The sequence below is a fragment of the Geothrix sp. 21YS21S-2 genome (assembly GCF_030846775.1).
In the GTDB taxonomy this organism is placed as follows: Bacteria; Acidobacteriota; Holophagae; order Holophagales; family Holophagaceae; genus Mesoterricola.
The window spans coordinates 3338199-3452263 of sequence record NZ_CP132910.1 but is presented as its reverse complement, the minus strand read 5'-3'; the positions used below and the strand labels follow the sequence as shown (position 1 = coordinate 3452263).

General features: G+C 69.0%; 105 protein-coding genes (2 of these 105 cut by a window edge). 69 read left to right on the top strand and 36 right to left on the bottom strand.

What is annotated here, in order from left to right; translation table 11 throughout:
* Nucleotides 1–208: the 5' end (the start) of a nucleoside deaminase gene (locus RAH40_RS15175; protein ID WP_306598408.1), read on the bottom strand. The gene continues 287 nt to the left of window position 1, outside the view; 208 of the gene's 495 nt are visible here — the first part of the coding sequence; the start codon lies at nt 206–208; the stop codon falls past the left edge of the window.
* Between the two features lie 153 nt (nt 209–361).
* Between RAH40_RS15175 and RAH40_RS15170 the strand changes: the two genes are divergently transcribed.
* From RAH40_RS15170 to RAH40_RS15035, 28 genes are all read left to right on the top strand, one after another.
* The gene (locus RAH40_RS15170) at nt 362–1360 is read left to right on the top strand and encodes a BMP family protein (protein WP_306598407.1); all 999 of its coding nucleotides are present in this window, start codon (nt 362–364) and stop codon (nt 1358–1360) included.
* A 69-nt stretch (nt 1361–1429) separates the two neighbouring features.
* Nucleotides 1430–2953, top strand: a complete 1524-nt coding sequence (locus RAH40_RS15165; RefSeq protein ID WP_306598406.1) for an ABC transporter ATP-binding protein — start codon at nt 1430–1432, stop codon at nt 2951–2953.
* Nucleotides 2950–4050 carry an ABC transporter permease gene (locus RAH40_RS15160; RefSeq protein WP_306598405.1) on the top strand — a complete coding sequence of 367 codons (1101 nt, stop codon included), beginning with the start codon at nt 2950–2952 and terminating at the stop codon, nt 4048–4050. Before RAH40_RS15165 ends, RAH40_RS15160 begins: the two co-directional genes overlap by 4 nt.
* Nucleotides 4047–4994, top strand: a complete 948-nt coding sequence (locus RAH40_RS15155) for an ABC transporter permease (RefSeq protein ID WP_306598404.1) — start codon at nt 4047–4049, stop codon at nt 4992–4994. Before RAH40_RS15160 ends, RAH40_RS15155 begins: the two co-directional genes overlap by 4 nt.
* A gap of 2 nt (nt 4995–4996) precedes the next feature.
* On the top strand, nt 4997–5374 hold the full coding sequence (locus RAH40_RS15150) for a hypothetical protein (RefSeq protein ID WP_306598403.1): 378 nt from the start codon (nt 4997–4999) through the stop codon (nt 5372–5374).
* A 69-nt stretch (nt 5375–5443) separates the two neighbouring features.
* Nucleotides 5444–8008, top strand: coding sequence for a selenium-dependent xanthine dehydrogenase (gene xdh, locus RAH40_RS15145; protein WP_306598402.1), 2565 nt, complete (start codon nt 5444–5446; stop codon nt 8006–8008).
* Nucleotides 8005–9045: an XdhC family protein gene (locus tag RAH40_RS15140; RefSeq protein WP_306598401.1), complete on the top strand. Its 1041-nt coding sequence runs from the start codon at nt 8005–8007 to the stop codon at nt 9043–9045. Before xdh ends, RAH40_RS15140 begins: the two co-directional genes overlap by 4 nt.
* Nucleotides 9042–9788 (top strand): selenium cofactor biosynthesis protein YqeC, encoded by a 747-nt coding sequence (gene yqeC / locus RAH40_RS15135; protein ID WP_306598400.1) that lies wholly within the window; start codon nt 9042–9044, stop codon nt 9786–9788. The genes RAH40_RS15140 and yqeC overlap by 4 nt, the downstream gene beginning before the upstream one ends.
* A gap of 2 nt (nt 9789–9790) precedes the next feature.
* On the top strand, nt 9791–10582 hold the full coding sequence (gene yqeB / locus RAH40_RS15130) for a selenium-dependent molybdenum cofactor biosynthesis protein YqeB (RefSeq protein ID WP_306602305.1): 792 nt from the start codon (nt 9791–9793) through the stop codon (nt 10580–10582).
* Complete coding sequence (locus RAH40_RS15125; RefSeq protein ID WP_306598399.1) at nt 10579–11706, top strand: aminotransferase class V-fold PLP-dependent enzyme; 1128 nt, start codon at nt 10579–10581, stop codon at nt 11704–11706. Before yqeB ends, RAH40_RS15125 begins: the two co-directional genes overlap by 4 nt.
* Entirely contained in the window at nt 11703–12719 is a 1017-nt protein-coding gene (gene selD / locus RAH40_RS15120) for a selenide, water dikinase SelD (RefSeq protein ID WP_306598398.1), read from the top strand. Before RAH40_RS15125 ends, selD begins: the two co-directional genes overlap by 4 nt.
* Nucleotides 12719–12967, top strand: a complete 249-nt coding sequence (locus tag RAH40_RS15115) for a DUF3343 domain-containing protein (RefSeq protein WP_306598397.1) — start codon at nt 12719–12721, stop codon at nt 12965–12967. Before selD ends, RAH40_RS15115 begins: the two co-directional genes overlap by 1 nt.
* Nucleotides 12951–13559 (top strand): sulfurtransferase-like selenium metabolism protein YedF, encoded by a 609-nt coding sequence (gene yedF / locus RAH40_RS15110; protein ID WP_306598396.1) that lies wholly within the window; start codon nt 12951–12953, stop codon nt 13557–13559. The genes RAH40_RS15115 and yedF overlap by 17 nt, the downstream gene beginning before the upstream one ends.
* A 486-nt stretch (nt 13560–14045) precedes the next feature.
* On the top strand, nt 14046–16967 hold the full coding sequence (locus RAH40_RS15105; protein ID WP_306598395.1) for a TonB-dependent receptor: 2922 nt from the start codon (nt 14046–14048) through the stop codon (nt 16965–16967).
* A gap of 96 nt (nt 16968–17063) precedes the next feature.
* Nucleotides 17064–17543 (top strand): DinB family protein, encoded by a 480-nt coding sequence (locus tag RAH40_RS15100; protein WP_306598394.1) that lies wholly within the window; start codon nt 17064–17066, stop codon nt 17541–17543.
* A gap of 82 nt (nt 17544–17625) precedes the next feature.
* On the top strand, nt 17626–17862 hold the full coding sequence (locus RAH40_RS15095) for a hypothetical protein (protein WP_306598393.1): 237 nt from the start codon (nt 17626–17628) through the stop codon (nt 17860–17862).
* Nucleotides 17862–19400, top strand: coding sequence for an acyl-CoA carboxylase subunit beta (locus tag RAH40_RS15090; protein WP_306598392.1), 1539 nt, complete (start codon nt 17862–17864; stop codon nt 19398–19400). Before RAH40_RS15095 ends, RAH40_RS15090 begins: the two co-directional genes overlap by 1 nt.
* Nucleotides 19401–19453: 53 nt before the next feature.
* The gene (locus RAH40_RS15085; protein ID WP_306598391.1) at nt 19454–20236 is read left to right on the top strand and encodes a CPBP family intramembrane glutamic endopeptidase; all 783 of its coding nucleotides are present in this window, start codon (nt 19454–19456) and stop codon (nt 20234–20236) included.
* Nucleotides 20237–20473: 237 nt separating this feature from the next.
* Nucleotides 20474–22021, top strand: coding sequence for a M20/M25/M40 family metallo-hydrolase (locus RAH40_RS15080; protein ID WP_306598390.1), 1548 nt, complete (start codon nt 20474–20476; stop codon nt 22019–22021).
* A gap of 40 nt (nt 22022–22061) precedes the next feature.
* Entirely contained in the window at nt 22062–25343 is a 3282-nt protein-coding gene (ygfK, locus tag RAH40_RS15075) for a putative selenate reductase subunit YgfK (protein ID WP_306598389.1), read from the top strand.
* Nucleotides 25344–25504: 161 nt separating this feature from the next.
* Entirely contained in the window at nt 25505–26869 is a 1365-nt protein-coding gene (locus RAH40_RS15070) for a nucleobase:cation symporter-2 family protein (RefSeq protein WP_306598388.1), read from the top strand.
* Between the two features lie 100 nt (nt 26870–26969).
* Nucleotides 26970–27857 (top strand): hypothetical protein, encoded by an 888-nt coding sequence (locus RAH40_RS15065; RefSeq protein ID WP_306598387.1) that lies wholly within the window; start codon nt 26970–26972, stop codon nt 27855–27857.
* A 60-nt stretch (nt 27858–27917) separates the two neighbouring features.
* Nucleotides 27918–29132 carry a threonine synthase gene (thrC, locus tag RAH40_RS15060; protein WP_306598386.1) on the top strand — a complete coding sequence of 405 codons (1215 nt, stop codon included), beginning with the start codon at nt 27918–27920 and terminating at the stop codon, nt 29130–29132.
* Nucleotides 29129–30490, top strand: coding sequence for an amidohydrolase family protein (locus RAH40_RS15055; RefSeq protein WP_306598385.1), 1362 nt, complete (start codon nt 29129–29131; stop codon nt 30488–30490). Before thrC ends, RAH40_RS15055 begins: the two co-directional genes overlap by 4 nt.
* A 19-nt stretch (nt 30491–30509) precedes the next feature.
* On the top strand, nt 30510–31706 hold the full coding sequence (ygeW, locus tag RAH40_RS15050) for a knotted carbamoyltransferase YgeW (protein ID WP_306598384.1): 1197 nt from the start codon (nt 30510–30512) through the stop codon (nt 31704–31706).
* Between the two features lie 18 nt (nt 31707–31724).
* Nucleotides 31725–33182 carry a pyridoxal-phosphate dependent enzyme gene (locus RAH40_RS15045; protein ID WP_306598383.1) on the top strand — a complete coding sequence of 486 codons (1458 nt, stop codon included), beginning with the start codon at nt 31725–31727 and terminating at the stop codon, nt 33180–33182.
* Nucleotides 33183–33269: 87 nt separating this feature from the next.
* Nucleotides 33270–34595, top strand: coding sequence for a putative aminohydrolase SsnA (gene ssnA / locus RAH40_RS15040; protein WP_306598382.1), 1326 nt, complete (start codon nt 33270–33272; stop codon nt 34593–34595).
* A gap of 2 nt (nt 34596–34597) precedes the next feature.
* Nucleotides 34598–35680 carry an XdhC family protein gene (locus tag RAH40_RS15035; protein WP_306598381.1) on the top strand — a complete coding sequence of 361 codons (1083 nt, stop codon included), beginning with the start codon at nt 34598–34600 and terminating at the stop codon, nt 35678–35680.
* Here RAH40_RS15035 and RAH40_RS15030 read toward each other — a convergent pair.
* Nucleotides 35677–36576 carry a MurR/RpiR family transcriptional regulator gene (locus tag RAH40_RS15030; protein WP_306598380.1) on the bottom strand — a complete coding sequence of 300 codons (900 nt, stop codon included), beginning with the start codon at nt 36574–36576 and terminating at the stop codon, nt 35677–35679. The genes RAH40_RS15035 and RAH40_RS15030 overlap by 4 nt on opposite strands.
* A gap of 68 nt (nt 36577–36644) precedes the next feature.
* On the opposite strand from RAH40_RS15030, the gene RAH40_RS15025 reads away from it, so the two are divergent.
* Genes RAH40_RS15025 through RAH40_RS15000 form a run of 6 tightly spaced genes read left to right on the top strand, consistent with a single transcriptional unit; the run spans nt 36645 to nt 42410 of the window.
* Entirely contained in the window at nt 36645–37424 is a 780-nt protein-coding gene (locus RAH40_RS15025) for an MBL fold metallo-hydrolase (protein ID WP_306598379.1), read from the top strand.
* A gap of 15 nt (nt 37425–37439) precedes the next feature.
* The gene (locus tag RAH40_RS15020; RefSeq protein ID WP_306598378.1) at nt 37440–38549 is read left to right on the top strand and encodes a hypothetical protein; all 1110 of its coding nucleotides are present in this window, start codon (nt 37440–37442) and stop codon (nt 38547–38549) included.
* Entirely contained in the window at nt 38549–39229 is a 681-nt protein-coding gene (locus RAH40_RS15015; RefSeq protein WP_306598377.1) for an outer membrane lipoprotein carrier protein LolA, read from the top strand. The genes RAH40_RS15020 and RAH40_RS15015 overlap by 1 nt, the downstream gene beginning before the upstream one ends.
* Before the next feature lie 28 nt (nt 39230–39257).
* Nucleotides 39258–39857: an FHA domain-containing protein gene (locus tag RAH40_RS15010; protein ID WP_306598376.1), complete on the top strand. Its 600-nt coding sequence runs from the start codon at nt 39258–39260 to the stop codon at nt 39855–39857.
* Nucleotides 39858–39859: 2 nt separating this feature from the next.
* Complete coding sequence (locus RAH40_RS15005; protein ID WP_306598375.1) at nt 39860–41704, top strand: hypothetical protein; 1845 nt, start codon at nt 39860–39862, stop codon at nt 41702–41704.
* A gap of 4 nt (nt 41705–41708) precedes the next feature.
* Entirely contained in the window at nt 41709–42410 is a 702-nt protein-coding gene (locus tag RAH40_RS15000; protein WP_306598374.1) for a hypothetical protein, read from the top strand.
* 3 nt (nt 42411–42413) lie between these two features.
* On the opposite strand, the gene RAH40_RS14995 is transcribed toward RAH40_RS15000, so the two are convergent.
* Genes RAH40_RS14995 through RAH40_RS14975 form a run of 5 tightly spaced genes read right to left on the bottom strand, consistent with a single transcriptional unit; the run spans nt 42414 to nt 49152 of the window.
* Nucleotides 42414–44348: an APC family permease gene (locus RAH40_RS14995; protein ID WP_306598373.1), complete on the bottom strand. Its 1935-nt coding sequence runs from the start codon at nt 44346–44348 to the stop codon at nt 42414–42416.
* A 38-nt stretch (nt 44349–44386) separates the two neighbouring features.
* A complete protein-coding gene (locus tag RAH40_RS14990; RefSeq protein WP_306598372.1) occupies nt 44387–45295 on the bottom strand; it encodes a hypothetical protein in 909 nt (302 codons plus the stop codon).
* Nucleotides 45295–47994: a patatin-like phospholipase family protein gene (locus RAH40_RS14985; RefSeq protein ID WP_306598371.1), complete on the bottom strand. Its 2700-nt coding sequence runs from the start codon at nt 47992–47994 to the stop codon at nt 45295–45297. The genes RAH40_RS14990 and RAH40_RS14985 overlap by 1 nt, the downstream gene beginning before the upstream one ends.
* The gene (rph, locus tag RAH40_RS14980; protein ID WP_373432530.1) at nt 47991–48719 is read right to left on the bottom strand and encodes a ribonuclease PH; all 729 of its coding nucleotides are present in this window, start codon (nt 48717–48719) and stop codon (nt 47991–47993) included. Before rph ends, RAH40_RS14985 begins: the two co-directional genes overlap by 4 nt.
* Before the next feature lie 4 nt (nt 48720–48723).
* On the bottom strand, nt 48724–49152 hold the full coding sequence (locus tag RAH40_RS14975; protein ID WP_306598370.1) for an RpiB/LacA/LacB family sugar-phosphate isomerase: 429 nt from the start codon (nt 49150–49152) through the stop codon (nt 48724–48726).
* Nucleotides 49153–49182: 30 nt separating this feature from the next.
* Here RAH40_RS14975 and RAH40_RS14970 point away from each other — a divergent pair, with 30 nt between their 5' ends.
* The 6 genes from RAH40_RS14970 (at nt 49183) to RAH40_RS14945 (ending at nt 57077) form a co-directional block, all read left to right on the top strand.
* The gene (locus tag RAH40_RS14970; RefSeq protein WP_306598369.1) at nt 49183–52395 is read left to right on the top strand and encodes a DEAD/DEAH box helicase; all 3213 of its coding nucleotides are present in this window, start codon (nt 49183–49185) and stop codon (nt 52393–52395) included.
* Entirely contained in the window at nt 52392–53363 is a 972-nt protein-coding gene (locus tag RAH40_RS14965; protein WP_306598368.1) for an SWIM zinc finger family protein, read from the top strand. Before RAH40_RS14970 ends, RAH40_RS14965 begins: the two co-directional genes overlap by 4 nt.
* 17 nt (nt 53364–53380) lie before the next feature.
* Nucleotides 53381–53767 (top strand): RidA family protein, encoded by a 387-nt coding sequence (locus tag RAH40_RS14960; protein ID WP_306598367.1) that lies wholly within the window; start codon nt 53381–53383, stop codon nt 53765–53767.
* Nucleotides 53760–54743: a PLP-dependent cysteine synthase family protein gene (locus RAH40_RS14955; RefSeq protein ID WP_306598366.1), complete on the top strand. Its 984-nt coding sequence runs from the start codon at nt 53760–53762 to the stop codon at nt 54741–54743. Before RAH40_RS14960 ends, RAH40_RS14955 begins: the two co-directional genes overlap by 8 nt.
* A 194-nt stretch (nt 54744–54937) precedes the next feature.
* The gene (locus RAH40_RS14950; RefSeq protein WP_306602324.1) at nt 54938–55180 is read left to right on the top strand and encodes a hypothetical protein; all 243 of its coding nucleotides are present in this window, start codon (nt 54938–54940) and stop codon (nt 55178–55180) included.
* The gene (locus RAH40_RS14945; protein ID WP_306598365.1) at nt 55062–57077 is read left to right on the top strand and encodes an erythromycin esterase family protein; all 2016 of its coding nucleotides are present in this window, start codon (nt 55062–55064) and stop codon (nt 57075–57077) included. The genes RAH40_RS14950 and RAH40_RS14945 overlap by 119 nt, the downstream gene beginning before the upstream one ends.
* Here RAH40_RS14945 and RAH40_RS14940 read toward each other — a convergent pair.
* Nucleotides 57022–57807, bottom strand: coding sequence for a hypothetical protein (locus tag RAH40_RS14940; RefSeq protein ID WP_306598364.1), 786 nt, complete (start codon nt 57805–57807; stop codon nt 57022–57024). The two genes, RAH40_RS14945 and RAH40_RS14940, sit on opposite strands and share 56 nt — an antisense overlap.
* Before the next feature lie 72 nt (nt 57808–57879).
* On the opposite strand from RAH40_RS14940, the gene RAH40_RS14935 reads away from it, so the two are divergent.
* From RAH40_RS14935 to RAH40_RS14925, 3 genes are read left to right on the top strand one after another with little or no spacing between them, the layout of a single operon-like run.
* Complete coding sequence (locus RAH40_RS14935) at nt 57880–58653, top strand: sulfite exporter TauE/SafE family protein (RefSeq protein WP_306598363.1); 774 nt, start codon at nt 57880–57882, stop codon at nt 58651–58653.
* A 16-nt stretch (nt 58654–58669) separates the two neighbouring features.
* On the top strand, nt 58670–59017 hold the full coding sequence (locus RAH40_RS14930; protein ID WP_306598362.1) for a hypothetical protein: 348 nt from the start codon (nt 58670–58672) through the stop codon (nt 59015–59017).
* On the top strand, nt 59017–59886 hold the full coding sequence (locus tag RAH40_RS14925) for a carbohydrate kinase (RefSeq protein ID WP_306598361.1): 870 nt from the start codon (nt 59017–59019) through the stop codon (nt 59884–59886). The genes RAH40_RS14930 and RAH40_RS14925 overlap by 1 nt, the downstream gene beginning before the upstream one ends.
* Nucleotides 59887–59891: 5 nt before the next feature.
* On the opposite strand, the gene RAH40_RS14920 is transcribed toward RAH40_RS14925, so the two are convergent.
* The 10 genes from RAH40_RS14920 to RAH40_RS14875 all read right to left on the bottom strand — a co-directional run bounded on the left by RAH40_RS14920 (nt 59892) and on the right by RAH40_RS14875 (nt 69615).
* Nucleotides 59892–60149, bottom strand: a complete 258-nt coding sequence (locus tag RAH40_RS14920) for a DUF2442 domain-containing protein (RefSeq protein WP_306598360.1) — start codon at nt 60147–60149, stop codon at nt 59892–59894.
* 232 nt (nt 60150–60381) lie between these two features.
* Nucleotides 60382–61449, bottom strand: a complete 1068-nt coding sequence (queA, locus tag RAH40_RS14915; protein WP_306598359.1) for a tRNA preQ1(34) S-adenosylmethionine ribosyltransferase-isomerase QueA — start codon at nt 61447–61449, stop codon at nt 60382–60384.
* Nucleotides 61446–63263 (bottom strand): ABC transporter ATP-binding protein, encoded by a 1818-nt coding sequence (locus RAH40_RS14910; RefSeq protein ID WP_306598358.1) that lies wholly within the window; start codon nt 63261–63263, stop codon nt 61446–61448. The genes queA and RAH40_RS14910 overlap by 4 nt, the downstream gene beginning before the upstream one ends.
* Nucleotides 63264–63281: 18 nt before the next feature.
* The gene (locus RAH40_RS14905) at nt 63282–64106 is read right to left on the bottom strand and encodes a tetratricopeptide repeat protein (RefSeq protein WP_306598357.1); all 825 of its coding nucleotides are present in this window, start codon (nt 64104–64106) and stop codon (nt 63282–63284) included.
* On the bottom strand, nt 64103–64780 hold the full coding sequence (locus tag RAH40_RS14900) for a hypothetical protein (RefSeq protein ID WP_306598356.1): 678 nt from the start codon (nt 64778–64780) through the stop codon (nt 64103–64105). The genes RAH40_RS14905 and RAH40_RS14900 overlap by 4 nt, the downstream gene beginning before the upstream one ends.
* Nucleotides 64764–65336, bottom strand: a complete 573-nt coding sequence (locus RAH40_RS14895) for an RNA polymerase sigma factor (protein WP_306598355.1) — start codon at nt 65334–65336, stop codon at nt 64764–64766. Before RAH40_RS14895 ends, RAH40_RS14900 begins: the two co-directional genes overlap by 17 nt.
* Entirely contained in the window at nt 65333–66307 is a 975-nt protein-coding gene (locus RAH40_RS14890; RefSeq protein ID WP_306598354.1) for a hypothetical protein, read from the bottom strand. Before RAH40_RS14890 ends, RAH40_RS14895 begins: the two co-directional genes overlap by 4 nt.
* A 43-nt stretch (nt 66308–66350) precedes the next feature.
* Nucleotides 66351–68138 (bottom strand): hypothetical protein, encoded by a 1788-nt coding sequence (locus tag RAH40_RS14885; RefSeq protein ID WP_306598353.1) that lies wholly within the window; start codon nt 68136–68138, stop codon nt 66351–66353.
* A gap of 9 nt (nt 68139–68147) precedes the next feature.
* Nucleotides 68148–68858, bottom strand: a complete 711-nt coding sequence (locus RAH40_RS14880) for a HisA/HisF-related TIM barrel protein (RefSeq protein WP_306598352.1) — start codon at nt 68856–68858, stop codon at nt 68148–68150.
* A gap of 52 nt (nt 68859–68910) precedes the next feature.
* On the bottom strand, nt 68911–69615 hold the full coding sequence (locus RAH40_RS14875) for a ribonuclease III family protein (protein ID WP_306598351.1): 705 nt from the start codon (nt 69613–69615) through the stop codon (nt 68911–68913).
* Nucleotides 69616–69769: 154 nt separating this feature from the next.
* Here RAH40_RS14875 and RAH40_RS14870 point away from each other — a divergent pair, with 154 nt between their 5' ends.
* From RAH40_RS14870 to RAH40_RS14845, 6 genes are all read left to right on the top strand, one after another.
* Nucleotides 69770–71464: a tetratricopeptide repeat protein gene (locus tag RAH40_RS14870; protein WP_306598350.1), complete on the top strand. Its 1695-nt coding sequence runs from the start codon at nt 69770–69772 to the stop codon at nt 71462–71464.
* Nucleotides 71465–71624: 160 nt separating this feature from the next.
* Complete coding sequence (locus RAH40_RS14865) at nt 71625–72467, top strand: flagellin (RefSeq protein WP_306598349.1); 843 nt, start codon at nt 71625–71627, stop codon at nt 72465–72467.
* A gap of 82 nt (nt 72468–72549) precedes the next feature.
* On the top strand, nt 72550–73026 hold the full coding sequence (locus tag RAH40_RS14860) for a flagellar protein FlaG (RefSeq protein ID WP_306598347.1): 477 nt from the start codon (nt 72550–72552) through the stop codon (nt 73024–73026).
* Between the two features lie 39 nt (nt 73027–73065).
* The gene (fliD, locus tag RAH40_RS14855; protein ID WP_306598346.1) at nt 73066–74694 is read left to right on the top strand and encodes a flagellar filament capping protein FliD; all 1629 of its coding nucleotides are present in this window, start codon (nt 73066–73068) and stop codon (nt 74692–74694) included.
* Nucleotides 74695–74734: 40 nt separating this feature from the next.
* On the top strand, nt 74735–75163 hold the full coding sequence (gene fliS / locus RAH40_RS14850) for a flagellar export chaperone FliS (RefSeq protein WP_306598345.1): 429 nt from the start codon (nt 74735–74737) through the stop codon (nt 75161–75163).
* Nucleotides 75160–75459 (top strand): hypothetical protein, encoded by a 300-nt coding sequence (locus tag RAH40_RS14845; protein ID WP_306598344.1) that lies wholly within the window; start codon nt 75160–75162, stop codon nt 75457–75459. Before fliS ends, RAH40_RS14845 begins: the two co-directional genes overlap by 4 nt.
* Before the next feature lie 255 nt (nt 75460–75714).
* Here the strand turns inward: RAH40_RS14845 and upp are convergent, their stop codons facing one another.
* Nucleotides 75715–76341, bottom strand: coding sequence for a uracil phosphoribosyltransferase (gene upp / locus RAH40_RS14840; protein ID WP_306598343.1), 627 nt, complete (start codon nt 76339–76341; stop codon nt 75715–75717).
* A 212-nt stretch (nt 76342–76553) separates the two neighbouring features.
* Here upp and RAH40_RS14835 point away from each other — a divergent pair, with 212 nt between their 5' ends.
* From RAH40_RS14835 to RAH40_RS14775, 13 genes are all read left to right on the top strand, one after another.
* Nucleotides 76554–78104 carry an indole-3-glycerol phosphate synthase TrpC gene (locus RAH40_RS14835; protein ID WP_306598342.1) on the top strand — a complete coding sequence of 517 codons (1551 nt, stop codon included), beginning with the start codon at nt 76554–76556 and terminating at the stop codon, nt 78102–78104.
* 77 nt (nt 78105–78181) lie between these two features.
* Nucleotides 78182–79465, top strand: a complete 1284-nt coding sequence (gene eno / locus RAH40_RS14830; RefSeq protein ID WP_306598341.1) for a phosphopyruvate hydratase — start codon at nt 78182–78184, stop codon at nt 79463–79465.
* 7 nt (nt 79466–79472) lie between these two features.
* Nucleotides 79473–79781, top strand: coding sequence for a septum formation initiator family protein (locus RAH40_RS14825; RefSeq protein WP_306598340.1), 309 nt, complete (start codon nt 79473–79475; stop codon nt 79779–79781).
* Nucleotides 79781–80557, top strand: coding sequence for a hypothetical protein (locus RAH40_RS14820; protein WP_306598339.1), 777 nt, complete (start codon nt 79781–79783; stop codon nt 80555–80557). The genes RAH40_RS14825 and RAH40_RS14820 overlap by 1 nt, the downstream gene beginning before the upstream one ends.
* A gap of 17 nt (nt 80558–80574) precedes the next feature.
* The gene (locus tag RAH40_RS14815) at nt 80575–82023 is read left to right on the top strand and encodes a tetratricopeptide repeat protein (RefSeq protein WP_306598338.1); all 1449 of its coding nucleotides are present in this window, start codon (nt 80575–80577) and stop codon (nt 82021–82023) included.
* Nucleotides 82013–83467 carry a tetratricopeptide repeat-containing glycosyltransferase family protein gene (locus RAH40_RS14810; RefSeq protein WP_306598337.1) on the top strand — a complete coding sequence of 485 codons (1455 nt, stop codon included), beginning with the start codon at nt 82013–82015 and terminating at the stop codon, nt 83465–83467. The genes RAH40_RS14815 and RAH40_RS14810 overlap by 11 nt, the downstream gene beginning before the upstream one ends.
* Entirely contained in the window at nt 83457–84902 is a 1446-nt protein-coding gene (locus tag RAH40_RS14805) for a tetratricopeptide repeat-containing glycosyltransferase family protein (RefSeq protein WP_306598336.1), read from the top strand. Before RAH40_RS14810 ends, RAH40_RS14805 begins: the two co-directional genes overlap by 11 nt.
* 70 nt (nt 84903–84972) lie before the next feature.
* Nucleotides 84973–85758, top strand: a complete 786-nt coding sequence (locus tag RAH40_RS14800; RefSeq protein ID WP_306598335.1) for a ParA family protein — start codon at nt 84973–84975, stop codon at nt 85756–85758.
* Nucleotides 85755–86621 carry a ParB/RepB/Spo0J family partition protein gene (locus RAH40_RS14795; protein WP_306598334.1) on the top strand — a complete coding sequence of 289 codons (867 nt, stop codon included), beginning with the start codon at nt 85755–85757 and terminating at the stop codon, nt 86619–86621. Before RAH40_RS14800 ends, RAH40_RS14795 begins: the two co-directional genes overlap by 4 nt.
* A gap of 20 nt (nt 86622–86641) precedes the next feature.
* On the top strand, nt 86642–87493 hold the full coding sequence (gene accD / locus RAH40_RS14790) for an acetyl-CoA carboxylase, carboxyltransferase subunit beta (RefSeq protein ID WP_306598333.1): 852 nt from the start codon (nt 86642–86644) through the stop codon (nt 87491–87493).
* On the top strand, nt 87486–88703 hold the full coding sequence (locus tag RAH40_RS14785; protein ID WP_306598332.1) for a folylpolyglutamate synthase/dihydrofolate synthase family protein: 1218 nt from the start codon (nt 87486–87488) through the stop codon (nt 88701–88703). Before accD ends, RAH40_RS14785 begins: the two co-directional genes overlap by 8 nt.
* A 10-nt stretch (nt 88704–88713) precedes the next feature.
* Nucleotides 88714–91269 carry a serine/threonine-protein kinase gene (locus tag RAH40_RS14780; RefSeq protein ID WP_306598331.1) on the top strand — a complete coding sequence of 852 codons (2556 nt, stop codon included), beginning with the start codon at nt 88714–88716 and terminating at the stop codon, nt 91267–91269.
* 506 nt (nt 91270–91775) lie between these two features.
* On the top strand, nt 91776–94922 hold the full coding sequence (locus tag RAH40_RS14775; protein ID WP_306598330.1) for a TonB-dependent receptor: 3147 nt from the start codon (nt 91776–91778) through the stop codon (nt 94920–94922).
* Here RAH40_RS14775 and RAH40_RS14770 read toward each other — a convergent pair whose 3' ends face one another.
* A complete protein-coding gene (locus tag RAH40_RS14770) occupies nt 94923–96062 on the bottom strand; it encodes an NAD-dependent epimerase/dehydratase family protein (protein WP_306598329.1) in 1140 nt (379 codons plus the stop codon).
* Nucleotides 96063–96144: 82 nt separating this feature from the next.
* Between RAH40_RS14770 and RAH40_RS14765 the strand changes: the two genes are divergently transcribed.
* Complete coding sequence (locus RAH40_RS14765) at nt 96145–97407, top strand: NTP/NDP exchange transporter (RefSeq protein WP_306598328.1); 1263 nt, start codon at nt 96145–96147, stop codon at nt 97405–97407.
* Between the two features lie 17 nt (nt 97408–97424).
* Here RAH40_RS14765 and RAH40_RS14760 read toward each other — a convergent pair whose 3' ends face one another.
* The 8 genes from RAH40_RS14760 to RAH40_RS14725 form a co-directional block, all read right to left on the bottom strand.
* On the bottom strand, nt 97425–98072 hold the full coding sequence (locus RAH40_RS14760; protein WP_306598327.1) for a glycerophosphodiester phosphodiesterase family protein: 648 nt from the start codon (nt 98070–98072) through the stop codon (nt 97425–97427).
* Nucleotides 98069–99412: an FAD-binding oxidoreductase gene (locus RAH40_RS14755; RefSeq protein WP_306598326.1), complete on the bottom strand. Its 1344-nt coding sequence runs from the start codon at nt 99410–99412 to the stop codon at nt 98069–98071. The genes RAH40_RS14760 and RAH40_RS14755 overlap by 4 nt, the downstream gene beginning before the upstream one ends.
* A 2-nt stretch (nt 99413–99414) precedes the next feature.
* Entirely contained in the window at nt 99415–100119 is a 705-nt protein-coding gene (pyrH, locus tag RAH40_RS14750; protein ID WP_306598325.1) for a UMP kinase, read from the bottom strand.
* 92 nt (nt 100120–100211) lie between these two features.
* Complete coding sequence (plsX, locus tag RAH40_RS14745) at nt 100212–101264, bottom strand: phosphate acyltransferase PlsX (protein WP_306598324.1); 1053 nt, start codon at nt 101262–101264, stop codon at nt 100212–100214.
* Nucleotides 101265–101271: 7 nt separating this feature from the next.
* A complete protein-coding gene (gene rpmF, locus RAH40_RS14740) occupies nt 101272–101457 on the bottom strand; it encodes a 50S ribosomal protein L32 (RefSeq protein ID WP_306598323.1) in 186 nt (61 codons plus the stop codon).
* 49 nt (nt 101458–101506) lie between these two features.
* Nucleotides 101507–102031, bottom strand: coding sequence for a DUF177 domain-containing protein (locus RAH40_RS14735; protein ID WP_306598322.1), 525 nt, complete (start codon nt 102029–102031; stop codon nt 101507–101509).
* Nucleotides 102028–102483 (bottom strand): type II secretion system protein, encoded by a 456-nt coding sequence (locus RAH40_RS14730; RefSeq protein ID WP_306598321.1) that lies wholly within the window; start codon nt 102481–102483, stop codon nt 102028–102030. Before RAH40_RS14730 ends, RAH40_RS14735 begins: the two co-directional genes overlap by 4 nt.
* 96 nt (nt 102484–102579) lie before the next feature.
* Nucleotides 102580–104046 carry a sigma-54 dependent transcriptional regulator gene (locus tag RAH40_RS14725; RefSeq protein WP_306598320.1) on the bottom strand — a complete coding sequence of 489 codons (1467 nt, stop codon included), beginning with the start codon at nt 104044–104046 and terminating at the stop codon, nt 102580–102582.
* Nucleotides 104047–104127: 81 nt separating this feature from the next.
* Here RAH40_RS14725 and RAH40_RS14720 point away from each other — a divergent pair, with 81 nt between their 5' ends.
* From RAH40_RS14720 to rfaD, 5 genes are read left to right on the top strand one after another with little or no spacing between them, the layout of a single operon-like run.
* Nucleotides 104128–105036, top strand: a complete 909-nt coding sequence (locus tag RAH40_RS14720) for a glycosyltransferase family 9 protein (RefSeq protein ID WP_306598319.1) — start codon at nt 104128–104130, stop codon at nt 105034–105036.
* Nucleotides 105033–105992, top strand: a complete 960-nt coding sequence (locus RAH40_RS14715) for a glycosyltransferase family 9 protein (protein ID WP_306598318.1) — start codon at nt 105033–105035, stop codon at nt 105990–105992. Before RAH40_RS14720 ends, RAH40_RS14715 begins: the two co-directional genes overlap by 4 nt.
* Before the next feature lie 27 nt (nt 105993–106019).
* On the top strand, nt 106020–106985 hold the full coding sequence (locus RAH40_RS14710; RefSeq protein ID WP_306598317.1) for a DUF1573 domain-containing protein: 966 nt from the start codon (nt 106020–106022) through the stop codon (nt 106983–106985).
* A 40-nt stretch (nt 106986–107025) separates the two neighbouring features.
* Nucleotides 107026–107940: a DMT family transporter gene (locus RAH40_RS14705; RefSeq protein WP_306598315.1), complete on the top strand. Its 915-nt coding sequence runs from the start codon at nt 107026–107028 to the stop codon at nt 107938–107940.
* 26 nt (nt 107941–107966) lie between these two features.
* Nucleotides 107967–108905: an ADP-glyceromanno-heptose 6-epimerase gene (rfaD, locus tag RAH40_RS14700; protein WP_306598314.1), complete on the top strand. Its 939-nt coding sequence runs from the start codon at nt 107967–107969 to the stop codon at nt 108903–108905.
* On the opposite strand, the gene RAH40_RS14695 is transcribed toward rfaD, so the two are convergent.
* Complete coding sequence (locus RAH40_RS14695; RefSeq protein ID WP_306598313.1) at nt 108902–109543, bottom strand: TetR/AcrR family transcriptional regulator; 642 nt, start codon at nt 109541–109543, stop codon at nt 108902–108904. The two genes, rfaD and RAH40_RS14695, sit on opposite strands and share 4 nt — an antisense overlap.
* 54 nt (nt 109544–109597) lie before the next feature.
* Here RAH40_RS14695 and RAH40_RS14690 point away from each other — a divergent pair, with 54 nt between their 5' ends.
* Nucleotides 109598–110002 carry a DoxX family protein gene (locus RAH40_RS14690; RefSeq protein WP_306598312.1) on the top strand — a complete coding sequence of 135 codons (405 nt, stop codon included), beginning with the start codon at nt 109598–109600 and terminating at the stop codon, nt 110000–110002.
* Nucleotides 110003–110027: 25 nt separating this feature from the next.
* On the opposite strand, the gene RAH40_RS14685 is transcribed toward RAH40_RS14690, so the two are convergent.
* The 7 genes from RAH40_RS14685 to RAH40_RS14655 all read right to left on the bottom strand — a co-directional run.
* Complete coding sequence (locus RAH40_RS14685; protein WP_306598310.1) at nt 110028–111194, bottom strand: PP2C family protein-serine/threonine phosphatase; 1167 nt, start codon at nt 111192–111194, stop codon at nt 110028–110030.
* Between the two features lie 3 nt (nt 111195–111197).
* Nucleotides 111198–111536, bottom strand: a complete 339-nt coding sequence (locus tag RAH40_RS14680; protein ID WP_306598308.1) for an STAS domain-containing protein — start codon at nt 111534–111536, stop codon at nt 111198–111200.
* Nucleotides 111537–111679: 143 nt separating this feature from the next.
* The gene (locus RAH40_RS14675; RefSeq protein WP_306598306.1) at nt 111680–111976 is read right to left on the bottom strand and encodes an ATP synthase F0 subunit C; all 297 of its coding nucleotides are present in this window, start codon (nt 111974–111976) and stop codon (nt 111680–111682) included.
* Between the two features lie 61 nt (nt 111977–112037).
* Complete coding sequence (gene atpB, locus RAH40_RS14670; protein ID WP_306598305.1) at nt 112038–112769, bottom strand: F0F1 ATP synthase subunit A; 732 nt, start codon at nt 112767–112769, stop codon at nt 112038–112040.
* An 18-nt stretch (nt 112770–112787) separates the two neighbouring features.
* The gene (locus RAH40_RS14665; RefSeq protein ID WP_306598304.1) at nt 112788–113165 is read right to left on the bottom strand and encodes an ATP synthase subunit I; all 378 of its coding nucleotides are present in this window, start codon (nt 113163–113165) and stop codon (nt 112788–112790) included.
* Nucleotides 113155–113433: an AtpZ/AtpI family protein gene (locus tag RAH40_RS14660; RefSeq protein ID WP_306598303.1), complete on the bottom strand. Its 279-nt coding sequence runs from the start codon at nt 113431–113433 to the stop codon at nt 113155–113157. Before RAH40_RS14660 ends, RAH40_RS14665 begins: the two co-directional genes overlap by 11 nt.
* Nucleotides 113434–113527: 94 nt before the next feature.
* Nucleotides 113528–114065 carry the 3' end of an NADH-quinone oxidoreductase subunit N gene (locus tag RAH40_RS14655; RefSeq protein WP_306598302.1) on the bottom strand. The gene runs 920 nt beyond the window's last position, so the window shows 538 of its 1458 coding nt (coding positions 921–1458); its start codon lies off the right edge, out of view — the gene reads right to left on this strand; its stop codon occupies nt 113528–113530.

The following is a 114065-nucleotide window of genomic DNA, read 5'->3' as shown; positions in this document are numbered from 1 at the left end:
TCATGTCCGCGGTGCGGGCCAGGACGCTTTCGGCGTGGTTCACGGTGCTGACGTTGCCCTGCTCCAGGAGAACCGTCTCGTGGTCGGGGGCCACGAGCAGGGCCCCGAAGGGGTGGTGGCCCATGGCCACGGCCCGGGCGGCGATGGCGTTGGCCCGGCGCAGATGGCGCAGGATCTGGGCGGACGTGGGTCCGGGCTGGTCGACCATGGGGAAACCTCCGTTTCGTTGCCGGGGAGGCTACCAGGGTAAGGCAACGGGGTGGACAAATTTTTATTATTCCAGGAAAAAAACCAGTCATCCGCCCGGGACCGGGTACACTTGCGAACGACAAATCCCTTCACCCCAACCAGGAGGCAGACCATGAGGAAGCCAGTTCTCGCTCTAGGAGCGGTCTTTGCATTCACCTGCGGGCTCTCCGCAGCCCCCCCCAAGGCCAAGGTCAAGATCGCCCTCATCGTCGAGTCCACCGTGGACGACAAGGGCTGGTGCCAGTCCATGCACGACGCCATCAAGGCCGTGCAGAAGGAATACGGCGAAGCCAAGGTCGAGTACAGCTACAGCGAGAAGATGAAGCCGGTGGACGCGGGTTCCGCTGCCCGGCAGTACGCCTCCAAGAAGTTCGACATCATCATCTGCCACGGCGCCCAGTACAAGAACCTGGTCAACGAGATGGCCCCCGACTTCAAGGACACGACCTTCGTGTTCGGCACCAGCGCCGACATCGGCGGCAAGAACGTCTTCACCTACATGCCCGAGAGCGAGGAGACCGGCTACCTGAACGGCATCATCGCCGGCATGGTCACCAAGACCAATACCGTGGGCCTCGTGGGTCCCGTCGACGGCGGTGACGCCGCCCGGTACGACCGCGGCTTCGTCCTCGGCGCCAAGGCCGCGAACCCCAAGGTCAACGTCAAGGTCGCCCACACGGGCAGCTTCGGCGACTTCGTGAAGGCCTCCGAGCTGGCCCAGACCCAGATGAAGGCCGGAGCGGACTTCCTCACCGGTTCCTCCCAGCAGGCCATGGGCGCCCTGCGCGCCGTCGCCGCCAGCGCCGACAAGAACATCTGGTGGGCGGGCCAGGACATCTCCCAGCTGCACGTGGCCGAGTCCCCCCGGGTGCTCGCGGCCTCCAGCTACAACTACACCACGGTGGTCGAAGTCCTCATCGCCAAGCGCGAGGCCGGCGTCAAGGGCGGGGAGAACATCCCCCTCAACTTCGCCAACAAGGGCTTCGTCTTCGCCTACAACGACAAGGTGGGCAAGGTCCTGACCCCGGCCATCAGGAAGGCCGTGGACAAGGCCAAGGCCGATCTCACCGCCGGCAAGCTCAAGCTGGACTGGAAAGCCGTCAAATTCTAAGGCAACACCGGAACATGGACCCCGGTCTGCCCTAGGCATACCGGGGTCCGTTCTCTACCGGAGACCCCCATGGCAACAGCCGAGCCCATCAACGAGCTCCAGCTTTCCGGCATCACCAAGCGCTTCCCCGGCATCCTGGCGTGCAACAACGTCTCCATGCGGGTCGCCCGCGGCGAGGTGCTGGCCCTCGTGGGCGAGAACGGGGCCGGGAAGTCCACCCTCATGAACATCCTGGCGGGCCTCTACCAGCCCGACGCGGGGACGATATCGATCAACGGGGAGGAGGTGCGCTTCCACACCCCCAACGACGCCTACGCCCGGGGCATCGGCATGGTGCACCAGAACTTCATGCTCGTGCCCAACATGACGGTGACCGAGAACGTGGCCCTGGGCCTGAAGCAGCACCACAAGTTCATGAACCTGGATCTCAAGGCCACCCGGGCGAGGATCCTCGAGGTCTCCGAGCACCACGAGCTGCCGGTGAACCCCGATGCCTATGTCTGGCAGCTCTCCGTGGGCGAGCAGCAGCGGGTGGAGCTCATCAAGACCCTCTGCTTCGGCGCCCAGCTGCTCATCCTGGACGAGCCCACCTCCGCCCTCACCCCGCAGGAGACCGACGATCTCATCGACCGGCTCAAGCGCATGACGGCCGAGCTCTCCATCATCTTCATCAGCCACAAGCTCCACGAAGTGAAGGAACTCAGCCACCGGGTAGCGATCCTGCGCCACGGCGCGGTGGTCTTCAACGGACGCACCGAGGACCACACGCCGGCGGAGCTGGCCGCGCTCATGACCGGCCGCGAGATCCACCTGCCCCGCAACGAGGGCCTGCTGGTGGAGGGCCCGGCCATCCTGCAGGCCCGGGACCTGAAGGTGCGCGGCGACCGCGGGCACTTCGCCCTCGACGGGCTCAACCTGGAAGTGCATGCCGGCGAGATCCTCGGCCTGGCCGGCGTCTCCGGCAACGGACAGCGGGAGCTGGCCGAGGCGCTCACGGGCCTGCGGCACGTGGAATCAGGCACGGTCCGGTTCCTGGACAAGGACATGACCAACCGGAGCCCCGCGGCCATGATCGCCGCGGGCCTGGGCTACATTCCCGAGGATCGGCACCACGAGGGCATCGTGCCCAGGTTCACGGTGAAGGAGAACCTGGTCCTCAAGGACTTCCCCACCCCGCAGTTCAGCTGGTCCGTGGTGCTCAAGCTGGGGGAGATCGCCCGCAACGCCGAGACCCTCAAGGGGTCCTTCGACATCCGCTGCTCCTCCACCTCAGCGGCGGGGGGCTCCCTGTCCGGGGGCAACATCCAGAAGGTGATCCTCGCCCGCGAGCTGGCCCGGGAGCCCAGGGCCCTCATCTCGGTGTACCCCACCCGGGGCGTGGACATGGGCGCCCAGGAATTCATCCATTCCCAGCTCCTGGCCCGCCGCCGCGCGGGGGGAGGCATCCTCCTCATTTCCGAGGAGCTCGAGGAAATCATGAATCTCTCCGACCGGATCGCCGTCATCTACAAGGGGCGGATCCTCAAGGTCCTCACCAGCCTCGAGGCGACCCGCGAGAAGCTGGGCCTGCTCATGGCGGGGGTGGCCGAATGAACCGTTTCAAGCTCCTCTACGGCAGCTCCATCGTGGTCCTGGCCGCCCTGGCGGCGGCCCTGGGCGCGGCCCTGGTGCTCACCGCCATCGGGGCCAGCCCCGTGGACACCTTCGTGACGATCTTCACGGGGCCCTTCAAGGACGTCTTCGGCCTCACCGAGATCCTCGTGCGGGCCGTGCCCCTCATCCTGGTGGCGCTGGGCATCGCCATCGCGTTCCGGAGCGGCATCATCAACATCGGCGCCGAGGGGCAGATGCTCATCGGCATCCTGGCCGCCACGGCCACCGCCCTGGCCCTGCCCGCCTGGCCCAAGGCCGTCCTGCTGCCCCTGGTGATCCTGGCCGGAGCCGCGGGAGGCGCTTTCTGGGCCGCCATCGCCGGAACCCTCCGGGCCCGCCTGGGGGTCAACGAGATCCTCTCCACGGTGATGCTCAACTACATCGCCGCCCAGTTCTACACCTTCTTCCTGCGGGGGCCCATGATCGACCCGGGCGAGCTGGAGACGGGCTCGGGCACGCCGCAGTCCATGCGCCTCCCCGAGGCCGCCTTCCTGGACCGGCTCGTGCCCGGCACCCGGCTCCACATGGGGCTCATCCTCGCCCTCGTGCTCTGCGTGTGCGTGTGGTTCCTCCTGTGGCGCACCACCTGGGGCTTCCGTCTCCGGGCGGCGGGCGCCGAGGCCAAGGCCGCGCGCTACGCCGGCATCAACGTGCCGGGCTCCCTGGTGGCGGCCATGTGCCTGTCGGGCGCCTTCGCGGGCATCGCCGGGGCCGTGGAGGTGAGCGGCGTCCACCACCGCGCCATCGAGAACATCACCTCGGGCTATGGCTTCGCGGGCATCGTGGTGGCGCTCTTCGGGGCCCTGCACCCCGCGGGCATCGTGCCGGCGGCCTTCTTCTTCGGGCTCCTCCTGGTGGGATCCGACATGACCCAGAGGTCCGCGGGCGTCCCCGCCAACATGATCCTCGTCCTCATGGGCGTGCTCATCCTCTGCATCGTCTCGGCCAAGATGTATCTCAACAACCCCTACGCGCAGGAACGGGCGGCGCGGTTCTTCGCCCGGTTCCGGAAGCCCGACGCGGGAGAACCCTCATGAGCCACGACCTCGTCTACAACATCCTGTCGCTGGGCGTGCCCTTCTCCGTGGCGCTGCTGCTGGCCTCCCTGGGCGAGATGTTCAACCAGCGCGCCGGGGTCTTCAACCTGGGCTGCGAGGGCATCATGTGCATGGGCGCCTTCCTGGGCTTCCTTCCGGCCTTCTACCTCAAGACCGGCCCCCTGGCCCCCTACGGCATCGTCATCGGCTTCGCGGTCGCGGCGGCGGCCGGGGTCGTCCTGGGCCTCCTCTTCGCCCTGGTCACGGTGACCTTCCGGGCCGAGCAGGGCATCGCGGGCATCGGCCTGCAGATGCTGGGCTGGGGCGTGGCCGGCACCCTCTTCCGGCACTTCGTCGGCGGAGTGACCGGCGTGGAGGGCCTGGCGGCCTGGGCCATCCCCGGCCTCTCCCGCATCCCCTTCCTCGGGGGCATCCTCTTCAACCACAACCCCATGGTCTACATCGCCTTCCTCATGGTCCCGGCCAGCTGGTACCTCCTCTTCAAGACCCCCTGGGGCCTGAAGGTGCGGGCCGCGGGCACCGAGCCCCGGGCGGCGGACAGCATGGGCATCAACGTGAACCGGGTGCGGTACCAGGCGCTCATGGTGGGCGGGGCCATGGCCGGCCTGGGCGGCGCCTACCTCTCCCTCTGCCAGGCCAAGATGTTTGCGGACGACCTGGTGGCGGGGCGAGGATTCATCGCCGTGGCCCTGGTGTACTTCGGGCGCTGGAGCCCCCTGGGCGTCCTGGGCGGCGCGCTGCTCTTCAGCCTGGCCCAGTCGCTGCAGCTCGCCATCCAGGTGGCCGGCATCAAGTTCCCCTACGAATTCGCCGTGATGCTCCCCTACGTCCTGGTCATCCTGGTGCTCTCCCTGGCCCGCAAGGCCCGCATGCGGGGTCCCACGCACCTGGGCGTCCCCTTCAACCGCGAAATGAGGTATTGAGCATGGAACCCAATCTCGAGACCCTGCTGGACACCCTCCGCCGCACGTACCCCACCTCCCTGGTGCGCGTCCTCCCCGAGCCCGCCCTGTTCCTGCGCAGCAACACCGGCCGGACCTTCCACGCCGAGGGCATGCAGGTGCTGTCGGCCGAGTCGGCCCTGGCCTACGCGTCGGCCTACATGGACGGCCTGCGGGAGCGCATCGGCTCCACCGAGGACTACCGCCTCAACGAGCAGCACCCCTGGATCATCGGCGTGCACCCCGGGGACCTGTCCAGCCCGCCCCTGATCTTCATCTTCGGCAACATCATCCGGTCCGGGAAGGAGGAGTGGGTGGAGCTGGGCTACCCCCGCTACGAGAAGCTGGACTTCCCGTCATAAAAAAATTTACCCACGAGTGAAAAAAACCCACCTGCGGTAAACTGGGGCCACCCAGTGAAAGGCGACGACATGTCCACGCTCCAGGTAAACGGCCGGGAAATCGTCACGTCGAAGGACATGAACCTCCTGGAGTTCCTCCGGGAGGAACTGAACATCACCTCCGTGAAGAACGGCTGCTCGGAAGGCGCCTGCGGATCCTGCATGGTCCTCATCGACGGCAAGGCCTCCCGGGCCTGCCTGTTCAAGATGGACAAGCTGGACGGCAAGAAGGTCGTCACCGTGGAGGGCCTGAGCCCCCGCGAGAAGGAGGTCCTGGGCTGGTCCTACGCCGACGCCGGCGCCGTGCAGTGCGGCTTCTGCATGCCCGGCATGCTCATCAGCACCAAGGGCCTGCTGGACGTGAACCCCGATCCGAAGCCCGAGGAGGTCACCAAGGCCCTGGCCCAGAACATGTGCCGGTGCACCGGCTACGTGAAGATCGAGAAGGCCGTGCTCAACGCCGCGAAGATGCTGCGCGAAGGCACCGCCGTCCCCGCCGATTCCGACATGGCCCTGGCCGTGGGCGAGCGCATCTGCCGCACCGACGCCCGGGACAAGGCCCTGGGCACCGGGCTCTACGTGGACGACATGAGGCGCCCGGGCATGCTGCACGGCGCCGTGCTGCGTCCCCCCAAGGCCCGGGTGCTCGTCAAGGGCATCGACGCCACCGAAGCCCTGGCCATGCCGGGCGTCAAGGCGGTCCTCACCGCCGCGGACGTGCCCGGGGAGCGCCACCAGGGCCACATCATCCACGACTGGCCCGCCATGATCGCCGTGGGCGAGGCGACCCGCTACGTGGGCGACGCCATCGCCCTGGTGGCCGCCGAGACCCGGGCCCAGGCCAAGGCCGCCGTGGCCATGATCAAGCTGGACTACGAGGAGCTCAAGCCCCTCACGGACCCCCGGCGCGCCCTGGACGAGGACGCCCCCAGGCTCCACCCCAAGGGCAACCTCCTGGCCAAGACCGTCCTGCGCCGCGGCGATCCGGACAAGGCCATCGCCGAGGCCGCCCACCTCATCGTCAAGACCTTCAACACGCCGGAGACCGAGCACGCCTTCATGGAGCCCGAGAGCGCCCTGGCGGTGCCCGAGGCCGACGGCACCCTCACGGTCTACACCGGCACCCAGAGCATCTACGACGACCACAAGGGCATCATCGGCGTCCTGGGCGTGGGCCCGGAGCAGGTCAAGGTCATCAGCGCCTACGTGGGCGGCGGCTTCGGCGGCAAGGAGGACCTCATCGTCCAGCACCACGCCGCGCTCCTGGCCAACCACCTGAAGGTCCCGGTGAAGGTCACCCTGGGCCGGCAGGAGAGCCTGAAGGTGCACCCCAAGCGCCACGCCTTCGAGATGGAGTACACCGTGGCCGCCGACGCCCAGGGCCGCATCACGGCCGTGAAGGCGCACCTCCTGGAGGACACCGGCGCCTACGCGAGCCTGGGCGGGCCGGTGCTGCAGCGGGCCTGCACCCACGCCGCGGGGCCCTACAAGATCCCCAACGTGGACATCGTGGGCACGGGCGTCTACACCAACAACCCCCCGGGAGGGGCCTTCCGGGGCTTCGGCGTCACCCAGTCCTGCTTCGCCATGGAGTCCTGCATCACGCTGCTGGCCAAGGAAGTCGGGCTCACCCCCTGGCAGATCCGCTGGCTCAACGCCGTGGAGCCCGGGGACGTGCTCCCCAACGGCCAGATCGTGGACGCGGGCACCGCGCTCAAGGAGACGCTCCTGGCCGTCAAGGATCTCTGCGAGCAGCGCCCCGACGCCGGCATCGCCTGCGCCATGAAGAACGCCGGCATCGGCGTGGGGCTGTCGGACGTGGGCCGGGTGCGCATCCGCGTGCAAGACGGCCAGGCCGTCATCTACACCAGCGCCGCGTGCATCGGCCAGGGCCTCGCCTCGGTGCTCATGCAGTTCGTGGCCAACGCCTCGGGGCTCTCCTGGGGCCAGATCCGGGTGGCCACCCCCGACACCTCGAACTCCCCCAACGGCGGCACCACCACCGCCAGCCGCCAGACCGTCTTCAACGGCGAGGCCGCGCGCCTCGCCGCCCAGGACCTGAAGCTGGACCTGGAAGGCCACACCCTCGAACAGCTGGAAGGCCGGGAATACTACCGCGAGTACAACGGCGTCACCGATCCCTTCGCCTCGGACAAGCCCAATCCCGTCAGCCACGTCGCCTACTCCTACGCCACCCAGGTGGTGCTCCTGGACGCGGCCGGCCGGCTCGAGAAGGTCGTGGCGGCCCACGACATCGGCAAGGCCATCAACCCCACCCAGGTGGAAGGCCAGATCGAAGGGGGCGTCGTCATGGGCCTGGGCTACGCCCTGACCGAGGACTTCCCGCTCAAGGACGGCGAGGTGATGGCCAAGTACGGCACCCTGGGCCTGTTCAAGGCCGCCAACGTGCCGCCCATCCAGTCCATCATCGTGGAGAAGAACCCGGATCCCCTGGCCTACGGCGCCAAGGGCCTGGGCGAGATCACCACCATCCCCACCGCGCCGGCCGTGGCCGGGGCCTACTTCCACCGGGACGGCGTGTTCCGGGTGGACCTGCCCCTGGCGGGCACGCCCTACACCCGGAAGAAGGGATGAGCCTCGAGATCGTCAGGGCCCTCGCTTCGGCGGGAGAACCGCGCGTCCTCTGCACCGTCCTCAAGGTGAAGGGCTCCGCCCCGCGGCACGCGGGCTCCATGCTCCTGGCCGGGCCCGGGGGCCTGGTGATGGGGTCCGTGGGCGGCGGGCGCGGCGAGTCCCTGGTCCTGGCGGCCTGCCGGGAGAACCTGGGAGGCGCGGCCCCGCTCATCCTCGAGATCGACATGCAGGGCATGGAGGCCGAGGGGCCCGCCATGGTCTGCGGGGGCACCAGCCGGATCCTCGTGGAGCCCCTGGCCGACGCGGCGCCCTACCGGGCCGCCCTCGCGCTGCTCGAGCGCGGGGAGCGGATCGTCCTGGTCAAGCGCCTCGCCACGGGCGAGGCGGGTGTCCTGGATTCCGCGGGCGCCTGGGCCCACGGCCGGGTGGAGGGCGCCGACCCCGCCATGGCCGCCCACGCCCTGGCCTCCGGGCACCCGGTGCTGGCCGAGGCCGAAGGCCTCTTCTTCGATCCCGTCCTTCCCCGGGAGAAGCTCCTCATCCTGGGCGGGGGCCACGTGGGCCGCGCCCTGGCGGCCCTGGCGCCGGGGCTGGGCTTTAGGGTGACCGTGGGCGACGACCGTCCGGAGTATGTGGAGCCGGAGCGGTTCCCCGCGGGCACGGCCACCCTCTGCGGCGCCTTCGCCTCCATCGTGGAGCGCTATGCCTTCGACCCCTCCACCTACGTGGTGATCGTCACCCGGGGCCACCTCTGCGACCTGGAGTGCGTGCGCGCGGTGCTGGGCCGGACCTACCGCTACGCCGGCTTCATGGGCAGCTCCCGCAAGACCCGGCTCGTGCTGGCCCAGGTCGCCTCGGAGGGCTTCGACGCCCGCAAGGTGGAGGCCCTGTGCGCCCCCATCGGCCTGGAGATCGGGGCCGAGACCCCGGAGGAGCTGGCCGTCGCCATCGCCGGGGAACTCATCGCGGTGCGCCGCGACGCCGCCTGGATCCAGGCGCGCATTCCGGCCCGGAAGGCCCGGCGCGGCACCCCATGAACCTCGCGGACGCCCTGCTGCCCCTGTTGCCGGATGGCAGGGGGGTCATCGCGTTCGTGGGCGCAGGGGGCAAGACCACGGCCCTGTTCCGCCTGGCCCGGGAGCTGGCCCCCCGCCCCGTGCTCCTCACCACCACCACCCACCTCGCCGACCCGCGCCTGGAACCGGGCCGGGAGGGCAGGATGGTCTTCGACCCGGCCCTGGAAGGCCCCTTCACCGGCGGCCCCGTGCCCCCCGCGGCCCCCGGCCTCACGATCCTCATGGCCCGGGAGGCCGACGCCCCCGGCAAGGTCAAGGGCATCCACCCGTCCTGGATCCCTGTCCTGCGCGGGTCCTGGGGCCTGGTCCTGGTGGAGGCCGACGGCTCCCGGCGCCTGCCGGTCAAGGCCCCGGCCCCCCACGAACCCGTGCTGCCTCCGGGCACGGACCTGGTGGTGGGCGTCGTCGGGCTGGACTGCCTGGGCCGGCCCCTGGACGGGACCGTGGCCCACCGCCCGGGGCTTTTCGCGGAAATCACGGGCTGCGCTCCCCTTGAACCCATCCGCTGGGAGCACCTGGCCGCCCTGGTCCGGCACCCCCGGGGCCTCTTCAAGGACGCCCGGGGCGCCCGGGTCCTTCTCTTGAACAAGGCCGATACGCTCGGCGCCCTCCCGCCCCTGGCCGGGCTTTTCCCGGGCCGCGTCCTGCTGGGTTCCCTCCTGGCCCCCGATGGCGTCATCCTCGTTGAGGAGGACGCCCCGTGACGATGATCGAAGGCCGGCTTGTGGTGGTGCGTGGGGCCGGAGACCTGGCCACGGGGGTGATCCTGCGCCTCGTGCGCGCCGGGTTCCGGGTGGTGGCCCTGGAAACGGCCCACCCCAGCGCCATCCGGCGAACGGTGAGCTTCTCGGAGGCCATGTACGACGGTTCCGCCCGGGTGGAGGGCCTCTGCGCCCTGCGGTGCGACGCCCTGCCGGAACGATGGGCCCCGGGGGATCCGGTGGCGGTGCTCGAGGACCCCCGCGGCGACCTGCTGACCCGGCTCCGGCCCGCGGCCCTGGTGGACGCCATCATCGCCAAGCGGAACCTGGGCACCTTCCTGGAGATGGCCCCCGTGGTGGTGGCCCTCGGGCCCGGCTTCACGGCCGGGGTGGACGCGCACGCGGTGGTCGAGACCAACCGCGGCCACGACCTGGGCCGGGTGCTCCTCTCCGGCTCCGCCGAGGCGAACACGGGCGTGCCCGGGCTCATCGCGGGCCACGGCTCCGAGCGGGTCATCCACGCCCCCCGGGCGGGGAGGGTGGAGGCCCTCTGCGCCATCGGGGACACGGTGGCGGCCGGGGATCCGGTGCTGGCCATCGGGGGCGAGCCCGTGCCCTCGGCCATCGGCGGTGTCGTGCGGGGCCTCATCCGGCCCGGCTTCGAGGCCCGGGCGGGACTCAAGGTGGCCGACGTGGATCCCAGGTGCGTGCGGGAACACTGCTTTTCCGTCTCCGACAAGGCGCGCGCCATCGCCGGCGGGGTCCTGGAGGCTCTCCTCATGCTGGGTGCGCCGTGATCTACCTGGACAACGCAGCCACCAGCCACCCCAAGGCGCCGGGCGTGCCGGAGGCGGTGGCGGCGTGCCTGGCTTCGGGCGCCTGCAGTCCGGGCAGGGCGAGCCACAGGCTGGCCCGGGACGCCAGCCGCACCCTCTTCGGGGCCCGGGAGGCCTGCGCCGCGTTCCTGGGCGGAACCGATGCCGAGCGCCTGGTCTTCACCCGGAACGCCACCGAGGCATTGAACCTGGCCATCCTGGGCAGCGTCCCGGACGGCGGGACCGTCGCCGTCTCCTCCCTGGAACACAATGCCGTCATGCGGCCCCTGCGCCACCTCGAGGCCACCCGGGGCGTGAGGGTCCGGGTGGTCCCCTTCGACGGCCGCGGCCGGCCCGATCCCGTCGAGCTCAAGGCCGCCCTGTGGATGGCCCCCGACCTCCTGGTGCTGACCGCCGCGAGCAACGTCACCGGCTGCCTGACCCCGGTGGCCGAGGTGGCGGACCTGTGCCGGCGCCTGGGCGTGCCCATCTGCGTGGACGCAAGCCAGACGGCGGGGCATCTGCCCATCCCCCGGGGCTGCGACTACGTCGCCTTTTCCGGCCACAAGGGCCTCCTGGGGCCGCCCGGCACCGGCGGCCTCCTGCTGGGCCCCGGCGCCCGCCCCGAACCGAGGCTCATGGGCGGCACCGGCAGCGCCTCCGAGAGCGAGATCCAGCCCGGGATCCTTCCCGACCGGTTCGAGGCGGGCACCCCCGACGTGCCCGGCCTTGCGGGCCTCTGGACCGCGCTGCGCTTCCTGGAGTCCGAGGGCGCCGCCCTGCACCTGCGGGAACGGGCCCTGTGCGACGACCTCGTGCGCGGGCTCCTGGAACTGCCCTCCGTCGCCGTCCAGGGTCCCGGCCCCGGCGAGGACCGGGCCCCCGTGGTCTCCATCACCGTCGAGGGCCGGGACCTGGGCGAGCTGGCCCTGGAGCTGGACAGGCGCGACATCTGCACCCGGGTGGGCCTCCACTGCGCCCCCGCGGCCCATCGGACCCTGGGGACCCTGGAAGCCGGAGGCACCCTGCGCTTTTCGCCCGGGTTCTCCACCACCCCGCTCGAGATCCAGGCGACCCTGGACGCCATGAAGGAGCTGCTCGCTTGAACCTCACGTCCTACACCCGGTTTTCCGGCTGCGGCGCCAAGCTGGGCCCCGGCGTCCTGGCCAAGGCCCTCTGCGGGCTCGAGCAGCCCGCCTACCCCGACCTGCTGGCCGATTTCGCCGGGAGCGAGGACGCGGGGATCTTCCGCATCGGACCCCACGAGGCGCTGGTGCAGACCGTCGACTTCTTCCCCCCCATCGTGGACGACCCGCGGCTGTTCGGGCGCATCGCCGCCGCCAACGCCCTGTCCGACCTCTACGCCATGGGCGCCCGCCCCATCACCGCCCTGGCCCTGGTGTGCCACCCCCTCAAGGCCCTGGGCATCGAACCGCTCCGCGAGATGCTCGCCGGCGGCCTGGAGGCCCTGGTGGAGGCCGGCTGCGCCCTCCTGGGCGGCCACAGCATCGAGGACCCCGAGCCCAAGCTGGGCTATGCGGTCACGGGGCTGGTGGACCCCGCCCGGGCCTGGCGGAACAACACCCTTCGCCCCGGCGGCCGGCTCATCCTCACCAAGCCCATCGGCATGGGCCTGGTGAACATGGCCCTGCGCGCCCAGTGCGCCTCCCCGGAGGCCCGGGCCGCCGCGGAGCGCTCCATGGCCACCCTGAACCGCGCCGCGGCCGAGGTCCTGGCCCGGTTCCACCCCATGGCCGTCACCGACGTCACCGGCTTCGGCCTGGCCGGGCACGCCGCGGAGATGGCCGGCGGGGACTGCGGCCTCACCCTGCGCTTCGCCCAGGTGCCTCTCCTGCCCGGGGTGGAGGAATACGCCTCCATGGGCCTGATCCCCGAGGGCACGTACCGGAACCGGGAGGGCCGACTCCCCTGCGTGGCCGGAGAGGTGCCCGCCCTGGTATTGGACCTGCTCTTCGACCCCCAGACCTCAGGAGGCCTCCTGGCCGCGCTGCCCGAGGAGGAGGCCGAGGCCGCCGCCGCCGCGCTGCAGGAAGCAGGCGCCGGGGGCTGGATCATCGGCGAGACCGGCGGCGCCCCCGGTTCCGTGCGAATACTCTAGTGCTCCTTCTCGCCACCTACCCATCCAGCAATTCGGCCCTTCGGGCTGAGAACCGGCTCAAGGCCGCGGGGCTGAAGGTGGACCTCATTCCGGTCCCCCGGCAGATCCGGAGCAGCTGCGGGTTCTGCCTGCTGGTGGACCCGGCCGGCAATGAAGAACCCCTTCGCGCCAGCGGCCCCGAAGGCCTGTGGCGCGTCCTCGACCCCGAACCCGGAAGCCCCAGGAGGCGCTATGAGCCCTACCCGTAGAACCCTCGACGCAAAGGGGCTGCCCTGCCCCCAGCCCGTGATCCTGACCCGCAAGGCCCTTGCCGAGGGCGGCTTCTCCTCCCTGGAGATCCTCGTGGACGACGCCGCGGCACGGGAGAACATCCTGAAATTCGCAGCCTGGGCCAAATGCGAAGTGGAGGGCGTCGCCTCGGAAGGTGCCCTGACCCGCATCGTCCTGCGGCCCGGAGCCCCGGGCGAGGCGCCCGAAGCCGCTCCCGCGGAACCCGCCCCCGCCGGGGCCCCCACCGTGCTGATCACCTCCGACGGCATCGGCAACGGTTCCCCGGACCTGGCGAAGCTCCTCATGCGCGGCTTCCTCTACACCCTCACCGAGTGCGACGTTCCGCCCATGAGGATCATTTTCATGAACGCGGGGGTGCGCCTGGCCGTCGAGGGTTCCGACTCCCTTGAAAACCTCCGCAAGACCGCCGACCGTGGGGTGGACGTCATCGCCTGCGGCACATGTCTGGAATTCTATAAATTGACCGAGGCTTTGGCGGTAGGCAGGGTGTCGAACATGTATGAAATTTCAGAGCACCTGCTGCAGGGGCCTACGGTTATTCTGGGGTGATTGCAGCTGATCCATGCGCATATCCACCATGAGCGGGCCGACTAATTCGCCGCAAGGCTCCGACGAGGCCATATGACCAGGTAATGGCATTTCTCAGTCCGCAAAATCGAAGATGATTAATAAATAAATGTGATAATTTTCAAACAATTAACATCTATTAACATCCTTAGCAACAACTTTAGAATGAATAAATAAATCCGAATCTCAAAAGTAAAAAGTCATATATGTCAAAATTATCAATGAAAAATTAATATTAAAAAGCCTCGTCTTACGTTGTCTTTCGAAAAAACCCCGGAAAATCACGAAATTAACTCTTGAAAAATCTGTTTTCCAAGGCTTAATGAATCCCACTAATTGTCATGAATTTGCCACACTCCATGACTGAAAATCCGCTCTCATGAAAGGAGTCCACTAGGTAGCGGACGGCTATGCCGTGCTTTTCCAGAAGTTGTGTTTCCCACCTCACCTTCAAAGGAGCCAAATCCTATGCGCAACAACCTCACAAGGCTCGGACTGACAGCCTTGACCCTCGTGGCCGGCCAGGTCCTGGTCGCCCAGACCGTCACCACCGGCGCCATCAATGGACACGTGACCGACAAGGCCGGCAACCCCGTTGCGGCGGCCACCGTCCGCCTCACGTCCGGCCAGGTCAGCCGCACCATCGTCACCGGCGCCGACGGCCACTTCCAGGCCGGCCTGCTCAACGCCGGCGCCTGGACCGTCCAGGTCACCAAGGCCGGGTTCTCCGCCACCCGCCAGACCGTGACGGTCACCATCAACACCGCCACCACGGCGAACCTCAAGATGGACAAGGAAGGCTCGGCGGTCGTCGAAGTCATCGCCTCCTCCGCCACCATCGACACCACCAGCACCACCACGGGTTCCAATTTCAGCCTGGACACCCTTTCGGCGGTCCCCACGGGCCGCGAGATGGCTTCCCTGGCCTACATGACCCCCGGCGTCACGACGTCCGGCTTCGGCGCCAGCAACGGCAATGCCGGCCTCGGCCTCGAGATCTCCATCGGCGGCGCCTCCGGCGCCGAGAACTCCTTCTCCGTGGATGGCCTGAAGACCAACGACATGCGCTACGGCGGCCAGAGCGTCACCATGGTGCAGGACTTCGTGGACCAGGTCGACATCCAGACCGGCGGCTACAAGCCTGAATACTCCGCCATGGGCGGCGTGTTCAACGTCCTCACCAAGTCCGGCACCAACGATTTCGCGGGTTCCGTGTGGGCCAGCCACATCCCCGGCTCCCTCTCCCCCAAGGCCAAGGGCACGACGTGGTTCCGGGAACTCCCCGCCGCCAGCGTCACCGACGTGGGCGCCCGGGTGGGCGGCGCGTTCGTCAAGGACAAGTTTTTCTACTCCTTCGGCGTCAACTATACCCTCACCAACAGCCCCTCCTACCTGAACCTGAGCGACCTGTCGGCCGGTGCCACCAAGACCCCCGACCTGCAGTTCATGGGCAAGCTGCAGTACTACGTCACTACGGACAACCAGCTGACCCTCAGCTACTTCGGCAACCGCTCCACGGCCACCCAGGACCGCGGCGCCGGTTCCCCCAGCAACCTCTATGACGGCCGCGGCAACGCCGACACCAGTGGCGACACGGTCCACAACACCAGCAACTTCAACCTGATCTGGGATTCCACGCTGTCTCCCAACGTCACCATGTCCCTCAAGATGGGCCAGGCCAAGGCCGAGAACGACGTCACGCCCAACTCGACCCTGTCCCTCATCCGCGACCGGACCTACTACGCCTCTGGCGGCCCTGGCTACGGCTTGGCCGATCCCCTGACGTACTGGGCCACGGGCGGCGCCGGAAACATCGCCAAGGAGACCAACACCACCACCCAGTTCGCCGGCGACCTCACCTGGGTCATCGGTGCCGACCACTCCCTGAAGGTGGGCTACTCCTACCTGAAGTCCAACTACTCCGACATCACCCACCGCAATGGTGGCCAGACCTGGCAGTTGCAGAACTCCGGCGGGTTCCTCAGGGCCGTGCGGAACGTCTACGACAACGATTCCGAAGCCAACGCCTACTTCCAGGCGATCTACCTCCAGGACACCTGGCAGGTGAACAAGAAGCTGAACCTCTTCTATGGCATCCGCATGGAGGACCAGAAGCAGATCGGCGCCAATGGCTCCACGTTCATGCACTTCAAGTTCACGGATTACATCCAGCCCCGCATCGGCTTCACCTTCGATGCCACCGGCGATGGCAAGTCCAAGGTCTCCGGTAGCTTCGCTCAGTACTACATGCAGATCCCCCAGCGCATGGCCATCCGCACCTACGGCAAGGAGTACTACCACCTCCTCTACTACGGCGGGACCCATACTGGTACCGGCGTTGGTCAGAGCACCGCGACTTTCAACCGCGCTACGAACACCGTGACCGTAACCGGAACCAACTACGACGACATCGACTATTCCACCGGCTGGTCCAACGACCCTCTCGCCGATGGCCTCAAGCTGCCCAAGCGCACCGAGATCCTGCTCGGGTACGACTACCAGGCGACGGCCTCAAGCACCTTCGGCATCCACGCCCACTACCGCAAGCTGACGGATCCCATCGAGGATTCCGAGATCACCGATGTTGACGGCTACGCCATCGACCCGCACGATCCCGGTTCCCTTGCGATGGGCGCAACCAGTGGCGGCGGCGGACAGGCCATCATCTGGAACCCCGGGAAGTCGGTCTCCTGGACCTCCAATTTCAGCGGGCAGAAGGTCTCCACCACCAACAGCCTGTATCCCGAGGCCTACAACGAATACAAGGCCGTCGACGTCACTTATACCTACAAGACTTCAGACACCTTCCTTTTCGTGGGCTACACGTGGAGCAGGGACTACGGCAACTACGAGGGTCTCATCAGCGCCACCAACGGCCAACCGGACGGTGGCATCACCGCCTCCTATGACTTCTGGCCCTATGTCGGGACCGGCTACCTGCCCACCGACCACACCCACCAGTTCAAGGCGTACGGCTACAAGAAGATCAAGGTGGGCAAGGGCGACCTCGCCCTAGGCTTCAACTTCCTTGCCCAGAGCGGCCGCCCCTACAGCCAGCAGGATGATGGCAGCACCAGCAACCCCGTCCTGCCGGATCCCGGCGGTTATGCCAATGCCGACTTCCAGGACCTGAAGCTGGGCAACAAGGGTCGCCTTCCCTGGCTGACCCGCCTGGATCTGAACTTCCACTACGACATGCCCCTGGAAGGGAAGATGCGAATCGAGCCCTTCTTCGAGATCTACAACGTCATGAACCACCGTCCCGAGACGGCCGTGCTCGAGCAGTACACCGACCGCTACGGCAACCCCCAGCCTGTCGGGCGCTTCGGCTCCGCCACGGACTACCAGCCGGCCCGGTCCTTCCGCTTCGGCTGCAAGCTGAAGTTCTAGACCCGTTCCAGCCAAAAGGACCCCCGCTCCGGCGGGGGTCTTTTTTCATGGGTGGCTTTCCAGCGCCTTCGGCTGTATAAGAACCGCAGGTGAACCATGAACTCGCAGACTCGTGCTGAACTGCTCATGTCCTATGCCCAGGGTCCCCGGATGCTCCGGGAGGCGGTCGAGGCCCTTCCCCCGGAGGCCCTGGACTTCCGCCCGGCACCCGGGGCCTGGAGCCCGCGCGCCATTCTCTTCCACCTGGCGGAGAGCGAGCTGCACGGCTACCTGCGGGCCCGCACCATCATCGCCCAGCCGGGCACCACCATCGTCCCCTACGACCAGGACCGCTGGGCCGGCACCCTGGATGACGCCGCCCAGCCCCTGGGCGAGGCGCTGGACCTCTTCCGGCTCCTGCGGGAGATGCTGGCCCGGCAGCTGCGCGCCCTGCCGGAGGCGGCCTGGGAGCAGACCCTCGTGCATCCCGAGCGGGGCACCCTCACCCTGGAGCGGCTCCTGGAATTGTATGTGGGTCACCTGGACACCCACCTGAAGCAGATCGCCCGGACCCTGGCGGCCTGGCGGCAGCGCTGAGATGAGCTCTCAGCCAAATAGGCGTTGGCCGTGACTTGCGCGCAAAGTTACAATGAACGGTTTGCGTACGGGAGTTGAAATCATGATCGGCCTTTGCCTCATCCTGCTCGTGGGGGGAACCCCGGCGAGCGTCCCCCCCAGACCCGCGATGGAATCCGTGGAACTGCGCCGGGCCGTGGTGATCCCGGCGGAGGCCCTGGACCAGGACCTGCCCGAGGCCGAGGCCGACGAGGCCCCCGAACCCGCGACCCCCGGCGCCCTGGTGCCGCTGCGCAAGGCCGCGGTCGTGCGGGCCCCCGATCCCACCAAGGAGTACTGATGACCCTTCAGGACAAATTCGACACCCTCAGGTCCCGCTATTCGGAGGCCATGAAGGGCGGCGGCCCGGCCCGCGTGGACAAGCAGCACCAGGGCGGCAAGCTCACCGCCCGGGAGCGGGTGGCCGCGTTCCTGGACGAGGGCTCCTTCGAGGAAGTCGACGCCCTGGCCCTCAACCCCACCCCCGGCGAGGCCAAGATGCCCGGAGACGGCGTGGTCACCGGCTTCGGCCGCGTCGACGGGCGCCCCGTGGCGCTGTTCGCCCAGGACTTCACCGTCGTAGGCGGCAGCCTCTCCCTCACCCATGCCCGGAAGATCTGCAAGATCATGGATATGGCCATGAAGGTCGGGTGCCCGGTGATCGGGTTCAACGACTCGGGCGGGGCCCGCATCCAGGAGGGCGTGAACTCCCTGGCCGGCTACGCGGAGATCTTCCTGCGCAACACCATGGCTTCGGGCGTGGTGCCCCAGATATCGCTCATCATGGGTCCCTGCGCGGGCGGCGCGGTGTACAGCCCGGCCATCACCGACTTCATCACCATGGTGCGCAACACCAGCTACATGTTCGTCACGGGCCCCGAGGTCATCAAGGCCGTCACGCACGAGGACGTGACCAAGGAGGAGCTGGGCGGGGCCTCGGCCCACGGCTACAAGTCCGGCGTGGCCCATTTCCTGGTGCCTTCGGACCTGGCGGCGCTCGCCCACACCCGGGAGCTGCTGAGCTTCCTGCCTTCCAACAACCTCCAGGAGACGCCCCGCAGGGCCCCGCTCATCGAGATGCCCCTGGAGAACCCGGCCCTGGACTCCATCATCCCCGAGGACCCCAGCAAGCCCTACGACGTGCGCCAGATCATCAAGGGCGTGGTGGACGACGAGCACTTCTTCGAGGTGATGGAGGCCTACGCCGGCAACATCGTCATCGGCTTCGGGCGGCTCGAGGGCCGCAGCGTGGGCATCGTGGCAAACCAGCCCGCGCACCTGGCCGGGGTCCTGGACATCGCCTCCAGCGAGAAGGGGGCGCGGTTCGTGCGTTTCTGCGACGCCTTCAACATTCCGCTCATCATCATCGAGGACGTCCCGGGCTTCCTGCCCGGCGTCAACCAGGAGCACGGCGGCCTCATCAAGAACGGCGCCAAGCTGCTCTACGCCTTCTGCGAAGCCACGGTGCCCAAGCTCACCATCATCACCCGCAAGGCCTACGGCGGCGCCTACATCGTCATGGCGTCCAAGCACATCCGGGCCGACTTCAACTTCGCCTACCCCACCGCCGAGATCGCCGTCATGGGCGCCGACGGGGCCGCGAACGTGCTCTACGCCAAGGAGATCGCCAAGGCCGACGACCCCGCCGCCAAGCGCGCCGAGATCGTGGCCGACTACAACGAGAAGTTCGCCAACCCCTACGTGGCCGCGGGCCTCGGCTACGTGGACGAGGTGATCATGCCCCGCGAGACCCGCAAGAAGCTGCTGCGGGCCCTCAACCTCCTGGAAGGCAAGCGCGAGTCCATGCCCCCCAAGAAGCACGGCAACATCCCGCTCTAGTGGGCGATCTGCTCCTGGGATCCGGCAACGCCCTCCGCCCCGGCTGGAGGGCGTTGCTCTTCTATGCGGCCGCGGCGCTCGGCTACCGCCTCCTCCTGGAGGCCGTCCCCGGCGTGCCCCGGGCCGCCGGCCTCTGCGCGGTGCTGCTCCTGGCCTCGACGCTCTTCCTGGCCCTGGAGGGCCGACCCCTGGCCACCCTGGGCCTGCGCCCCGGAACGGCGTGGGCCCGCGACTTCGCCCTGGGCGCCGCCCTGGGGTGCGGCATCATCCTCCTGTCGGCGCTGCTGGCCTACGGCGCGGGCGGATTCCACCTCGCGAAGGGCGCGGGGGCATCCGCCCTGGCCTCGGGCGCGGCCTTCTACCTGCTGCCGGCCTTCAGCGAGGAGCTCGCGTTCCGCGGCTACATCTTCCAGCGCGTGGAGTGGAGCCTGGGCTCCTGGGGCGGCCTCTTCCTCATGTCCGTCCTCTTCGCCGGCGCCCACGTCTCCAATCCCGGCATGACGGGCTCCACGCGGGTCCTGGCCTCCGTGAACATCTTCCTGGCCGGGGCCGCGCTGGGCCTGGCCTACCTGGGGACCCGGAGCCTGGCGCTGCCCCTGGGTCTCCACGTCGGCTGGAACTGGTGCCAGGGAGCGCTCCTGGGCTTCGGGGTCAGCGGCACCCAGGCGCTGGGCTGCTTTGTCCCCATTCCGCACGCCCGGCCCCTCTGGCTGACCGGGGGAGCCTTCGGGCTGGAAGGGAGTCTGCCATGCACGCTTGCTTGTTCATTGGCTTGCTATTTCCTGCTCCGTCGCTGGCCCGTCAGAGAGCTTAAGGGCCCCTTTTTCAAAAAATAAATAATAGGTAAAAAATTTTTTTTCCAGTGAAAATTTTTTATTGATCTGTGGGTCGTTTGTTCCCACAATGATCCTGTCAACGTGGTCCAAACTTGAAATCCCGAAATGCGGGAGCGGCTTCATGAAGCACATCCGGCTGTGATCCAGGCCCGGTGCAGCCGCCTCTATCCTTTCCCAACCAGGGTGGCCCGGCGCCGTCGCCGGCGCGCCGACCCCCTTCCCCACCCGGAGGACTCCATGTCCAGTTCAGGCGTCTTGACCAACCTCGATACCCGCATCTCCGAGCTCGCGGCCAAGTACCTGCCGCTCGCCTCGGAAATGCTGCGCGAAGCGATCCGCATCCCCGCGGATTACGTGGACAAGCCCCTGGACCAGGGCGGCGATCCCGCCTGCGGCACCTCCAACCACGAGTTCCCCCGCATCGACTACCTGCGCAGGAAGATCGTCGAGATCAAGGCCGTTCGCCGCGACGAGGACGCCTTCTTCGACGAGTTCGGCAACCTGGTCTGGTTCGTGGAGGACCCCAACGACGGCATCGACCCGGACAAGAAGAAGGTCATCTATATCGACGGCCACACCGACACCGTCAAGCCCCTGCGCGCGCAGTGGCTCGCCAACAGCGGCGTGGACTGCTTCGACGGGATCGTGGACCCCTCCAAGGTCAACAAGGCCTTCCTCAACAAGGAACTGGGCTACCTGCCTCCCGAAGGCGAGTGGAACCACCTCATCTTCGGCCGCGGCTCCGCGGACCAGCTGGGCGGCGTGATCAGCGCCGCCATCGCCACCAAGATCATGCTGGAACTCGAGGCCGAGGGCGCGCTCAAGGGCGTCATCGTGCGCTCCTACGCCACCGTCTGCGAGGAGGACAACGACGGCGCGGGCCCGATGTACCTGGTCCGCAAGGTCTTCCCCACCGCCAAGCCCCAGATCGTGCCCGACGTGGTGATCCTCACCGACAGCTCCGGCTGCTCGAAGAACGGCGCCCTGGGCATCTACCGCGGGCAGCGCGGCCGCATGCAGATCGAGGTCACCGTCACCGGCAAGTCCTGCCACGGCTCCATGCCCTGGGAAGGCAAGAACCCCCTGGAGTTCGGCGGCGCCATCCTGAAGGAGGCCGCCGACAAGTACGACCGCCGCGTCGGCTTCCTGGACCACCCGTTCCTGGGCCACGGCACCCGCACGGCCTCCTGGTCCAAACTTGACACCCCCAGCGACTGCGCCGTTCCGGAGAAGTTCACCTTCCGCTTCGACCGCCGCCTCACCATCGGCGAGACCCCCGACCAGTCCTGCGCGGACGTCGAGGCCCTGGACGCGGTGGCCGCCGCCCGCAAGGCCGGCCTCGGGGTGGACGTCTCCATCCCCACCTACACCGAAGCCAGCTGGAAGGGCTTCGTGCTGAACAACCCCCAGGTGTACGTGGGCTGGGTCACCCCCGAGGAGCATCCCGCGGTGCAGGCCGCCGTGGCGTCGTATAAGAAGGTCATCTCCCCCAACGTGGACGGCAAGGTCGGCACCGGCGGCGTGATCACCAAGGAGCCCCGTGTGGACCGCTGGGTGTTCTCCACCGACGGCGTGGGCTACCCGATGGCCATGGACTACAGCGTCCCCGGCAGCAAGGACAAGAAGTGGGTCGAGAACGGGATCTACAAGCACCCCGCCATGATCGGGTTCGGCACCGGCATCGAGCAGAACACCCACAAGATCGGCGAATGCCTGGACGAGCGCGAGCTGCAGCACGCCGCGGCCTTCCTGGCCCGGTTCCCCACCGTCTACGCGGCGATGTAGCCCTCAACCTCCCTGCCCCACAAGCCAGACAGGTACCCCGATGGAAAAAGCATTCCGCCCCGCCCCGCTCGAGCTGATGGCCAGCTGGATCTTCCGCGATCTCGACGCGCGGGAGACGGTCCTTGGCATCCCCAAGGCCAACATCCAGATCCCCCACGCCAAGCTGGCGACGGAAATGTTCGGACACACCGTGGCCGCCCCCCTCGGGGTGGCCGCGGGACCCCACACCCAGCTGAGCCAGAACATCGTGGCCAGCTGGCTGTGCGGGGCCCGGTTCATCGAGCTCAAGACCGTCCAGATCCTCGACGAGCTCGCCGTGAGCCGGCCCTGCATCGATTCCGCGGACGAGACCTACAATTGCGAGTGGAGCCAGGAGCTCAAGCTCGAGCAGTCCTTCGACGAGTACCTCAACGCCTGGGTGCTCATCCATGCCCTGGCCCACCGCCTGGGCCTCAAGGATCCCGGCACCCACTTCAACATGAGCGTGGGCTACAACCTCGAGGGCATCCGGACCGACCGCGTGCAGGGCTTCATCGCCCACATGCGCGACGCCTCCGACGCCCTGCCCGCGGCCATCGACAAGGTGGCCCGCGCCTACCCCGCCGTGCGGGACCTGGCCATCCCCTCCCGCCTCTCCAACCACATCACCCTCTCCACCATGCACGGGTGCCCCCCGGCCGAGATCGAGCGCATCGCCACCTACCTCATCCAGGACCTGGGCGTGGACACGTGGGTCAAGCTCAACCCGACCCTCCTGGGCCCCGAGCGCCTGCGCGGCATCCTCAACGACACCCTGGGCTTCGACATCGAGGTGCCCGACGAGGCCTTCGGCCACGATCCCAAGTTCGCCGACGCCATGGCGATGGTGAAGAACCTGGCCGCCGTGGCCAAGGGCCGCCCCAACCAGTTCGGCCTCAAGCTCTCCAACACCCTCGAGGTGGTGAACCACCGGCCCGTGTTCCCCGCCAGCGAGAAGATGATGTACATGTCGGGGCGCTCCCTGCACCCCCTGACCCTCACCCTGGCCGACCTCGTCACCGAGGAGCTGGACGGCGCCGTGCCCATCAGCTTCTGCGGCGGCGCCGACGCCAACAACTTCCCCGACCTCGTGGCCGACGGCATGTATCCCGTCACGGTGTGCACCGACCTGCTCAAGCCCGGCGGCTACGCCCGGCTCCAGCAGTACCTGGTGAACCTGGAGGACGCCATGACGTCCACGGGCGCCGCCGACCTGCCCGGCTTCGTCAAGGCCGTCTCGGGCGGACACGGAGCCCGGTTCAACCTCTCCCGCCACGCCATCCGCGCGGCGAGCGACGACACCTACACGCGCCGGGCCCGGCCCCTGGTCTTCAAGGGCGACCGCGCTCTGGGCTCCTTCGACTGCATCGCCGCGCCCTGCGCCGAGGCCTGCCCCACCCACCAGAACATCCCCGACTACATGTGGCTCGTGGCCCACGGCCGGCCCGGGGAGGCCATGGACGTCATCCTCCGCACCAACCCGCAGCCCGGCATCACCGGCAGCGTCTGCGACCACAAATGCACCGAGCGCTGCGTGCGCAACTTCTACGACTCCCCCCTGGCCATCCGCGAGATCAAGCGCTTCGCCTTCGAGAACGCCACGCCGGCCGCGCCCGTCGCGGGCCCCGCCAAGGGCGTGAAGGTGGCCATCGTCGGCGCCGGACCCGCGGGGCTGTCCGCGGGCTACTTCCTGGCCCGCATGGGGTTCGAGGCCGAGATCTTCGAGGCCCGCTCGGAAATGGGCGGCATGGTGAGCGGGGTCATCCCCGGCTACCGCCTCACGAAGGAGAGCCTGGATGCCGACCTCGACCGCCTGCGGGCGCTGGGCGTCAAGTTCCACTTCGGCAAGGCCCTGGGCCGCGACATCAGCCTCGAGGGACTGCGCAGGGACTTCCCCTTCGTCTTCCTGGGCGTGGGCGCCCAGAAGGGCAAGCGCCTGGGCATCCCGGGCGAGAACGCCCCGGGGGTCATGGACGCCCTGGAGTTCCTGGACAAGGTGCGCTCCGGCGCTCCCATGGACCTGGGCGGCCGGGTGCTGGTCATCGGCGGCGGCAACTCCGCCATGGACGCGGCGCGCAGCGCCAGGCGCCTGGTGAAGGACGGCGAAGTCACCCTCGTCTACCGGCGCACCCGGGCCCAGATGCCCGCGGATCCCGCCGAGGTGGAGGACTGCATCCTGGAGGGCATCGGCCTGCGTGACCTGGTGGCCCCGGATTCCGTGGAGATCACCGGCGGCAAGGTCACCGGGCTCGTGTGCGGCAAGATGAGGCTCGGGGAGCGCGACGCCTCGGGCCGGCCGCGTCCCGTGGCCATCGAGGGCGCCTTCGAGACCCTGCCCGCCACCACCATCATCCCCGCCATCAGCCAGGAGCCCGTGCTGGACTTCCTGGAGGGCCTGGCGGTCCGACGCAAGAAGGACGGCACCCTGGACGTGGACCCCATGACCCGCGAGACCAGCCTCGAAGGCCTGTTCGCCGGCGGCGACGCCGTGCACGGGCCCTCCTCGGTGATCCAGGCCATCGCCGACGGCCGGGCCGCGGCGGAAGCCATCGCCCGCAGGCACGGCGTCGCCATCCCCGCGGAGCCCCAGCTGGCCAAGGGCATTCCCGCGGCCGCCGCCATGGACAAGAAGGCCCGCACGCAACGGCCCCAGACCGTCCCGGTGCTGCCGCTGACCGAGCGCGAGGGCTTCGCCGAGGTCATCCACGCCTTCAGCGCCGAGGCCGCCGCGCTGGAAGCCAGCCGCTGCCTGGACTGCGACGACCTGTGCAGCCTGTGCGTCACCGTCTGCCCCAACCGTGCCAACCTGGCCTACGCCGTCGAGCCCTTCACGTTCCAGGTGCCCACCCTGGTCGTGCGCCAGGGCCGGCTCGTGGCGGAAGGCGCCCGGGACTTCCAGGTGGCCCAGAGCGTCCAGACCCTCAACGTCGGGGACTTCTGCAACGAGTGCGGCAACTGCGACACCTTCTGCCCCGCCAGCGGCGCGCCCTACAAGGACAAGCCCAAGTTCTGGATCGACGAGGACGGGTTCAACGAGGCCAAGGGCGACGCGTTCCGCTTCGAGGCGCTTGACGGCGGCGTGGGCCTCAAGGCCCGCCTGGGCGGCGAGGAGCACCGCCTGGACGTGCGCGACGGCATCGCCGTCTACCGGACCGGGCAGGTCCTGGCGAGGTTCCAGGCCCCGGGGTGGGATCTCCTGGGCTTCGAGGCCGTCGGCGTTCTGCCCGAGGGGTCCCAGGTCGACCTCGCACCGTGCGCCACCCTGCTTGGATTGTTGTTCGCCCAGGCGGAACTGCCGGCCTGATGAAATTTTTTCAAGGGACTGAAATTTTTTGTTGACGAGCGGGTCCTCTATTTTACACTTACAGGCAAATCAACAGATCTTGCCCCCGCGCCGCCGCCAGGAAGTCATGGAGTCCCTCCCTTTCCCATTCCGCCCGGAGGGGCGCATCCACGGAGTTTGAAATGAGCAACAAACCTGGGGTCCATCCCGTTGACGAGGTCCTGCCGCTGGGCAGGCTCTCGCTCCTGGGGATCCAGCACGTGCTCGTGATGTACGCGGGCGCCGTCGCTGTTCCCCTCATCGTCGGCGGCGCGCTCAAGCTTCCCAAGGAGCAGCTGGCGATGCTGATCAACGCCGACCTCTTCGCGTGCGGCGTCGCAACGCTCATCCAGGCGCTGGGATTCGGGCGCTTCGGCATCCGCATGCCCGTGATGATGGGCGTGACCTTCGCCGCGGTGAGCCCCATGGTCGTCATGGCCGCCAACCCCGCCATCGGCATCACGGGCATCTTCGGCGCGGTCATCGCCGCGGGCCTGTTCGGCGTCCTCATCGCGCCCGTGGTGAGCTGGCTTCTGCCGCTGTTCCCGCCCGTGGTGACGGGCAGCATCATCTCCGTCATCGGCATCTCCCTCATGAAGATCGGAATCAACTGGGCCGCCGGCGGTCCCCATCCCGGGATCCCGGGCTACGGCTCCCTGGGCAACCTGGCCATCGCCGCGACCGTCCTCGTCGCCATCCTCCTCATCATCCGGTTCGTGAAGGGATTTTTCGCCAACATCGCCGTCCTCACCGGGATCGTGCTGGGGATGGTCATCTGCATCGGGCTGGGCCGGGTGAGCTTCGCCAACATCGGCGCGCAGCCCTGGTTCGCGATCGTCAAGCCCTTCCAGTTCGGCTGGCCCACGTTCCAGTTCGGCGCGGTTCTCACCATGTGCCTGGTGATGATCGTGGTGATGATCGAGTCCCTGGGCATGTTCCTGGCGCTTTCCGAGATCACGGGCAAGCCCGTGGACCAGAAGCAGCTCTCCGACGGCCTTCGCGTGGACGGCCTGGGCACGCTCATCGGCGGCATCTTCAACACCTTCCCCTACACCTCCTTCTCGCAGAACGTGGGCCTGGTGGGCGTCACGGGCGTGCGAAGCCGCTACGTCTGCGTCATGGGGGGCGGGATCCTCCTGGCCCTGGGCCTCATTCCCAAGCTGGCCTTCGTGGTGGCCTCGGTGCCGGTGTACGTGCTGGGCGGCGCGGGCATCGTGATGTTCGGCATGGTCGCGGCCACGGGCATCCGCATCCTGGGCGGGGTCGACTTCCAGAAGAACCGCAACAACCTCTACATCGTGGCCATCAGCATCGGCTTCGGCATGATCCCCCTCGTGGCCGACAAGTTCTTCCGCGAAATGCCAAAACCCCTCGAACCCCTGCTCGGCAGCGGAATTCTCCTGGCGTCCCTCGTTGCTGTCGCACTCAACCTGTTCTTCAACCAGCTGAAGCGCCGCGAGGAAGCGAGCGAGGAATCCATCATGGCCACCAAGGCGAGCGAAGCCTGAGCACCCATAAGACGACATTTGAGTCATCATTTCTTCAAGTTTCCCCCCCCACCCATTTGGCCACGCTGTTTCAGCCCGGCCTAAACCAAGGAGAATACGCATGAAGAAGCTCACTCTCGCCGCCCTGGGCATCCTGGCCCTTGCCGCCGTCCCCGCCAGCGCCGCCAACTGGAGCGACACGTCCATCGCCGTCCGCAGGGGCAGCGAATACAAGGAGCCCGGCATCCCGGTCTCCATCGCGAAGACCTACGTCGCGCTGAACCACGTCTCCGGCTACGCCTACGGCGGAAACTTCTTCAACGTGGATCTCATCCAGTCCGACAGTAACGATCCCATCAATTCCGAGGGCCCCGGCACCTCCGGCGGCGCCCACGAGCTCTACGCCACCTACAAGCACACCCTGAACCTCAGCAAGGTCTTCAACACCAAGACCGGCTTCGGCCCCGTGCGCGACGTCGAGTTCACCTTCGGTTTCGACTACGCCTCCAAGAACACCCGCTTCGCCCCCGCCGTGTACAAGCTCATGGCCGGCCCCCAGCTGTCCTTCAACGTCCCCGGGTTCCTCAGCGTCGCCCTCCTGTACTACAAGGAGAAGAACCACAACTCCTTCGGCACCTTCAACCCCAAGGGCGCGATGGACGTGACCTTCGACCCCACCTACCAGATCGCCGCCGCCTGGGGCATCAACGTTCCCCTCGGCAAGGTGAACACCACGGTCAAGGGCTTCGCCACCTACACCGGCGCCAAGGGCCGTGACGGCTCCTACGTCGAGACCAAGCCCGAAACCCTCGCGAACATCCACTGGATGTTCGACGTGAGCCCCGTGTTCGGCGCCAAGAAGGGCACCTTCCAGATCGGCCCCGGCATGCAGTACTGGGACAACAAGTTCGGTGATCCCACCCATGCCACGCTCGCCGAGACCCCCGCCGGCCAGGTCGTGAATCCCCGCACCACCGCCTTCCAGTTCTCCGTGGAATACCACTTCTAGAACCCGATCCAACGCCGCGCGGGGGTTCGCCCCCGCGCGTTTTCCGCCAGGACTTCCGCCATGACTCCTTTCTGCTACCGGTGCACGGACTGCGGCCGCACGTATTCCCGCGACGAGGTCCGCTACCTGTGCCCTGAATGCGGGAAGTCCTACCGTCCCGGCATCCCCCTCGCGGGTGTGCTGGAGGCGGTCTTCGACTACGACGCCATCGCCGCGGCCTTCAGCCAGGACCGCCCCGACTGGAACCTCTTCTGCCCCGTGGAGACGGAGTTCCATCCGCCCCTGCCCGTGGGCAACACCCCCATGGCCCGCGTGGGGAGCCTCGGCGCCGAGCTGGGCCTGGGGGAACTCTGGGTCAAGAACGACGGCCTCAACCCCTCCGGCAGCCTCAAGGACCGCGCGTCCTTCCTGGTGGTCGCCGAGGCCCGGCGGCTGGGGATCGACCTCATCGTCGCCGCCTCGACCGGCAACGCCGCCTCGGCGCTGGCCGCGGTGTGCGCCTCCAGCGGCACCAGGGCCCTCATCTTCGTTCCCGAGAAGGCCCCCAAGGCCAAGCTGGTGCAGATGGTCCTCTACGGGGCGACCGTCATCCCCGTCAAGGGCACCTACGACGACGCCTTCCGCCTCTCCCTGGAATACACCGACAAGCGCGCCGGCCTGAACCGCAACACCGCCTACCACCCGCTGACCATCGAGGGCAAGAAGACCGCGGGCCTGGAGATCTGGGCCCAGGCCGGCTTCCTGGTCCCCGACGCGATCTTCGTGTCCGTGGGCGACGGGGTCATCATCGGCGGCGTGCACAAGGCCTTCGTGGACCTCAAGCGGGCCGGGCTCATCGACCGCCTCCCGCGCCTCATCGGCGTGCAGGCCGAGTCCTCCGACGCCATCCACCGGTACGTGGAGACCGGCGTCTATTCCGACGCCGCCAACCCCACCACCCGGGCCGATTCCATCTCGGTGACCTGCCCCAGCAACGCCCACGGGGCGCGCCGGGCCATCCTGGAGAGCGGCGGCCTCACCCTCACCGTCACCGACGACGAGATCCTCACCGCCCAGGCCGCCATGGCCGCCCGCACCGGGATCTTCACGGAGCCCGCCGGCGCCACGGCCTACGCCGGGCTGGTGAAGCTCCAGGCGAGCGCAAAGGCCCTGGCATCTGGCGCCCGGGCGGTTATCCTTGCCACGGGCAACGGCCTGAAGGACGTCGAGGCCCCCCTGTCCCGCATCTCCATCCCACCCGCCATCGAACCCCGGCTGGAGTCCGTACCCCGATGAAGCTCGCCATCCGCAACGGCCGCGTGGCCCAGGGCGACACCCTCGTGAAGGCCGACGTCCTCGTGGAGGACGGCCTTGTCAGGACCGTCGGCCAGGTGGGCCCCGCCGACCGGGACATCGACGCCTCGGGCTGCTACGTCCTGCCCGGCTTCATGGACTTCCACACCCACGTGGACGACCACATCGGCCGCTTCTACCTGGCCGACAGCTACGAGACCGCCACCCGGGAGGCGGTCCTGAACGGGATCACCACCCTCTGCACCTTCGTGACCCAGGCCGAGGGCCAGAGCCTGCGCCAGGCCATGGTGGCCGCCCGGGCCAAGGCCCTGGACCATTGCCACGGGGACGTGCTCTGGCACCTCACCCCCACCACCTTCGCGCACGGCGACATGCGTTTCCTGGCGGCCCTTCTGGAGGCCGGGTACCGCACCATCAAGCTCTACACCACGTACCGGCCCGCGGGGCTCTACGTGAGCTACCAGGGCCTCGGGGACCTCTTCGAGCGCCTGGCCCCGCTGGGCGCGACCTTCATGGTGCACTGCGAGGACGACGACATCATCGCCCACGTGGAACCCTCGGCCCTGGACCTCTCCAGGGCCCACAGCCACACGCGGCTGCGCTCCGAGGAGGCCGAGGTGGTGGCCATCCGCCGGGTGACGGAACTGGCCCTGGCCAAGGGCGCCTCCCTCCACGTCGTGCACGTCTCCACCCTGGAAGGCGCCCGGGAAATCGTCCGGGCCAAGGCCGAGGGCGACGTCTCCATGGAGACCTGCCCCCAGTACCTCTACCTGGACGACACCTTCCTGGACCGCCCCGACGGCCACCACTGGCTCTGCTCGCCGCCCCTGCGCGGCCACCGGGAGGAATTCCGCGCCCTGGCCCGGGAGGGCGCCTTCGACATGATCGCCACGGACCACTGCGCCTTCCGGCCCGAGGACAAGGACAGCTGGAACGGCAAGGACCTGCGGCAGGTCCCCAACGGCATGCCCGGCCTGGGCGCCCTGCCCCACGTCACCTGGAAGATCTGGGAGGATGATCCCGACCGCTCCGCCCTGGGCCTGGCCACGCACCTCGCCCTCAACCCCGCCCTCCGGGCGGGGGTCGCGGACCGCAAGGGGGCCATCCTGCCCGGCATGGACGCCGACATCGTGGTTCTCGATCCGGACGGTCCCGAGCGTCCCGTGCGCTCCACCGGCGTCCCCACCTTCGAACCGTTCCCCGGCTTCACCACGAAGCTCCATTTCCGCTCAGTGCTGCTCCGGGGCGTCCCCCGGGTCCAGGATGGGCGGCTCCTGGAACCGGACCGCCCCATGGGGGTCCCCCTCCAACCCGATCCCGAAACGCTTCCCTTCACCTGATCCCTCAAGGAGGATCCCCATGACCACGACCCCCACCATCACCGAGAACCTGCGCGCCTTCCAGGGCCTGAAGACGGATCTGTTCCACAAGGACTTCCTCCTCACCTGGGAGCATCCCGAGGAGGAGATCCGGGCCATCGTCACCCTGGCCGACACCCTCAAGCAGCTGCACAAGGCCGGCCACTCCTACAAGGCCTTCGACACGGGCCTGGCCATCTCCATCTTCCGCGACAACTCCACCCGCACCCGCTTCAGCTTCGCCAGCGCCGCCAACGCCATGGGCCTGGGCCTGTCGGACCTGGACGAGCAGAAGAGCCAGGTCGCCCACGGCGAGACCGTGCGCGAGACCGCCAACATGATCAGCTTCCTGACGGAAGTCATCGGCATCCGCGACGACATGTTCCTGGGCGAGGGCCACACCTACATGAAGGAGGTGGGCGACGCCCTCACGGACGGCACCGAGCGCGGCGTGCTCCACCGCCGCCCCAGCATCGTCAACCTCCAGTGCGACATCGACCACCCCACCCAGTCCCTGGCCGACCTGGCCTGGCTGCGCCAGCACTTCGGCAGCCTCGAAGCCCTCAAGGGCAAGAAGATCGCCATGACCTGGGCCTACTCCCCCAGCTACGGCAAGCCCCTGTCCGTGCCCCAGGGCATCATCGGCCTCATGAGCCGCTTCGGCATGGACGTGCGCCTGGCCCACCCCGAGGGCTACGGCCTCATTTCCGACGTGGTCGACCTCTCCGGCAGGCAGGCCGCGAAGTCCGGCGGCAAGTTCACCGTCACCAACAGCATGGAAGAGGCCTTCGACGGCGCCGACATCGTCTACCCCAAGAGCTGGGCCCCCTACCACGTCATGGAGCGCCGCACCGAGATGCTCAAGGTCTCCGACAAGGAAGGCCTGCGCGAGCTCGAGAAGGAGTGCCTGGCCAACAACGCCAAGTACACCAACTGGGAGTGCACGCGCAAGATGATGGACCGCACCGCGGACAAGAAGGCCCTCTACATGCACTGCCTGCCCGCCGACATCACCGACGTGAGCTGCAAGGCCGGCGAAGTCTCCGCCGAGGTCTTCGAGCAGTACCGCATCCCCACCTACCAGGAAGCCGCCTACAAGCCCTTCATCATCAGCGCCCTCATGTTCCTCACGCGCCTGAAGGATCCCGGAGCCAAGCTCGAGCAGATCGTCAACCGGGCCCAGGCCCTCCACCTGTAGGCCCCAGAGGAAAATCCCATGTCAAGAATCGTCAAGACCTACAACGAAGAAGTCGTCAAGCGCACAGCCAAGCGCTGCAAGGACCGGGGCATCATCATCCCGACCTTCGCCCAGATGCGCCACCCCGAGACCGCCCCCGAGTCCGTCAAGGCCCGCCTCAAGAATGTGGGCCTGTGGGACGTGGATCCCGCCAACCTCTTCCGCATCACCTGGAAGAACGACCATGAGACCGGGCTCTTCGGCGGCCCCAACCACCTGGAGATCCCCCGGGAGATCACCGGCGTCAAGGCCCGCATCATCGGCCTGGTCGGCAAGTACTTCCCCACCGGCGCCCACAAGGTCGGCGCGGCCTTCGCCTGCCTCGTGCCCCGGCTCGTGAGCGGCGAGTTCGACCCCGACAAGCACAAGGCCGTGTGGCCCTCCACGGGCAACTACTGCCGCGGCGGCGCCTTCGACTCCGCCGTGCTGGGCTGCACCGCCATCGCCATCCTGCCCGAGAACATGAGCCAGGAGCGCTTCACCTGGCTGGCCGAGATCGGCTCCGAAGTCATCGCGACCCCCGGCTGCGAGAGCAACGTCAAGGAGATCTACGACAAGTGCTGGGAGCTGAAGAACGATCCCAAGCACGTGATCTTCAACCAGTTCGAGGAATTCGGCAATCCCGTGTGGCACTACAACGTCACGGGCCCGGCCATGGAAGACATCTTCAACGCCATCAAGACCCCCAGCACCCGCCTGGCCGGCTACGCCAGCGCCACCGGCAGCGCCGGCACCATCGCGGCGGGCGACTACCTCAAGTCCCTCCACCCCGGCGCCAAGGTCATCGCCACGGAAGCCTGGCAGTGCCCCACGCTGCTCATGAACGGCTTCGGCGACCACCGCATCGAGGGCATCGGCGACAAGCACGTGCCCTGGGTCCACAACGTCCGCAACACGGACGCCGTCGCGGCCATCGACGACGAGGACTGCATGCGCATCCTCCGGCTCTTCAACGAGCCCGAGGGCCAGAAGCACCTGGCCGGCCTGGGCATCAGCCAGGACGTCATCAAGAAGCTGGGCCTCCTGGGCATCAGCGGCGTCTGCAACATGCTGGCCGCGATCAAGGCCGCCAAGTACTGGGAGCTGGACGAGAACGACGTGATCTTCACGATCTTCACGGACAGCGTGGAGATGTACCGCTCCCGCCTGGAGGAGCAGACCACGGAGCACGGCGCCTTCACGGCCGTCGACGCCGCCACCACGATGATCGGCAGCCTCGAGCGCCAGGGCGTGGACCACTTCAAGGAGCTCACCTACCCCGAGAAGAAGGCCATCCACAACCTGAAGTACTACACCTGGGTCGAGCAGCAGGGCAAGACCTACGAGGAGATCTGCGCGCAGTGGGATCCCGAGTACTGGCGCCAGCTCTTCACGGAGGAGGCCGCGGCCTTCGACAAGCTCATCGAGAAGTTCAACCAGGAAGTGGCCCGGTCCTAGGCTTCCCCTGATATGGCCGGTGACGGGTGATATGATCACCACCCGTCACCGGCCTTTCCCTTGACCTGCGTACCCGGAAAGATCCCCATGCGAATCCTCATCCACGGCGGAACCGTCATCACCTTCGGGAGCCCCTGCCGGGTCCTGGAAGGCCAGGCGGTGCTCCTCGAAGACGGGCGCATCGCCCGCATCGCCCCCAAGGAAGACATCACCGGCCCCTTCGACCGCACCCTGGACGCCACCGGCAAGGTCGTCATGCCCGGCCTGGTGAACGCCCACATGCACTTCTACTCCACCCTCGTGCGCGGCCTGGGCAAGGCCGCCCCCAGCGCCAACTTCCAGGAGGTGCTGGACAACCTCTGGTGGCGCCTGGACCGAAAGCTCAGCCTCGACGACGTGGACGTAAGCGCCGAGGTGGTGCTCGCCGACGCCGTGCGCAAGGGCACCACCACCCTGGTGGACCACCACGCCAGCCCCTTCGCGGCGACCGGCTCCCTGGACCGCATCGCCGGGGCGGTGCGCCGAAGCGGCGTTCGCGCCTGCCTCTGCTACGAGGTTTCCGACCGGGACGGCCAGGCCGTCACCGACGCGGGCCTCGAGGAGAACGCGGCCTTCGCCAGGCGCTGCGCCGCCGAGAAGGATCCCCACCTGCGCGCCCTCTTCGGGCTCCACGCCGCCTTCACCCTCTCCGACGCCACCCTGGACCGCGCCGCCGCGCTGGGCCGCGAGGTGGGCGTGGGCTTCCACGTTCATGTGGCCGAGGCCGCCTCGGACGTTAAGTTCAACCTCGAGCACCACGGCCAGACCTCCGTGGCGCGCCTGGCCGCCCACGGCCTTCTCGGCAGGGGCAGCATCGCCGCCCACTGCGTCCACGCCAACGAGGCCGACCAGGAGCTCCTGGCCGCAACGGACACCTTCGTGGCCCACAACCCCCAGTCCAACCTCAACAACGCCGTCGGCATCGCCGACGTCCTGGGCCTGGTGCGCCGGGGCGTGCGCGTGGGCCTGGGCACGGACGCCATGACCGTCAACATGCTGGAGGAGATCCGCGTGGCCATGTGGGCCCAGCACCTGCGCCAGGACAACCCCACCTGCGCCTTCATGGAGATCGCCGGCACGCTCTTCACCCGCAACCCCGAACTGGCGACGCAGCTGTGGGGCTTCCCCCTGGGCACCCTGGAGGAGGGGGCCGCCGCGGACGTCATCCTGGTGGACTACCACGCCCCCACGCCCCTGGACGGAAACACGGTCCTGGGCCACCTGATCTTCGGCATCTCCCAGGCGACGGTGGACACCACCATCTGCGCGGGCCGGATCCTCATGGAGGGCAAGGTCCTGACCAACGGCCTGGACGAGGCGGCCCTGGCCGCGCGCAGCCGGGAACTGGCCGTGAAGCTCTGGGAGCGGTTCTAGCCATGCGGGGGTTCGGGGAGATCGCCGCCGCGCTGCGAACCCTTCCGGAGCCCTCCGCCCTGGCCACCCTGGTGCGCACCAAGGGCAGCTCGTACCGAAAGCCCGGGGCCCGGATGGTCTTCCGCCCCGGGGGCCTCCAGGAAGGCGGCATCAGCGCCGGCTGCATGGAGACCGACGTGAAGGAGCGGGTGGCGGCGGTGCTGGAAGGCCGCCGCCCCCTGCTCGTCACTTTCGACCTGGGCAGCGAGATCGACCTGATCTGGGGCACCGGCATGGGCTGCGCGGGCCGGGCCGACGTGCTCCTGGAGCGGGTGGAGCCCGGGGCCGTGCCGCCCTGGCTGGAGCACTGCGAGCGGTTGTTCCTAAACCGGAAGTCCGGCCTTGTGGCCACGGTCTTCGGGGCCCGGGGCGAGGTCCCCGCCGCGCCCGGGGACCGGTTCGTCTTCGAGGACGGCCTTGCCCTCCAGCCGGTCCCCCCCGCCCTGGAGGCGGCCCTGCTCCGGCCCGCCGGCGCCGAGGCCCGCACCGTCCGGCTGGAAGGCGGCGAGGTGGACCTCCTCCTGGAACCCATCGCCCCCCCCGTGGCCCTGTGGGTCTTCGGCGCCGGGGAGCACGCCATGCCGCTGTTCCGCCTTGCGAAGGAACTGGGCTGGTTCCTGGGCCTGGCTGACCACCGCCCGGGCCTGGCCACCGCGGCCCGCTTCCCCGAAGCCGACCGCATCGCCGTGGGACACCCGCCGGAGTCCCTGGAAGGCATCCCCTTCGACGCCCGCACCGCGGCCCTCGTGGTGAGCCATGTGTACGAGGCCGACAAGGCCGCGCTGGCCGCGCTCCTGAAGGCCCCCCTGGGCTACCTGGGCCTCCAGGGCAACCGAAAGCGCAGCGAGAGGCTCATCCGGGAACTTCAGGAGGAGAACGGCCCCCTGCCTGCGCCGGCCCGGGCCCTCCTCCACTACCCCGCAGGCCTGGACATCGGTGCGGAATCCCCCGAACTCATCGCCCTGTCCATGCTCAGCGAAGTGCAGGCAGCCCTGTCAGGCAGGCCAGGCCTGTCCCTCCGCGACCGGCAGGGGCCGATCCACTAGCCCTTGCGCTCGACCCTGAGCCCGCCCGGCCGCATCGGCAGCCAGTGGTCCACGAACAGCGGCTGGGCCACCTTGTCCGCGGCCTTCAGGCGGTGCAGGGTGCCCGACTGGTCCTGGCTGGCGGCCACGATGGCGAAGGCGTGGGCAAGGGCCGAGAAGGTGGTGACGCTGCAGCTGAACAGGAGGTCCTCGCTGGGCACCGGGATCAGGATGTCGGCGTAGGGGGCCAGGGGGGAATCGGCGCGGTCGGAGAAGGCCAGGACGGGCACGCCCGAGGCCTTGGCGAAGATGGCGGAGTCCACGGTCTCCCGGCTGTAGGGCGCGAAGCTGAGGACCATCATGAGATCCCGTTCGTCCAGGTTGGCCACCTGGTTCGAGAAGTCCGAGGGAATGGCGGCGATGCAGGGCAGGCCGGCCTGGGTGAGGTAGAAGGCCATGATCAGGCTCATGACGTGGGAGACGCCCCGGCCCAGGATCACGCGGTGCCGGGCCTGGGTGATCATCGCCACGGCCGTCTCCAGCGTGGTGTGGTCGACCATCTGGATGAGACGGTTGAGGTTCTCACCATCCCGCCGGGCCACTTCGGCCAGGGCCCCGTAGATGTCGGTGGGGGCCTCCAGCAGCTCGATCTCCGCATCCCCGCTCCGCTCGTGGCAGGCCGCCCTGAGGGCGTCCCGGAATTCGCTGAAGCCCTTGTAGTCCAGGCGCTTGGCGAAGCGGACAACGGTGCCCACGCTCACGTTGGCGCGCTGGGCCATGGACTCGATGCCCCAGAGGGCCCCGAGGAGGTGGTCGGACATGAGGACGTCCGCGATCCGACGCATCGCCTCGGGGAGGTCCCGGTAGGCTTCTGCGAGGCGCGACTGGATTGGGGTATCGGGTGCGGGATTCGTCATTTGATGAAGAGAAGTGTAGCACCAAGGAGGGAAAACCCAGCAACCCCCGGCGCAGGTTATCCTGGGGCATGCGCTACGCCTCGCTCGCCTCGGGATCCAAGGGGAACTGCCACGCCTTTTCGCAGGGCCAGGCGACGCTCCTGGTGGACGCGGGGATCTCCCTCAAGCAGATCCGGCTGCGCCTGGCGGAGGTCGGCTTGGACCCGGCGCAGGTGCGCGGGGTCGCCATCAGCCACGAGCACTCGGACCACATCGCGGCCATCCCCGTCCTGCTGCGGAAAACGGACTGGGACATCCTCGCCACCCCCGACACCCTCGCGCGCATCCAGGCCATCCAGGGCATCGAGATCCCCCGCTCCCGCTGGATCCCGCTCCGGGCGGGCGAGGCCTCGGACTGGAACGGCCTGACCATCCTGCCCTTCACCACCCCCCACGACGCCGCCGACTCCGTGGCCTACCGCATCGAGGCCGGGGGCCTCTGCGCCGCCGTGGTCACGGACCTGGGCCACCCCACGGCCCTGGTGGAGGACCACTGCAGGAGTCTCGACCTCCTGGTGCTGGAGGCCAACCACGACGTGCAGATGCTGCGGGAGGGCGGCTATCCCCCGGCCCTCAAGGCCCGGATCCTGAGCCGGGTCGGGCATCTCAGCAACGAGGCCATGGGCGAGCTCCTGGGCCGGGTGCTGTCCGGGCGGCTGCGCACCGTGGTCCTGGCCCACCTCAGCGAGCAGAACAACGATCCCGAACTGGCCCGGTTCACCGCCGAGGGGATCCTGCGGGGCACCGCCACGGCCCTGCATGTCGCGAGCCAGGCGTCGCCTCTCCTTGTTGCGGACCCTGAAAATTGAGCGGAGGATGATTCCATGACAACCCCCCGAATTCTCGCCCGGACGGCGCTGGCCGTCACCGCCACCGTCCTGCCCCTCGCGGCCCAGACACCCCTCTTCAACGACGCGCCGGCCTTCGGCGGCTCCAAGGTCTTCTCCGAGGGCATCAACCCGCTGGGGAACCCGGCCCGCTTCGACCGCGCCCCCGCGGGCTGGTACCTCGCCTACGTGGACGGCGACCAGCGGGCCCAGGACAACCGGACCCTGTTCCAGGACACCACCTCCGGCGACGCCGCCGTCGTGACCGGCGCCCTGGGCAAGCTCAAGGACGCCCCCTGGGCCCAGCGCACCCGGGCCTACGGGCTCACGGGGACCCGGGACGCCACCAATTTCGGATTCACCCGCGAGGAGTTCCACACGGTCACGGCCCACCCCGACCTGGACCCCGCCCACCTGTCCAGCGGGTCCGCCCTGCAGAACAACGCCTCCTACGTGGACGGCCGCCGGGCCATCGTGAACCGGGTCCACTTCGGCGGCGGGGCCCTGGCCTCGGGCACCGCCGCCGGGTTCAACCTGCGCATCGAGCAGTGGTCCCTGGGCCTGACGCAGCCCTTCCTGAACCAGCTCCCCCCGGGCGTCTACACCTTCGCCCCGGGCGGCGCCTTCCCCTTCCGCTACGCCGCGGACGACCTCGCGCTGGGCTACGGCACCACCGACCGCAAGACCCTCATGGTCGCCATGGACGCGGGCTTCACCACCGAGCTGGCCCAGGGCCTGCGCGTGGGGGTCACCGCCGACCAGCTCAACGGCAAGCGTCTCTGGGACGTCACCATGAATCCCCAGTATCGCGGCGCCCTCCAGCTGGACCTCGGCACCAACACCCAGCTCACCCTCGAGAGCGACATCAACGGGGCCATGCGCATGCCCTTCCCCGTCAAGCAGCAGTCCAGCTCCGCCTCCCTGCGGTACCAGGTGAGCCAGTCCGTGATCTTCCTGGTGGGCGGCGAACGCCGGAAGATCGGCGACGCCAGCGTGACCCGCCTGGGCGCGACCCTGCAGCTGCGCACCGCCAGGATGTTCCTCGCGGTGGGCTTCCAGGCCGGCCAGGACAAGCCCCTCAAGGGCCTGAGTCTCATGGTGAACTGATGGGCGGGTTCCTCCGCAAGGCCGCCTTCGCAGCGCTGACCCTGATCCCCCTCGCCGCCCAGCCCACGGTCCAGGAGGTGGTGTCCCGGTTCGACGCCGCCCAGGCCAAGGTCGCCACGCTCCAGGCCCCCTTCAGCCTCACGATCCGCAGGGCCATGCTCAAGACCCCCACCGTCACCCGGGGCACCCTCTACCTCCAGGAATCGGACTTCGTCCACTTCAGCTTCTCCCCGCCCGAGGACCTGGTCCTGCACCTGACGCCCAAGGCCCTGATCTCGTACAGCCCGGCCGAAGGCGCCGCCGAACAGCTGAAGATCGGGATCATCAAGAACGCCAACCGCAAGTTCCTGGGACTGGGGCAGAGGCTCTCCTACCTTTCGGACTACTTCAAGATCTCCGTCGGGGACGGCAAGGGCGTGGCGGGCTCCATCCTGCTCACCCTCGAGCCCCGGAGCTACTCGGTCAAGAAGCGGATGCAGGTGCTGCTCATATGGGTCGACAAGGACACCTACCTGCCCCGCCAGCTGAACTGGGTGGAGCGGGGGGGGGATTCCTGGCTCCTGGAGCTGGGGCCCCTGACCACGAACCAGCCCCTTCCAGCCGGCGTCACGGGCTTCAAACTGCCCCCCGGGATCCCCATCAAGGATGAGTTCAGCTTTTTTGCCACAAGAAGGAAGTAGAATTGGCCTTGGCATACCTGGGGAATTCATGATCGTCATCTGTCCATCCTGTGCATCCCGGTTCCAGTACGGGGAAGAGCGCTTCCTGGGGGCGCCGTCCAAGCGCTTCCGGTGTCCGAAGTGCGGCGAGACGTTCGAGGTCATGAATCCGGCCCGGGTCCCCGAGCCCCCGCCGGCCCAGCCCACGCCCCGGCCCCTGCCGCCGGCCCAGCCCGAGCCCCCCCCGAAGGCCACCGAGACCAGCCGGCGCAGGGGCCGCGACGCCATGCTCGACCTCACGAGCCTCCGGAACGACGGCATGCCTTCCGGACTCCGGTTCACCCTGGCCTTCCTCACCGGCCCCTTCGCCTCCACCGTGCGGGTGCTGGAATCCCCCCTGACCATCATCGGCAGGGAGGAGGGGGACGTGGTGATCAACGATCCCGAGATCTCCAGGCGCCACGCGCGCATCGAGATCCACCCGGACGGCACCGTCTGGCTCAGCGACCTGGATTCCACCAACGGCACCTTCGTGGGCAGCGCGCCCATCGCAGGCCCCACCAAGCTTGCCGACCGCCAGGAGTTCTCCTGCGGAAGGAGCACCTTCATGCTGCTCATCCGGGACACCAACATCATCGGAATGGACTGACCGTGGCCACGCCCTTCGAACCTTACCTCCATCAGGCCAAGGCTCTGTTCGATGCCGGCGACATCGTGAAGGCCGGCCAGATCTGGCAGGCCATCCTGAAGCGGGACCCCGCCAGCGAGGAAGCCAGGGCCGGGCTCTACAAGGTCAAGGCCCACTTCGACGCGCGGGCCACCCAGGACGGCCTCCGGGCCGCCCCCGAGCCCGAGCCCAACCGCCAGACCCTCACGCCCCCCAGTCCCGAGGTGAACAGCCTGCTGGATGCCGGGTGCGCCCTCTACGACGCCGGGCTCGTCGCCAAGGCCGTCACCACCTGGGAACTGGCCCTCCGCCAGGACCCGGACAACGCCCTGGCCAAGGGCTACCTGGACGGGGCCCGGCGCAAGCTGGAGACCGAGGCCGCGCCCGCCGCCGCCCCGGAGGCCCCCCCTCCTCCCCCCCCTCCCGAGGACGAGACCGACAAGCTTCTTCGCGACGGATGCACCCTCTACGATATGGGCCAGGTTGAGGATGCCCTGAAGAAGTGGGAGCGCATCCTCGCCTCGGACCCCCACAACACCCTCGCCCTTGCCTATGCCAACGACGCCCGCAGGGACCTGGGCCTCGCGCCCGTGGCCGGGGGAGCCCGTCCCTCCCCGGCCCCCGCGGCCTCCCGGGAGGCCCGGGCCGAGGACGGGGAGACGTCCCGCGCGGACCAGCTGGTGCGCGATGGCGTCCAGATCTACGACATGGGCATGGCGGACGAGGCCATGGAGAAGTGGCGGCAGGCCCTGGCCCTCGAACCCGCGCACCGCGACGCCATCGGCTACCTGGAGATGGCCCGCCGCGACCTGGAGCAGGCCTCCCCGGCCAGCGCCCCGGCCAGGCCGGAGCCGCCTCCCAAGGCCGCCGCCGTCCCCGAGAACCTGGAACCCCGCATCCTCGCCGCGGAGAACCTGCTGCGCAACCAGAAGCACGAGGAGGCCGCCTTCGCCTTCCAGCGCCTCATGGAGGCCGGTTCGCGGGATGCGCGCGTCCTCCAGGGCTACCAGCAGGCCCGGGCCGTCCTCAGCGCCCGGGAGGAGACCCCCGCGGCTCCGGAGCCCGCCCCCCCGGCCTCCCCTGCCCCCGTGGACCCCCCCAGGTCCCTGACGGTCAAGGCCCCCCAGCGCAGCGGCCTGAAACTGCCCGCGTTCCTGGGCGACCACCCCCTGCCCAGGTGGCTGGACAGCCCCTCGCGGCTGGCCCTGGCCGGCGGCGGCGCCGTCCTGCTCGCCCTGGCCCTCCTGGGCTACCGCCATTTCCAGCGCAACGCCGCCCTCGCCCAGGCCGTCGCCGCCGCCAAGGCCAGCGCCATGGCGCCCATCGCCCGCCGCTCCCAGGTCGTCCACCTCGGGGAGACCCCGGATGAGATCCGGAGCGAGTGCATGCGCGCCCTCGGCGACGACCCCCTCACAGCCTTCTACCGGGCCCAGGAGCTGCTGCGGCTGGACCCGGGCGATCCGACCGCCGCGCAGCTCCTGGGGCGCGCCCGCGGGCGCCTGGCTTCGGTCCCGCCGGTGGGATCGGAGAAGGACCTGGAGCGCAGCATCAAGGACGGCGACCTGGAATCGGCCCGCAACGCCGTGGGCGACCAGCTCCGGAGGAACCCGGACGACCCCGACCTCAAGGCCCGGGCCCGCATGATCTACCTCGCCCTGGTCCAGGTGCAGGCAGCCGGGGAGCATTTCACGGAGGCCCGGGAGCTCCTCAAGCAGGGGCGGGCGATGTTCCCCCAGGACCGGACCTGGCCCGCCAGGCTCCGCCTCCTGGACGAGATCCAGTCCATGGGGAAGGCCACCCGGGCCGCGTGGATCCCCCTCCTGGGCTGACGCCGTGACCCGCCCCCAGTGCCCCAGCTGCCACACGCGAATCACGCCCTTGGCCCAGGAGTGCCCGGTGTGCGGGCTGGCCGTGCAGCGCCGGCCCCTGCCCCGCCCCCTCCTTTTCCAGGCCAGCGCCCTTTCCGGCGTGACGTCCCAGCCCGGGGAGGAGCGCCAGAGCATTTCCGCGCCTGCCCTGGGCAGGGTGGAACCCCTCACCATCCTCGAGCCCATGGAGGCCCTTCCCGACGCGGCCCCGCCCATGCCGGAGCTCCCCGCCCCGCCCGCCCAGGACCTGGACCTCCTGGACTCCTTCTGGCCCGTGGTGAAGATGGAGGCCGGGGAGTTCGCGGCCCTGGCGGCTCTCAACGCCTTCCTGGCCCTGGTGGCCTGCCTGGCCTCGGGCGCCGGGCCCTCGCGCGTCTATGCGGAGTTCTGGGCCTACCTCCTGCCCCTGCACACCACCATCTCATGGGCCTTCCTCATGGTTCCCCTGGTCCTGGTGGGCCAGTCCCCCATGATGGGCGTCCTGCGCCTGGCGGTGGACACGGACCAGCCGGAGCGCCGAATGGCCTTCTCCCTTCTGCACCTCGTCTCGGCCGGCGCCTTCCCGCTGTCCTTCCTGTGCATGGTGCTGACCCCCGACCACCGCACCCTGGCCGAGCTGCTCTCGGGCCGGGAGATCCTCCAGATGCCCTACGCGAGGATGCGGTAGCCGCTACTCAGGCAGGTGCATCCGAACCGACGTCACGATCACCCCGGGGATCAGCATCAGCGAGGCCTTGATCCGGAAGGCCATCTGGTTGTGAAGGAGCCGCTGCCACCACTTGGACGTGACGTACTCCGGCAGGATCATGGTCAGGCACACCTCGGGTTCGGCGAGCTTGAAGCGCTTGACCTCCTCCAGGATCGGCTCAACCACCTTGCGGTAGGGGCTGGGCACGCTGCGCAGAGGCACACCCATGCCGTAGTACGCCCAGTCCGCGCGCAGCTTCTGGATGGCGGGGCTCTCGTGGAACCCGTCGGAGCCCAGGTCCACGGTGAGGGCCTCCACGCGGTCACCGGAGATGAGGCGGGCGTAGGAGAGCGCCTGCACCGTCCCCGCGTGCAGCCCGGACACCAGCACGATGGCGTGGTGCTTGGAGGGCAGGAAGGCGTCGGTGCGGCTCGCGGCCAGGGTCGACTTCACCCGGATGTAGTGGCGGTGGATGTTGAAGAAGGTCATGACCAGCAGCGGCACAAGGACGGTGACGATCCAGGCGCCGCCCGTGAACTTGGTGACCGCGATGTCGAGCATCACGATGCCCGCGGCGCAGGCGCCCACGCCGTTCACCGCGATCTTGGACTGCCAGTGGCGGCCGCGCTTGCGGTACCAGTGCACCACCATGCCGGTCTGGCTGATGGTGAAACCCAGGAAGACCCCCAGGGCGTACAGCGGCAGGAGCACGTCGGTGTTGGCGTGGAACAGCACCACCAGCCCCCCCGCCAGCACCGAGAGGATGAGGATGCCGTTGGAGAACACGAGCCTGTCGCCCATGCTCGTGAACTGGTTGGGCAGGAAGCCGTCCTTGGCCTGGAGCGCGGCCAGGCGCGGGAAGTCGGCGTAGGCGGTGTTGGCCGCCACCACGAGGATGGCGAAGGTGAAGCCCTGGACGACGTAGTAGTAGATCTTCGCAGGCAGCGACACCAGGACCCCGCCGGTGCCCAGCACCTGCCGCGAGAGGTTGGAGAGCAGCGTCTCCTGCACGAGCGTGGGGTCCGCGCTGTGGCGGTAGACCACGCCGTAGTGGTGGCTGAGGAGCGTGATGCCCATGAACATCGTTCCCAGCAGGAAGACCATCCAGATCATGGTCTTGGCGGCGTTCTGGCCGGGCGGGTCCCGGAACACCGGCACGCCGTTGGAGATGGCCTCGACGCCGGTGAGGGCGGTGCAGCCCGCGGAGTAGGCGCGCATGAAGACCCAAAGGAAGGCCAGCCCGGCCAGCCGCGGCGCCTGGTGTGCGGCGGCCTCCACATGCGCCGGAGCGAGTGCGGGGCCGAAGACCCAGCGCACGGTGCCGATGGCCAGCAGCCCCAGGATCGCGAGGAGGAACCCGTAGGTGGGGATGGAGAACAGCGTGCCGCTCTCCTTCACGCCCCGGAGGTTGGCCGTCGCGATGAACCCGATGGCCAGGAGCGTCAGGGAGACGTTGTACCCCTGGAGGGCCGGAATCGCGGCCGTGATGGCGGCGATGCCGGAGGAGACGGACACGGCCACCGTGAGGATGTAGTCCACCAGCAGGGATGCGCCCGCGGTCTGCGCGGCCATCTCGCCCAGGTTGTCCTTGGCTACGATGTACGCCCCGCCGCCGCCCGGATATTCGAGGATCGTCTGGCGGTAGCTGAAGGCCAGGATGATGAGCAGGGTCGTGATGCCCATGGCCACGGGCACCGACAGCCCGAACACGGCCGCCGCCGCGGCGCCGGCGATCACGGCGCCGCCGTGGCCCATGGCGGTGGAGAGGGAGGCCATGATCTCCTGCGTGGCGTACGCCACCGAGGACAGCGCGTCGGAGGAGAACACCGCGAGGGCGATCGGGTTGCTGATCCTGTTGTGGTGGGTCTCGTCGCTTGCCAGTCGGCGGCCGAGGAGGAGACGTCGAAAATCAGCCATAGTGCCCCGTGTGAGACTTCGCTTCCCTGGATTATGACTCAGGAACCCGCCCCGGAACCATCGGCGGATGGACGGAATCGCATGGCCTCCATCACGTGGACCTGGCCGTGCGCAACCGGCCAGAGCCAGCGCTGATGGAACTCCGCGGGCCTTCCGGGAAAGGCCCGGGCCACGTCCACCCCGCACAGGGGATCCTCCGCCTCCAGGGGGAGTTCCGACTCCAGCTGCGCGGTCCATGGCTCCGCGAGCGGGCCCAGCCGGAAGGGCGCCTCCCCGAAGAGCACGCCCCGGTCGTGCACCAGCCAGATATCCGCGCCGCTCCGCCCCAGGGCGGCCAGGAAGGAGCCCACCGCCCGGGCCGTCCAGGTCCGCAGCGCGGCCTCGAGGGGGTCCTCCTCCTCGTCCGTCCACGGGCTGGCGCCGCGGAAGGCCCGTTCCACGGTCCTCTGGGCCAGGACGCCGAACTGGCCCATCACGTTGGCGGCCAGGATCGTGCCGGGGCGGTGTTCCGCGATCCAGGCCCGCAGGGGCCTGGCGGCGGGGTCCAGGGTGCCCACCAGGCCCGCCAGGCGCCGCGAGGCGGCCCGGGTGGCCCGCACCCGCCCCGACCAGGGCTGGCGCGCGGTCCGCTGGGCGGTGGCCGCCAGTTCCTCCATTCCCCCCGTGAGGTCCTTGAACACCCACGGGGCCCAGCGCCTGTGCCGCACGAAGGTGAGCGCGCGGCTCCAGGGATCCGCGTCCCAGCCCACGGTCCCCGGCGGCGCCAGGAACCAGGGCACCTCCAGCCCCGAGCCCGCGCCCAGGATGAGCGCGGGCCCCCGCGCCTCCCGCAGGCCCTGGCCCAGGAAGGCCCGGGCGTGCTCCAGGTGCGGCGCCCACGCGCCCCGCTGCCGGGCCAGGAAGGCCCGCTGCTCCCGGGCCAGCGCCGACGCCAGCGTCCGGTCCATCACCGCTTCCAGATGTCGAAGGGCTGGGTTCCGATGAGGGCGTTGAAGGAGCCCGAGGAGGCCCCCCACCCCGGCCCCGGCCGGTACTGGCGCATGAACCCGTAGCTCAGCTCGACGTAGAACCGCGCGAAGATGGTGCGCACCACCGCCCCGGTGCCCAGGAGGCGACGGTCCCGGAACAGGTCCTGCGCGCCGCCCGAGGCCACCGCGTAGTCCACCCTGGGCACCACCTGGAAGGAGAGCCCGAAGGGCCCCGCCATGCGAAGGGGCACTCCGAGCCGCGCCACGCCGAAGCCCGGCGCCTGGAGGCCGAGGGCCTGGGAGCCCACCAGGAAGGACGTCCCGCCCAGGTTCCAGAACCGGTCCAGGGGCAGGTTGCGGCCGTAGCCCCACTCCAGGTCCAGGTCCAGCCCCAGGTTGGCGCTGGCGCGGGCGGAGCCGAAGGTGGTGAGGCCGCGTGCGCGAATGTAGCCGAAGCGGAAGGTGCTCGCGGGCAGCTGGTCGGGGAGGCATTCCCCCAGGCCGTAGCGGCCCCGCAGCAGCAGTCCCTCCCGGGGGAAGGTGTGCCGGTCGAAATTGTCCCATTCCGTGGAGAGCTCCAGGGTGCGCTGGTGCCGCAGGACCCGGGACCCTGCCCAGTCGCGGGTCGCCTCCCGCCAGGTGGTGGCCAGTCCCACCTTGCCCGTGCCCATGTTGCCGTAGCGCACGGAGCCGCCCACGCCCAGGTCCTGGGTGGCGACCACGGCGCCCACGGCGCCCGGGGCCAGTTCGGCGGAAGGGTAGTCCGGGGCCCGCTCGAGGCGCTGGCGGAAGGTGGAGGCCCAGAACTCCATTGCGAACCCGGGGAACGACAGGAATACCGGGCCCTGCAGGGCGAGGGAGGCCATCTGCTGGAGCCGGTTGCGCGCGCCGGAAAGCTCCCCTTCCACGCCGAACCCCCCGAAGTTCTCCGTGCGGTAGGTGAGGCCCGCGGCCGCGCCCAGGCTGGTTTCGTAGCCCAGGCTCAGGTCCATCGCCATGGCCTTGTGGTGGACGGGGGTCAGCTCCAGGTCGGCGTCGGGCGTTCCCGCGGCGGGCCGGATCTGGGCGCGCAGCTCGGACAGGTGGAGCCTGCGCTCGGCCAGGTCGATGTCGTTGCGCAGCCGCGTGGTGTGGACGATGTCGCCCTTGGCGTGGGCCAGGAGGCGCTGGAGGTACCGGGACTCGAAGTCGGCCCGCGCCCCGCGGACCAGGACCTCCCGGATGGCGGGCTCGTGGACCACCACGAGCAGCTCCCCGCTCGTCTCGTCGAATCCGGAACCCCGCACGTCCACCAGCGGCGTGCCGGCGGTGACCAGGTGGTGCACGAAGCCGCTGAGGAAGGTGCCGAAGGCCTCGGGATTGAAGGGTTCGCCGACGGTGAACTGGGCCCGGGCCGGATGTTCCAGGACCCGCACGAGGCGGGGGCTGCCCTGGACCGAGATCGAGCGGATGCGGCTGAAGGGCGTCACGTCGATGCGCAGGACCTCGCCGTCCACCCGGGCCGTGGCGTCCCTGGCCCAGCCGTGGAGCAGCAGCTGCTGCAGGGCCACCAGCACATCCTGGCGGTGCACGGGCAGTCCGGGCGGCAGGACCCGGGCCAGCATGGCCGAGGCGGCGGGTTCCAGGGGGCGGATGGTGTTGACGGCCACCGCCGACACAGGCAACCGGTCCCGGTCCCCCTCGAGCCCCAGCATCGCCTGCTTCAGGGCCGGCAGGCCGGCGTCGAAGGCGGTCCGGCCGGCCTGGATCATGGCGGGCAGCTGGCTCCCGTACTCCAGGAAGTCCGTGGTCTTCAGCTCGGGCCGCACGAGCACCGTCGCGGCCGCGCGGCTCTCCCACTGCCGGCGTTCGACCACCAGGTCGAGGCTGCGCGCGGCCAGGGAGAAGAAGTTCGTCACCGAGGCCTTCTGGAAGGGCATGCTCACGTCCACCGCGAGCACGACGTCGGGGTGGAAGATCCCCCGGGCCGTGAAGACCGGCAGGTTCTCCACCAGGGCCCCGTCCACGTAAGGCTGCCCGTCGATCACCACGGGACGGAAGGCCCCGGGCACGGCCATGGAGGCCCGCAGGACCTCCACCAGGTCGCCCCGCTCGAACACCTTCCCCCGGCCCGTCTCCAGGTTCGTGGCCACGACGCGCAGGGGGTGCTTGAGGCGGTCGTAGTCCCCTCCGGAGAAGTAGTCCGCGCGGGTCATGAGCCCTTCCAGCGTCTTTCGGATCTCGACGCCCTCCCGCAGCGCCAGGGCGAAGGACGGCGCCCCCTCCTCCAGGCGGAACGACATGAGGGTGCCGTTCTCGGCCTCGTCCTCCTGGAGGGTCCGGCCCAGGGTGCGCCCCAGCGGGTCCAGGAAGGACCGGTTGAAGTCCACCCGGGTGAAGAGCTCCTCGATCTCCCGCCCCGAGAAGCCCCCCGCCATCAGCGCGCCCATGAGGGCCCCGGCGCTGGTGCCCGTGATGCTGTCCACGGGCATGCCCACTTCCTCCATGCGCTCGACCACGCCGATGTGGGCCACGCCCCGGGCGCCGCCCCCGCTCAGCACCAGGGCCACGCGCGGGCGCCCCGGGAGCTCCACCTTCGGCGAGAAGGTGAAGACCATGTCGGGCGGAACGACCTTGACCTCGAACGCCCCCTGGGCGAAGGCCAGGGCGGGCGCCAGGAACGCCGCTCCGAGCCTCATCCCAGGGCGACGGCCTTGCGCTGGGCCTCCATGAGCGCGGCGCATCCCGTCAGCCCCAGGTCCAGGAGGGACGTGGCCTCGAGCCTGCTGAAGCTGCGGCCCTCCCCGGTGGACTGGAACTCCACCACGGCGAGTTCGCTCCCGGCGCCCGTGGGGCGCGAGGCAACCAGGTTGCAATCCACCGCGGCACGGTGGTCCTCCTCGTATTCCAGGTCCAGGATGAGCCCCTGGCGCAGGCCGGGGCACCCTTCCAGGATACCAACGCTGACGGCCGCCACCTGATGGATCAGCGCCTTTTCCAGGCCCCGGGCCTTGAGTGCCAGGGCCAGGGCGACCCAGGCGCCGGTGATGGAGGCGCAGCGCGTCCCGCCGTCGGCGTTGACCACGTCGCAGTCCAGGGTCAGCTGCACCTCTCCCAGGGCCGTGAGATCCACCGCCTGGCGCAGGCTCCGGCCGATGAGGCGCTGGATCTCCACGGTCCGGCCCTGCTGCCTCCCCTTGGCCGCCTCCCGCGCCGAGCGCGTGTGGGTGGCCCGGGGCAGCATCCCGTACTCGGAGGTGATCCAGCCCTTGCCCCTGCCCCGCATCCAGTCCGGCACGCGGTCCTCGAGGCTGGCCGAGCAGAGCACGTGCGTGTTCCCCAGGCGGACCAGGCAGGAACCCTCCGCATGGAGCTGGACGCCCGTCTCGAGCGTCAAAGGCCTTGATTCTTCTGGCATTCTCATCGTTCTAGGCTCCCGGTTCGATCTTTTTCACCCTAAATTCGTGCCTGCCCCCTTCAAAGGGGGTTTCCAGGAAGGTTTTGAGGTAGTATTCAGCTTGAAGCGGATCCGTCAGCCGCTGGCCGAAAGCGATGGCGTTTGCGTCATTGTGCATCCTGGCCAGCCTGGCGTGCTCGGGTGAAGTCACCAGGGCGCAACGGAGGCCCCTGTGGCGATTGGCTGAAATGCTGATGCCGATGCCGGACCCGCAGACCAGCACAAGGCGTTCCCACGAGTCCATACCTTCCGCAGCCCGGTGCGCGAAATCCGGATAATCCACAGAGGCATGGCCATAGGTTCCAAAGTCCACCGCCTCGTGTCCCTGGGCCAAGGCCCACGCCTTCAGGCGCTCCTTGAGGTCATAACCTGCATGATCGCTAGCAAAGCCGATTTTCATGATGCTTCTCCCATTATTGAGGGTAACTGAATGACCCGGCCCATCCTCCAGTATCGTCCACTGGACCGGGGTTTTCTCCTCTGCATGCCCGGGGAGGGCAGCAGCCAGGACTGGCAGCGGACCCTGAGGACCCTGCCCGGCAACCTCCACGGCCGCGACCGGCTGACGCCCGCCCGGGCGCGCCTTTTCCTGCCGGATTCCAGCCTGGTGGAGACCCACACCGTGCCCCTGCGCTGGCAGCGGGCCCTGCCCTGGCTGGCCTCCATGGCCACCGATCCGGAGAAGGTGGGCGGCAGCCTCGCCTTCTGGGCCTCCGCCCTGCGCCTCCTGCAGTCCATGGTCATGCGCGGCGCCCTGCTCCCCCAGCTGGACACCCGGGGCAACCCCTGGCGGGCCACCTGGGGCATCAGCCTCACCAGTCCCGCCGACCGCCAAGCCCTCGATGAGCTCCTCAAATCCATGCCCCCGTCGGTGCTCGCCTTCCCCGAGGACGACGGGTGGATCTTCACCAAGGGCCTGGCCCTGGGCACCCTCGAGACCGAGGACGTGGACGACGACCTGGCCCAGCCCCCCGCGGCGGCCTTCATCCTGAAGGCCTTCCTGGAGGACGGCGCCGACTTCCTGGTGCGCTTCGTGGCCGGCTCCCTGCGCCAGGGGGAGGACCCGCGCCTCGGGCTCATCCACCGGCTCCGGGGGCACAAGCGCGATCGCCTGCCCTGGGACGAGCGCCTCATGGTGGCCCTCAGCCACCCCATGAACGAGTTCCCCACCATCGGCGTCACCGAGCGCACCCTGGGCGAGCAGCTCGAGCAGTGGAGCGAGGGCGCGCGGGTCCAGTGGATCCGTCCCAGCCTGAAGCTGGAGGCGCCCCCGGTGCCCGCCGAGGTGGATGCCATCCAGGAGGCCGACCGTCTCTCCGAGGGCGGCTGGATCCTCCGGGTGGGCCTGGAGACCCAGGAGGAGGACTTCATCCCCGTGGCCCGCCTCTGGGAGCCTTCCGTGGAGCCCGAGGTGCTGGAGGCCCGCAAGGTCCTGCTGCGCGGCCTGGCCCGCGCCATGCCCTTCTTCCCGCCCCTGCAGGGGGCCCTCTCGGGCAAGCAGCCCGAGGATCTTCCGCTGCTGCCCACCGAGGCCTGGCAGTTCCTCACCCGGGGCGCCGCGCAGCTCAAGGAAGCCGGCTTCCTCGTGCACATCCCCGAGCAGCTCGCGGAATTCGGCGGGGCGAGGCGCCTGCGCGCCAAGGTCAAGCTGGGCGCCCGGCGCATCGAGGCCGCGGGCGACGAAGGCGCGGTGCAGGAAGGGCTGGACGGTTCCGTGTCCGCGGACTGGTCCCTCATGCTGGGCGACGACACCCTCGACCTGCAGGACTTCGCCCAGATGGCCAGCCTCAAGCATCCGCTGGTGGCCTGGAAGGGCAAGTGGGTCGCGCTCGACCCCGAGACCCTCAAGCAGATCACCCAGGTCATCCAGGCCAGCCGCGGCGCCGGCTTCGAGAGCATGAGCCGGGGCGAGGCCCTGGCCGCCGCGCTCACAGGCAGCGCCCACATCCCGGGCGTGTCCGAGGCCATCGAGGTGGAGGTGGCCGGCGACTTCGGCGCGGCCCTGGAGGACCTGAAGGTCCTGCCCGACAAGCCCATCTCCCAGCCCGCGGGCTTCAAGGGCATGCTCCGCCCCTACCAGCTCCGGGGTCTGGCGTGGCTGGAAGGCCTGTCCCGGCTGGGCCTGGGCGGCATCCTCGCCGACGACATGGGCCTGGGCAAGACCATCGAGGTCCTCGCCCTGCTCCTGCACCGCCAGCAGCAGGACCCCCACGTGGGCAACCCCACCCTCCTCATCTGCCCCACCTCCCTGCTGGGCAACTGGGAGCGGGAGATCGCCAAGTTCGCGCCCACCATCCCCTTCTTCGTGCACCACGGCAACAACCGGGACCGGCTGCCCAAGGTCTTCAGGCCCCACACCATCGTCCTGACCACCTACGGGGTGATCCGGCGGGAGGAGGAGGTCTTCGGCGCCCGGGCCTGGTCCATGGTCGTCGTCGACGAGGCCCAGGCCATCAAGAACGCCGGCTCCTACCAGGCCAAGGCCGTGCGCAAGCTGCGCGCGCCCTTCAAGCTGGCCCTCACCGGCACGCCCATCGAGAACCGCCTCCTGGAGCTCTGGTCGATCCTCGCCTTCGCGCTTCCCGGCTACCTGGGCAGCGAGTCCCGGTTCAAGGACCAGTTCGCCTCGCCCATCGAGAAGTACCGCGACGCCGACGCCGCCACCGAGCTGCGCCAGCGCGTGGGTCCTTTCATCCTGCGCCGGCTCAAGACCGACCGCTCCATCATCCAGGACCTGCCCGACAAGAACGAGATGAAGGTCTACACCCAGCTCACCCGGGAACAGGCCGCCCTCTACCAGGCCCGCGTGGACCAGATGGAGAAGGACCTGGAGGCCGCCAACGGCATCGAGCGCCGGGGCCGGATCCTCGCCCTTCTCACCCACCTCAAGCAGATCTGCAACCACCCCTCCCAGTTTCTCAAGCAGACCGGCCCCTACAAGGGCCGCAGCGGCAAGCTCGAGCGGCTCACCGACATGCTCGAGGAGGTGCTGGAGAGCGGGGAGAAGGCCCTGGTCTTCACCCAGTTCAAGGAGATGGGGGACCGCCTGCAGATCCACCTCAACGACGTCCTGGGCTTCGAACCCCCCTTCCTCCACGGCGGCTCCAGCCGCGAGCAGCGCGACGAGATGGTGCGCAGCTTCCAGGAGGACGAGGACGGCGCCAAGGTGATGCTCCTGAGCCTCAAGGCCGGCGGCGTGGGCCTCAACCTCACCGCGGCCACCCACGTCTTCCACTTCGACCGCTGGTGGAACCCGGCCGTGGAGGACCAGGCCACGGACCGCACCTACCGCATCGGGCAGACGCGCAACGTTCAGGTGCACAAGTTCATCACCATGGGCACCCTGGAGGAGAAGATCGACGGCATGCTGGAATCCAAGCGCGACCTCGCGGACCGCGTGGTGGGCACGGGCGAGGGCTGGCTCACGGAGCTGGACGACGACGCCCTGAGGCGGCTGGTGCTCCTGGAGCCCGACGCCGACATCATGGGCGAGGAGGAGGCCAACGGCAACGGCCACGCCGCCGCCGTCCTGCCTGAAGAGGACCCGTCCGAGGATGACGTCAACGACGTCCTCCCCGCGAAGTCCCGCACCCCGGTGAAACGCAAGCCCAAGCCCGCCCTCCGGAAGGGGGTGCTCTCATGAGCCAGATGAGCGAACGTTTCGGCACCACCTGGTGGGGCCGCCTCTGGATCACGGCCCTGGAGCAATTGGGCGACGACTTCGAGAACCGCCTCCCCCGCGGCAAGAAGTACGCCGAGGAGGGCGCCGTCAGCCACTTCACCGTGACCCCGGGCGAGATCCAGGCCAAGGTGCACGGCCGCAAGACCTACAACGTCACCCTCGGGCTGCCCGCGCTCTCCTCATCCCAGTGGGAGAAGGCCCTGGAGCGCATCTACGCCGAGAGCCGCTTCGTGGCCTCCCTCCTGGCCGGCGAGATGCCCCAGGGCCTGGACGAGACCTTCCGGGAATCCGGCGCAAGCCTCTACCCGCGGGTGCCCAAGGAGCTGCAGACCCACTGCGACTGCCCCGACTGGGCCAACCCCTGCAAGCACGTGGCGGCGGTGTGCTACATCATGGCCGAGGCCCTGGACCGCGATCCCTGGCTGCTCTTCGACCTGCGCGGGCGCACCCGCGAGGACGTGCTCGCGGCCCTCCAGGGGTACATGGACGCCGCCTCCGCCGAGCCCGCCCCCCGCAAGCGCGGCCGCCCCAAGAAGGTCGTCTCGGTGGTGGACCTGCTGCCCCGGCGCAACGAGATGGTCGAGCCCTGGCTGCGCATGTCCGACGAGGCCTTCGACACCCCGCCCGTGCCCATCCCCGAAGTGGCCCTGCCCCGGGCCATCCCCGCGGACCCCTCCGTGTTCATCCAGCTGGGCCCGCTGCCCCACGCCCGCATCGAGGCCAGCCTGTGCCTGGCGGCCCTCATGCACCGCACCGCCCAGGTAGTGCAGATCCAGATCGAGGAAGGGGTCGGGAACATGGAGGAGCCCGAGGCCCAGCCCGAGGCCGCCGCGGAACCCGCCGCATCCCCCTTCGAGTCCGCCATGCCCGCCCAGCCCAGTGCCAAACCTTGGCGCCACAGCAAGAAGCGTCGCTGGGGCAAGGGCTGAACCCCAAGGAGTCCGTCATGAAGACCGTCGCCACCCCCAACGCCCCCGGCGCCATCGGCCCCTACTCCCAGGCCTGCATCTCGGGAAACCTCCTGTTCACCGCCGGCCAGATCCCCCTGGTGCCCGGCAGCATGGAGCTGGTCACCGGCCCCATCGAGGCCCAGACCGGGCGCGTGGTGGCCAACCTCGCCGCCGTGCTCGAGGCCGCGGGCACCGACTGGTCCCATGTCCTCAAGACCACGGTCTTCCTCACGGACCTGGCCGAGTTCGGCGCCTTCAACGCCGTCTACGAGAAGCTTCTGGGCGGCGCCAAGCCCGCCCGCAGCACCGTGCAGGTCGCCGCCCTCCCCCGGGGCGCCAAGGTGGAGATCGAGCTGGTGGCGGAGATCCCCGCCGATGCGTGACAAGCGGGTCTACGACAGCCTCCTCGACGTCATCGGCAACACCCCCCTGGTGCGCCTGCGCCGCATCACGGCCGGGATGCCCTTCCCGGTGTGGGTCAAGCTCGAGTACCTGAACCCCATGGGCAGCAGCAAGGACCGCATCGCCAAGTACCTGGTGGAGCAGGCCGAGAAGGACGGGCGCCTCCAGCCGGGCGACGTGATCCTGGAGAACTCCTCGGGCAACACCGCCATGGGCCTGGCCCTGGCCGCCATCCAGAAGGGCTACACCCTCAAGGCCGTGGTGCGGGACCGCACCTCCAAGGAGAAGCTGGACCAGCTCACCGCCCTGGGCGTGGACGTGGTCCGGGTCGACACCAGCCTGCCCCCGGAGCATCCCGACAGCTACAACCTCATCACCCCCCGCCTGGCCCGGGAGACGCCGCACTGCTACTTCCCCGACCAGCACAACAACCGCGAGAACAACGAGGCCCACTACCTGGGCACCGGGCCCGAGGTGTGGGACCAGATGGACGGCAGGATCGACGTCTTCGTGGCCGGCATGGGCACCGGCGGCACCATCGGGGGCGTGGGCCGCTACCTGAAGGAGCGCAACCCCGCCGTCCGGATCGTGGCCGTGGACGTGGTGGGCTCGGTGTTCACGCCCTTCTTCAAGACAGGCGAACCCGGCAAGGCCGCCCCCTACCTCCTGGAAGGCCTGGGCGACGAGTTCCTCATCGGCTGCGCGGACTTCTCCGTGATCGACGAGATGGTCCAGGTGTCCGACCGGGATGCCTTCCTCGCCGCCCGGGAACTGGCCCGGACCGAGGGCCTCCTGGTGGGCGGCTCCAGCGGCGCCGTGATCCACGCCCTGCGCAGGATCGCGCCCACCCTGGCGCCCGATGCGCGGGTGGCCATCCTCTTCCCCGACAGCGCCTCGCGCTACCTGAGCACGATCTTCAACGACGACTGGATGCGCGAAAAGGGAATGCTGGACTGACGGAACCCGGGGAGGGAAGCCCCACCGGGGAACCTGCCCCGGCCTCCAGGACACTCCTTCCTGGACGGAATTCGGCCCGGCTTCAGCAAGCCGGCCGCTGATTCCGCCCTTCCCTGAAAGGAGACGCCATGAGAACCGTTTCACCCTCCTTGCCGCGCATTGACGATTCCGTGCTCGATGGGGTCACCGGAGGAATGATCTCCCGGTTTCCCTGGAATTCCCTTGTCCGGACCACGCATCTCAACAGGGATGATGACCCCTACCTTCGTCCCGGGGGCATCCGCGACCAGCAATTGGCCGCCGGGCAGGCCAGGTTCGATGCCCTGGTCAAGGCGAACCCCGGAATCCTGGGACCTCCCGACCCGAACCACAGCGTCCACATGCTCCAGCATCGGCTGGCCACCGGCTACGGGAAGCCCCACGTGGTCCGCAACTGATCACCGCTGCCGGCTGTCTGTGAACGCGAGGCGGCATCCCGGGCTGGCCCTGGCTGCGATCCTCTGCTGGCTTCTGGGCGGAAGCCTCTCCTGCCGCCCGGTGACGGGGGTGGTGGAGGGTCAGGTACTCGACCCTTCCGGCAAACCTGAACCGGGTGCCGCGGTCGCAGTCTTTCCGCTTGATCCGGTAGAGGGCTGGAGCGGCTTCGAAAGGGTGGCCTGGCAGCGGACGGATCGGCGGGGCCGCTTCCGCTTCTCGCTGCCGCCGGGTCCTCACGGCCTTTCGGTGAGCCATCCGGCCTTCATCGGTGCCAATGTGAGCCGGTTCTCCGTGGACCCGGGTTCCACCTACACCCTGCCTTTCCCGCTCCAGCTGCAGGGCGGCGGGTCCCCTTTGCGCGGCGAGATCCGGGACCTCGGGGGCCACCCCCTGGACGGTATCCTGGGGCTTGTGCCTCCCCTGGGGGGTCCCCTCCTGACGGCCGCTTCGGTCCGTCTGGTCCGGATCCGAGATGGCCGCTACGAGGTCGCGGTTGCCCCCGGGACGTATTTCTTCCTTCCGTGGGCGAAGGGGCTGATGCACCCGGGCGAGTGGCTTGAGGCTGGACGGGTGCCCCAGGACCGGAACGCAGTGCTCGTTCCGGAGCCGTCACCCGCCCCGCGGAAAACGGTGGGCTGGCTTCAGGCCCAGGCCGTCCCGCTGGAAACCGGGGACCCAGGCCGCCTGGACGGTTTGCTGAGGTCCGGCGCCGTGCTGGGCCTGGGGGAGGCCACGCACGGGTCCAGGGAATTCCGCCAGATCGTCCACGAGGTGATCCAGTGCCTTGGCGGTCGCGGAGAACCCCGGGCCATCGCGCTGGAGCTTTCCCCCAGCGATGGCTTCACGCTCGATGCCTTCATCCAGGGCGAAGAATCCGAATCCGTCCAGGCCCTTCCCCTTGCCTACCGTACCGGCGAGATCCGGGACCTGCTCCAGTGGCTGCGCCGTTTCAACGGCCCCAGGCCGCGGGATTCGAGATTCAGGATCTACGGGATCGATCCGGCCGATCCTGGACCCGCCTATCGCTGGGCCCTCACCTTCTTTCGCCGGCATGATCCCAGGACCGCGTCCCACTTCCAGAGGGTACTCGGGGACCTCGGTTCTGCCCGGGAGGCTGGCTTTCCGGGCGATCAGGCCCGGGCCGACCGGTGGCGGGCCGCCCTGGAGCTTCTTCAACGGCGGCTCGACGCGCTGACCACGGCCCTGGACTCCCGGTCCCTGGAAAGGCAGCGGCGGTCGCTGGTGGCGCTGGGCCAATTCATTCCACTGGCTGTGGATCTGACGGGCGGGTCCCGGGCCCGGGAGCTGGCCATGGCCGAAAATGTCCGGTGGGTCCTGCGGCAGGAAGGCGTTCGAGGCCGCGTGCTGGTTTTCGCCCACTGCGGCCACGTCGCCAGATCCCTCCGGAACTCGATGGGATGGCCCACCATGGGCTGGCATCTCGCGCAGGAACTCGGGGCCGACTACGTACCCGTCGCGATGACCTTCCGGCGCGGCGGGTTCATGGCCCTGGAGGCCGGCCGGGAAGATCCGGCCTGGGTCCCCTTCGAGGTGGGTCCGGACCCCCGGGCCACCCTGGACGAAGCCCTGGGATCCACCGGCCTGCCGCGGCTCCTCCTCGACCTGCGCCCTGGCCGGCCCCAGGGAGAGACTCGACGCTGGCTGGATTCGCCCCAAGGCGTCCGTTTCATACCCCTGTGCTTCGACCCTTCCCGCCCGCACGCCCTTGCCATCAACGCCCCCGAAGAACTGGACGCCCTGATCTTCCTGGAACGCATCCACCCCTCCCAGCCTTGGGCCGCTAGCTCTCCTCGCCCCGGTTCTCCCGGTGCTTTCCCCGTGCCGGGGGCCTGGTGATCAGCTTCTGGCTGTCCGGCGGCGACGGCAGGTCCGGCAGGGACAGCGGCGACAGCAGGTTGTCCCCCACAACCTTCCAGGCCCGGGCCTGCTTGGGGAGCCGCTCGGGCTGCATCACTTCCCAGCCCTGGGCGTAGGACACGAAGCTCGGCATCACCAGCGCGAAGCCGGTGTAGAGGAAGGCGGGGTAGCGCAGCCACTCCTCCTGCTGGTCGGGCCCGGCCATGGGCACGGCGAAAAGGGGGTGGAGGCCGCCGTTGATCCAGAAGCCCGTGGGGGGATCGTGGCGGGGATACACGAAGATGCGCCGGCGGTGCATGAGGGTGTTGATGCCCACCCGGTAGGTGTCCATGGGCTGGATCCCGGTGCCCTCCAGGGAGGGGCCCCAGCTGCGCTCGGGGTGGCCCACCACCTGGATGACCTCCCGCCCGTGGTTGCCCAGCTTGCGGAAGAGGAGGCGCAGCTCCTCGGCCTCGTCCTCCTCCAGATGGCCCTGGTTGGGCTTGATGTCGCCCAGGATGGCCACCCGCTTGGGCTTGAAGTCCTCCAGCAGGCCCAGGAGACGTTCCCAGATCTCGTGCTGCTGGCCGTTGGGCAGGGCATCCGGACGTTTCCTCCGCCCGGCGCCCAGGCCCAGGAACAGGTCGGCGATGACCAGGGTCTCCTGGCGGGGCATCAGGATGGCGCGGCGGCTGTCGAGGATCACATCTTCGGAGAACTTGATCTGCATGGGGCTGTCATTCCAATCCATTCCATTGGAACATGACCGGCCCCCATTTAGAGTGGTGAAGGAGGCATTCGCATGACGGCACCCCTGGTACTTGCCGCGGGATCCATGGCCGCGGGCCTCTGCGGCGGAATCCTCTCCGGCCTCTTCGGCATCGGCGGGGGCATCATCCTCATCCCCATGCTGGGGCTCCTGCTGGGCCTGTCCCAGCACCAGGCCCAGGGGGTGACCCTGGCGGCCATGCTCCTGCCCAACGGCCTGCCCGCGGTGCTCCACTTCCGCCAGCGGGGCATCCGCATCCACTGGCCCCTGGTGGGCTGCCTCACCGCAGCCTTCCTCCCCGGGGTCTGGAGCGGGGCCCGGCTCGCCTCCCATATCCCCGACGGCCCCCTGCGCACCGTGTTCGGCGTCTTCCTGGCCATCCTGGCCGTGCGCACCTGGCTCCAGAAGCCCCTGGCGCCCGGACGGGAGACGCGGGTCCCCACGGCGCGGGAGATGGTCCTGCCCGGCCTGGGCATCGGCCTCGCGGCGGGCCTGCTCTCGGGCCTCCTGGGCATCGGGGGCGGCATCGTCATCATCCCCTTCCTGGTGTGGAGCCTGGACCTCCCCCAGCACGAGGCCCAGGCGGCTTGCCTGGCCTTCATGCTCGCCCCCATCGGCCTGCCCGGGGTCATCGTCTACGCCCGGCACCAGGGCGGCCTGCCCTGGCTCATCATGGCCGGCGTGGCTGTCGGCTTCCTGTTCGGCGCCTACGGCGGCGCCCGCATTGCCACCCGCCTGAACGCCCCCAGGCTCCGCAAGGGCTTCGCCATCCTCATGGCCTGCGTGGCCCTGCTGATGCTATTTTAAGTCCGGAGGTCGCTACGTGTCCCTTGAGTCCCCTGCCCCCCTTTACACGGGCGACCGCCTGAGGGATCTCATCCTCTGCTACGCCGGACCCTGGGCCTTCCTGCCCTACCTTCGGCGCAGGGATGACGAGGAGCTCCTGTGGCACTCCCGCCAGGGCGTGCTGCTGGCCTTCACCGAGGTGAGCCTGGCCCTGGCCCTGGCGATCATGGGCCTGTTCCCCCTGCTGGGGTGGGTGTTCCTGCGGTTCTTCCTGCCCGTGTGGCTCATGTGGTGCCTGGCCATGTCCGTCATCTCCGTGCTGCAGGCCTGCAAGGGCAAGCGCCACAAGATCCCCGTCCTCCACCAGTTCATGGACTACCTTTGATGGCACCGCGGGTCGTCGGCATCGGCGAGCTGCTGTGGGACATCTACCCTGGCGGGCGGCGCCTGGGCGGCGCCCCCGCCAACTTCGCCTGCCACGCCTCCCGCCTGGGCTGCGCCGGGTCGGTGGTGAGCCGCGTGGGGGACGACGCCCTGGGCCGCGAAGCCCTGGAGCGCCTCCGGTCCCTGGGCGTGGACGGCGGCCCCGTGCAGGTGGACCCCGCGCTCCCCACCGGCACCGTGGCGGTCGCCCTGGATCCCCATGGCCATCCCACCTACGCCATCCACCCGGACGTGGCCTGGGACGCCCTGGCCTGGACGCCGGACCTGGGCCAGGTGGCCGCCGGGGCCGCCGCCATCTGCTTCGGGACCCTGGCCTCCCGGGGCCCCCGCACCCTGGACACCGTGCGCCGCTTCCTGGCCGCCGCGTCCCCGGGCTGCCTGCGCATCTTCGACGTGAACCTCCGCCAGGACTACCACAGCCCCGAGCGGGTGCGCGCCTTCCTGGGCCTCTGCGACGTCCTGAAACTCAACGAGGACGAACTGCCCCTGGTGGCCGACATGTGCGGCGCCGGCGGAGCCGAGGGCCTGCGCAGGCGGTACGGCCTCAAACTCGTGGCCCTCACCCTCGGTTCCAGGGGCAGCGAGCTCCATGCCGGGGGCGCCCCCCTGGTGGAACCCGGCGTGAAGGTGGAGGTGGTGGACACCGTGGGCGCCGGCGACGCCTTCACCGCCGCCCTGGCGGCGGGCCTGGTCCAGGGACTTCCGCTTCCCGCCGTCCACCGGCGCGCCGCGCAGCTGTCCGCCTACGTGTGCACCCAGCCGGGGGCCACGCCGGACACCCGCGCCTTCCTGGCATCCTTACCCGATTAAGGTTTTCAGCAGATCTTCGCGTCCCGCAGCAGGTCGGAGGGCCGGAGCGCCTCCTCCAGCCGGGGCCAGTGGATCATCTGCCCGCCACCCAGGAGCCGCACCTTCTTCAGATCCTCTTCCTTGCCCCAGGCCAGCTGGGGGTAGAACGAAATGGGCACCGACGCGGTACGGCCATCCTCGGTCTCGAGCTGGATGCGGCCGGCCTCCACCCATACGCGGCGAGCCTTGGTATCCAGGGCTTTTACGGTGTTCATGATGTCCATGAATTTCACCTCTTCCACATCCATCGTAGCTTGCCCGGCACGCCCGATTGCCACGTCCGTGTGTAAATCAAACCTAAATGCAATAATAAAGATACTTATTTAATGTTTTTTCGGCGGACCTCGGCCCCTCGGCGGCCTCGGCGATGCGCTTCGTTCCCTGGACCTCCGGCGCTGCAGTCGGATGCGCCGAAAGGGCTTGAAACAGAACGCATCGCCGAGGTCCCCCGAGGAATTAGCGTTCGGGTCTCGCGTTCAAGATGAGCATCGCATCGCCGTAGCTGAAGAACCGGTACCGCTCCCGGATGGCCTCCCGGTAGGCCTCCTGCGCGAAATCCACGCCCAGAAGCGCCGAGACCAGCACGAACAAGGTGCTCTCAGGCAGGTGGAAGTTCGTGAGCAGCAGGTCCGCGGTCCGCAGGCGGCAGCCGGGCTGGATGAAGATGCGGGTCGAGCCGGAACGCCGCAGGGACGAACCGTCCCAGGCGGCCTCCAGGGTCCGCAGGCTGGTGGTGCCCACCGCCAGCAGGGACCGGGCCCGCTCCCGCAGCACCGGTTCCAGCAGGGCCGCGGTGGCCTCGGGAACCTCGTAGCGCTCCTCGTGCATGACGTGGTCGCCCAGATCCTCGGCCGTCATGGGGCGGAAGGTGCCCAGGCCCACGTGGAGGCGCACCGGGCTCCAGAGGCAGCCCCGGGCCTCCAGGGCGCCGATGAGCTCCTCCGTGAAGTGCAGGCCGGCGGTGGGCGCGGCCACGGCCTCGCCGTCCCGGGCGTGGAAGACCGTCTGGTAGCGGCCCTCGTCCTCGGCGTCCGCGGGGTGGGTGATGTAGGGCGGCAGGGGCAGGCGGCCGATGGCGTCCACCGCGTCCCAGTCCAGCTCTCCGCCGCCGGGTCCCAGGACCCGCACCCGGCGCAGCCCCTCCTCCAGGGCCTCCTCCACGCGCACTTCCGCCAGCACCTGGCCCGCGGCGTCCACCACGTGGGCGGCCTTGCCGGGCTTGAGGCGCGCCCCGGGCCGCACCAGGGCCTCGAAGCAGCCGCCCGGCAGAGCGCGCAGCAGCAGGGCCTCCCCCTCGCCGCCCCCGGCCCGCCGAAGCGGCAGCCGGGCATGGCGCACCTTCACGTCGTTGGGCACGCAGAGGGTCCCCTCCGGCACCAGGCCGGGCAGGTCGCGGATGGACCGGTGCTGGAGCGTCCGGGTGACCGGGTCCGCCACCAGGAGCCGCGCGCCGTCCCTCGCGGGCGCGGGATGCTGGGCGATGAGCTCCGGGGGGAGGTCGAAGTGGAAGTCCGAGCGCTTCATGGGTGGAACTGGAGCGTGTAGAGCCGCTCGTACTCCCCGTGCAGGGCCAGCAGCTCCTCGTGGGTGCCCATCTCGGCGATCTCCCCCTGGCGCAGGACGCAGATCCGGGTGGCCCGCTGGATGGTGGAGAGGCGGTGGGCGATGACGAGGGTGGTGCGGTCGCGCATGAGCACCTCCAGGGCGTCCTGCACGGCGCGCTCGCTTTCGGTGTCCAGGGCGCTGGTGGCCTCGTCCAGGATGAGGATGGGGGGATCCTGGAGCAGGGCCCGGGCGATGGCCAGGCGCTGGCGCTGGCCGCCCGAGAGGGTCGAGCCCGTCTCCGCCAGGGGGGTGTCGTAGCCCCTGGGCAGGGCCGTGACGAAGTCGTGGGCGTGGGCCTTCTTCGCCGCCTCCACCACCGCTTCGCGCGTGGCGTCCTTGCCGTAGGCGATGTTGTCGTGCACCGAGTCCATGAAGAGCAGGGTCTCCTGGGTGACGATGCCGATGCGCTGGCGCAGCTCCCGGGGGTCGAAGTCCCGCAGGTCCGTGCCGTCCAGGGTCACCCGGCCCCCGGTGGGATCGAAGAAGCGCGGCACCAGGTTGACCACGGTGGTCTTGCCGCCGCCGGAGCCGCCCACCAGGGCCACGGTCTCGCCCTTGGCCACCTGGAGGTTGATGCCCTTGAGCACCTCGTTGCGCCCGTTCTTCCCCTCGTAGGTGAAGCGTACGTCCTCGAAGGCCAGGCGTTCGGGCACGACCGGCACCGGCCGGGGGTTGGCCGGGGCGGCCATTTCCGTTTCCCGGTCCAGCACGCTGTAGACCCGGTCCAGGCTGGCCTGGGCCACCTGGATGTCGCTGTTGAGCTTGGTGAGCCGCCGGATGGGGTCGTAGAAGCTGTAGAGGGCCAGGACGTAGGTGAGGAAATCGGGGCCGCTCATGCGCCCGGAGCGCACCTGTCCGGTGGCGTACATGAATAGAAGGGCCAGGAGCACCCCCCCCACCAGTTCCATGATGGGGTGGGAGATGGCCGAGACCCGGGCGGATTTCATGCCCAGGCGGAACAGTTCGTTGTTCAGGTCGTGGAACCGGGCCTCCTCGAAGGGCTCCCGCGCGAAACCCAGCACCACCCGGATGTTGCTGAAGACCTCCTTGAGCCGCTGGAGGACGTGGCTGGAGGCCTCCATGTTCCGGTGGTTGATCCTGCGGATCTTCTGGCTGAGTTTCTTGATGGGCAGGACCACCAGGGGCCCGGCGATGAAGATGGTGAGGCTCAGCTGCCAGTTCAGGTACATCACGTAGCCCAGCATGACCAGGGCCTGGGTGATCTCCCGGGTGGCGTCCGCCAGCTGGTTGGAGGCGATGCCCTGGACGGCCCCCACGTCGCTGATGCAGCGCTGGAGGAGCTCCCCCACCGGGTGGCGCTGGAAATAGGCAGGCTCCTGTTTCAGCAGCTTGGCGAAGAGCCGCTCCCGCAGCGAGATGGTGGCCCGGATGCCGGAGCGGACCATCAGGAGGGTGCCGCTGTACGTGAAAAAGCCCTTGAGGATGAAGACGAGTACCAGGAGGGCGGGCAGGAGCCAGATCTTCTCCTGGAAAAGCGCCTCGGAAGGCAGGTGCGCCAGGGCCCAGGCCTTGAGTTCAGCCAGCAGCCTGAACCTGGACACGCTGGAGGAGGGGTCCTCCTTGACGCCCATGAGGAAGCGGAAGATGAGGTTGGTGATCCCGATCATGGCCCCCTGGCAGGACCCCGCCAGGGTCAGCAGCAGGGATCCCCCCACCATCAGGGGCAGGAAGCGCTTCAGGTGTTCGCGGTAGAACCGGGCAAAGTTCGACATCCAACTACTCTACCAGCCCTACTCCACCGTCACCTGCACGCTGCTCTTGGCGTCGTCAACCGACAGGAGCACGCTCCCCTTGGGCATGGAGGCGGCCTGGTCCGTGATCCCCTCCAGTTCGAAACCCTTCGCGCGGGCCTGGCGGATCTGGGCGTCGGTGAGGTAGTTCCCCACGGCCCGGGCCAGGGTGAGGGCCAGGCGGATGGTGACCGTGTCGGGCTTGCCGGCCTCCTTGATGCGGATGACCAGGAAGCGGGCCTGGCGGTCCGGGGGCGCCACGGCCTTCAGGCCCATGACGGTGAGGGCGGAGGCGCAGGCGTCGGCGTAGCCCGGAATCTGGAGCCCCTTGCGCAGGCCCTCGGCCGCCCGGGGATCGCAGACCTTGGCCAGCTGGAGGGCGGCAGCCACCTGCACATCCACGGAAGGGTCCTTCAGGGCCTCCAGGAGCCCGGGCGTGGCCCGGGGCTGCTGCCCCTGGCGGATGCCCCAGCAGCGCACGCGGTTCATGCGGGCCTCCTTGCCCAGGAGCCGCTGGTCGGGGTGGGCCTCCAGGAAGGCGGTGTAGGCGTCGGCGGCCTCGTCCCAGCGCTGGTCGGATTCCAGCGAAGCGGCCAGCCAGAACCGCGCCTCGGGCCCCCGGGGGGAGTCCGCATGGGCCGCCAGGAACTTCCGGTACACCGCCGCGGCCTCGAACCAGCGCTGCGCATACCTGAGGTTCTTGGCCTCGCGCAGGAGCGCGTCGGCCGGACCCTCCCGCGGGCCCGTCCAGGCCGCGGAGGGTTCGGGGGCGGGATCCGGCGCGGGGCCGGCCAGCAGAGCCAAGGCCAGGACCAGCGGGATCAAATCGACCCTCCCTTGAGCAGCCGGCTGAGCCGCTGGGCTTCGTCCTCAAGGCCGTGCGTGTCCGCCCACTGCCTGAGTTCCTGGGCCCGCTGGGGGTCCATGCAGGGATCCTCCAGGGAGAGCTCCCGCAGCCAGGCGTGCAGGTCCTCCCGCACCGCCTCGGCCTCGGGGGCCGGCGCGAGCTGGGAGGAGAGGCCGTGGCTGGACTGGAGCAGGGCCAGGGCGATCTCGCGCTCGGCGGCGCGGTCCTCGGTGTTCTTCCTCTCGCAGGCCTTGGGGTTCTTGGTGAAATCCTGGATGAGGGTGGAGGACTGCTGGAAGAAGGCTGCCCAGAGCCGGTCCTGGGCCCGCTTCTGGGCCAGGTCCTGGATGCGGGCCTGGTCCTTGGCCACCACGGCCATCTCCCGGGCGTTCACGGCGTGGTACGCCAGGGGCAGGGCCACCAGCACGGCCGCCGCGGCGGACATGAGCCAGGGGAAGCGGCGGATCAGGGGCACGGGGGCGGGAGCGCCCTCCGCGGCCTGGGCGGCGACACCCGCCCCCAGGAGGGCGAGGTGGATTTCCAGGAGGCTGGCCAGGCGGGCCTGGGTCTCCGGGTCGTCGGGCCAGAGCTCGGGCTGTTCGAGGATCTCGAAGGCCCTTTCGTCGCTCAGGATCTCAGGTTCGGGTTTCATGGGTCACTTCCAGGTTCTTTCTCAATTTGGCGAGGCTTTGGAACAGGGTGGCCTTCACGGTGCCCTCGGCGCAGCCCAGGTCGTCCGCGATCCGCTTCACGGGGTGCTCGTGGACGTAGTAGGCCAGGACCATGGTCCGCTGCCGAGGGGTCAGGCCCTCCAGGGCCTGTCGCAGGCTCCGGATCCGCCGGCTCTGGTCGACCGTGTCCCAAGGTGCGGGCTGGTGGGGGTCGGGTGCGTCAAAGGTCTCGGGCGGGGGCAGCTCCCGACCTCGTTTACGGAGATGGTCCGTCGCCGCATTAGCCGCCAGGGTGAAAATCCACGCGGCGACCGGCCGGCCCTCCTCGAAACGTTGGCAATGCTGGAGACATTTGAGGAAGACATCCTGGGTGAGCTCCTGCACGACCCCCGTCTCCCCCCCCAGGCGGCGGTACAGGAAGGCGAAGACCGGCTTCTCGAAGCGGGTCATGAGGTGGGCCAGGGCCTCCTCCTGTCCGGCCTTGAGGCGCATCATCCAGAATTCCGGAGGGCGCTCTTCCAGGACCGCTCCGGTCATGGCCGGTGCACCAGGCTGGAGAGCCCGGGCTGGGAGAGCTTGGCCAGGGCCTGGTTGATCTGCTCGCCCGTGAGCTGGCAGCGCAGGCCGATGCGTTTTCGTTCCTGAAGGATCTCGGGGGCCTGCCCGGCCTGGCCCCCCTGGAGGCTGGAGGCGGCGGCCATGAAGCGCTGGACCCAGGGCGCCACCTGCACGATGCCCTCGGGGGAGCCCGTGATGGCCAGCTCGAAGCGGTGGAGGCCATTCTTGCCGCCCTCGCCGGGCGTCACGCTCCAGGCGAGCGCCTCGATCCCCTGGGGCAGGTTCCGGGCCAGTTCGGGAGGCACGTTGCCGGAGAGACCGTCCAGGAGGGCCTGGGTGCGGATGAACCCCTGGAAGGGGGCCCCGGCGTTGACCCATTCCGCTGCGTTCGGGACCGGATGGCGGGGCGGGAACGTGCCCGCGTCCAGCTTGGCCAGCGAGCGCAGTTCCCCGAGCCAGATGCGGCCGGCCGGATCGGCCACGGCCCGGATGTGGTACTGGTTGATGTCCAGGATGACGTAGATGGGCAGTTCCTTCTTCCTCACCGGGAGGGACCCCTCGGCGGGGAAGGCCTCGGCGATGGCCATCTGCACGGCCCGCTGGTCCTTGAAGCCGCCCAGCTGGATGAGGAAGTCCGGCGGCGTCTTGCCGTCGGGGAAGCCCATCACATAGAAGTTGATGCGGCCGGATTCCTGGTGGGGGTTGATGCGGGCCTTCTTGAGGAAGAGGTCGAGGGTCTGGTCGGCGTAGGGGAACTTCGCCAGGTAGGTCTGGAAGCTCCGCTGTTCCAGAAGCCAGCCCGCCTGGCCGGACAGGGCCATCACCGAACCGGCCGGGGCGGAGGCGACCCAATCGGGCCCCGCGGAGCGCTGCCGGCCGCAGGCGAGCGCCACGACCAGGACCATGGCTCCGCCCAGGGTGGCACCGGGGATGCGGCGGGGCAGGTTCATGGATTCTCCGTTCGTCTTGGCTACGCCTGCCGGGGGGAATCGCTTAGTCCGCCAAGGCCCGGAGGGCCGTGGGCAGGTGCGGGCTCCGGAGCAGGTGCTTCTGCTCGCTGTCCGAGAGGAGGGCCCAGATGCGGGTGGAAGCCTCCCTCGGCGTCTTGGGGTTCAACAGCAGTTCGGTCATCACCGCGGGGTGGGCCATGAGGGCCGCGTGGCCTGCGATGAGCTCAAGGATGGGGCGCGGCGTCTGCTTGTTCCGGGCCAGGCGCAGGAGGATCGTGGGGTCCAGCTGGCGATCGGCCACCAGCAGGCGCAGGGTGTCCTCGTCCTTGAGGACCTCCGCGGGCAGGTGGCGCATGAGCTCCCCGCCCGAGCTGCGCAGGGCGACGATCCGCTGGGGGACCGTCATCTGCTCGTACGAGGCGCGGAGCAGGTCCAGGGCCGCCTTCTTCACGGACAGGTGGGGCACCCGCTGGTCCCGCAGCAGCTCCAGCAGCACCCGGGGCGGGCCTTCCAGGCTCCGGAGCAGGCCGAGCGCGGTGTCCTCGCCCAGATGGACGTTGTGGAGCAGGGCCTCCCGCACGGCGGGGTAGGCGCTCCAGGTGCGGCTGAAGGCCAGGCGCTCGGCGCGGATGCTGTCCAGGTGCGGGATGACCGAGATGAGCTCCCGGGCCGTGAGGCCGGGGTTCTCCAGCGCCACGGTGAACACCTGGGGGTCCGGGTCGCGCAGGGCCGCCACGATCTGGTCCGGCTGGGTGGCCTGGTTGGCCATGAAGACCCGCTCCTCCAGCGAGACCCACCGTCCCTCGGACTGCACCGGGGAAAGACCGCTGGCCTGGTTCGTCCGGCGCCGCTGGAGGCGGTCGAAAAAGATCTTGATGACCCGCAGCATGTTGGGTGCCCTGCGTTTGGCCCAGAAGGTCAGGTACTGGTACTCCGACTCCTCCAACTGGGTGAACAGGCTCACGATGCGGTGCAGATGGCGCCGGTTCTGGCCGCCCCGCTCCAGGAGGGCCACCAGATCCCGGGTGCTGTCCATCTTCCGGCCCATGGCCGCCGGGCAGCGGGGGGCCTCGGCCAGGGCTTCCCGCACGGGGTCCTTGAAGTACCAGCGCGCCTCCTGGTAGATCTCCTCGAACAGCTCCCGTCCGGCCCCGGGCAGGCAGGCCAGGAGGATCTCCTCGGAAAGTGCCGGGTTGCGCAAGGCCGCAGTGCGAACCTCGGGCTCCTCGTCCGCGAGGTACTTCTGGAGGTCCTCCTGGATCAGGGTGGCCTCCGCGGCCGTGGCCCGGTCCTGCTTGGGGATCCGGTAGGGCAGCGGCGAGGGCCCCCGGCCCTGGGGGGGCAGGGTCAGGGCCTCCCAGTCGGCCTCAGCCGGCGGCAGGGGCGGCATCTCCATCGTCGTGCCCGAGGCGTTCACGGGTCTGGCGAGCTGCTTGGCGAGCTGCTTGACGATGGGCTTCAGATCCGGGGGCAGGTCCTGGTAGATGGCCTTAATGGATTCGGAACGCTCGGCCTTCTCGCCCTCCGGGGCGCGCTCCATCTCCCGCATGAGGTCGAACAGCGAAACCGCCATCTCCAGGTCCCGCCGGATGGGCTCGGGCGTGCTCTCGTTGCCGGCCAGGGCGTGGAGCACCGGAGCGTGCACGAGCCAGTGGGGGGTCCGGGCGATGAGGGTGAGCAGCCTCGGGGAGGAGAGGTTGCGCCCGAGGCTCTCGATGAGCTCGATCTGGCGCTCCGAGGGCATCTGGGGGCGTATGAGGGCCAGGTTCCTGAAGTGGAGCCGGTCCGGCTCCGGAAGGCTCAGGACGAAGGGCGCCTCGGGCTCAGCCACACCCCCTCCTCAGCAGCCGGGAAGGGTCAGGGATGCCGTGAGGGCCGCGTCGCCGCGGAGGAGGAGCCCATCGACCGCCAGGCCCTGGATGCCGGAGACTTCGCGGGCCTGGGCCAGGTGGGAGGCGGTCTGGATGCTGCCGCCCATCCAGATGGAGAGGCGCGAGCTCAGGGACAGGGTGCGGGCGGTGGCGAAGTCCGGAACGGCGGGCCGGGTGGCGGGAAGGTCCAGGAAGAGGAGCCGCTTGAAGCCGAAGTCCCCGATGCGGCGGCCCGCGGCCTCGGCGGTCTCGCCGCTGATCCCGCCCCAGCCCGACGGGAGGATCTCGCCGCCGCGGGCGTCCACCGCGGCGGTGAGGTGCTCGCGGAACCGCGCCAGAAGCTGCTCCACCATCACGGGAGAGCGCTGGAGGATGGTCCCCACGGCGAGCCAGGTGGCCCCCTGGTCCAGGAAGTACTGGGCCTGGTCGGAGCTGCGGATGCCCCCGCCCACCTGGATGCAAACCTTCGGGCGGCCCGCGTGGAACTTCTGGATCGCCCGGGAGATGAGCTCGCGGTTGTTGCCCTGGCCCCGCGCCGCGTCCACGTCCACCAGCGCCAGGCGGTGGCAGCCCTGGTCCAGGAGGAAGGCCACCAGGGGCAGGAGGTCGACGCCCTCGCCCTCCCCCACGATGGGGACCGCGCGTCCATTCTGGATGTTCACTGTCGGCAGGATCTTCAAGGGGTCTTCAATCCTCAGTCCATGGTGGTGATGGTAACCGATGCGGACCACTTCAAGAAGGAGGCTTGGGCAGCGCAGCCAGCAGGAGGCGCGCCGCCTCCATCTGCGCCCCCTTCAGGTTCCCCGCCCGGCCCACGGCCTCGAAGCCGCCCACCACGGTCCGCACCGTGAAGGAGGGGGCGTGGTCGGGGCCCTGCCGGTCCAGCAGCTCGTAGACGGGCGGGGGCAGTCCGAGCGCCGCCCCCCGCTCCTGCAGCGTCGTCTTGTGGTCCTTGGCCTCCCAGATCCCCACGTAGGCCGCCCGGATCTGCTCCAGGAAGCGGCCCTCGACGATGGCGAGGACGCCGTCCAGGGGGTTCCCCCCCGCGGCCTGGAGGTCCAGGAACACGGCCGCCAGGAGGGCCTCCATGGCGTCGGCCAGGGCGTTGCGCAGGCTGGCTCCGCCCTTCTTCGGCGACCGGGGACCGGCGACCAGCGTCACGCCGAGATCCAGCGCCCAGGCATGGAGGGCGTCGGTGCAGACCATGAGCCCGCGCAGCTTGGAGAGGGAGCCCTCGGGCCAGGAGGGGTGCTCGCGGTACGCCAGGAGGGACACGCACAGGTCCAGGATGGAGTCCCCCATGAACTCCAGCCGCTGGTTGTCCGGGGACAGCCCGGAGGAGGGCGGGGTCAGGGCCGTGCGCAGCAGCGCCTCGTCCCGGAAGGTGTAGGCGAGCCCCGCCTCCAGCGGGGATGGGGACCTGCCCGTCCGTTTCAATGGCCACCTTCCAAGGGATATTCCCAACCTTTTCCTGGATGGCCCACCGGGAGGCTGCCACCATCGTCATCAATAATAACTGTTGTGCTCGATTCTGGACGCGCCCGGCGGCGGACCTTGCCTATAATGACGTAATTTCACCACCGGAGAACCCGTGACCGAGGCCATCAAGAACCTGCCCGTCCTCATGGGCGCCATGCGCCAGGAGGCCGTGAGCGGCGAACTCATCCTCGAACACAACGACGGGGTGCGCACCCTCTTCATCAGCCGGGGGGAGCTGATCCACCTCAAGAGCGACGTGGCCGGAGAGCAGTTCGGGAACTACCTGCTCCGCCAGGGGATCCTCGACCTCGCCTCCCTCAACGAGCTGCTGGCCAACGACGAGCGCTACCGCATCGGGGAGAAGGTCATCCAGTGGGGCATGATGAACCTCGAGGAGCGGGACCTCCACCTGCAGGCCCTGCAGGAACAGATCATGATCCACGCCCTCGAGCACCCGGTGCTTGCGTGGACGTGGCACGCCGGTCCCATGGAGAAGCGGCTGGAGCAGGACCTGCACTTCAAGCTCCAGCACCGCCACTTCATCTGGAACACCTTCCAGGAGTCCCACTACCTCATGGACCTCCTGACGGTCCTGGACCGGGAGACGGAGTGGCGCTGGGAGGGCCGCCGGGACCTGGTGGAGAGCCTCAGCGACCTGCCCCTCACCCCCGGAACCGCCTATGCGCTCTCCTTCCTGGGCGCCGACCCCATCAGCTTCGAGACCTTCCGTTCCCTCAGCAACCTGGAGGAGGAGGCCGCGGGCCGCTTCATCATCACCCTGTGGGCCCTGGGGGCCCTGGTGTTGTGTGGCGGGACGCTGCCCAGCGTCAGCGGCGAGCCGCCCGAACCCCCGGCGCAGACGCCGGTCACGCCCCACCTTGCCATGCCGCCCCTGCCCCTGAAGGGACCCAAGGAGTTCCCCCTGATCTTCCCGCCGGGCGGAGGCCGCGCCCGGATCCACGTTCCGCCCCCCCTCGAGCCCCCGATCCAGCTGGACCAGGCCGCCCTGCACCCCGAGTTCCTGGACCTTGAACCTGAGCCCAGCCACCCGCTGCCCAGGGCCGAGGATCCCTACGGCCTCTCCGAGCCTTACTCCGACGAGGCCGCGCCGCGCACGCCGCCCCAGCCCCCGGCGCCCATGCCCCGGCTCGATCCCTTCCAGGCGCCGCCTTCCGGCCCCCGGCCGGATCCCTTCGCGCGCCCGGATCCCTTCGCGGCGCAGGCGCCGCCCCCCCAGCCCCACGGGTTCCAGCCCTCCTCCCCCTTCCAGCAGCCGCTCCCGTTGCAGCCGCCCGAGTCCCCGTTCCAGCAGGAGGTCCCCGCCTACGTGCCGCCCCCCCCGCCGCCCCAGCCCCTGGAGGGCTCGGCCCGGGCCAAGAGCCTCGTGCGCAAGGCGCGCCAGCAGGTCCTCATGGACCGCACCGTGGAGGCCATCCGCACCCTGGAGCAGGCCGTGCAGCTGGAGCCCGACCTGGACGTGGCCTACGACGCCTGGCTCATGCTCGGCCAGCTGAGGCTGGCCAACCCCGCCTGGTCGACCCGGTCCATCGACGCGCTCCAGACCGCCTCCAAGCTCCGCCCCCGGGCCGCCGCGCCCTGGGCTTCCATGGGCGAGCTCTACCACCGCAAGGGCTTCGAGGCCAACGCCGCGGCCTGCTACCGGAAGGCCCTGGAACTGGACCCCTCCACCCAGGTGCCGCCCGACGTGGACCTGGACGCCCGGGAATCCGACCCCGTCGCCCCGCCCCAGCCCAAGGGGCTCCTCGGCCGTTTCCGCTCCATCCTCGGGCGGCCGGAAAAATCCTGACCGCCATCATATATCTATGGCCGAAGGGAAATTCGTCCCGGGAGATGGAATAAATTACTAAAGGCCGGAGGTTTTCAGGCCGAATAGAACCTTGCGGGGATACCCCCGAGCCCTAAAACCCGGCGGCACGGATGCCGCCATCAGCATCACGGAGGATGCCATGACTTCCATTCTGAATAACGTTGCAGCCCTGAACGCCAGCCGTCAGCTGGGCATCACCGGTGGCAACCTGCAGCAGACCATCGAGCGTCTCACCACCGGCAAGCGCATCAACAAGGCTTCCGACGACGCCGCCGGCCTGGCCATCGGCAACAAGCTGAACGCCGACATCAAGATCGCCACCCAGGCCCAGCGCAACGCCAACGACGGCGTCTCCTACCTGCAGGTCGCTGACGGCGCCCTGGACTCGGTCACGCAGCTCCTGACCCGCGCCTCCCAGCTGGCCCAGCAGGCCCAGACCGGCACGATCAGCGACTCCAACCGGGCCAACCTGGACGCCGAGTTCCAGAACATCATCAAGACGATGGGCAACATCGGCGTCTCCACCAAGTTCAACGGCGCGGCCATCTTCAGCAGCACCGCCGGCTCCACCACCTCGGTCGCCGTCCAGGCGGGCGACTACGGCTCCCTCACCGTCTCCCTGGGCTCCGTCGCCACCGCCAGCACCGCGGCCCTCGGCCTGGTCTCCAACGGGACCACCGGCGACAACCTCGCCAGCTCCACCGCCGCCGGCAGCGTCGTCAGCAAGCTCGCCGCCGCCCTGGAATCCGTCAGCGGCATGCGCGCCAGCATCGGCGCCAACGAGGCCCAGCTCAACGCCACCTCCGACATCCTCGGTGTCCAGGTGCAGAACTTCACCGCCGCCAGCAGCCAGATCATGGATGCCAACATCGCGGACGAAGTGGTCAACCTCACCAAGTTCCAGATCCTCAACCAGTCCGGAACGAGCGCCCTGGCGAAGTCCAACCAGAGCTCCCAGCAGATCCTGGCCCTCCTTCAGTAAGTACTGACTCCATCGGATAGCTAACATGGGGGGAGGGCCGCAAGGTCCTCCTCCCATGCCCATGGAAATCCAGGAGGAATCCATGTCTGATCCCATCAGTCCCACCGGAAGTCCGGGTCCAAGCCCTCCAGCCGCGGCCTACGCGGCGGCCCAGGCGGAGTCCGTCCAGGGCGCAGTCAGGCCCACCACCACCACCGCCACGCCCACCACCGTCGCCTCCGCTTCCGGCAAGGCCATCCAGGAGGCCGCCGCGACGGCCCAGGCGGCCACCAAGCTGGAACTCTCCACCGCCTCGGGGGTATCCAACAAGCAGGTCTCCCCGGAAATGACCATGGAGGAGGCGGCCCAGGCCTTCCAGTCCTATCTGAAGAGCCTGCCCTCCAACCTCCAGTTCCAGCCCGACTACCAGGCCGGCATCGTCGTGTTCAGGGTCGTCAACCCGGTCACCAACAAGGTGATTCGCCAGCTCCCGCCCGAAGAGGTGGTGCAGCAGGCCCGGAACCTCCGCATGGCCGAGAAGCAGGGTCACTCTGGCATTCTTCTTGATAAGAGTCTCTGAGGCAGCAGTTTTTGCCCCGCACCGGGAAAGGAGGGTCCAGTGGCATCCGGAATCAGCTTCCAAGGCTTGTCGACCAACCTGCCCACCGACCAGCTCATCGCCGCGATCATCAATCAGCAGAGCCAGCCGATGGTCCGGATGCAGACCCAGCAGACCGTCAACAACTCCAAAACGGCCGCCCTGCAGACCCTCTCCACCGACCTGACCAGCCTCTCCATCTCCATGGCCACCCTGGGCACGAGCGGCTTCCAGAGCAACAAGGTGACCAGCACGGACTCCACCGGCGCCTACGTCACCGCCACGGCCAGCGGGGCCGCCCCGGGCCAGTACGACGTCATCGTCAAGAGCCTGGCCACCCGGGCCAGGCTCGTGATGCCCACCACCATGCTCCCCAACGCGGCCATCGGGGTCGGCGACTACACGCTCACGGACATGGACGGCAAAGCCTTCACGGTGACCATCAGCGCCGGCAACGACAGCCTTGCCGGACTGGCGGCGGCCATCAACAACGCCAAGGACGCCAGCGGCACGGCCATCAATGTCAACGCAGCGGTCATCCAGACCGGCGCCGACGGTTCCAGCCAGCTCGTGCTGAGCGCCAACAACACCGGCCAGGGGGCCTCAGGGGCCACCTCCTTCTCCTTCACGGCCCCCGCCGGCAGCACGCTGGGCGCGGGGACGTCGACCTCCCAGGCCGCCACCAACTCCGACTTCATCCTCAACGGGGTGGAGCTCCACCGGTCCTCCAATTCCGTCAGCGACGCGGTGCAGGGCGTCACCTTCAACCTGAACCAGGCCCAGACGGACCTCACCAAGGCCACGACCCTCTCCGTCACCCAGGACCAGGACGCCGCCGCCAAGGCCATGCAGGACGTGGTGGACAAGTTCAACACCTTCTACAACGACTACAAGTCCAAGACCACCTTCACCCAGAACTCGGATGGATCCTATACCAAGGGCCTGTTCAACATGGACATGGGCCTGCGCCAGATGGTGGCCCAGGTCTCCAGCACCCTCATGGGGGCCCCCTCGGGCCTGCCCGGCACGGCCACCTTCACCACCGCGGCGGGCGTGGGCCTCAAGACCAACCAGGACGGCACCATCAGCCTGGACACGACCGCCTTCAAGGCCGCCCTCACCAAGGACCCCGCGGGCGTCAGCAACCTCTTCGCCAACTCCGCCACCTCGACCAGCCCCCTCCTGACGTTCGTCGGATCCGGCAGCAACACGACGAAGTCCCCCATCTCCTTCAACGTGGCCACCGTGAACGGGGTCCTCACCGGCACCTTCCAGAACCAAAAGGCCGACGGGACGACCGAGACGAACACCCTGACCAGCACCGACGGCTACTTCTACGGCGTGAGCGGCACCTCCCTGGAGGGCCTTGTGGTCAAGGCCTCCAGCGGGGCCTCGGGCACCCTCGGCGTCTCCACCGGAATCTCGAGGCTGCTCCAGGACCTGGACACCAGCCTCACCTCCGTGACCTCGGGCAACATCGGCGGCATCATCCAGGACCTGAACGCGTCCAACTATACGCTTTCCCAGCAGATACTCCAGCAGCAGGACTTCCTGGCCCGAAGCAAGGCCAGCCTGGAGAAGCTCTATTCGAACCTCGAAGCCACCGTGGGACAATTGAACGCGGCAGGACAAAGTCTCTCGGGGATCTAGCCATCACCTCCGGAAGACGAAACTCAAGTGGGGGATCCCGATGAACCCGAACTACGGCGGTGCTGTCGCCAACCAGTACCTCATGCAGCAGATCAACGGCGCCACCCCCGAGCACATCATGTTCATGCTCCTGGAAGGGGCCCAGAAGTTCCTCATCCAGGCGGTGGCGGCCATCCGCCGCCGGGACATCGCCACCCGGGCGCGCATGGTGAACCGGGTCTCCTCCATCGTCGAGGAGCTGGCCATCCGCCTCGACCACGAGGGCGGCGGCGAGCTGGTCGTGAACCTCACCCGCATCTACGACTGGTGGCTGAAGGAGCTCTTCGACGCCAGCCAGAAGAACCAGGCCGAGCGCCTCGAGGTCCTGGAGCGCCAGATCGGCGAGATGAAGGCCGCCTGGGCCGAGCTGGACCAGCGCCAGGGCACGGCCCAGCCTCCCGCCTTCTCCCCCCAGGGCATGGTGGGATGAGCGACAGCAGGATAGCGGCTTCGCTGGACGACCTGGAACGGCTCCTGGCGACCCTCATCGACGACCCCGACCCGGCAAAGGTGGCCGCGTGGCACGCCGCCTTCCAGGAGGCCCTGGCCGGCGCCGAGAAGGGCCCCCGGTGGCCCGACATCCTCGCCCGCGCCCAGGAGCTGGGCCGGCGCCTGGAGACCCAGGTGAACCACCTCAACGCCATCCGCGGGGCCGTCCGGGACGAACTCCTGGCCCGCAGCAAGGGCAGCCGGGCCCTGAGCGGCTACAAGCCTGCCCGGGGTTGATTGCCAGGATTTTTTCAATCCTTTTCCATCCCCGTCCATCCCCGGCCAATTGAGGCCTGGGCTCCCGCGGCGCGCCAGAGCGTTGCGCCGCGGGTCGCGTCGGCCCCTTGCCGGGGGTGGACGGGGATGAAAAGGGAAGGAAGCCGGGCTTGGTTCCGGCGCCGGAATGGCCCTGCCCTCACCCTGGAAGGCCCCCAGGAGCCCTCCGGGGAGGCTGCCATGGCATCGGTGCCCGGAAGCCCCCCCCCGGGCTTCCTAGAGCGTCCCGAAGAGGCGGTCCCCGGCGTCGCCGAGGCCCGGGAGGATGTACGCCTTGTCGTTGAGCTCGCGATCCAGCGCGGCGACGAAGATGCGGATGTCGGGGTGGTCCTGCTGGAGGCGGGCGACGCCCTCGGGCGCCGCGAGCACCGAGGCGAGGGTGATGCGCTGGGCGCCGGCGACCTTCAGCTGCCTCACGGCCTCCGAGGCGCTGCCGCCGGTGGCGAGCATCGGGTCGAGGATGAAGACGTACCTCTGGTCGAGGAGGGGCGGGAAGTTGCGGTAGTAGGGCACGGGCACCAGCGAATCGTGGTCGCGGTAGAGGCCGAGGTGCCCGACCTTCGCCGTGGGCAGGAGCTGGAGGAACGGGGGCAGCAGCCCGAGTCCGGCGCGGAGGACGGGTACCACCACGGGATCGAGGGACGTGAGGCGGCGCCCCTGGGTCCGCTCCAGCGGCGTCTCTACGGCGACGGGCTCGGTCGGCAGATGGCGCGTGCACTCCACCGCGAGGATGAGGCCGAGCTCTTCGAGAACCCGCCGGAACAGGATTCCAGGCGTCTTCCGGTCCCTCAGCAGAGAGATCTTGTGGTCGCAAAGTGGGTGGTCGAGAACGGTGGCTTCCATGGGCGCGCTCCTGTATGCCCCTAGTTTGGGGCATCCGGAGCGATTCCGAAAATGGTCCTTCGATGAAAAAATCTCGGGCGCAATCGCGAAAAGAATTCACAATTCTGTTGACCTCTTTAGGAACGCTGGTTTAGTGGTTTGTAGTAAGAACATTCTCATGAGGCTCCTGGTACAAAAACGTGTCTGGAAGCAGTGAGATCCGGGGGTTGTAAATGTTGAAAAAAGTCCAGATATTTAAGGCGCTGGACATCGAGATCAAAAAGCAAAAAGGCCCTGCAGCGGTGAAGGACGCCTACAAGGGGCACCACTCCCTCAAGGAGGAGTTGAGCCAGCCCGGCATTTCCATCATCGCCGAGACCGCCGGAGGCAACCCGCTCCGTGGCCAGGTGAGGGAAGCCTACAGGGCCTCCACCCACGCCAAGAGCCTCGTGGAGAACGGCGCCAGGGCCATCTCGGTCGCCACCGACCGCTTCCTCTTCTTCGGCGAGGACAAGCACCTGTCCGAGGTGCGGTCCGCCGTGAAGGTGCCCCTCATCCGGCACGACTTCATCTTCGAGGAGTACCAGATCGAGGAGAGCAAGATCCTGGGAGCCGACGCCGTGATGCTCATGGCCGCCCTCCTGGAGCCGGACCGCCTCGCGGCCCTCTCGAAGCTCGCCCGGGCCAAGAGCCTGGACGTGATCGTGGAGGTGGCCAGCGAGGCCGACCTGAAGCGGGCCCTGGAGGCCGATGCCGATATCGTGTGTGTGCTGGGCCGTGACCTCGACACATGGGAGCCCCGGTGGGAGGAGGCGCTCACCCTGATGAAGAAGGTCCCTCAGAGCAGATGCCTGCGAATCCTGGAAGCCGGCGTCTGTACCCTCCAGCAGATCCAGCAGCTGGAGGGGATGGGAGTACATGGCGTCATCGTCGGGGACGCCCTGCTGGATGAGTTCTATCCCGGCAAGCGACTGGCGCAGATCCTGGCCGGTGTCGAGGTGATCAAGAAGCCCGTCAAGTCCAAGGGCAAGCAGGAAGCGCAGCAAGGCCCCGCGGCCAAGGGCACCAGGCCCGCCAAGGCCGCGGCGGGTGTCGTCGAAAGCGACAAACCGAAGGCGGGTGGTTCGGTTCCAACCGGCAAACCACAGTCAACCACCCAATCCCCCCAACCCGCCCGCAAGGGCAAAAAGGAGTTCCCAATGGAACACATCAATCAGCCCGACGAGACCACCGCTCCCGTCGAAACGGCCGCCGAGCCGGTCGCCGCCAAGAAGCCGGCCGCCAAGAAGGCCGCCGCCAAGAAGCCCGCGGCGAAGAAGCCCGCCGTGAAGAAGGCCGCGGCCAAGAAGCCCGCCGCCAAGAAGCCCGCGGCCAAGAAGCCCGCCGCCAAGAAGCCCGCGGCCAAGAAGCCCGCCGTGAAGAAGGCCGCCCCCAAGAAGGCCGCCGTGAAGAAGGCCGCCCCCAAGAAGGTCGTCGCCAAGAAGGCCGCCCCCAAGAAGGTCGTCGCCAAGAAGGCCGCCCCCAAGAAGGTCGTCGCCAAGAAGGCCGCCCCCAAGAAGGTCGTCGCCAAGAAGGCCGCCCCCAAGAAGGTCGTCGCCAAGAAGGCCGCCCCCAAGAAGGTCGTCGCCAAGAAGGCCGCTCCCAAGAAGGTCGTCGCCAAGAAGGCCGCCCCCAAGAAGGTCGTCGCCAAGAAGGCCGCCCCCAAGAAGGCCGTCGCCAAGAAGCCGGCCGTCAAGAAGGCCGTCGCCAAGAAGCCGGCCGCCAAGAAGGCCGTCAAGAAGTAATAATGTCCCTACTTTAAGCTAGTTAGGACATTCCTCCCCGTCTTAAACCCCGTACGAAAGCAGACCCGGATAAAGCCATGAAATTGATAGATCGAATTTCCGCCCTCGAAGTCCTGGATAGTCGAGGAAATCCGACGATATTGGCCCGGGTCAGACTGAATGATGGAACCATCGGCCAGGCGATGGTTCCGTCCGGGGCCTCCACCGGCAGCCGCGAGGCCCTCGAACTCCGGGACGGCGACAAGAAGCGCTACCTCGGCAAGGGCGTCCTGGGCGCCGTGCAGGCCATCAACACCGAGATCAACGACGCCCTCGAGGGCATGGATCCCTTCCAGCAGTCCGAACTGGACGAGCTCCTCCTGGACCTGGACGGCACCGAGAACAAGTCCAACCTGGGGGCCAACGCGCTCCTGGGCACCTCCATGGCCATCGCATGCGCCGCGGCCAACGCCTGCGGCCAGCCCCTGTACCGCTACCTGGGCGGCGCCTCGGCCCGCACCCTCCCCGTCCCGATGATGAACATCCTCAACGGCGGGGCCCACGCCGACAACAACGTCGACATCCAGGAGTTCATGATCCTCCCCGTGGGCGCCCCCTCCTTCCGGGAGTGCGTCCGCTGGTGCGCCGAGGTCTACCACAACCTCAAGGGCGTGCTCAAGGCCAAGAAGCTCTCCACGGGCGTGGGCGACGAGGGCGGCTTCGCCCCCAACCTCGGCAGCAACGAGGAGGCCCTCACCCTCATCGAGGAGGCCATCAAGAAGGCCGGCTACAAGCCCGGCAAGGACTTCTACCTGGGCCTGGACTGCGCTTCCAGCGAGTTCTACAAGGACAAGGGCTACGAGATCGACGGGAGCCGGAAGACCGGGCCCCAGCTCGTGGACTACTACGCGGGCCTCGTGGACCGGCACCCGGTCCTCACCATCGAGGACGGCTGCGACGAGAGCGACTGGAAGAACTGGAAGCTCCTCACCACCAAGCTCGCCGACAAGATCCAGCTGGTGGGCGACGATCTCTTCGTCACCAACCCGGCCATCCTTGCCCGGGGCATCAAGGAGGGCATCTCCAACGCCATCCTCATCAAGCTCAACCAGATCGGCACCGTCACCGAGACCCTGAAGGCCGTGGACATGGCCCACAAGGCCGGCTTCCGCGCCGTCATCAGCCACCGCTCCGGCGAGACCGAGGACACCTTCATCGCCGACCTGGTGGTCGCCACCGGGGCCGGGCAGCTGAAGACCGGCGCCCCCTGCCGCTCCGACCGGGTGGCCAAGTACAACCGCCTTCTCCAGATCGAATGGGAGCTGGGCGCCGCCGCGCGCTACGCGGGGGCGGAAGCCTTCGGCGCCTTCGTCGGCAAATAGGACCCCCATGAACACGTCGCTCCTCCTGAAGTCCAGCACGCTCTGGGGCGTCCTGGCCTTCTCGGGGCTGGCGTCCACGGGGATCCTGCTCTTCTCGCCCAGCGGCATCGGGAGCCTCCACAAGCGCCAGGCCGAGCTCCTCGACCAGCAGCGCCAGCTCCTGAAGATGCGCAGGGCCAACCTCGAACTGGGCGAGGAGGTCAAGCGGCTCGCCGCCCGGGACCCCGAGCTCTACGAGGCCCTGGCCCGCCAGCAGGGCCTCGCCCGCCCCGGCGAGACCATCTACACCTTCCGCGAGCGGGGCGCCCGGCGCTGATGTTCACCGTCGCCTCCGCTTCGGGCAACACCTTCGCCTACGCCTGGGACGAGCTCCCGCCCGGGGGCGACGGCCCCGCGTGGGCCCGCGCCCTCTGCCCCGGCCGGAAGCTGGACGGCCTCTTCCTCCTGGCCCGGCCCCTCCCGGGCCGGCCCTGGGGCATGGAGCACTGGGACGCCGACGGCGCCGCCACCTTCTGCTCCAACGGCACCCGCGCGGCCCTGGCCCTTCCCGGCGCCCCCCCGGGCAGCGAGATCGCCGTGGTCTCCAGCGGCGAGCCGGTCCGCCTCCGCCGCGAAGGCGACGCGGTGGCGATCCTCATGCCGTCGGGCCCCGGCACCGGGTTCCGCCCCTTCCCCGCCCCCCTCGAAGGCCCCCACGCCTTCGGCTGGGTGGGCAACCCGCAGCTGGTCCTGGAGCGTCCCGGCGTGGCGACCCTCGACCTGGGCCTCCTGGCCGTGCCCCTGCGGCGCCACCCGGCCCTTCCGGGTGGCACCAACGTCAACGTCCTCGAGGTGCTCGGGCCCGGAGCGGCCCGCATCCGCAGCTGGGAGCGCGGGGTGGAGGGCGAGACCCTCTGCTGCGGCACGGGGTGCGCGGTGGCCGGAGCCTGGCTGGCGCGGCGCACCGGCATCCGCACCTGGCGCCTCCTGCCCCGGGGCGGGGAGGTCACCGTGACCGCCAGCCCCGAGGGCGAAGGCTGGCGCGAGCTCTGGCTCTCGGGGCCCGTGGCCGTGATGGGGGCCTTCGCCGCCGACCCTTCGTTGCTATCCTGAAGCCCGGAGGCGCCCCCATGGAGGAACCCAGGCCGGAAATCATCTCCTGGCTCCAGGAGGCCCTGGCCAAACAGCGTTCCGGCAACCTGGGCGGGGCCCTGCTGACCTACAGGCGGGTCATCAGCCGGGATCCCTCCCTGGCCGACGCCTGGTGCAACATGGGGTCCATCCTCCACGCCCTCGGGCGCGACGAGGAGGCCCTGGAGGCCTGCCGCAGATCCCTGGACCTGGTCCCCGCCAACCCCGCGGCCCACACAGGCCTGGGCAGCGTCCTGGACGCCACGGGGGACCTGGAGGGCGCCCTGGGCCACTTCCGCCAGGCCCTGGCCCTCGACCCCGGGAACCTCGTGGCCACCTCCAACCAGGCTGGCGTCCTGGCCCGCCTGGGGCGCCTGGACGAGGCCCTTGAGGCCGACCGCGCCGCCCGGGCCATGCGCCCGGAAAGCCCGGAGCTGAATCTCAACCTGGGCTTCACCCTCATGCGCCTGGGCCGGTTCGGGGAGGCCGAGGCCCTGCTCCTGGAGTCCCTCCGCCTGGACCCGGGCATGCCCAAGGCCCGGTGGAACCTCGCCTACCTGCGCCTCCTCCAGGGCCGCTACCGGGAGGCCTGGCCCGACTTCCACGCGAGGCTCGACGTGCCCCAGGGCATGGACAACCAGCGCGGGTTCCACGAGCCGGCCTGGGACGGGGGCCCCTTCCCCGGAAGGACGCTCCTGGTCTGGGTGGAGCAGGGCCTGGGCGACACCCTGCAGTTCGCGCGGTACCTGCCCATGGCCCGGGCCCTGGGCGGCCGCGTCCTGTTCCAGACGTACGCCTGCCTCATGGGCCTGCTCGGGGCCGTCCCCGGCGCGGACCAGGTGCTGGCCGAGGACGACGAACTCCCCCCCTTCGACCTCCACGCGCCCCTCCTGGACCTGCCCGCGATCTTCGGGAGCACGCCGGGGGACCTGCCGCCCCCCGCGCCCATGGGCCCCCCGGCGGGCCACGTCCCCCCGGAGGCCCTTCGCCTGAAGCTCCAGGGCCCCGGGCTCAAGGCCGGGCTCGTGTGGGCCGGCAGCCCCGCCCACAAGGACGACGCCCGCCGCAGCCTGGACCCGGCGCTCCTGGCGCCCCTTGCCGCGGTGCCCGGCACCCGCTGGCTGAGCCTGCAGATGGACCCCCGCGCCTTGCCGCCCCTGCCGGGCCTGGCCGACCTGGCCGCCGAGTTCAGGAACTTCTCCGACACCGCGTGGGCCCTGGCCCAGCTGGACCTCGTGGTCACGGTGGACACCGCCGTGGCCCACCTGGCCGGATCCATGGGCGTGCGGACGCACCTGCTCCTGCCCTTCTTCCCCGACTGGCGGTGGCTCATGTCGGGTTCGGCCTGCCCGTGGTACCCCTCCGTGCGGATCCACCGGCAGCCTTCCCCCGGCGCCTGGGCCCCGGTCCTCGCCAACCTCGCCCGGGAGCTCGCCGATGGATCCTGAAACCCAGGCCAGCCTCCAGGAAGCGAGGCGGCTCGACCGGGAGGGACAGCCCGGCCGCGCGGCCCTGGCCTACAAGCTGGTCCTCCGCACGGATCCGGGATGCCTGGAGGCCAAGGTCGACCTCGCCGGCCTCCTGCTCCAGATGGGACGCTACCCCGAGGCCCTGGACCTCTGCACCGAGGCCCTGGAGGCCCGGCCCGGACACCGGGGCGCTTTGCAGAACCTCGCCGGGACGCTCCTGGCCCTGGAGCGCTACGACGATGCCGAGCGCCACTGCCGGGGCCTGCTCCAGCTCGATCCCCGCTGCGCATGGGCCTGCCAGGGCCTCGGCCTCTGCGCGGCGGCGCGCGGGGAGACCCTCGAGGCCGAGGCCCTGTTCCGGAAGGCCCGGGAGTTCGATCCGGAGGATCCCGGAATCCGCATCGCCCTTCTGCGGTCCCTGTACCAGCGGAGGGCCTGGTCCGAAGTCCGGCCCCTGTGGCTGGAGGTCATCGAACGGACCATGGAGGGCCCCTTGGCGCTCTTCGAGAAGGCCATCCTCCATCTCACCTACGGGAACCTGGAAGAGGGCTGGACCTGCTACGAAAGCCGCTTCACCCCGCCGAACCGCGCGGCGCCGAGGCTCGAACCGACGGTGCCCCTCTGGGACGGCTCCCCCTTCGAGGGCAGGACCCTCCTCCTCCACTACGAGCAGGGTTTCGGCGACACCCTCATGTGCATCCGCTATGCCTCGCTGGCCCGGGCCAAGGGCGGGCGGGTGGCGGCCCTGGTCCAGCCCGAGCTCCTGCCGGTGCTCCGATCGTGCCCGGGCGTGGACCACTGGTTCACCCTCGCCGATCCCGTTCCTCCCTTCGACCTCCACCTGCCGCTCATGTCCCTCCCCCGGGTCTTCGGCACCCGCCTGGCGTCCATTCCGGCCCCCATCCCCTACCTCCGGGCACCCCGGGGGGCCTCCCCGGCGGACGGCGCCGTCGAGCCTTCGCCCAACCTGAAGGTCGGCCTGGTGTGGGCCGGGAACCGGATCCACACCCTCGACTTCCTCAGGACCCTGCCCCTCACCGGGCTGGAAGCCCTGGCCGGAGTCCCCGGCGTGGACTGGTACGGCCTGCAGGTCGGCTACGAGGGCGGCCTCCCCTTCGAGGGGTTGCGCGACCTGGCGCCACGGCTGCGGGACTTCGGGGATACGGCGCGCGTCCTGGAGCAGCTGGACCTCCTGGTCACCGTGGACACCGCCGTGGCCCACCTCGCCGGCGCCATGGGCCTCCCCGTCTGGTTGATGCTTCCGCTCCTGCCGGATTGGCGCTGGCTTCTCGAAGGGGAGGACACCCCCTGGTACCCCACCCTGCGCCTGTTCCGTCAGCAGAACGGTAGCCGGTGGGATGATGTGGTGGCGAGAATCGTAGAATCCCTCAACCGCCTCGCGAGCGAACGCCATGGATCCTGATTCCGCCCTCAAGGAAGCGCGCCGCCTGGACCGGGAGGGGGCGTCCGGCAGGGCCGTTCTCGCCTACAAGCTCCTGCTCCGCACCGATCCCGGGCGCATCGACGTCAAGGTCGACCTCTCCAGCCTCCTGGTCCGCCTGGGCCGGCACGAGGAGGCCCTCGCCCTCGGCAGGGAGGTCCTGGAGGCCTGTCCCCGCCATCCGGCGGCCCTCCAGAACGTCGCCGGCGCCTGCCTGGGCCTTGGGCGCTACGCCCAAGCCCAGGCCTACGCCAGCGCCCTCCTCGAGCTGGAACCCGGGAACGCCTCCGGCCACCTGGCCCTGGGCCTGAGCCTCGCCGGTCAGGGCGCCTCGGCGGACGACCATTTCCGCAGGGCCAGGGCCCTGGATCCCCGGGATCCCGGGATCCGCCACTACCTCATCGACCAGCTGCTCCCGCGCAGGGCCTGGGCCGAACTCCTGCCCCTGTGGAAGGAAGTGATCGACCAGGAGATGACCGGGCCCAAGGCCCGCATGGAGATGGCCTTCCTCCAGCTCACGTACGGCAACTTCCAGGAGGGCTGGGACGGCTATGAAAGCCGCTTCGAGCCTCCCAACGAGGTCTTCCCCCGGGTCGAGACCCCGGCGCCCCTGTGGGACGGCTCCCCCTTCCCGGGGCGGACCCTGCTCCTTCATTACGAGCAGGGCTTCGGCGACACGCTGATGTTCATCCGCTACGCGGCCCGGATCCGGGCCCTCGGCGGCCGGGTGGCGGCCCTGGTCCAGCCCCAGCTCGTCTCCGTCCTGGCGTCGGTCCAGGGGGTGGACACCTGGTTCACCCTCGCGGACCCCGTGCCGCGCTATGACCTCCACCTGCCCCTGCTCTCCGTCCCCCGGGTGCTGGGCACGCGCCTGGACTCCATTCCCGCCGAAGTGCCCTACGTCTTCGCGCCCCCCGAGCCCTCCCCCGCGTCCGACGCGGTGCTCCCCTCCCCGAACCTGAAGGTGGGCCTCGTGTGGGCCGGAACCCGGGACCATTCCCTGGATGCCCTGCGCACCCTGCCCCTCGCCAGCCTGGAAGCCCTCGGCCGGGTCCCCGGCGTGGACTGGTACAGCCTCCAGGTGGGCTACGAGGGCGGCCTCCCCTTCGACAACCTGCGCGACCTGGCCCCGCTGTTGCGGGACTTCGGCGACACGGCCCGCGTCCTGGCGAAGCTCGACCTCCTGATCACGGTGGATACCGCCGTGGCCCACCTGGCGGGCGCCATGGGGGTGCCCGCCTGGCTTCTCCTGCCTCTGGTGCCGGACTGGCGCTGGCTCCTGGACCGGGAGGATTCCCCCTGGTACCCGACCTTCCGCCTTTTCCGCCAGCTGGACGGCCACACCTGGGACGGCGTGCTGGCCCGGGTCGAGGAATCCCTTAACGACCTAATGAACACCCGCCGTGGAACCTGCTAGACTTTTCGTTGTTCCACGCAGAGGTTTCCCAGGTGCCCCCAATCCCGAACCCCGCCGCCGAGGTCCTGTCATGACCGCCAGGATCATCGCGTTGGCCAATCAGAAGGGCGGCGTCGGCAAGACGACGTCCGCCATCAATCTGGCCGCATCCCTGGCCATGATGGAAAAGCTCGTGCTCCTGGTGGACTTCGACCCCCAGGGCCACAGCACCACGGGTCTGGGCTTCCCCAAGCCCGACCACCGCGCGGGTTCGTACGCCCTCATGAAGGGCGCGCCGGTTGAGGCCCTGGTCCTGACCACCGAGGTGCCCATGCTCCAGGTGGTGCCCGCGGGCAAGGACCTGGCCCAGCTGGAATTCGAGCTCTTCGAGCTGCCCGAGCTCCAGGTGCTGCGCCGGGCCCTGAAGCCCGTCCTCGGGAAGTACGACTACATCCTCATCGATCCCCCGCCCAGCCTCGGCATGATCACGCTCAACGCGCTGACGGCCGCGGACGAGGTGATCATCCCCATGCCCTGCGAGTTCCTCGCCATGGACGGGCTGGCCGAGCTGGTGGAGACCATCCGCCGCATCCAGGCCGGGCCCAACCCCGCCCTCAAGCTGGGCGGCATCCTCCTGACCATGGCCGAGGAGCGCACCAACCTGGGCTCGGCGGTCGCCTCGGAAGTGCGCGCAGCCTTCCCCGGCAAGGTCTTCCAGACCCAGATCCCCCGCAACATCCGCCTGGCCGAGGCGCCCAGCCACGGCAAGCCCGTGGCCTTCTACGACCTCCGTTCCAAGGGGGCGCAGGCCTACCTGAATCTGGCCAAGGAGTGGCTGGGGATCGAAGAACCCCTCATCCCGCGAGGACCCGCATGACCACCCCCAAACGACCCGCCCTGGGCCGGGGCCTCACCTCCCTCATGAGCCAGCTGGCTCCCGAGGACACCAGCAACCGCGAGGTGCCCGTGGGCTCCCTGGTGGCCAACCGCCACCAGCCCCGCCTCCACTTCGACGAGGCGCTGCTCGACGATCTGGCCGCCAGCCTCAAGACGCACGGCATGGTGCAGCCCATCGTCGCCCGCAAGGTGGGCGACCGCTACGAGATCATCGCCGGCGAGCGCCGGTGGCGCGCCGCCAAGAGGGCCGGCCTGGCCACCGTCCCGGTGGTCATCAAGGACGTCCCCGACGACCGCCTGCTGGAATTCGCCCTGGTGGAGAACATCCAGCGCCAGGAACTGAATCCCATCGAGGAGGCCAAGGCCTACTTCCAGCTGGGCGAGCACCTTCGCCTCACCCAGGAGCAAGTGGCCGACCGGGTGGGCAAATCCCGCCCCCAGGTGGCCAACACCCTGCGCCTCCTGCGCCTGCCCACGCGCATCCAGGAAATGGTGTCCTTCGCCAAGCTCTCCACCGGCCACGCCAAGGTGCTGCTGGGCGTCGACGACGCCCGGGTCCTGGACCAGCTCGCCGACGAGATCGTGGACAAGCAGCTCAGCGTCCGGGCCCTGGAGGCCCGGGTGCACAAGCTCGCCCGCACCGTGAAGGGCAAGGCCCGGCGGCACCACCATCCTCATGCCGTATTCATCAAAGCCGCGGCCGAGGAGCTCACCCAGGCCTGGCGCACCCGCGTGGAGATCAAGCCCAGGGGCAAGGGCGGATCGCTCCAGATCCACTACGGCAGCGAAGCGGAGCTGGACCGCATCTTCGAAGGCTTGAAAAAGGGGCCGGGAAGCCGTTAAGGTTCTCGTCCGGGGGTGCGATGTCCTGGTTCATCAAGAAGCGTCAGCAGAAGACCGCGGTCGAGGAGCGCACCGTCCGGGTTCCCGAAGGGTTGTGGATCAAGTGCGACGCCTGCCGTGAGCTGATCTACCGCGCCGAACTCGCCAACACCCGCAACGTCTGTCCCAAGTGCGGCTACCACTTCCGCATCGGCGTCGCCGAGCGCCTTGAGTCCGTCATGGACCCCGGCTACGAGGAGCTTTTCGGGGAACTCCGCAGCGGCGACCCCCTGAAATTCTCCGCCGCCAAGCCCTACGCCGACCAGCTCAAGAAGCTCCACGGCCTGGGCCACGACCACGACGCCGTGCTCGTGGTGGAGGGGACCCTCAAGGGCCACCCCGTCGTCATGGGCGTCATGGACTGGGACTTCCTCGCCGCCAGCATGGGCAGCGTGGTGGGCGAGAAGCTCCGCCTGGGCGCGGAACGGGCCCTCGGGAAGCGCTGCGCCTTCATCATCGTCAGCTGTTCGGGCGGGGCCCGCATGCAGGAGGGGGCCCTCTCCCTCATGCAGATGGCCAAGGTGAGCGCGGCCCTGGCCCGGCTGGACTCCGCGGGCCTGCCCTACCTCTCCATCCTCACCGACCCCACCACCGGCGGCGTCAGCGCCAGCTACGCCATGCTGGGCGACCTGAACATCGCCGAGCCCAAGGCCCTCATCGGGTTCGCAGGCCCGCGGGTCATCGAACAGACCATCAAGCAGACCCTCCCCGAAGGCTTCCAGCGCTCCGAGTTCCTCCAGGCCCACGGCATGGTGGACAAGGTGGTGCCCCGGGACCGCCTGCGGGAATTCGTGGCCACGGCCCTGGACTGGATGACCGATCCTCATGGGTGACCTGGCCCGCCTGCGGATGCTCGAGGCTCGCGGGCACTGGGGCATCAAGTGCGGCCTGGAGAATCCGAGGGGCCTGCTGGCCCGCCTGGGCCGCCCCGAGCGGTGCTGCCCCGTGATCCTGGTGGCCGGCACCAACGGCAAGGGCTCCACCGGCGCCTTCCTGGTCAACGCGCTGCGCGCCTGCGGCCTGCGGGCCGGGTGGACCACCTCCCCCCACCTGGTGTCCCCGGGTGAGCGCATCTGGATCGATGGCGCCGGTCTGGAAGCCGCCCACCTGGACGCGCTCCTGACCGACGCTTTCAAGGCCGAAGCGGCCCTGGGCATCCAGGCGACCTATTTCGAGCTGATGATTGCGTCCGCCTTCCTGGCCTTCCGGGAGGCCGCCGTGGACATCGCCGTGGTGGAGGTAGGCATGGGCGGCCGCTGGGACGCCACCAACGCGTCCGATCCCCTGATCACCGTGCTGACCAACGTCGAGCTGGATCACATGCAGTACCTGGGTCCCACCCGGGAGGCCATCGCCCGGGAGAAGCTCTGCGCAGCCCGCCAAGGCCGCCCCCTGGTCCTCGGTCCGCGCCTGGATCCCGCATGGGTGTGGCCCCTGCTGGAATGCCGCCCCATCCTGTACCCCGCCCCGGCCATGGCCGCCCAGACCCTGGCCTGGGACCACAGCCTCGTGGAGGGCCACCGCATCCCGCTGGCCGGCGCCCACCAGCTGGAGAACCTCGCCACCGCCTGGGAGGTGCTCCGCCGCCTCGGCCTGCCCGAGGCCAGGGCCTGGGAGGGCATCGGCCGCACCGCCTGGCCCGGCCGGCTCTGGGCCGTGCCCGGCCTGCCCGGCGTGACCATGGACGGCGCCCACAACCTGGACGGCGCCAAGCGCCTGGCCGACCACGCGGTGGCCACCGGGGTAAGCCCCCACCTCTACTTCAGCGCCATGGGCGACAAGGACCTGGCCGGCATGCGGGACGAGCTGGCCCGCATGCGCCCGGCCCGGGTCACCCTCGTGCGCGGTGAGAACCCCCGCTACGCAACCTCCCAGGCCCTTCGCGCCGTGTGGGGCGAAGGCTGCGAGGTGCTGGACATCGCCCAGGCCGCGGCCCGGCTCAGGGCCCCCGAAGCCATTCCCCGCCTGGTTTCGGGCTCCCTCTATTTCATCGGCGACCTGCTCCAGTCATTGGGGATCGACCCGCGTTTGCTGGTAGATTGAAGATCCTCCCATGAGCCTCCCGCCCGGAACCCTCCTCGGTCCCTACGAACTGCTCGCCCCCATCGGCGCCGGCGGCATGGGCGAGGTCTACCGGGCCCGGGATCCGCGCCTGGAGCGGGACGTGGCCATCAAGGTGCTCCAGCCCGCCTTCGCCGCCGACCCGGACCAGCTCCGGCGCTTCGAGCAGGAGGCCCGCTCCGTGGCCCTGCTCAACCACCCCAACATCCTCCAGGTGTACGACACCGGCATGGTGGACGGCGCCCCGTACATCGTCATGGAGCTTCTTTCAGGCCGGAATCTGCGGGAACTCCTGGACGGCCCGCCCCTTGGCGTCCGCCGGGCGCTGGCCATCGCCGTGCAGGTGGCGCGGGGCCTGGCGGTTGCCCACGAGAAGAAGATCATCCACCGGGACCTGAAGCCCGAGAACATCTTCGTGGACCCCGACGGCCTCGTGAAGATCCTGGATTTCGGCCTGGCCAAGCTCCTGGCCCACCCCTCCGGCGATCCGGACGAGACCCGTGAATGGCGCGCCTCCCAGGCCTTCACCCAGGCAGGCACCCTGATGGGCACCGCCGGGTACATGTCCCCCGAGCAGGTCAACGGCTGGTCCGTGGACCACCGGTCCGATCTCTTCTCCTTCGGCATCATCCTCTTCGAGCTGGTCACCGGCACGCCCCCCTTCCGCCGCCCCTCCATGGCGGAGACCATGCACGCCATCCTGAAGGAGGACCCCCCGGCCCTGGGTTCCGGCCTGCCCCCCGTGCTGGAGCGTACGCTCCTCCGCTGTCTGGAAAAGGATCCACGGCGGCGCTTCCAGTCCGCCACGGACCTGGTCTTCGCCCTGGAGGGCGCCTCGCTTCCGCAATCGGCCATCCTCCTCCGGCCGCGCCTTCGGCCCCTGCCCCCCTGGGCCCTCCGCACGGCCCTGGCCGCCGGCGTCCTGGCCCTGGCGGCCCTGGCGTTCGCCGCCGGCCGCCGCGGCACCGCGGCCGAACCCGTGGTCTACCACCGCCTCACCTATCGCCGGGGCGTCATGGAGGGGGCACGCTTCTCTCCCGACGGCCAGACCTTCGTATTCGGGCTGGCCAACGACGGCCAGCCCGCCCAGCTCATGGTGGGCCGAACCGACGGCGTGGGCGCGCGCCCGCTGGGGCTGCCTCCCGGCACCCGCATCCTCTCCATCTCCGCCACCGGCGAGATGGCCCTGCTCTTCCGCAAACAGGGCGCGGCCGAGGGCACCCTGGCCCTGGCCCCCCTCTCCGGCGGCGCTCCCCGCGAACTGCTGGAGAACGTCTTCGCAGCGGACTGGGGCCCCGACGGCCAGTCCATGGCGGTGGTGCGGGCGGGCCCCAAGGGCCAGTTCGTCCTGGACTACCCCATCGGCCACCGGCTCTATGACGGCCCCCCCGTCACCCCCTACATCCTCGACTGCCCCAGGGTCAGTCCCAGGGGCGACCGGGTGGCCTTCCTGGAACACCTGGGCATCGGCCGGGAATCGCTGTCCGTGGTGGATCTGGAGGGGCACCGAACGGTCCTCGTGGAGGGCGGGTGCGACTCCCTCCAGTGGTCCCCGGACGGCCGGCGCATCTTCTTCACCTACCGGCACCCCGATGACCGCCGGGACCTGCGCTCGGTGACCCTGGGCGGCCGGCAGCGCATCCTGGACACCGTCCTGGGACGCATGAACGTCCAGGACATCTCCCGCACCGGCCGCCTGCTGGTGGACCAGTCCGTGGACAAGACCACCCTCCTGTTCCGGGGCCCCGGCGACCGCGTGGACCGCGACCTTTCCTGGCTGCACACCTCCATCCTGGCGGACCTCTCCCCGGACGGCAGCCGTGTGCTCATCGGGGAGACCCTGGAGGGCTCCGGTCCCGGCGGGGCCTACCTGCGGCGAACCGACGGCGCGGATGCCGTGCGCCTGGGCGACGGGGACCCCCTGAGCCTTTCCCGGGACGGCCGCTGGGCCACCGTCCTTTCCAATGACGCCGGAAAGACTCTCGCCCTCCTCCCCGCCGGCCCTGGCGCCCCCAGGCCCCTGGCCCGCGACATCCGGGCCGACTGGGCCGTGTTCGTGGACGGGGACCGCCAGGTGCTCATGGGCGGCACCGGGCCCGATGGGGTCTTCCGGGGCTACACCCAGGACGTGGCCGGCGGTCCGGCGCGGCCCTGGCCCGGCGCCCTCGCCCCGGAGGCCTTCTGCGTGGTCGCCCCCGACGGCGCCAAGGTGGCCCTGGGTCCCCTGAAGGGCCACCTGGTCATATCCTCGCTGGACGGCCGCCGCCTCCAGGACCTGGGCGGCCTCGGCGAGGCCGACGTTCCCATCCAGTGGCACGCCTCGGGCGATTCCATCTTCCTTGCGGACCTCTCGGCCCTTCCGGCGCGCATCGTCCGTCTGGACTTGGCGACCGGCCGCCGGACCCCATGGACGGACGCCGGTCCCTCGGACCGCTCCGGTGTGGGGCAGCTGAAGGGGGTGGCCATCACCCCCGACGGCCGTTCCCTGGCCTACTCCTTCGTCAGAGTGCTGACTTCGGACCTCTACGTCACGGACCCCGTGAACTGAACGAACGAAAGGCCCCTGGTTGCGCAGGGGCCTTTTTCCTGTTCTCTCGGGCAACGGGTCCATTCCTTCCGCGGCTGGGAGCCAGTCAGCCGTTTTCCGGGTGGAACCCGTGTCAAAAGGAAAGGTGTCCGGGATCCCGGGAAGGTTCCCGGAGTTCCCCGACGAATTTATTTCCTGCCGATTTATTCCATACCGAAGGGTCGTGAATACGTATCCAGGGGGAAACGGGATGATTCCCTAATAAAAATTGGCCAAAGTGCTTGAATAAATATAAAAGTTCCCGTGTTTTTAACTTTTTTTCGATCGCCCCCTTGCCAATGACCGCGGTCGGATTCATTTTAGCTTCGTTTTTTACATATGCATTCGATGCATTGGCTCCCCATCCCTGTCCCCGCCCTCACCGGTCATCCCTGTCCCCTCGGGGCAGGGATCCTTCCATGTCGAGAGGAAGGTGTTTCAGCACACGTTTTCTCGACGGCGCTTCCGCCACCCTGGAGACCATCGCCATGAGCGCACTCCCCCGTTACATACGTTTCGCCGCCCTGGCGCTCGTCGCCGGCGCCCCCCTCCTTGCCCAGCAGGCCACCGGCGCCCTGAAGGGCCGGGTCGCCGACACCAAGGGCAACCCGAAGTCGGGCGTGATCGTCACCATCACGAACCCCCGGACCTCCTTCGTGAGGTCCGGCGCCACCGACGCCAGCGGTCTCTTCGCATTCGTGGCCCTTCCCCTGGGCGAGTACCAGATCACCTACGCCCAGGGCGGCCAGTCCTACAGGAGCCAGGCCACCGTCGTCCTGGGCCAGGACACCTTCGCCAACTTCCTCAAGTGGCCGACGGCCCAGGCCGGAGCCACGGTGGAGATCCTCGCCACCTCCGCCCAGGCCGAAGCCATCGACACCTCCTCCGCCCAGATGGGCACCACGGTGGGCCAGGACGTCATCAGCTCCCTGCCCATCGTGAGCCGGGACATCAACCAGGCCGCCCTGCTGGCCCCGGGCGTGCAGATCGTCTCCGGGTCGCAGGTGGACCCCACCAAGAAGGCCTTCTCCTACATCACCACCGGCGACGGCATGGGCCGCGGCACCAGTTTCGCGGTCGACGGCGCCGACAACAACTCCACCGACGTGGGCGGCTACGTTCTGTCGGTTCCCATCGACGCCATCGCCGAGTTCCAGGTGGTGACCAACCAGTACAAGGCCGAATTCGGCCGGTCCACCGCCGGCTTCTTCAACGTGGTGACCAAGTCCGGCACCAACGACTTCACCGGCCTGCTCTCGGCCCAGTACACCAACCAGTCCATGCGGGCCCGGGTCACCGACGAGGGCACCAAGAACGACAACACCAAGGGCAGCTACGCCTTCACGGTCTCCGGCCCCATCCTCAAGGACAAGCTCTTCTACATGGTCTCGGCCGAGCGCCAGCAGTCCACGGACGCCTCCTTCCCCTTCCAGCCCTACGCCCTCAGCCTTTACCCCGAGCTGGGCGGCACCCGGCAGGAGAGCCTGAAGCGCACCGTCTACGCCAAGCTGGACTGGAACATCTCCCAGGACCAGAACCTCAGCCTCAACTACGGCACCAGCCAGGACAAGATCGCCCACCAGGGCTTCCCCCGCACCACCTCCTTCGCCGGCAACATCGCCCCCTCGGCCCTGGGCACCGACCGGGACCTCACCTGGGCCGCCGGCGCGCGGTGGACCTGGAACATCAATTCCAACCTGGTGCTGGAGAGCCACTACAGCTACTTCAGCTACGCCAACTTCATCTCGCCCGACTCCCAGGGCGCGCCGGGCAACGGCTCGCCCGCGGCCGTCCTGGACTACGTGAACAGCGGCAGCTACAGCGCCGTGATCCCCGCCGGCTTCCCGGGGCACCGCACCGACGCCCAGAACTGGGGCTGGGGCGGCATCGACCCCAACGCCCTGCAGAACACCGGCATCAAGCGCGGGGAATGGAAGAACGAGCTCACCTGGATCACGGGGTCCCACACGATCAAGGGCGGCATCGACTACCAGCGCACCACCTACGCGGACCAGCAGCTGTTCTTCGGCGAGACCGGCCTCTACCGCATGGTGGTGGAGGGCGTGGACCCGGTCACGGGCCAGGTCATCAACTACAAGACCGGCTGGAACAGCACCGTCTCGGCCAACCAGAACGTGGTGGCCGTCGCCTTCGTGGCCAACGGCCTCCAGAAGGGCATCGACTACAAGCAGTACGGCATCTACCTGCAGGACGACTGGACCATCAACCCGAACTGGAGCGTCTATTTCGGCGCCCGCCTGGACTGGGACACCCAGCTGGACTACCTGAAGGACCGGTATTCCGACATCTACTCCTACATCCACCAGTACAACCCGATCCTGTCCGGCATGGACGGCAGCGCCCCCACGGGCAAGAAATACTTCGAGCCCCGCCTCCAGGCCCTCTACCGCCCCTACGGCGATGACAAGCTCGTGATCAAGTTCGGCGCCGGGCGTTTCGTCGCCCAGGTGATCGACAACGTCACCGGCTTCAGCCGGGGCCTCTCCAACCTGTCCAACGGCCTTCCCATCCGCGCCCGGAACTCCGCCGCCTTCGCCTACAACCACATCACGCCCTTCAGTTCGGGCAACGTGACGAACTTCAGCGCGGGCAGCGTCATCGGGCAGGTCAACGGCCACAACATCGTCCTGCCCGTGGACCTGACGCCCTACAACTACGCGAACAACGTGGGCGGGCTCCGGGACTACTTCCGGAACACCGTGAACGGCTGGCTCGCCACGGCCACCCCGGAGACCGGCGGCAAGAGCCTGCTCTCCAGCGACTTCCAGTACCCCACCACGGACGCCTTCAATGTCGGATTCGCCTACCGCATCAACGACCGCAGCGGCGTGGACGTCACCCTCGTCTACTCCAAGAGCCGCCACCTCACCACGCAGCTGGCCGGCCCCGACGGGTCCGCACCCAACCTCGTGGAGCTGGACGCCAACGGCAACGACCTGGGCGACACCATCTTCTTCTCCAACCAGACCGCCAGCATGAAGCAGCTGCAGGCCAAGTATTCCTACGCCGACGCCAACAACAGCTTCATCTTCTCCATCACCTTCAAGGAGGCCAAGTCCTCGGAGGGCGGCGCCGGAGGCGCCTTCGACGCCTCGGGCAACACCGGCGGCCTCTACGGCGAGGGCGCCCAGTACAACTGGAAGACCAGCTCCGAGCGCATCAGCGCCGGCACCGACCGCATCGAGGGCTCCTTCAGCTACTCCCACAGGTTCGACTTCGGCACCATGATCTCGTTCCTGGGTTCCTGGCACAGCGGCAAGGCCTATGACGTGACCCAGCAGTACAACAACGAGCTGGGCACGGCCGGGGGCTTCGACCAGTCCCATCCCATCGAATACATAGGGACGGAGTACGGCCGCTGGAACCTGGACATCAGCGCCAAGGTGGCCCACCGGTTCAAGATCACCAAGGCCGTGACCATCGAACCCTACCTGGCGGTCCAGAACCTGCTGAACAACTACGACTACGGCGCCAACTACGACGGGATCAAGATCAACAGCGACGGCTCCCCCAACACCAGCCCGTCGCCCTTCTCGGGCTTCGGCAAGCGCGGCCAGGCCTTCCAGGCCAACCAGCCCCGGAACTACGCCATCGGCGCCCGGGTGACCTTCTAGTTATTTCCTTGCCGCCTTCCAGGCGGCAAGGAGCTTCGCTTCCGCTTCAGGGCTGGGCCCGGCCAGACGGGTCCGGCCCTTTTCCACCTTTTCCTGGGTCTTGAACCAGGCCAGGGTATCCTTGGCGGTCTCCTCGCACGGCCTGAAGCGCAGGCCCGCGGCCACGGCCCGGGCGTTGCTCCAGGTGTGGAAGCCCTTGGTCTCGCCCGCATAGGGGGCCCAGATGGGGAACTCGATGCCCTCCTGCTTGGCGAGGAATTCCGTGGGGATCCACGTGAGGGTGGACTTGGCGGGCGTGGCCTGGACGCAGGCGGCCACCAGGCGGCCCCAGGGCAGCTTGCGCTCGGGACCGCAGGCGTTGAAGAGGCCCGTGGTTCCATCTTCGGCCAGCCGCACGAGCCAGGCGCCCAGGTCCCGCACATCGATGATCTGGACCGGGTCGTCCGCGGAACCGGGCACGGCGATCTCCCCGCCCCGGTCCATGCGCACCGGCCAGTAGGCGAAGCGCCCGGAGGCGTCGTCCGGCCCCACGATGTAGCCCGGGCGCACAACGGCCACACGGCCGGGCATCGCCTTTTCGGCAGCCTGCTCACACAGCGCCTTGAGGCCTCCGTAGTTCTGGTACTCCTTGCCCATCTCCTCCACGGCCGGGTCGGCCAGGACAGCCAGGGGCGCCGTTTCGGTGCCGTTCTCGGGATTGGGCTCCTTGTAGGCGGAGATGCTGGAGATGATGATGTAGCTCTTGCAGCGCTTGGCCAGGAGCGAGGCCGAAGCGGCCACGTGGCGGGGATAGTAGGCCGAGTTGTCGATGACCACGTCCCACTCGCCCTTTTCCAGGGACGTGAGCCCCTCGCCCTTCTTCGGGTCCCGGTCGCCCTGCAGGCGGGCCACGGCGGGGAAGAGGTCGGGCCGCGTCTTGCCGCGGTTGAACATGGTGACCTGGTGCCCCCGGCCCAGGGCCGCCTCGATGGTGGCGGGGCCCAGGAAGCCCGTGCCGCCCAGGATGAGGATCCGGAGGGGCTTGGGCAGCTTCTTGTCGGCCTTGGCGGGCGCGGGTGCCGCGAGGGCGTCCGTTCCCAGGGCGGCGGCGGCCGCGGCGGCGGCGGTGGTCTGAAGGAAGGTGCGGCGAGTCAAAACCATGGAGGCCCCCGTGATGATCAATAAACGTCCAAGACTATACCTCGTTTAGCTATATAGTAGCGAATCCCGCTTTCGAGGCCCCATGGCACCCTCCCTTCCCCAGCGCATCCTGGCCCGCCTCGTCCTGGTACGCCCCGGCGAAGGCGCGGTCCTCTTCTTCTCCACCGCCTACTTCTTCCTCCTGCTCTTCGGGTACTACCTCCTCCGTCCCATGCGGGAGGCCTTCGGCATCGCCCGGGGCGCCGACAAGCTGCCCTGGCTCATGACCGGGACCATGGCCTTCATGTTCCTGGCCAACCCCGCCTTCTCGGCCCTGGTTTCGCGCTTCCCCCGGCGCCGGTCCATTCCCATGGCCTACCGGTTCTGCGGCGCCACGCTGGCCGTGTTCTACGTCCTGTTCCGGTTCCTGCCCGGCCACGGCGGCGCCGGCCTGGGCTACGCCTTCTACATCTGGCTCAGCGTGTTCAACCTCTTCGCCGTGTCCGTATTCTGGGCCTTCATGACCGACGGGCTGGACCAGGACCAGGGCAAGCGCCTCTTCGGCTTCATCGCCATGGGCGGCACCCTGGGGGCCATCGCCGGCGCCTCGGCCACCGCGGCCCTCACGACCCTGAAGGTGGATGCCGGCACCCTGCTCCTGGTCACCATCCTCTGCCTGGAGCTGGCCATCCTGTGCGTACGAACCCTGGCCACCCGGTTCGGCATGGGCGCCGGCGCCCCATCCACCCGGGAACCGGGCCCGGGCCTCTTCCAGGGCCTGCGGCTCCTGGCCGGCTCCCCCTACCTGGCCCTCATCGGCCTCTACATCCTGCTCTATACCATCACCTCCACCTTCCTCTACATGCAGCAGGGCCAGATCGTGGCCCGGGCCTTCACCGGCTCCGCCGCCCGCACCGCCGCCTTCGCCCGCCTGGACGTGTGGGTGAACGTCCTCACCCTCTTCACCCAGGTCTTCCTCTCCAGCCGCCTCATCAAGGCCGCCGGCATGCGCGTCGTGCTCTGCATCATGCCCGTCCTCACCCTCGTCGGCTTCGGCGCCCTGTGGGCCCTGCCCACCTTCGGCACCCTGGCCCTCTTCCAGGTGCTGCGCCGGGGCCTCCATTACGCCGTGGACCGCCCCGCCCGGGAGATCCTCTACATCCCCCTGGGCCCCGGAGAGAAGTACAAGGCCAAGCCCTTCATCGACACCTTCATCTACCGCGCCGGCGATCTCCTGGGCACCTGGACCCCGACCCTGATGGCCGCCGTCTCCCTCCCCCTGGCCGGCGCCGCCCTGGCCGTGTCCGGAGCCTGGCTCTGGGGCGGCGTGGCCCTGGGCCGCCTGCAGCGGAACCTCTCAGCCTGAATCCATTCCATCCTTGTTCAGACCCCGTCCGTGATCAGGATGCCCGGCTCGAACCCCAGCCCCGCGGCCTCGCCAGGGGTCTTCATTCCCCACAGCGCCAATCGTTTCGCGTAAGCCTTCCAGAACTCCGGCCGCTTCCTCACCGACGCCAGCGGCACATGGAAGGTGAGCTTCTCCGGCAGATCGTCCAGGGACTCCGCGTCCAGGTCGTCCGCCTCGTCCGTCTCCCACAGGAACCCACAGCGGGCCTCCTGGCAGGCCGCCCAAAGCTGCAGCACCTCGCTATGCTCGAAGCTGCTGAAGAGGACCCGGTCCAAAGCCTCGGCCGCCTCCACCGCCGCCAGCGCCTGCTTCCACCCCGGTTCGCCCTTCAGCTCCACGTTCACCAGCTTCGCATCCAGCTCAAGAACGTCCGAGAGGCGGGGCACCGGTTCGCCGTTTCGCAGCGGCGGCAGCTCCGATGCGCGCAGCTTGCGGAGCACCCCGCCGGCCTTGGCGGTGCGCCCCAGGTCGTCGTCGTGCAGGACGCAGCACACGCCGTCGGTGGTGGGCTGCACGTCCAGCTCGAAGCCGTCCATGCCGGCCTGCAGGGCGGCCCGGAAGGCCGTCATGGAGTTCTCCAGGTGCGTGGAGGAGAGGCCGCGGTGGCCGAGGATGAGGGTCATGGCAGGACCACCTTTCCGGGATTGAAGATGCCGACGGGATCCAGGGCCCGTTTGATCGAGCGTAGGGCCGCTATCTGGAAGGGATCGGCGAAGTGCTGGAACGCGTCGCGCTTGGCGAGCCCGATGCCGTGCTCGCCGCTGAGGGTGCCCCCCAGCCGCACGCACAGGCCGAACAGCTCCATGAGCTGGCGGTCCAGTTCGGGACGCGGCGTCTCGCCGGCGGCCAGGAGGTTCACGTGCAGGTTGCCGTCGCCCAGGTGGCCGTAGGTGACCGTGGGCAGCCCCAGGGCCTCCAGCGCCTCGAAGAACTCCCGGATGCGGCTCCGGGGCACCACGATGTCCTCGCTGACCTTTTTCGGGAACCGCTCCTTGAGGTGGGAGGAGGTGGTGCGCCGCACCGCCCACAGGGCCTCCCGCTGGCGCGCGTCCGTGGCGGACTGGAGGTGCTCGGCCAGATCGCCCAGCGCCTCGACCAGGCCCTCCAGGAAGGCCTCGGACCCGCAGTCCCGGTCGTCGAACTCCAGCAGGGCCAGGGCCTCGCCCGGCATCCGGCGCGCGGCCTCGGGGCCGTGCTCACGCAGGTCCCGCAGCACCGCCGGGTCCCAGAACTCGAAGGCCGACGGCAGGTACCCGGCCTCCACCAGGCGCCCCGGCAGGTCCAGCAGCTCGTGCCAGCGCTCCATGGGCAGCAGCAGGGTGAGCCCCTCCCGGGGGGCGGGCACCAGGCGCACCGCGGCCCCCGTGATGATCCCGAAGATCCCCTCGCTGCCCACCAGCAGCTGCCCCAGGCTGGGCCCCACGTTGCACTTCACGCTGGGGATCCCGAAGGTGTGCACCTCCCCGTCCTCCATGAGCGCGTCGACGGCCAGCACCCAGTGGCGGGTCATGCCGTACTTGCAGGCCCCCGGCCCTCCCGCGTTGGTGGCGAGGCTGCCCCCAAAGGCGCACTGCTCCCAGGAATTGGGATCCGGCGGGTAGAAGAGGCCCTCGGCCAGGGCCGCGGCCTTCACGTCCCGGAGCATCGCGCTGGCCGGCGCCCACAGCGCCAGGTCCGGCCTCGACACCCGGATGCTCCCCGGGAATTCCCCCATGTCCACCACGACCGCGCGCCCCAGGGGCACGCATCCCCCCGCCTTCCCCGTCCCCGCGCCCCGGGGCACCAGGGCGAACCCTTCCGCCTTGGCCAGCCTCACCAGCTCCCGCAGGGCCGCGGCGCTGCGGGGCCTGGCCACCGCCAGGGGCGGGTCCCCCACCACGTGGGACTCGTCGCGCCGGTAGCCCTCGGTGAGGTCGGCGCCGGTGAGGACGGAGGTGTCGGGAAGGCCGGCGAAGAGGTCCATGGCTACCCCACGAGCGTGCCCACCACGTCCCCGTTGACCGCGGCCAGCAGGTTCCCCGGCACGTTCATGTTGAACACCAGGATGGGCAGGTGGTTGTCCCGGCACAGCGAGATGGCCGCGGCGTCCATGACCTTGAGGTTCTTCTCCAGGACCTCCTGGAAGGAGATGTGCTCGTACTTGGTGGCCGATGCGTCCTTCTTGGGATCGGCGGTGTAGATGCCGTCCACGTTGGTGGCCTTCATCACCACCTCGGCGTCGATCTCGTTGGCCCGCAAGGCGGCTGCGGTATCGGTGGAGAAGTAGGGGTTGCCCGTGCCGGCCCCGAAGATCACGACCCGGCCCTTCTCCATGTGCCGCATGGCCCGGCGGCGGATGTAGCTCTCGGCCACCTTGGGCACGTCGATGCCCGACATGACCCGGGTCTCCACGCCGTGCTGCTCCAGGGCGTCCTGGAGGGCCAGGGCGTTGATCATGGTGGCGAGCATGCCCATGTGGTCGGCGGTGACCCGGTCCATGCCCTTGGTGGCACCGGCCACCCCCCGGAAGATGTTGCCGCCGCCGATGACCAGGCCCACCTCCACCCCCAGGCCCTGGATGGTCTTCACCTGGTCGGCGATCATGGCCACCACCTCGGGGTCGATGCCGTGACCCTGTTCGCCCATGAGGGCCTCGCCGGAGAGCTTCAGGAGGATGCGCTTGTATTTCATGGGGGCTCCAACGGTGCGGACGTGCGGAAAATGCGCTCCCGAATGCGGGCGACATCCGGGAGCGCGGTTCTGTCCAGGGGGGGACCCCTGCCTCAGGATGTCTCTTGGGTGCCAGCCTGGGACATGAGCCGTCCCAGGGTCTCCTGGATGTGGTCGTTCACGCCGTGCTCGCAGGCCATGAGCGCGGCGCGGATGGCGCTGTGCACGGCCTTGGAGTTGGAACGGCCGTGGCCGATGATGGAGATGCCCTTCACGCCCAGCAGCGGCGCGCCGCCGTACTCGGCGTAGTCCAGCCTGGCCGCGAAGCGCTTCAGGCCGTTCATGGTCAGCAGCGCGCCCAGCTTGGTGAGGAGGTTCTCCTTGAAGACCCCCTTCATGCCCTGGATGAGCCCCTCGGCCAGGGCCTCGGCGGACTTCAGGAGGGCGTTGCCCACGAAGCCGTCGCAGGCGATGACATCGAACTTGCCGTTCCAGATGTCGCGCCCCTCGGCGTTGCCGGTGAAGTTGAGGTCCATGTCCTTGAGGGCCTGGGCCGCCTCCCGGGTGGTGGTGGAGCCCTTGCCCTCCTCCTCGCCCACGCTCAGGACGCCCACGCGGGGCCGGGCGATGCCAAGCACCTCCTCGGCGTAGACCGATCCCATGACCGCGAACTGGGCGATGTGCTCCGGCCGGCAGTCGATGTTCGCCCCGACGTCCAGGAGGACGGTGGGACGGCCTGTCATGTTGGGGAGGATGGTCGCCAGGCAGGGCCGGTCCACCCCCGGGAGGGTGCCCAGGACCATCTTGGACGCGACCATGGCGGCGCCGGTGTGCCCCATGGACACCACGCCGTCCGCCTTGCCCTCCCGCACGAGCTGAGCCGCGACGCGGATGCTCGAGTCCTTCTTCTCCTTCAGGATGGACGTCGCCTTGTCGTCCATGTCCACGACGCTGGCGGCGTGGACGATGGCAAACCGGGACGAGAGGTCCCCCTTGAGGCCGAAGTGGCCCAGCAGGGGGCGCAGCCGGTCCTCATCCCCCACGAGGTGGAGGAAGAGTTCGGGATGCGCATTCAGCGCCGCCCGGGCCCCTTCGAGAAGGGCGACGGGGGCGTTGTCCCCGCCCATCACGTCCAGGGCGATCCGGTAGATGGCGGGAGCGTCCACCCTGGCCTCAGACGGTCTGGGCGGGACGCACGGTCAGTTTGCCGCGGTAGAAGCCGCAGGAGGGGCAGACACGGTGGGGCATCTTGGGCACGCCGCAGTTGGGGCAGGTGCTCGAGCTCATGGTGTCGAGGGAATCGTGGGTGCGGCGGCGGTCGCGGCGGGCGCGGGAATGGCGGCGCTTGGGATTCGGCATAGTTGACTCCTCGGAGAGTGGTCGGTTTGGGAAAAGGGAGGAAGCCGGGTCAGGCGTCTTCCAGGTTGAGTTTCAGGCCCGAAAGGGCCTTGGCCAGGGCGCCCGGTTCCTTCACCAGCTCGGGGTGGCAGGAGCAGGGACCCTTGTTCCAGTTCTTGCCGCACTGCGGGCAGAGGCCCTTGCAGTCCTCCCGGCAGAGCGGATGCATGGGGGCGTGGAGCAGGAAGTGCTCGCGGGCGAGGGCCTCCTCGTCCAGGACCGGCTCGGGCAGGAAGACCACGTCCAGGTCCTGGCTGCCTAGCGCGTGGGACCCGCCCACGGCGAGCTCCTTGTCGCGGCTGCCCAGGAACTGGCTCTCCACCTCGATGCCCAGGTCCAGGGGTTCGAGGCACCGGGAGCAGCCCCCTTCCCAGGTGGCCTCGCCCTTGACCTCGAGGAAGAAATCCGCGTCCGAAGGCATCACCCGCACCTGCCAGGTGGCTTCGCGCAGGCGCGTGCCGTCCCCCAGGTCCAGGGCGCCGGTCACGCCGTCCACACTCACGCCCTCGGGGGGCAGCTGGGAAAGATCAATCATTTCGCGGGTTCCTTCTCGGGACCTGCGGGCGCTGCGCCGGAGGGGCCGGTGTTCTTGCCGGGTTCGGCGGTGAAGGGAGGCCGGTCGGCGGAGCCGCCCGGGTCGCCCGCGCACTTCAGCTCGTAGCCGCCCTTGCCGGACTTCCCTTCGAAGGGGTTGCCCCAGGGGTCCGTCGAAGCCACGTTCACGGGAATGTTGTTCTCCTTCACCAGCACCGAGTTGGGTTCCACCATCGCTTCGAAGCTTGTGAAGTCAGGATACTTCCCATGCTTGAGGTAGTAGAAGTCCAGCCCCTCGGACACCGTCTTCACGGTGTCGTGGGCCTTGATGTAGCGCGCATTGGCGGAGAACTCCTGGTACTTCCGGATACCGATGGTGGCGAGGACGGCCATGATCATCATGGCGACCAGCAGTTCCATCAGCGAGAAGCCAGCTTGTTTGTTCTTTTTCATGTCTCTTTCCGGGGAAGGGAGGTCCAGGGTAGAGATAAGTATGGGTAACCCGGACGACCTTGTCCAAGCATCCCAGTGTGCCACAGGTCAAGGATTTTACAAGAAATCATTGGGAATGTCGCCCTTGGCGTCGCCTTCCGCGGCCTCCGCGGGGGGGAAGGATTCGGGTACCGGGAAGGCCGGGGCGGGCGTCCCCTTGCCTCCCATTTCCTGCAGCCAGTACCGGTAGGCACGGAAGCTCATGCCCAGGAGCCGGGCGGCCTTGGTCTTGTTGCCCTCCGCCCGCTCCAGGGCACCGAGCATGAAGTGCCCCTTCAGGGCGCCCAGGTAGCCCTCCAGGTCGAACCCCCCCGGGGGAATGTCCAGGGCCCCGGCCACCATGGGGCCTCCGCCCGCGTTGCGGGACATCAGGTCGTCGGGGAAGAGGTCCACGCCGATGGGCCCCCCGGAGTTCAGGGCGACGCACCGTTCCATGAGATTCTCAAGCTCCCGCACATTGCCGGGGAACCGGCAGGCCCGCAGGACCGCCATGGCCTCCTCCCCCAGCCCCATGGTCGGCTTGTTGAGCTTCCGGCAGAACTTGGCCAGGAAGTGCTCGACCAGGACCGGCAGGTCCTCCTGGCGCTCCCGCAGCGGGGGCAGCTCGATGTGGAGGATGTTCAGGCGGTAGTAGAGGTCCTGGCGGAAGAGCCCCTTTTCGGCCCGGTCCCGCAGATCCCGGTTCGTGGCGCCGATGACCCGGACGTCCACCGCCCGCTCCTCGTTGGCCCCCACGCGCCGGATCCGCCGCTCCTGGAGGACGCGCAGGAGCTTGACCTGCAGGGGCAGCGGAATCTCGCCGATCTCGTCCAGGAAGATGACGCCCCCCTCCGCCTCCTCGAACAGGCCCCGCTTGGTGAGGTTGGCTCCCGTGAAGGCCCCCTTCTCGTAGCCGAAGAGCTCGGATTCCAGCAGCGCCTCGGGAAGGGCCCCGCAGTTCACCGGCACGAAGGGCCCCTTGGCCCGGTCCGAGTAGCGGTGCACGAGCCGGGCCACGATCTCCTTGCCCGTGCCGCTCTCCCCCGTGACCAGCACGGTGGTGTCGGCCCGGGCGATCTTGCCCACGAGGGCCTGGACCTTGCGGATGGTGGGCCCCACCCCCACCAGGTCCCCGATGTCCCGCACGTCGGGCCCGGGGGAGACCGAGACCGAGAAGATCCCCTTCAGGACCTTGGACAGCTCCTGGATGTCGTTCTTGGTCTTGGTGAGGAAGTCCACCGCGCCCAGGTTGAGGGCCCGCACCGTGGTCTCGGTGGTGGCGAAGGCGGTCATGATCACCACCGGGATGTCCAGGTCCCGCTCCTTCATCCAGGTGAGCAGGTCGATGCCGCTGCCGTCCTTGAGCCGCAGGTCCGAGACCACCGCGTCGAAGGGGCGGGCCTCCAGGGCCGCCCGGGCCTCGGCCAGCCCCGCGGCGGTGACGGTCTCGAACCCCTGGGGGGCCAGTCCCATCTGGAGGACGTCCCGGAAACTGGCCTCATCCTCGACCAGCAGGATGGTTTTGGGGGAAATGGGAGGGCGCATGGGCTCGCTTTTCGGGGGGCGGAGGCTCGGGCCCAGTATCTCAGCGTTGACCAGCCTTGGGGAATGAGGAACCATCCAATCATGCGCTTTCTTCTCGGCAGGACGGACGCCCTCGGCGATGTGGTCATCTCGCTCCCCGTGATGGAGCGCATCCTCTCGCGCATGCCGGAGGCCGAGGTGCACTGGCTGGTGTCCCCCTATGCGGCCCCGCTCCTGGAGGGCCTCCCGGGCGTCCACATCCGGGAGGCGGACGCCGACCTGGCCGCCCTCATGCGGGAGATCGCCCCCGACGCCGTCCTCAACCTCGGCCACCGGGACGTGGCCGTCATCACCGCGGCCAGGGCCGCCGGCGTCCCGGTGCGGGTGGCCCGCAGCCGGGGCCGCCAGATCCTCGACGCCACCCACGTCCTCTGGAGGGGCCGCAACGGCACGGGCCGCCACGAGGCCCAGAACGTCCTGGACTTCCTCCGCCCCTGGGGCTGGGAGGGGGGCTTCCCGGCGCCGCCCCGGATCCGGCTCCGGCAGGAGGAGCGGGACCTGGGCCTGGCCGAGTTCGCCACCCTGCCCCGGCCCCTGCTCGGCATCGCCACCCGCAGTTCGGGCTCCTCGGCCTACCCCTCCGAAGCCTGGTGGGCCCGGGCCCTGCCGGTGCTGAAGGCCGCCGGCTGGCACCCCGTGATCCTCGCCCCGCCCGAGGACTCGAAGCTGGGGAAGACCGACCTCCGGGGCCTCCTGGGCCGCATCGCGGCCTGCGACGCCTTCCTGGGGCCCTCCACCGGTCCCACCCAGCTGGCCGCGGCCCTGGATGTGCCGGTGCTCGCCCTCATGGGCCTCAGCTCCAACCGCGGCCCCAGCCGCTGGGCCCCCCTGGGGCGCCGGGTCCAGGTGGTCCAGTATCCCGGCCCCGAGGCCGACCTGAAGGGCGGCATGGACCGGCTGGACCCCGCCTCCCTGCTGCCCCACCTGGAACGCCTGCGGGGGCCCGCGTGATCCCCCAGGGCGCCACCTGGGTGCGCTTCCCCCGGTTCGTGGGGGACGCGGCCATGCAGCTCCCCGTGCTCCGCGTCCTGCGGACCGTCGGCGCAGGCCCCATCGTGGTCTGGGGTCCCAACCCCGCCGTCTCCCTGGTGGAGGGCCACGAGCTGGCCGATGCCGTGGTGCCCGACCGGGGCAAGCCCGGCCCCTTCGCCATGGCCGCCCTTCTCCGGGAACACCGGGCCGCCAGGAGCATCCACTTCCCCAAATCCCTGCGCCCCGCCCTGGCGGCCTGGATCGCCCGCGTGCCCGAGCGCATCGGCGTGGACGAGAGCCTCGCAGGGATCTTCAACACCCACAGCGGCCCCTTCTGGGACGCCCAGGGCCCCTTCCTGGAGCGCTACCACGCCGTGCTGGCCCGGCGCTGGCCGGACCTGCCCCCCATGCCCTTCGCGGACTACGCCCCGGCCGTCACCGTGGAACTGCCCGCCGAGCCCTACATCTGCCTCATGCCCGGCTCCACCTGGCCCTCCAAGGCCTGGCCACGGGAGCACTTCCGTGACCTGGCCCGCCTGGCCCGCCTGGATGGGTTCGCCGTGGCCGTCCTGGGCACCCCCGACGAGCGCGACGTGTGCGACTTCGTCGCCCAGGACGCCACCCACAACCTCTGCGGCCGCACGTCCCTGGTCCAGGCCGCCGCCTGGCTCCGGGGCGCCCGGGCCGCCCTGGGCAACGACTCGGGCCTGAGCCATCTGGCCGCCGCCTGCTCCACCCCGACCCTGGCCCTCTACGGAGCCACGGACCCCGGAGGCAGCACGCCCTGGGGCCCGAAGACCGCCGGCATCCGCCTGGACGGCATCCCCTGCGCCCCCTGTTTCAAGCCCGTGTGCGCGGTGGAAGGGCACCCCTGCCTGGCCGGCATTACCCCCGAGCGGGCCTGGAGGACGCTCATGGACCTGGTTTCAGCTTAGAATGGGTCAGTCCGCCCGAGGTTGCTTATGCGTCCCTTCCTTTTGAGCCTGATGGTCCCGGCCCTGTGCCTGGCCCAGGCCCCATCCATTTCCGTGGACCAGCCCCACTTCGACTTCGGCAAGCTGTACGGGGACGCCAAGGCCGTGCACCGCTTCAAGGTCTCCAACAAGGGCAACGCCGCACTCAACATCAGCCGGCTCAATCCTTCCTGCGGCTGCACCTCCACCGTCATCGGCCAGTGGACCCTCAACCCGGGCCAGAGCACCGAGGTCGAGGCCACGTTCAACCCCGTGGGTTTCCGGGGCCCGGTGCACAAGTCCATCCAGGTGGTCTCCAACGACCCCGCCAACCCCACCGTGGACCTCACGTTCGAGGCCGAGGTTCTCCGGGAGATCATGCCCTCCAGCGAGGCGGTCTTCCTGCAGGACGTCCAGAGGACCTCCCCCCGCAAGGTGTCCGTGCGGCTCGTCTCCGGCAACGGCAAGCCGGTGCACGTCACCGACGCCAGGTCCCCGGGCGCCCCCTACCTCAGCTGCTCCGTGCGCCCCGAAGGCAACGACGCCTGGGTGGACATCCTCCTGGAAGGCACGAAGATCCCCGCCTCCCGCCAGTCGGGCACCGACGCGGTGGTGGTGAAGACCGACAATCCCCGGGCCGCCGTCATCAACGTGACCGTCCAGTGGGAGCTGCGCGCCTCCGTGGTGGCCGAGCCCGGGCGCGTGGCCTGGGTCGAGCCCGCCGGCAAGGAGCAGCGCTCCAAGGTCGTCCTCAAGCAGGTGGACGGCAAGCCCTTCCGCATCCTCTCCGCCCGCACCACGAACCCGGTGCTCAGGGTCGAGGGTGGCGGCAAGGGCGCCTCCAGCCGCCACGACCTGCAAGTGGTCCTGTCCGCCAATGCCAAGGCCGGCATGTACAGCGAAAAAATCCTCGTGACCACCGACAGCCCCGACCAGCCGGAAGTGGAAATCCGCGTCGCCGCCTCCCTGCGCTGACGCCGTGCCGGATTCCAGAGGTCTGAAACACACGTCCGCCGTGGTGGGGACGCTCCTGATCGCCGTGGTGTGGGGCGCGAGCTTCGCCGGCATGAAGTACGCCCTCCAGGCCGGCCTGAGCGTGGGGGCCATGCTCAGCCTGCGCTTCCTCATCGGCACCACCTGCCTGGGGATCCTCCTCCTGGCCCTCAAGGTGCCCCTGGAGCGGCGCTCGGTGACCGACGGCCTGTGGCTGGGCCTCCTTCTCACCGCCATCTTCTGGCTCCAGGCCAGCGGCCTCGAGACCACCACGACCACCAAGTCCGGCTTCATCACCGGCCTCTACGTGCTCTTCACCCCCATGGCCAGCGTGCTCCTGGGGCACCGCCTCAAGGTCGCCCACGGCCTGGGCGCCCTGGTGGCCACCGTCGGCCTGTTCCTGCTGGTGCACACCCCGGGCGTGAGCTTCGGCGGCTGGAACCGCGGGGACTCCCTGACCCTGGTGTGCGCCGTGGGCTGCGGATTCCATATCGCCCTCACCGGCATCTTCAGCCGCCGCTCCAACGGCTGGGTGCTGGCCTTCATGCAGGTGGCCACCATCGCCGCGGTCTCCCTCGCCATCACGTCCCTCCTTCCCGCGCCCCACGGTTTCCAGACGGCCCGCAAGGCCCTGGCCGCCCCGGGCGTATGGGTGGCCCTGGCCTACCTCGGCATCCTCGCCACCGCCCTGGCGTTCTACCTCATGTCCACCCTCCAGGCCCACCTGGGCAGCACCGAGGCCGCCATCCTCTACTCCCTGGAGCCCGTGTTCACGGCCCTCCTGGCCATGACCGGGTGGGTGCCCGGGATCCGGGAACGCCTCTCGGCCCTCCAGCTGGCGGGAGGCGGCATCATCCTGGGCGCCATGATCCTGGCCGAGGTCGGCCCCACCTGGATGGCCCGCTTCGGGGATTCCAGCCCCGAACGCGACGGCTGAGCGATAATCCATACAAGGAGGACCCCGTGATCATCGTTACCGGAGGCGCCGGGTTCATCGGCAGCAACGTCGTCAAGGAGCTCAACCGGAGGGGCCGCACCGATATCCTGGTGGTGGACAACCTCGAACGCTCCGAGAAGTTCCGGAACCTCTCGGACCTGGTCATCCAGGACTACATGGACAAGCGGGCCTTCCGGTCCCGCCTCGACGCCGGCACCTTCGACCTCCAGGCCGACGCCATCCTCCACAACGGCGCCTGCTCCGACACCATGGGCGGCGACGGCCGCTACATGCTCGAGAACAACTTCGGGGACTCCAAGGCCCTCCTGAACTACGCCCTCTCCAAGGCCATCCCCTTCGTGTACGCCTCCAGCGCCGCCACCTACGGCCCCGGCCCCGCCTTCGTCCCGGACCCCGCCAACGAGCGCCCCCTCAACGTCTACGGCTACTCGAAGCTCCTGTTCGACCAGCACGTCCGCCACCTTCTGCCCCAGGTGCGGAGCACGGTGGTGGGCCTTCGCTACTTCAACGTCTACGGCCCCCGGGAGGACCACAAGGGCCGCATGATGTCCGTGCTCCACCAGCTCCTCCGGCAGCTGCGCGAGGAGGGCGCCTGCCGCCTCTTCACCGGCACCGGCGGCTACGGCGACGGCGAGCAGGTGCGGGACTTCGTGTTCGTGGGGGACATCGTCGACATCGGCCTCCACTTCGCCCAGGGCCCCGTGGCCCAGGGCATCTTCAACGCCGGCACCGGCAAGGCGAGGAGCTTCAACGCCATCGCCCAGGCCCTCATCGCCCACCTGGGCAAGGGCCGCGTCGACTACATCCCCTTCCCCCAGGAACTGGCCGGGAAGTACCAGAGCTTCACCCAGGCCGACCTGACCAGCCTGCGTGCCGCGGGCTACGCGAAGCCCATGACGGAGCTGGAGGAGGGCATCCGCCTGACCCTGGCCGAGCTGGGCTAGTCCGGACCCGTTTGCCCGGAAAGCAAGGTCCGCCTGAGGGTCTCGAAAAGCCACTGTTCGTAGGCATCCGAAGTCCAGGCCCGCTCCACGACCAGCATGCGGTACAGGTCCCTTCCCGTGACCATCCACATGATGTCCCGGGCCTGATCCAGGCCCAGGCCGGGCCTGGCGAAGCCTTCCTCCAGGACCCGCCGCACCCGGGCCGCCTGGAGGTCGTACCGGAGTTGTTCGAAACGCTGCTCGACAGCCCGGAGTTCAGGGGAAAAGGCCGCGGCCCCGCGGACGAGGCCGAGCTGCTCTTTTTCACCGTCGTAGATGGTGCGTGCGATGGAGGCGGTCACCCGCATCACGTCCACCGGGTCCCCTGCGGAATCCGCCTTCTCCGCCAAGGCCCGATATCGGTCATTGAACATGGACGCCTCCATCAAGGCTCCCAGCAGCCCCGCCTTCGACTTGAATTGCGCGTAGATGGTGGCGGGCGACACCTGCGCCTCGGCGGCGACCGCTTCAAGGGTCACCCGGTCCAGTCCCCGCTCGGCGAAGAGCCTCCGGGCGGCCTCCAGGACCCTCGCGCGGGTCAGAGCCGCCTGCCGGGCCCGGGCGGTGTTGTCGTAGTTTCGGCGGACCCTCTTGACCATTTGGATATGGTAAACGATATTTGAATCGCCATCCGAATTGAGAGGAGGTCTCAAATGGCAGCCACCCGGATCTGGACAGGGCGCCTTCTGAGCGGAGTCGCGCTGCTATTCCTGTTGATGGACGGCCTGACGAAGGTCGCGCGCGCCAACCCTGCCGTCCAGGCGACCGTGGGGCTTGGGTTTGCGGAGACCAGCGTTCCGGTCATCGGGTTCCTGGTCCTGGGCGGCGCCCTGCTCTACGCCTGGCCGGCGACCGCCGGCCTGGGCGCCCTCTGGTTGACGGCCTTCCTGGGCGGAGCGGCATCGGCCCAGTTCCGCCTCGGAGCGCCTTGGATCAGCCACACCCTGTTCCCGGCCTATCTGGGCGTGGCGCTCTGGGCGGGACTGGTGCTCCGGCGTCCCGAATGGTGGGATCTGGTCCGACCCGGCCGTCCGGCCAAGGGGGACCGCTCCGGATAGGGATGCCCACCGTTGGAGGTGCCTGCTATCCCAGCCTGTCCAACACCACGAGGGTCACGTCGTCCGAGAAGGGCGTGGAGTCGTTGAAGGTCACCGCCCGGTGAACGATGTGGTCCGCTGCCGCCTCCTCGTCGGCGGGCAGGTCGGAGCAGATCTCCAGGAGACCCTCGTCCCCCAGGAACGACCGGTCCTCCCGCTCCACCTCCACCAGACCATCCGTGTAGACGATGAGCCGGTCGCCCTTCATGAAGGGGCAGGTCTGCTGGTGGAACTGGAGGCCCTCGTCGATGCCCAGCATGAAGCCCCGCTCCCCCAGGACCGTGGGGATCCGCGGACCGCCGGAAGCACCCTGGGAGATGAGCATCGGCGCCACATGGCCCGCGGCAACGTACTGCAGGATATCGGAGGCCGGGTCCAGGCGCGCCAGGAAGGCCGTCGCGAACTGCTCCGCCAGCGTGCTGCGCGCCAGGTCCCGGTTCATGGCCTGGGCCCAGGCCAGGGGTCCGTGGCCGAAGCGCACCTGGTTCTCGAAGCAGGTCTTCACCATGGCGGAGATGAGGGCGGCGGTCACGCCGTGCCCGCTCACGTCGGCAATCATCAGGGCCACGCTGTCGTCGGGCAGGTTGAGGATGGCGTAGATGTCCCCACCGATGCCCTCCGCGGGCAGATAGCGGTGGGTGTAGCGGATGTTTCCCGCCTGCCCCGGGATGGGCGGCAGCAGGCCCACCTGGAGGCGCGCCGCGAGACTCAACTCGGCGGTCATCCGTTCCTGGAAACGGGTCAGTTCCAGGTTCTGGCGCTTGATCTCCTTCTGCATGCCGATGATGCGGAAGGCCGATTCCACCTTCGCCATCACCTCCTGGGCGTGGAAGGGCTTGGAGATCATGTCGTCGGCGCCCAGGTTCAGCCCGCCGATCTTGGAGGCCGTGCCGTCCAGGGCCGACACGAGCACGAAGAACGTGTCCCGGGTGCGGGGGTTCCCCTTCACCGCCTGGCAGAGCTCATCCCCGGCCATCTCCGGCATCCGGAGGTCCGAAAGGATGAGGTCGGGCTGCAGCTTCGCCATCTCGTCCAGGGCCACCCGGCCGTTTTCGGCCAGGAGGACCGTGTAGCCGGCGCGCTTGAGGTAGAAGCTGAGGATATCCCGTATGGGCGCTTCGTCATCGACGACCAGCACGACGCCTTTTTGCATGCCTCAGGCCCCGCGAAGCGCGTCCTGCTCCGTCGTGAAGATGGAGAAGTAGTTCGTGAGGTTCGTCTGGTCGAAGGTCTTCTTCACCTGGGGCGGAAGGGCGCAGAGGTGGAGCTTGCCGTTGTTCTTGTCCACGCTGTTCCGGGCGGCCACGAGAAGCCCCAACCCCGAGGAATCGATGAAGGACACGCTCTCGAGGTTGATGACGAGCAGCTTGGGCTGGAGCGTGGTCACGGTGTCCCGGATCACGTCCCGCAGCTGGGCCGTCACCTCGAAGTTGACCTTGCCCTGGATGGTAACGACGGATGCGTTGCCTTCCTGGCGGGTCTGAATGTTCAACATGGGGCCTCCATATTCGAATATTGAAGACAACCTCACCGCCAATTGCCGTGGAGGATTGTACTGCGAAAAAAACGACGAAAGCTAAGGATTTCTTTGAATAAAAACCGGGACGGGGCGCGGGCCCCGTCCCGGTGGACTCCGGTCTACTTGACGGCGAAGGCGGCCACGAGCACGTAGATCACCAGGGCCTCGATGAGGGCCAGGCCGATGATCATGGTCGTGCGGATGTTGCCGGCGGCCTGGGGGTTGCGCGCGATGCCCTCGCAGGCGGCGACCACGGCCTTGCCCTGGGCCATGCCGCAGCCGGCGGCCGCGATGGCGAGAGCGATGTGGGCCAGGAACTTGCCTTCGAAGATGCCGGGGGCGGCGGCGCCGGGGACCTGGGCGAAGGCGGCGACGGCCAGGGTGAACAGGAAGGCGGTGACGAAGAACTTCTTCATGGGAAACCTCGGAAAAGGGGGGCGCGGGGTTCGGAATCCCGACGTCCGGTTGGAAACGGGGCTAGTGCTCGTGCGCGACGGCTCCGGACACGTAGATCGTGGCGAGCATGATGAACACGAAGGTCTGGATCAGGCCGAAGAACAGGCCCATGATCGCCAGGGGCACCGGCACCACCAGGGGGGCCAGGCCGAAGAAGATGCCGGTCACCACGTGCTCGCCGGCGATGTTGCCGAACAGGCGCAGGCTGTGGCTGAGAATCCGGGAGAACAGGCCCAGGACCTCGAGCGGCCACATGAGGATCCACAGGAACCACACCGGGCCCGCGAAGTGGCCCAGGTACTTCCCGACGCCGTGCTCGCGCATGCCGTGGAAGTTGTAGTAGAGGAACACCACCAGGGCGCAGCCCAGGGTCACGTTGTAGTTGGCCGTGCCCGAGCCCAGGCCGGGGATCAGGCCGAAGAGGTTGTTCAGCAGGACGAAGACGCCCAGGGTGCCGATGAGGGGCACGTAGCGGTCCGGATGGTGCGCCACGTTGTCCGACACCAGGGTGCGCACGAAGCTCACCAGGTATTCCATGGTCTGCTGCAGGGGGCCCGGGACGCGCACCAGCTTCGCCCGCACCATCAGCACCAGGATGACCGTCACCAGGGCCGCCAGGACCGAGATGAGGAGGTGGTCGTAGCGCTCCAGGACCGAGAGGGCCTCGCCGTGGGCGAAGGCGCCCCACGGGTGCCTGGCCAGCCCCAGGAGGTTGGTCAGCAGGACCGCGAGAAAGGACGCATGGTGTTCCATGGTGGGGACCTCGGGTGCTCAGTCAGGCCGGAAGATCAACCATAACGCTTCCAGCACGATGGAAACGCTGAAAAGGAGAATCCCGGTGACGAAGGGTAGGACTTCCGAAGGGAAGCAGACCATCATCCCACGCAGGAGAAGCACGATCAACGCCAGTTTGGCCAGTACCAGGAACCCGAAGAGCCACCTCCGCCTCACCGAAGGGGTCAGCATGCCCGTCACCACCCACCGGTGGAGGTTCCAGAACAGGAGGCTGGCCGCGCCGCCCGCCGCGAACACCAGGGCCCCCCGCCAGGACCGCGCGAGACCCCACCCCGCCGCGCCCAGGGGCACCAGGGCCAGCTGGATCCGGTTGATGCGGACCAGGTGGTGGGTCCCCCCGTCCTCAGCCGCCATGGGAATCGTCCTTCTCCTTTTTTTCGGCCTCGTCATAGCGGTCCAGCCGCACGGTGGTCTTGTACAGCTCCCAGAAACCCGTGGCCACGCCCCACGCCAGGCCCACCCACATGCCGGCCCGGGGGTGCCCGAAGAGCCCTCCGATCCAGCGCCCCAGGAAGAAGCCCGCGACGAAGGCGATGGGAAACACCATGCCCAGCCCCATGAGATCGCCCCACAGGGCCCGTTCACGGGGATCGACCCCCTTGTCCTTGCGCTGGAACAGCATGCCGGCACCCGCCTCTGGTCTGATTATCGCCTATTGTAACGGCCATCGCCGGCAGTCCCCCGGGGGGAGGCTGCCGGCGACGGGACCAGGTGCTCTAGAGGATCGTGGCGGCCCAGTCCAGCAGGTAGGCCCCAAAGAGGGTCCCCACCAGCACCAGGGCGCAGGAGACGCCCACCACCAGGCCGGTGATCCCGCCCATGGGCTTGACTTCGCCTTCGGCGGGCTCCTTGAAGTACATCGCCGCCACCACGGCCAGGTAGTAGTAGGCCGCCACGGCGCTGGTGAGCAGCGCGATGACCGTGAGGGTGACGTGGCCCTGCTCGATGGCCAGCTTGAACAGGTAGAACTTGCTGAAGAAGCCCACCAGGGGCGGTATGCCCGCCAGGCTCAGCAGGATGACCATCATGGCGAAGGCCAGCACCGGCCGGGTGCGGGACAGCCCCCGGAAGTCCTCGATGCGCTCCCCTTCGCCCTTGCCTTGGAGGTAGATGATGATGCCGAAGGCCCCGCTCTGCATGAGCAGGTAGGTGAGCATGTAGAGCCAGATGGCCTGCACCCCGCCCGGAACGTTGGAGCTGAGCACGCCCAGCAGCATGTAGCCCACGTGGGCGATGCTGGAATAGGCCAGCAGC

Coding starts and splice junctions, on each gene's coding strand:
- yqeC (WP_306598400.1), top strand. CDS start 9,042: ATGAACCTCGCGGACGCCCTGCTGCCCCTGTTGCCGGATGGCAGGGGG.
- RAH40_RS14695 (WP_306598313.1), bottom strand. CDS start 109,543: ATGGTCAAGAGGGTCCGCCGAAACTACGACAACACCGCCCGGGCCCGG.
- RAH40_RS15065 (WP_306598387.1), top strand. CDS start 26,970: ATGAAGAAGCTCACTCTCGCCGCCCTGGGCATCCTGGCCCTTGCCGCC.
- RAH40_RS15080 (WP_306598390.1), top strand. CDS start 20,474: ATGTCCAGTTCAGGCGTCTTGACCAACCTCGATACCCGCATCTCCGAG.
- RAH40_RS14860 (WP_306598347.1), top strand. CDS start 72,550: ATGTCTGATCCCATCAGTCCCACCGGAAGTCCGGGTCCAAGCCCTCCA.
- yqeB (WP_306602305.1), top strand. CDS start 9,791: ATGATCGAAGGCCGGCTTGTGGTGGTGCGTGGGGCCGGAGACCTGGCC.
- RAH40_RS14760 (WP_306598327.1), bottom strand. CDS start 98,072: ATGACCCTCATCCTCGGCCACCGCGGCCTCTCCTCCACGCACCTGGAG.
- RAH40_RS15100 (WP_306598394.1), top strand. CDS start 17,064: ATGAACTCGCAGACTCGTGCTGAACTGCTCATGTCCTATGCCCAGGGT.
- RAH40_RS14805 (WP_306598336.1), top strand. CDS start 83,457: ATGGATCCTGATTCCGCCCTCAAGGAAGCGCGCCGCCTGGACCGGGAG.
- pyrH (WP_306598325.1), bottom strand. CDS start 100,119: ATGAAATACAAGCGCATCCTCCTGAAGCTCTCCGGCGAGGCCCTCATG.
- RAH40_RS14910 (WP_306598358.1), bottom strand. CDS start 63,263: ATGTCGAACTTTGCCCGGTTCTACCGCGAACACCTGAAGCGCTTCCTG.
- RAH40_RS14685 (WP_306598310.1), bottom strand. CDS start 111,194: ATGCAAAAAGGCGTCGTGCTGGTCGTCGATGACGAAGCGCCCATACGG.
- RAH40_RS14795 (WP_306598334.1), top strand. CDS start 85,755: ATGACCACCCCCAAACGACCCGCCCTGGGCCGGGGCCTCACCTCCCTC.
- RAH40_RS14945 (WP_306598365.1), top strand. CDS start 55,062: ATGCCCTGGTCAAGGCGAACCCCGGAATCCTGGGACCTCCCGACCCGA.
- RAH40_RS14680 (WP_306598308.1), bottom strand. CDS start 111,536: ATGTTGAACATTCAGACCCGCCAGGAAGGCAACGCATCCGTCGTTACC.
- RAH40_RS14920 (WP_306598360.1), bottom strand. CDS start 60,149: ATGGACATCATGAACACCGTAAAAGCCCTGGATACCAAGGCTCGCCGC.
- RAH40_RS15165 (WP_306598406.1), top strand. CDS start 1,430: ATGGCAACAGCCGAGCCCATCAACGAGCTCCAGCTTTCCGGCATCACC.
- RAH40_RS15070 (WP_306598388.1), top strand. CDS start 25,505: ATGAGCAACAAACCTGGGGTCCATCCCGTTGACGAGGTCCTGCCGCTG.
- RAH40_RS14965 (WP_306598368.1), top strand. CDS start 52,392: ATGAGCCAGATGAGCGAACGTTTCGGCACCACCTGGTGGGGCCGCCTC.
- rpmF (WP_306598323.1), bottom strand. CDS start 101,457: ATGCCGAATCCCAAGCGCCGCCATTCCCGCGCCCGCCGCGACCGCCGC.
- RAH40_RS14900 (WP_306598356.1), bottom strand. CDS start 64,780: ATGAAACCCGAACCTGAGATCCTGAGCGACGAAAGGGCCTTCGAGATC.
- RAH40_RS14720 (WP_306598319.1), top strand. CDS start 104,128: ATGCGCTTTCTTCTCGGCAGGACGGACGCCCTCGGCGATGTGGTCATC.
- RAH40_RS15150 (WP_306598403.1), top strand. CDS start 4,997: ATGGAACCCAATCTCGAGACCCTGCTGGACACCCTCCGCCGCACGTAC.
- RAH40_RS14820 (WP_306598339.1), top strand. CDS start 79,781: ATGTTCACCGTCGCCTCCGCTTCGGGCAACACCTTCGCCTACGCCTGG.
- RAH40_RS14975 (WP_306598370.1), bottom strand. CDS start 49,152: ATGAAAATCGGCTTTGCTAGCGATCATGCAGGTTATGACCTCAAGGAG.
- RAH40_RS14940 (WP_306598364.1), bottom strand. CDS start 57,807: ATGCAGATCAAGTTCTCCGAAGATGTGATCCTCGACAGCCGCCGCGCC.
- RAH40_RS14800 (WP_306598335.1), top strand. CDS start 84,973: ATGACCGCCAGGATCATCGCGTTGGCCAATCAGAAGGGCGGCGTCGGC.
- RAH40_RS15025 (WP_306598379.1), top strand. CDS start 36,645: ATGCGCTACGCCTCGCTCGCCTCGGGATCCAAGGGGAACTGCCACGCC.
- RAH40_RS14690 (WP_306598312.1), top strand. CDS start 109,598: ATGGCAGCCACCCGGATCTGGACAGGGCGCCTTCTGAGCGGAGTCGCG.
- xdh (WP_306598402.1), top strand. CDS start 5,444: ATGTCCACGCTCCAGGTAAACGGCCGGGAAATCGTCACGTCGAAGGAC.
- RAH40_RS14765 (WP_306598328.1), top strand. CDS start 96,145: ATGGCACCCTCCCTTCCCCAGCGCATCCTGGCCCGCCTCGTCCTGGTA.
- RAH40_RS14735 (WP_306598322.1), bottom strand. CDS start 102,031: ATGATTGATCTTTCCCAGCTGCCCCCCGAGGGCGTGAGTGTGGACGGC.
- RAH40_RS14815 (WP_306598338.1), top strand. CDS start 80,575: ATGGAGGAACCCAGGCCGGAAATCATCTCCTGGCTCCAGGAGGCCCTG.
- RAH40_RS14755 (WP_306598326.1), bottom strand. CDS start 99,412: ATGGACCTCTTCGCCGGCCTTCCCGACACCTCCGTCCTCACCGGCGCC.
- ssnA (WP_306598382.1), top strand. CDS start 33,270: ATGCGAATCCTCATCCACGGCGGAACCGTCATCACCTTCGGGAGCCCC.
- ygeW (WP_306598384.1), top strand. CDS start 30,510: ATGACCACGACCCCCACCATCACCGAGAACCTGCGCGCCTTCCAGGGC.
- RAH40_RS15030 (WP_306598380.1), bottom strand. CDS start 36,576: ATGACGAATCCCGCACCCGATACCCCAATCCAGTCGCGCCTCGCAGAA.
- RAH40_RS15015 (WP_306598377.1), top strand. CDS start 38,549: ATGGGCGGGTTCCTCCGCAAGGCCGCCTTCGCAGCGCTGACCCTGATC.
- RAH40_RS15140 (WP_306598401.1), top strand. CDS start 8,005: ATGAGCCTCGAGATCGTCAGGGCCCTCGCTTCGGCGGGAGAACCGCGC.
- RAH40_RS15035 (WP_306598381.1), top strand. CDS start 34,598: ATGCGGGGGTTCGGGGAGATCGCCGCCGCGCTGCGAACCCTTCCGGAG.
- RAH40_RS14865 (WP_306598349.1), top strand. CDS start 71,625: ATGACTTCCATTCTGAATAACGTTGCAGCCCTGAACGCCAGCCGTCAG.
- upp (WP_306598343.1), bottom strand. CDS start 76,341: ATGGAAGCCACCGTTCTCGACCACCCACTTTGCGACCACAAGATCTCT.
- RAH40_RS14835 (WP_306598342.1), top strand. CDS start 76,554: ATGTTGAAAAAAGTCCAGATATTTAAGGCGCTGGACATCGAGATCAAA.
- RAH40_RS15020 (WP_306598378.1), top strand. CDS start 37,440: ATGACAACCCCCCGAATTCTCGCCCGGACGGCGCTGGCCGTCACCGCC.
- RAH40_RS14935 (WP_306598363.1), top strand. CDS start 57,880: ATGACGGCACCCCTGGTACTTGCCGCGGGATCCATGGCCGCGGGCCTC.
- RAH40_RS14810 (WP_306598337.1), top strand. CDS start 82,013: ATGGATCCTGAAACCCAGGCCAGCCTCCAGGAAGCGAGGCGGCTCGAC.
- RAH40_RS15055 (WP_306598385.1), top strand. CDS start 29,129: ATGAAGCTCGCCATCCGCAACGGCCGCGTGGCCCAGGGCGACACCCTC.
- RAH40_RS14785 (WP_306598332.1), top strand. CDS start 87,486: ATGGGTGACCTGGCCCGCCTGCGGATGCTCGAGGCTCGCGGGCACTGG.
- RAH40_RS14730 (WP_306598321.1), bottom strand. CDS start 102,483: ATGAAAAAGAACAAACAAGCTGGCTTCTCGCTGATGGAACTGCTGGTC.
- RAH40_RS15160 (WP_306598405.1), top strand. CDS start 2,950: ATGAACCGTTTCAAGCTCCTCTACGGCAGCTCCATCGTGGTCCTGGCC.
- RAH40_RS14995 (WP_306598373.1), bottom strand. CDS start 44,348: ATGGCTGATTTTCGACGTCTCCTCCTCGGCCGCCGACTGGCAAGCGAC.
- RAH40_RS15170 (WP_306598407.1), top strand. CDS start 362: ATGAGGAAGCCAGTTCTCGCTCTAGGAGCGGTCTTTGCATTCACCTGC.
- RAH40_RS14925 (WP_306598361.1), top strand. CDS start 59,017: ATGGCACCGCGGGTCGTCGGCATCGGCGAGCTGCTGTGGGACATCTAC.
- RAH40_RS14675 (WP_306598306.1), bottom strand. CDS start 111,976: ATGAAGAAGTTCTTCGTCACCGCCTTCCTGTTCACCCTGGCCGTCGCC.
- RAH40_RS15090 (WP_306598392.1), top strand. CDS start 17,862: ATGACCCTTCAGGACAAATTCGACACCCTCAGGTCCCGCTATTCGGAG.
- RAH40_RS14725 (WP_306598320.1), bottom strand. CDS start 104,046: ATGCGCCCTCCCATTTCCCCCAAAACCATCCTGCTGGTCGAGGATGAG.
- RAH40_RS14970 (WP_306598369.1), top strand. CDS start 49,183: ATGACCCGGCCCATCCTCCAGTATCGTCCACTGGACCGGGGTTTTCTC.
- eno (WP_306598341.1), top strand. CDS start 78,182: ATGAAATTGATAGATCGAATTTCCGCCCTCGAAGTCCTGGATAGTCGA.
- rph (WP_373432530.1), bottom strand. CDS start 48,719: ATGAGAATGCCAGAAGAATCAAGGCCTTTGACGCTCGAGACGGGCGTC.
- RAH40_RS14960 (WP_306598367.1), top strand. CDS start 53,381: ATGAAGACCGTCGCCACCCCCAACGCCCCCGGCGCCATCGGCCCCTAC.
- RAH40_RS14990 (WP_306598372.1), bottom strand. CDS start 45,295: ATGGACCGGACGCTGGCGTCGGCGCTGGCCCGGGAGCAGCGGGCCTTC.
- thrC (WP_306598386.1), top strand. CDS start 27,918: ATGACTCCTTTCTGCTACCGGTGCACGGACTGCGGCCGCACGTATTCC.
- RAH40_RS14780 (WP_306598331.1), top strand. CDS start 88,714: ATGAGCCTCCCGCCCGGAACCCTCCTCGGTCCCTACGAACTGCTCGCC.
- RAH40_RS15045 (WP_306598383.1), top strand. CDS start 31,725: ATGTCAAGAATCGTCAAGACCTACAACGAAGAAGTCGTCAAGCGCACA.
- queA (WP_306598359.1), bottom strand. CDS start 61,449: ATGAAGCGCTCGGACTTCCACTTCGACCTCCCCCCGGAGCTCATCGCC.
- RAH40_RS14665 (WP_306598304.1), bottom strand. CDS start 113,165: ATGGCGGCTGAGGACGGGGGGACCCACCACCTGGTCCGCATCAACCGG.
- RAH40_RS15010 (WP_306598376.1), top strand. CDS start 39,258: ATGATCGTCATCTGTCCATCCTGTGCATCCCGGTTCCAGTACGGGGAA.
- fliS (WP_306598345.1), top strand. CDS start 74,735: ATGAACCCGAACTACGGCGGTGCTGTCGCCAACCAGTACCTCATGCAG.
- atpB (WP_306598305.1), bottom strand. CDS start 112,769: ATGGAACACCATGCGTCCTTTCTCGCGGTCCTGCTGACCAACCTCCTG.
- RAH40_RS14895 (WP_306598355.1), bottom strand. CDS start 65,336: ATGACCGGAGCGGTCCTGGAAGAGCGCCCTCCGGAATTCTGGATGATG.
- yedF (WP_306598396.1), top strand. CDS start 12,951: ATGAGCCCTACCCGTAGAACCCTCGACGCAAAGGGGCTGCCCTGCCCC.
- RAH40_RS14660 (WP_306598303.1), bottom strand. CDS start 113,433: ATGCTGTTCCAGCGCAAGGACAAGGGGGTCGATCCCCGTGAACGGGCC.
- RAH40_RS14825 (WP_306598340.1), top strand. CDS start 79,473: ATGAACACGTCGCTCCTCCTGAAGTCCAGCACGCTCTGGGGCGTCCTG.
- RAH40_RS15105 (WP_306598395.1), top strand. CDS start 14,046: ATGCGCAACAACCTCACAAGGCTCGGACTGACAGCCTTGACCCTCGTG.
- RAH40_RS14955 (WP_306598366.1), top strand. CDS start 53,760: ATGCGTGACAAGCGGGTCTACGACAGCCTCCTCGACGTCATCGGCAAC.
- RAH40_RS14775 (WP_306598330.1), top strand. CDS start 91,776: ATGAGCGCACTCCCCCGTTACATACGTTTCGCCGCCCTGGCGCTCGTC.
- accD (WP_306598333.1), top strand. CDS start 86,642: ATGTCCTGGTTCATCAAGAAGCGTCAGCAGAAGACCGCGGTCGAGGAG.
- ygfK (WP_306598389.1), top strand. CDS start 22,062: ATGGAAAAAGCATTCCGCCCCGCCCCGCTCGAGCTGATGGCCAGCTGG.
- RAH40_RS15155 (WP_306598404.1), top strand. CDS start 4,047: ATGAGCCACGACCTCGTCTACAACATCCTGTCGCTGGGCGTGCCCTTC.
- RAH40_RS14890 (WP_306598354.1), bottom strand. CDS start 66,307: ATGAACCTGCCCCGCCGCATCCCCGGTGCCACCCTGGGCGGAGCCATG.
- RAH40_RS14950 (WP_306602324.1), top strand. CDS start 54,938: ATGATCTCCCGGTTTCCCTGGAATTCCCTTGTCCGGACCACGCATCTC.
- RAH40_RS14985 (WP_306598371.1), bottom strand. CDS start 47,994: ATGAGGCTCGGAGCGGCGTTCCTGGCGCCCGCCCTGGCCTTCGCCCAG.
- RAH40_RS14845 (WP_306598344.1), top strand. CDS start 75,160: ATGAGCGACAGCAGGATAGCGGCTTCGCTGGACGACCTGGAACGGCTC.
- RAH40_RS15095 (WP_306598393.1), top strand. CDS start 17,626: ATGATCGGCCTTTGCCTCATCCTGCTCGTGGGGGGAACCCCGGCGAGC.
- RAH40_RS14710 (WP_306598317.1), top strand. CDS start 106,020: ATGCGTCCCTTCCTTTTGAGCCTGATGGTCCCGGCCCTGTGCCTGGCC.
- RAH40_RS14770 (WP_306598329.1), bottom strand. CDS start 96,062: ATGGTTTTGACTCGCCGCACCTTCCTTCAGACCACCGCCGCCGCCGCG.